The 115,343-nt window shown below is 45.7% G+C and carries 90 protein-coding genes (2 of these 90 only partly in view); 34 read left to right on the forward strand and 56 right to left on the reverse strand.

Annotated elements, in window-relative coordinates; all coding sequences use genetic code 11:
- From guaB to ACFBZI_RS05710, 3 genes are all read left to right on the forward strand, one after another.
- A protein-coding gene (gene guaB / locus ACFBZI_RS05700; protein ID WP_375715433.1) for an IMP dehydrogenase crosses the window boundary here: on the forward strand, nucleotides 1-1,412 show its 3' portion. The gene continues 61 nt to the left of window position 1, outside the view; only the last 1,412 of its 1,473 coding nucleotides appear in the window; its start codon lies beyond the left edge, outside the window; its stop codon occupies nucleotides 1,410-1,412.
- 392 nt (nucleotides 1,413-1,804) lie between these two features.
- Complete coding sequence (locus ACFBZI_RS05705; protein ID WP_375715434.1) at nucleotides 1,805-3,943, forward strand: TonB-dependent receptor domain-containing protein; 2,139 nt, start codon at nucleotides 1,805-1,807, stop codon at nucleotides 3,941-3,943.
- A gap of 525 nt (nucleotides 3,944-4,468) precedes the next feature.
- Entirely contained in the window at nucleotides 4,469-6,577 is a 2,109-nt protein-coding gene (locus tag ACFBZI_RS05710; RefSeq protein ID WP_375715435.1) for a TonB-dependent receptor plug domain-containing protein, read from the forward strand.
- A gap of 156 nt (nucleotides 6,578-6,733) precedes the next feature.
- Here ACFBZI_RS05710 and ACFBZI_RS05715 read toward each other — a convergent pair whose 3' ends face one another.
- From ACFBZI_RS05715 to ACFBZI_RS05750, 8 genes are all read right to left on the reverse strand, one after another.
- Entirely contained in the window at nucleotides 6,734-7,303 is a 570-nt protein-coding gene (locus tag ACFBZI_RS05715; RefSeq protein ID WP_375715436.1) for a tetratricopeptide repeat protein, read from the reverse strand.
- 341 nt (nucleotides 7,304-7,644) lie between these two features.
- Nucleotides 7,645-8,262, reverse strand: coding sequence for a methionine biosynthesis protein MetW (metW, locus tag ACFBZI_RS05720; protein WP_375715437.1), 618 nt, complete (start codon nucleotides 8,260-8,262; stop codon nucleotides 7,645-7,647).
- Complete coding sequence (metX, locus tag ACFBZI_RS05725) at nucleotides 8,259-9,467, reverse strand: homoserine O-succinyltransferase MetX (protein ID WP_375715438.1); 1,209 nt, start codon at nucleotides 9,465-9,467, stop codon at nucleotides 8,259-8,261. Before metX ends, metW begins: the two co-directional genes overlap by 4 nt.
- A gap of 99 nt (nucleotides 9,468-9,566) precedes the next feature.
- The gene (locus ACFBZI_RS05730; RefSeq protein WP_375715439.1) at nucleotides 9,567-10,058 is read right to left on the reverse strand and encodes an FKBP-type peptidyl-prolyl cis-trans isomerase; all 492 of its coding nucleotides are present in this window, start codon (nucleotides 10,056-10,058) and stop codon (nucleotides 9,567-9,569) included.
- Nucleotides 10,059-10,409: 351 nt separating this feature from the next.
- Nucleotides 10,410-10,931: a signal peptidase II gene (gene lspA, locus ACFBZI_RS05735; protein WP_375715440.1), complete on the reverse strand. Its 522-nt coding sequence runs from the start codon at nucleotides 10,929-10,931 to the stop codon at nucleotides 10,410-10,412.
- Nucleotides 10,924-13,707: an isoleucine--tRNA ligase gene (gene ileS, locus ACFBZI_RS05740; RefSeq protein ID WP_375715441.1), complete on the reverse strand. Its 2,784-nt coding sequence runs from the start codon at nucleotides 13,705-13,707 to the stop codon at nucleotides 10,924-10,926. The genes lspA and ileS overlap by 8 nt, the downstream gene beginning before the upstream one ends.
- Nucleotides 13,708-13,876: 169 nt before the next feature.
- Nucleotides 13,877-14,062, reverse strand: coding sequence for a hypothetical protein (locus ACFBZI_RS05745; RefSeq protein WP_375715442.1), 186 nt, complete (start codon nucleotides 14,060-14,062; stop codon nucleotides 13,877-13,879).
- 513 nt (nucleotides 14,063-14,575) lie between these two features.
- Nucleotides 14,576-14,884, reverse strand: coding sequence for a type II toxin-antitoxin system HicB family antitoxin (locus tag ACFBZI_RS05750; protein ID WP_375715443.1), 309 nt, complete (start codon nucleotides 14,882-14,884; stop codon nucleotides 14,576-14,578).
- A 323-nt stretch (nucleotides 14,885-15,207) separates the two neighbouring features.
- On the opposite strand from ACFBZI_RS05750, the gene ACFBZI_RS05755 reads away from it, so the two are divergent.
- The 4 genes from ACFBZI_RS05755 (at nucleotide 15,208) to ACFBZI_RS05770 (ending at nucleotide 19,568) form a co-directional block, all read left to right on the forward strand.
- Nucleotides 15,208-16,518 carry a solute carrier family 23 protein gene (locus tag ACFBZI_RS05755; RefSeq protein WP_375715444.1) on the forward strand — a complete coding sequence of 437 codons (1,311 nt, stop codon included), beginning with the start codon at nucleotides 15,208-15,210 and terminating at the stop codon, nucleotides 16,516-16,518.
- A gap of 779 nt (nucleotides 16,519-17,297) precedes the next feature.
- Nucleotides 17,298-18,800 carry an alanine/glycine:cation symporter family protein gene (locus ACFBZI_RS05760; RefSeq protein ID WP_375716322.1) on the forward strand — a complete coding sequence of 501 codons (1,503 nt, stop codon included), beginning with the start codon at nucleotides 17,298-17,300 and terminating at the stop codon, nucleotides 18,798-18,800.
- A gap of 242 nt (nucleotides 18,801-19,042) precedes the next feature.
- Nucleotides 19,043-19,327, forward strand: a complete 285-nt coding sequence (locus ACFBZI_RS05765) for a type II toxin-antitoxin system RelB/DinJ family antitoxin (RefSeq protein ID WP_375715445.1) — start codon at nucleotides 19,043-19,045, stop codon at nucleotides 19,325-19,327.
- The gene (locus ACFBZI_RS05770; RefSeq protein ID WP_375715446.1) at nucleotides 19,281-19,568 is read left to right on the forward strand and encodes a type II toxin-antitoxin system YafQ family toxin; all 288 of its coding nucleotides are present in this window, start codon (nucleotides 19,281-19,283) and stop codon (nucleotides 19,566-19,568) included. Before ACFBZI_RS05765 ends, ACFBZI_RS05770 begins: the two co-directional genes overlap by 47 nt.
- A 101-nt stretch (nucleotides 19,569-19,669) precedes the next feature.
- Here ACFBZI_RS05770 and fdxA read toward each other — a convergent pair whose 3' ends face one another.
- The 4 genes from fdxA to ampD all read right to left on the reverse strand — a co-directional run bounded on the left by fdxA (nucleotide 19,670) and on the right by ampD (nucleotide 23,673).
- Nucleotides 19,670-19,993, reverse strand: a complete 324-nt coding sequence (gene fdxA / locus ACFBZI_RS05775; RefSeq protein ID WP_375715447.1) for a ferredoxin FdxA — start codon at nucleotides 19,991-19,993, stop codon at nucleotides 19,670-19,672.
- Nucleotides 19,994-20,239: 246 nt separating this feature from the next.
- A complete protein-coding gene (locus tag ACFBZI_RS05780) occupies nucleotides 20,240-20,743 on the reverse strand; it encodes a hypothetical protein (protein WP_375715448.1) in 504 nt (167 codons plus the stop codon).
- A 455-nt stretch (nucleotides 20,744-21,198) separates the two neighbouring features.
- Nucleotides 21,199-22,749, reverse strand: a complete 1,551-nt coding sequence (gene murJ / locus ACFBZI_RS05785; protein WP_375715449.1) for a murein biosynthesis integral membrane protein MurJ — start codon at nucleotides 22,747-22,749, stop codon at nucleotides 21,199-21,201.
- A gap of 336 nt (nucleotides 22,750-23,085) precedes the next feature.
- Nucleotides 23,086-23,673, reverse strand: a complete 588-nt coding sequence (gene ampD, locus ACFBZI_RS05790) for a 1,6-anhydro-N-acetylmuramyl-L-alanine amidase AmpD (RefSeq protein WP_375715450.1) — start codon at nucleotides 23,671-23,673, stop codon at nucleotides 23,086-23,088.
- A 262-nt stretch (nucleotides 23,674-23,935) separates the two neighbouring features.
- Here ampD and ACFBZI_RS05795 point away from each other — a divergent pair, with 262 nt between their 5' ends.
- On the forward strand, nucleotides 23,936-25,936 hold the full coding sequence (locus tag ACFBZI_RS05795; protein WP_375715451.1) for an Lnb N-terminal periplasmic domain-containing protein: 2,001 nt from the start codon (nucleotides 23,936-23,938) through the stop codon (nucleotides 25,934-25,936).
- A 27-nt stretch (nucleotides 25,937-25,963) separates the two neighbouring features.
- The gene (locus ACFBZI_RS05800; RefSeq protein ID WP_375715452.1) at nucleotides 25,964-26,833 is read left to right on the forward strand and encodes an NAD-dependent epimerase/dehydratase family protein; all 870 of its coding nucleotides are present in this window, start codon (nucleotides 25,964-25,966) and stop codon (nucleotides 26,831-26,833) included.
- Here ACFBZI_RS05800 and ACFBZI_RS05805 read toward each other — a convergent pair.
- A complete protein-coding gene (locus tag ACFBZI_RS05805) occupies nucleotides 26,816-27,439 on the reverse strand; it encodes an Abi family protein (RefSeq protein WP_375715453.1) in 624 nt (207 codons plus the stop codon). The two genes, ACFBZI_RS05800 and ACFBZI_RS05805, sit on opposite strands and share 18 nt — an antisense overlap.
- 330 nt (nucleotides 27,440-27,769) lie before the next feature.
- Here ACFBZI_RS05805 and ACFBZI_RS05810 point away from each other — a divergent pair, with 330 nt between their 5' ends.
- Nucleotides 27,770-28,666 (forward strand): DMT family transporter, encoded by an 897-nt coding sequence (locus ACFBZI_RS05810; RefSeq protein WP_375715454.1) that lies wholly within the window; start codon nucleotides 27,770-27,772, stop codon nucleotides 28,664-28,666.
- Between the two features lie 36 nt (nucleotides 28,667-28,702).
- Entirely contained in the window at nucleotides 28,703-31,546 is a 2,844-nt protein-coding gene (locus ACFBZI_RS05815; RefSeq protein ID WP_375715455.1) for a valine--tRNA ligase, read from the forward strand.
- A 163-nt stretch (nucleotides 31,547-31,709) separates the two neighbouring features.
- Here the strand turns inward: ACFBZI_RS05815 and ACFBZI_RS05820 are convergent, their stop codons facing one another.
- The 6 genes from ACFBZI_RS05820 to ACFBZI_RS05845 form a co-directional block, all read right to left on the reverse strand.
- Nucleotides 31,710-31,898: a zf-HC2 domain-containing protein gene (locus ACFBZI_RS05820; protein ID WP_375715456.1), complete on the reverse strand. Its 189-nt coding sequence runs from the start codon at nucleotides 31,896-31,898 to the stop codon at nucleotides 31,710-31,712.
- Between the two features lie 115 nt (nucleotides 31,899-32,013).
- On the reverse strand, nucleotides 32,014-32,601 hold the full coding sequence (locus tag ACFBZI_RS05825) for a sigma-70 family RNA polymerase sigma factor (protein ID WP_375715457.1): 588 nt from the start codon (nucleotides 32,599-32,601) through the stop codon (nucleotides 32,014-32,016).
- An 8-nt stretch (nucleotides 32,602-32,609) separates the two neighbouring features.
- Complete coding sequence (locus tag ACFBZI_RS05830) at nucleotides 32,610-33,251, reverse strand: HvfX family Cu-binding RiPP maturation protein (RefSeq protein WP_375715458.1); 642 nt, start codon at nucleotides 33,249-33,251, stop codon at nucleotides 32,610-32,612.
- An 80-nt stretch (nucleotides 33,252-33,331) separates the two neighbouring features.
- Nucleotides 33,332-34,138 carry an HvfC family RiPP maturation protein gene (locus ACFBZI_RS05835; protein ID WP_375715459.1) on the reverse strand — a complete coding sequence of 269 codons (807 nt, stop codon included), beginning with the start codon at nucleotides 34,136-34,138 and terminating at the stop codon, nucleotides 33,332-33,334.
- Nucleotides 34,139-34,155: 17 nt separating this feature from the next.
- Nucleotides 34,156-35,064, reverse strand: a complete 909-nt coding sequence (locus tag ACFBZI_RS05840; RefSeq protein WP_375715460.1) for an HvfB family MNIO-type RiPP peptide maturase — start codon at nucleotides 35,062-35,064, stop codon at nucleotides 34,156-34,158.
- A 205-nt stretch (nucleotides 35,065-35,269) separates the two neighbouring features.
- Nucleotides 35,270-35,662, reverse strand: coding sequence for an HvfA family oxazolone/thioamide-modified RiPP metallophore (locus ACFBZI_RS05845; RefSeq protein WP_375715461.1), 393 nt, complete (start codon nucleotides 35,660-35,662; stop codon nucleotides 35,270-35,272).
- A gap of 311 nt (nucleotides 35,663-35,973) precedes the next feature.
- Between ACFBZI_RS05845 and ACFBZI_RS05850 the strand changes: the two genes are divergently transcribed.
- Nucleotides 35,974-36,882 carry a hypothetical protein gene (locus tag ACFBZI_RS05850; RefSeq protein WP_375715462.1) on the forward strand — a complete coding sequence of 303 codons (909 nt, stop codon included), beginning with the start codon at nucleotides 35,974-35,976 and terminating at the stop codon, nucleotides 36,880-36,882.
- A 104-nt stretch (nucleotides 36,883-36,986) separates the two neighbouring features.
- Here the strand turns inward: ACFBZI_RS05850 and ACFBZI_RS05855 are convergent, their stop codons facing one another.
- Both ACFBZI_RS05855 and ACFBZI_RS05860 read right to left on the reverse strand, forming a co-directional pair.
- The gene (locus ACFBZI_RS05855; protein WP_375715463.1) at nucleotides 36,987-37,895 is read right to left on the reverse strand and encodes a histone deacetylase family protein; all 909 of its coding nucleotides are present in this window, start codon (nucleotides 37,893-37,895) and stop codon (nucleotides 36,987-36,989) included.
- Between the two features lie 160 nt (nucleotides 37,896-38,055).
- Complete coding sequence (locus ACFBZI_RS05860) at nucleotides 38,056-38,868, reverse strand: hypothetical protein (RefSeq protein WP_375715464.1); 813 nt, start codon at nucleotides 38,866-38,868, stop codon at nucleotides 38,056-38,058.
- Nucleotides 38,869-39,049: 181 nt separating this feature from the next.
- On the opposite strand from ACFBZI_RS05860, the gene ACFBZI_RS05865 reads away from it, so the two are divergent.
- The 3 genes from ACFBZI_RS05865 (at nucleotide 39,050) to ACFBZI_RS05875 (ending at nucleotide 40,990) form a co-directional block, all read left to right on the forward strand.
- Nucleotides 39,050-39,352, forward strand: coding sequence for a hypothetical protein (locus ACFBZI_RS05865; RefSeq protein ID WP_375715465.1), 303 nt, complete (start codon nucleotides 39,050-39,052; stop codon nucleotides 39,350-39,352).
- A gap of 274 nt (nucleotides 39,353-39,626) precedes the next feature.
- Nucleotides 39,627-40,319, forward strand: coding sequence for a heme ABC exporter ATP-binding protein CcmA (gene ccmA, locus ACFBZI_RS05870; RefSeq protein WP_375715466.1), 693 nt, complete (start codon nucleotides 39,627-39,629; stop codon nucleotides 40,317-40,319).
- Complete coding sequence (locus tag ACFBZI_RS05875; protein ID WP_375715467.1) at nucleotides 40,316-40,990, forward strand: heme exporter protein CcmB; 675 nt, start codon at nucleotides 40,316-40,318, stop codon at nucleotides 40,988-40,990. Before ccmA ends, ACFBZI_RS05875 begins: the two co-directional genes overlap by 4 nt.
- Here the strand turns inward: ACFBZI_RS05875 and ACFBZI_RS05880 are convergent.
- The 9 genes from ACFBZI_RS05880 to pal form a co-directional block, all read right to left on the reverse strand.
- On the reverse strand, nucleotides 40,987-41,358 hold the full coding sequence (locus ACFBZI_RS05880) for an SEL1-like repeat protein (protein WP_375715468.1): 372 nt from the start codon (nucleotides 41,356-41,358) through the stop codon (nucleotides 40,987-40,989). The genes ACFBZI_RS05875 and ACFBZI_RS05880 overlap by 4 nt on opposite strands.
- A gap of 47 nt (nucleotides 41,359-41,405) precedes the next feature.
- Nucleotides 41,406-42,749 carry a tetratricopeptide repeat protein gene (locus ACFBZI_RS05885; protein ID WP_375715469.1) on the reverse strand — a complete coding sequence of 448 codons (1,344 nt, stop codon included), beginning with the start codon at nucleotides 42,747-42,749 and terminating at the stop codon, nucleotides 41,406-41,408.
- 78 nt (nucleotides 42,750-42,827) lie between these two features.
- Nucleotides 42,828-43,679, reverse strand: coding sequence for a nitrilase-related carbon-nitrogen hydrolase (locus ACFBZI_RS05890; RefSeq protein WP_375715470.1), 852 nt, complete (start codon nucleotides 43,677-43,679; stop codon nucleotides 42,828-42,830).
- Between the two features lie 537 nt (nucleotides 43,680-44,216).
- The gene (thiS, locus tag ACFBZI_RS05895) at nucleotides 44,217-44,417 is read right to left on the reverse strand and encodes a sulfur carrier protein ThiS (RefSeq protein WP_375715471.1); all 201 of its coding nucleotides are present in this window, start codon (nucleotides 44,415-44,417) and stop codon (nucleotides 44,217-44,219) included.
- Between the two features lie 44 nt (nucleotides 44,418-44,461).
- The gene (locus ACFBZI_RS05900) at nucleotides 44,462-44,836 is read right to left on the reverse strand and encodes a DUF423 domain-containing protein (protein ID WP_375715472.1); all 375 of its coding nucleotides are present in this window, start codon (nucleotides 44,834-44,836) and stop codon (nucleotides 44,462-44,464) included.
- A 175-nt stretch (nucleotides 44,837-45,011) separates the two neighbouring features.
- The gene (gene rpoH / locus ACFBZI_RS05905) at nucleotides 45,012-45,866 is read right to left on the reverse strand and encodes an RNA polymerase sigma factor RpoH (protein WP_375716323.1); all 855 of its coding nucleotides are present in this window, start codon (nucleotides 45,864-45,866) and stop codon (nucleotides 45,012-45,014) included.
- A gap of 487 nt (nucleotides 45,867-46,353) precedes the next feature.
- The gene (locus tag ACFBZI_RS05910) at nucleotides 46,354-46,680 is read right to left on the reverse strand and encodes a sulfurtransferase TusA family protein (RefSeq protein ID WP_375715473.1); all 327 of its coding nucleotides are present in this window, start codon (nucleotides 46,678-46,680) and stop codon (nucleotides 46,354-46,356) included.
- Between the two features lie 469 nt (nucleotides 46,681-47,149).
- Nucleotides 47,150-47,776, reverse strand: a complete 627-nt coding sequence (locus ACFBZI_RS05915; protein ID WP_375715474.1) for a 4'-phosphopantetheinyl transferase family protein — start codon at nucleotides 47,774-47,776, stop codon at nucleotides 47,150-47,152.
- Nucleotides 47,777-47,947: 171 nt separating this feature from the next.
- On the reverse strand, nucleotides 47,948-48,472 hold the full coding sequence (gene pal / locus ACFBZI_RS05920) for a peptidoglycan-associated lipoprotein Pal (RefSeq protein WP_375715475.1): 525 nt from the start codon (nucleotides 48,470-48,472) through the stop codon (nucleotides 47,948-47,950).
- A 287-nt stretch (nucleotides 48,473-48,759) separates the two neighbouring features.
- On the opposite strand from pal, the gene pepN reads away from it, so the two are divergent.
- From pepN to ACFBZI_RS05935, 3 genes are all read left to right on the forward strand, one after another.
- Nucleotides 48,760-51,339: an aminopeptidase N gene (pepN, locus tag ACFBZI_RS05925; protein ID WP_375715476.1), complete on the forward strand. Its 2,580-nt coding sequence runs from the start codon at nucleotides 48,760-48,762 to the stop codon at nucleotides 51,337-51,339.
- A 370-nt stretch (nucleotides 51,340-51,709) separates the two neighbouring features.
- Nucleotides 51,710-53,086: a 3-deoxy-D-manno-octulosonic acid transferase gene (locus tag ACFBZI_RS05930; protein ID WP_375715477.1), complete on the forward strand. Its 1,377-nt coding sequence runs from the start codon at nucleotides 51,710-51,712 to the stop codon at nucleotides 53,084-53,086.
- A 156-nt stretch (nucleotides 53,087-53,242) separates the two neighbouring features.
- Nucleotides 53,243-54,055: a lysophospholipid acyltransferase family protein gene (locus ACFBZI_RS05935; RefSeq protein WP_375715478.1), complete on the forward strand. Its 813-nt coding sequence runs from the start codon at nucleotides 53,243-53,245 to the stop codon at nucleotides 54,053-54,055.
- 225 nt (nucleotides 54,056-54,280) lie between these two features.
- Here ACFBZI_RS05935 and ACFBZI_RS05940 read toward each other — a convergent pair whose 3' ends face one another.
- Nucleotides 54,281-56,644: a penicillin-binding protein 1A gene (locus ACFBZI_RS05940; protein ID WP_375715479.1), complete on the reverse strand. Its 2,364-nt coding sequence runs from the start codon at nucleotides 56,642-56,644 to the stop codon at nucleotides 54,281-54,283.
- Between the two features lie 295 nt (nucleotides 56,645-56,939).
- Here ACFBZI_RS05940 and ACFBZI_RS05945 point away from each other — a divergent pair, with 295 nt between their 5' ends.
- The 4 genes from ACFBZI_RS05945 to gdhA all read left to right on the forward strand — a co-directional run bounded on the left by ACFBZI_RS05945 (nucleotide 56,940) and on the right by gdhA (nucleotide 63,058).
- The gene (locus ACFBZI_RS05945) at nucleotides 56,940-57,401 is read left to right on the forward strand and encodes a pyrimidine dimer DNA glycosylase/endonuclease V (RefSeq protein ID WP_375715480.1); all 462 of its coding nucleotides are present in this window, start codon (nucleotides 56,940-56,942) and stop codon (nucleotides 57,399-57,401) included.
- A 211-nt stretch (nucleotides 57,402-57,612) separates the two neighbouring features.
- Nucleotides 57,613-59,556, forward strand: a complete 1,944-nt coding sequence (gene htpG / locus ACFBZI_RS05950; RefSeq protein WP_375715481.1) for a molecular chaperone HtpG — start codon at nucleotides 57,613-57,615, stop codon at nucleotides 59,554-59,556.
- A gap of 288 nt (nucleotides 59,557-59,844) precedes the next feature.
- Nucleotides 59,845-61,230, forward strand: a complete 1,386-nt coding sequence (locus ACFBZI_RS05955) for a C13 family peptidase (protein WP_375715482.1) — start codon at nucleotides 59,845-59,847, stop codon at nucleotides 61,228-61,230.
- Between the two features lie 487 nt (nucleotides 61,231-61,717).
- Nucleotides 61,718-63,058, forward strand: a complete 1,341-nt coding sequence (gdhA, locus tag ACFBZI_RS05960) for an NADP-specific glutamate dehydrogenase (RefSeq protein WP_375715483.1) — start codon at nucleotides 61,718-61,720, stop codon at nucleotides 63,056-63,058.
- A 432-nt stretch (nucleotides 63,059-63,490) separates the two neighbouring features.
- Here gdhA and ACFBZI_RS05965 read toward each other — a convergent pair whose 3' ends face one another.
- The 4 genes from ACFBZI_RS05965 to ACFBZI_RS05980 all read right to left on the reverse strand — a co-directional run bounded on the left by ACFBZI_RS05965 (nucleotide 63,491) and on the right by ACFBZI_RS05980 (nucleotide 67,565).
- Nucleotides 63,491-64,321 carry a sulfite exporter TauE/SafE family protein gene (locus ACFBZI_RS05965; RefSeq protein ID WP_375715484.1) on the reverse strand — a complete coding sequence of 277 codons (831 nt, stop codon included), beginning with the start codon at nucleotides 64,319-64,321 and terminating at the stop codon, nucleotides 63,491-63,493.
- Nucleotides 64,318-64,503: a cbb3-type cytochrome oxidase assembly protein CcoS gene (gene ccoS / locus ACFBZI_RS05970; RefSeq protein ID WP_375715485.1), complete on the reverse strand. Its 186-nt coding sequence runs from the start codon at nucleotides 64,501-64,503 to the stop codon at nucleotides 64,318-64,320. Before ccoS ends, ACFBZI_RS05965 begins: the two co-directional genes overlap by 4 nt.
- Before the next feature lie 168 nt (nucleotides 64,504-64,671).
- Complete coding sequence (locus ACFBZI_RS05975) at nucleotides 64,672-66,261, reverse strand: protein adenylyltransferase SelO family protein (protein ID WP_375715486.1); 1,590 nt, start codon at nucleotides 66,259-66,261, stop codon at nucleotides 64,672-64,674.
- Nucleotides 66,262-66,380: 119 nt separating this feature from the next.
- Nucleotides 66,381-67,565: an acyl-CoA desaturase gene (locus ACFBZI_RS05980; protein ID WP_375715487.1), complete on the reverse strand. Its 1,185-nt coding sequence runs from the start codon at nucleotides 67,563-67,565 to the stop codon at nucleotides 66,381-66,383.
- Nucleotides 67,566-68,070: 505 nt separating this feature from the next.
- On the opposite strand from ACFBZI_RS05980, the gene ACFBZI_RS05985 reads away from it, so the two are divergent.
- Nucleotides 68,071-68,781 carry a TetR/AcrR family transcriptional regulator gene (locus ACFBZI_RS05985; RefSeq protein ID WP_375715488.1) on the forward strand — a complete coding sequence of 237 codons (711 nt, stop codon included), beginning with the start codon at nucleotides 68,071-68,073 and terminating at the stop codon, nucleotides 68,779-68,781.
- 215 nt (nucleotides 68,782-68,996) lie between these two features.
- On the opposite strand, the gene ACFBZI_RS05990 is transcribed toward ACFBZI_RS05985, so the two are convergent.
- From ACFBZI_RS05990 to ACFBZI_RS06015, 6 genes are all read right to left on the reverse strand, one after another.
- Nucleotides 68,997-70,391, reverse strand: coding sequence for an APC family permease (locus tag ACFBZI_RS05990; RefSeq protein WP_375715489.1), 1,395 nt, complete (start codon nucleotides 70,389-70,391; stop codon nucleotides 68,997-68,999).
- Between the two features lie 337 nt (nucleotides 70,392-70,728).
- A complete protein-coding gene (locus ACFBZI_RS05995; RefSeq protein WP_375716324.1) occupies nucleotides 70,729-71,499 on the reverse strand; it encodes a pteridine reductase in 771 nt (256 codons plus the stop codon).
- 216 nt (nucleotides 71,500-71,715) lie between these two features.
- Nucleotides 71,716-72,888 (reverse strand): tRNA nucleotidyltransferase/poly(A) polymerase-related protein, encoded by a 1,173-nt coding sequence (locus tag ACFBZI_RS06000; RefSeq protein ID WP_375715490.1) that lies wholly within the window; start codon nucleotides 72,886-72,888, stop codon nucleotides 71,716-71,718.
- A gap of 289 nt (nucleotides 72,889-73,177) precedes the next feature.
- Nucleotides 73,178-75,511, reverse strand: a complete 2,334-nt coding sequence (locus tag ACFBZI_RS06005; protein ID WP_375715491.1) for an NADP-dependent malic enzyme — start codon at nucleotides 75,509-75,511, stop codon at nucleotides 73,178-73,180.
- Nucleotides 75,512-75,826: 315 nt separating this feature from the next.
- Nucleotides 75,827-76,828 (reverse strand): porphobilinogen synthase, encoded by a 1,002-nt coding sequence (gene hemB / locus ACFBZI_RS06010; protein ID WP_375715492.1) that lies wholly within the window; start codon nucleotides 76,826-76,828, stop codon nucleotides 75,827-75,829.
- A gap of 381 nt (nucleotides 76,829-77,209) precedes the next feature.
- Nucleotides 77,210-77,785, reverse strand: coding sequence for an MCR_0457 family protein (locus ACFBZI_RS06015; protein WP_375715493.1), 576 nt, complete (start codon nucleotides 77,783-77,785; stop codon nucleotides 77,210-77,212).
- 375 nt (nucleotides 77,786-78,160) lie between these two features.
- On the opposite strand from ACFBZI_RS06015, the gene ruvB reads away from it, so the two are divergent.
- Nucleotides 78,161-79,150, forward strand: coding sequence for a Holliday junction branch migration DNA helicase RuvB (ruvB, locus tag ACFBZI_RS06020; RefSeq protein WP_375715494.1), 990 nt, complete (start codon nucleotides 78,161-78,163; stop codon nucleotides 79,148-79,150).
- A gap of 56 nt (nucleotides 79,151-79,206) precedes the next feature.
- Nucleotides 79,207-79,815: a hypothetical protein gene (locus tag ACFBZI_RS06025; protein ID WP_375715495.1), complete on the forward strand. Its 609-nt coding sequence runs from the start codon at nucleotides 79,207-79,209 to the stop codon at nucleotides 79,813-79,815.
- A gap of 219 nt (nucleotides 79,816-80,034) precedes the next feature.
- Here ACFBZI_RS06025 and ubiM read toward each other — a convergent pair whose 3' ends face one another.
- The 6 genes from ubiM to lgt form a co-directional block, all read right to left on the reverse strand.
- Nucleotides 80,035-81,231, reverse strand: coding sequence for a 5-demethoxyubiquinol-8 5-hydroxylase UbiM (gene ubiM, locus ACFBZI_RS06030; protein WP_375715496.1), 1,197 nt, complete (start codon nucleotides 81,229-81,231; stop codon nucleotides 80,035-80,037).
- Nucleotides 81,232-81,266: 35 nt separating this feature from the next.
- Nucleotides 81,267-81,719 (reverse strand): hypothetical protein, encoded by a 453-nt coding sequence (locus ACFBZI_RS06035; RefSeq protein ID WP_375715497.1) that lies wholly within the window; start codon nucleotides 81,717-81,719, stop codon nucleotides 81,267-81,269.
- A 68-nt stretch (nucleotides 81,720-81,787) separates the two neighbouring features.
- Nucleotides 81,788-82,849, reverse strand: a complete 1,062-nt coding sequence (locus ACFBZI_RS06040) for an FAD:protein FMN transferase (protein WP_375715498.1) — start codon at nucleotides 82,847-82,849, stop codon at nucleotides 81,788-81,790.
- Nucleotides 82,850-82,899: 50 nt separating this feature from the next.
- On the reverse strand, nucleotides 82,900-83,433 hold the full coding sequence (locus ACFBZI_RS06045; protein WP_375715499.1) for a dihydrofolate reductase: 534 nt from the start codon (nucleotides 83,431-83,433) through the stop codon (nucleotides 82,900-82,902).
- Complete coding sequence (locus tag ACFBZI_RS06050) at nucleotides 83,430-84,272, reverse strand: thymidylate synthase (RefSeq protein WP_375715500.1); 843 nt, start codon at nucleotides 84,270-84,272, stop codon at nucleotides 83,430-83,432. Before ACFBZI_RS06050 ends, ACFBZI_RS06045 begins: the two co-directional genes overlap by 4 nt.
- Nucleotides 84,272-85,147, reverse strand: coding sequence for a prolipoprotein diacylglyceryl transferase (lgt, locus tag ACFBZI_RS06055; RefSeq protein ID WP_375715501.1), 876 nt, complete (start codon nucleotides 85,145-85,147; stop codon nucleotides 84,272-84,274). The genes ACFBZI_RS06050 and lgt overlap by 1 nt, the downstream gene beginning before the upstream one ends.
- 456 nt (nucleotides 85,148-85,603) lie before the next feature.
- Between lgt and mqo the strand changes: the two genes are divergently transcribed.
- Entirely contained in the window at nucleotides 85,604-87,283 is a 1,680-nt protein-coding gene (gene mqo / locus ACFBZI_RS06060) for a malate dehydrogenase (quinone) (protein WP_375715502.1), read from the forward strand.
- Nucleotides 87,284-87,440: 157 nt separating this feature from the next.
- Here the strand turns inward: mqo and ACFBZI_RS06065 are convergent, their stop codons facing one another.
- Nucleotides 87,441-87,902: a hypothetical protein gene (locus ACFBZI_RS06065; protein WP_375715503.1), complete on the reverse strand. Its 462-nt coding sequence runs from the start codon at nucleotides 87,900-87,902 to the stop codon at nucleotides 87,441-87,443.
- 739 nt (nucleotides 87,903-88,641) lie between these two features.
- Here ACFBZI_RS06065 and ACFBZI_RS06070 point away from each other — a divergent pair.
- Complete coding sequence (locus ACFBZI_RS06070) at nucleotides 88,642-89,595, forward strand: OmpA family protein (RefSeq protein ID WP_375714632.1); 954 nt, start codon at nucleotides 88,642-88,644, stop codon at nucleotides 89,593-89,595.
- Between the two features lie 74 nt (nucleotides 89,596-89,669).
- A complete protein-coding gene (locus ACFBZI_RS06075) occupies nucleotides 89,670-100,013 on the forward strand; it encodes an autotransporter outer membrane beta-barrel domain-containing protein (protein WP_375715504.1) in 10,344 nt (3,447 codons plus the stop codon).
- A gap of 667 nt (nucleotides 100,014-100,680) precedes the next feature.
- Here ACFBZI_RS06075 and xerA read toward each other — a convergent pair.
- Together xerA and dapF are read right to left on the reverse strand one after the other, a co-directional pair.
- Entirely contained in the window at nucleotides 100,681-101,694 is a 1,014-nt protein-coding gene (gene xerA / locus ACFBZI_RS06080) for a site-specific tyrosine recombinase/integron integrase (protein WP_375715505.1), read from the reverse strand.
- Entirely contained in the window at nucleotides 101,694-102,593 is a 900-nt protein-coding gene (gene dapF, locus ACFBZI_RS06085; RefSeq protein WP_375715506.1) for a diaminopimelate epimerase, read from the reverse strand. Before dapF ends, xerA begins: the two co-directional genes overlap by 1 nt.
- An 84-nt stretch (nucleotides 102,594-102,677) precedes the next feature.
- Between dapF and ACFBZI_RS06090 the strand changes: the two genes are divergently transcribed.
- Nucleotides 102,678-102,845: a hypothetical protein gene (locus tag ACFBZI_RS06090; protein WP_375715507.1), complete on the forward strand. Its 168-nt coding sequence runs from the start codon at nucleotides 102,678-102,680 to the stop codon at nucleotides 102,843-102,845.
- Between the two features lie 202 nt (nucleotides 102,846-103,047).
- Here the strand turns inward: ACFBZI_RS06090 and lysA are convergent, their stop codons facing one another.
- Together lysA and lptM are read right to left on the reverse strand one after the other, a co-directional pair.
- A complete protein-coding gene (gene lysA / locus ACFBZI_RS06095; protein WP_375715508.1) occupies nucleotides 103,048-104,358 on the reverse strand; it encodes a diaminopimelate decarboxylase in 1,311 nt (436 codons plus the stop codon).
- Nucleotides 104,359-104,478: 120 nt separating this feature from the next.
- On the reverse strand, nucleotides 104,479-104,625 hold the full coding sequence (gene lptM, locus ACFBZI_RS06100) for an LPS translocon maturation chaperone LptM (RefSeq protein ID WP_375715509.1): 147 nt from the start codon (nucleotides 104,623-104,625) through the stop codon (nucleotides 104,479-104,481).
- Nucleotides 104,626-105,324: 699 nt separating this feature from the next.
- Here lptM and ACFBZI_RS06105 point away from each other — a divergent pair.
- Nucleotides 105,325-106,506 carry an acetate/propionate family kinase gene (locus ACFBZI_RS06105; protein WP_375715510.1) on the forward strand — a complete coding sequence of 394 codons (1,182 nt, stop codon included), beginning with the start codon at nucleotides 105,325-105,327 and terminating at the stop codon, nucleotides 106,504-106,506.
- Nucleotides 106,507-106,658: 152 nt separating this feature from the next.
- Nucleotides 106,659-108,131, forward strand: a complete 1,473-nt coding sequence (pta, locus tag ACFBZI_RS06110; RefSeq protein ID WP_375715511.1) for a phosphate acetyltransferase — start codon at nucleotides 106,659-106,661, stop codon at nucleotides 108,129-108,131.
- Nucleotides 108,132-108,311: 180 nt separating this feature from the next.
- Here the strand turns inward: pta and ACFBZI_RS06115 are convergent, their stop codons facing one another.
- Nucleotides 108,312-109,193 carry a pirin family protein gene (locus tag ACFBZI_RS06115; RefSeq protein WP_375715512.1) on the reverse strand — a complete coding sequence of 294 codons (882 nt, stop codon included), beginning with the start codon at nucleotides 109,191-109,193 and terminating at the stop codon, nucleotides 108,312-108,314.
- 298 nt (nucleotides 109,194-109,491) lie between these two features.
- Nucleotides 109,492-110,265, reverse strand: a complete 774-nt coding sequence (gene yaaA / locus ACFBZI_RS06120; protein ID WP_375715513.1) for a peroxide stress protein YaaA — start codon at nucleotides 110,263-110,265, stop codon at nucleotides 109,492-109,494.
- A gap of 392 nt (nucleotides 110,266-110,657) precedes the next feature.
- On the opposite strand from yaaA, the gene ACFBZI_RS06125 reads away from it, so the two are divergent.
- Entirely contained in the window at nucleotides 110,658-111,725 is a 1,068-nt protein-coding gene (locus tag ACFBZI_RS06125) for an enoyl-CoA hydratase/isomerase family protein (protein ID WP_375715514.1), read from the forward strand.
- A 199-nt stretch (nucleotides 111,726-111,924) separates the two neighbouring features.
- Here the strand turns inward: ACFBZI_RS06125 and ACFBZI_RS06130 are convergent, their stop codons facing one another.
- Nucleotides 111,925-112,530, reverse strand: coding sequence for a rhomboid family intramembrane serine protease (locus ACFBZI_RS06130; protein ID WP_375715515.1), 606 nt, complete (start codon nucleotides 112,528-112,530; stop codon nucleotides 111,925-111,927).
- 129 nt (nucleotides 112,531-112,659) lie between these two features.
- Nucleotides 112,660-112,788 carry a hypothetical protein gene (locus ACFBZI_RS06135; RefSeq protein ID WP_375715516.1) on the reverse strand — a complete coding sequence of 43 codons (129 nt, stop codon included), beginning with the start codon at nucleotides 112,786-112,788 and terminating at the stop codon, nucleotides 112,660-112,662.
- Between the two features lie 459 nt (nucleotides 112,789-113,247).
- Between ACFBZI_RS06135 and ACFBZI_RS06140 the strand changes: the two genes are divergently transcribed.
- Both ACFBZI_RS06140 and ACFBZI_RS06145 read left to right on the forward strand, forming a co-directional pair.
- Nucleotides 113,248-114,825 carry an OmpA family protein gene (locus ACFBZI_RS06140; protein ID WP_375715517.1) on the forward strand — a complete coding sequence of 526 codons (1,578 nt, stop codon included), beginning with the start codon at nucleotides 113,248-113,250 and terminating at the stop codon, nucleotides 114,823-114,825.
- 159 nt (nucleotides 114,826-114,984) lie between these two features.
- Nucleotides 114,985-115,343 carry the start of a pseudouridine synthase gene (locus ACFBZI_RS06145; RefSeq protein ID WP_375715518.1) on the forward strand. The gene runs 391 nt beyond the window's last position, so only the first 359 of its 750 coding nucleotides appear in the window; the start codon lies at nucleotides 114,985-114,987; its stop codon lies off the right edge, out of view.

Here is a 115,343-nt window from a genome sequence, read left to right on the forward strand (position 1 = left end):
CTGAAGTCCTACCCAAAGAAACCAACCTAAGCACTCGCCTGACCACCGACATTCAGCTAAATCTGCCCATCATCTCAGCGGCGATGGATACGGTTACTGAGTCAAAAATGGCAATCACCATGGCACAGCTTGGTGGCATGGGTATTATCCACAAAAACATGGACATCACCCATCAAGCACGCCGTGTCCGCCATGTTAAGAAATTTGAAGCAGGCACAGTGGCAGATCCGATTACAGTTACCCCAGAAGTTACCGTAGGTGAGCTGTTGGCACTGACTCGTGAGCATAAAATCAGCGGCGTTCCTGTCATTGAAGCTGGCAGTAATAAAGTGGTCGGCATTGTAACGCACCGTGATTTACGCTTTGAAACCAATCTAAATCAGCCTGTCGCCAATGTCATGACACCAAAAGAAAAATTGGTTACGGTCAAAGAAGGCGAAACCCAAGAGCGTATCAAGGCACTGCTACACCAGCACCGCATCGAAAAAGTGGTGGTCATCGATGACGATTACCGTCTAAAAGGCTTGATTACGGTCAATGACTTTACCAAAGCCGAAAATAACCCAAATGCTGCTAAAGACAGCAAAGGTCGCTTGCGTGTGGGTGCAGCTGTGGGTACAGGTGCTGATACCGAAGCCCGTGTCGAAGCACTGATTGATGCTCAAGTTGATGTGATCATTGTGGATACCGCTCATGGCCACTCAAAAGGCGTAATTGACCGTGTGGCATGGATTAAGAAAAATTATCCAAATGTCCAAGTCATCGGCGGCAATATCGCCACTGGTGATGCGGCGTTGGCATTGATGGACGCTGGGGCAAATGCGGTCAAAGTCGGCATCGGCCCGGGTTCAATTTGCACCACTCGCATCATCGCAGGTATCGGCGTGCCGCAGATCAGTGCCATTGACAATGTCGCCACCGCACTCAAAGATCGCATTCCGCTGATTGCCGATGGCGGTATCCGTTTTTCGGGCGATATGGCAAAAGCCATCGCAGCAGGGGCGTCGTGCATCATGGTCGGCAGTCTGCTGGCAGGTACCGAAGAAGCACCGGGTGAAGTTGAGCTGTTCCAAGGTCGCTACTACAAGGCATACCGTGGCATGGGCAGCCTAGGAGCGATGAGTGGTCAAAATGGCTCATCAGATCGCTATTTCCAAGATGCCAAAGACGGTGTCGAAAAACTGGTTCCAGAAGGCATCGAAGGTCGTGTACCATACAAAGGCCCAGTCTCTGGAATCATCGGTCAGTTGGCAGGCGGCCTAAAATCAAGCATGGGTTACACAGGTTGCCGCACCATCGAAGAGATGCGTAAAAATACCGCCTTTGTTAAAGTAACTTCCGCTGGTATGAAAGAATCTCATGTTCACGATGTGCAAATCACCAAAGAAGCACCAAACTATCGCCAAAACTGATCAGATTTGACAAAATGGGCTGATTAAAATTAAATTAAGCCAATTTGTCGATTTATTAAAATCAAACCCCAAAGCCAAACGGTTTTGGGGTGTTTTTTTTGGTTTTTGCTGTCTTTATTTAAGTTTTTTATAACTATTATGCGTATTTTATATTTAATATGATTATACAAATAATTAATATAAAATAAATGTAAATAATTTACATTTATTTTGACAATTGCTATCAATTATCATTTACAAGACAAAAATAGTTTGGTAAAATTCTCACAATTCTTAAGCATACCTTGCCAAATTTTCTGAAATATTGCAATTTTAGTTAGTTTTAATTAAAAATGTATAGAGCTTTGGTCAGGGTAAATTTGGTTTGTTAAAAAATCATAATCGGAGATGTTATGAATAAATTCCAACTATTGCCATTGACTTTGGCGGTGAGTGCGGCATTTGTCAGCACTGCATACGCTGCCGACAGTGCCACCCCAAGCGTTGTGTTGCCGACCGAATATGTGGTCAGCGACCGCCAAGGTACTAAGGTTAAGACCAATGTCGTAACCACCGCCATCAAGGACGAAAGTACAGCAACCGATCTGCGTGGGCTGCTCAAAGAAGAGCCAGCCATTGAGTTTGGCGGCGGTAACGGCACTTCGCAATTTATCGCTATCCGTGGCATGGGTCAAAACTCCATCGATGTCAAAGTGGATAACGCCCACAGCGATGGTCAGATGCTATATCACCAAGGCCGCCATCAGTTAGATCCTGCTTTGGTCAAAATCGTCTCGGTACAAAAAGGGGCAGGTTCGGCATCGGCAGGTATAGGTGCAACCAATGGTGCGATCATCGCCAAGACCGTTGATGCTAAAGATTTATTAAAAAATAGTGATAAAGACTGGGGCGTAAAAGTAAACGCAGGTTATAGCGAAAATTCAGATTCGTTTAACTATGGCGTGGCGGCATTTGGTAAGACGGATCAGTTTGATTTGTTGCTTTCTGCCAACCAAGCGGACGAAAAAGATTATAAAGCGGGCAAAGATTATCAAAATCCGCTTAACAAAACCAACACCATTCCATTCAGTGCCTTGGACAAGCATAGCTATCTTGCCAAAGCAGGCGTGAATTTGGGCAACCATCGCTTTGTGCTTAGCCACACGCACCAACAAAACAAAGGCGTGCGTACCGTGCGTGAAGAATTTACCGCATTTGGTGGCGAAAATGATGTGCAAGCCCCTGTTTATCGTGAAATGACGGTAGAAAATACCAACTTAGAATGGACAACCAAAAATTTGGGTATTGGCGACATCACTGCCAACGCTTATCTGCTAAAAAATGAGCGTTATTCAGCGGACGATTCAAAATGTGGCTACTGCGGCAATATCGCTGGCCCAACCACCACGACCATTGAAACTCAAGGGGCAAACTTTAATCTAGATACCAAAGTGGGTGAGTCCACTACGGTCAAATATGGCCTTAACTATCGCCATCAAGAAGTTGAGCCAAGCACACACCTAAAAGCAACCGATATAATTAAGACTAAAAAGCATGGACCAATCCCATTGGGCGTTGATGTGCAAAATCCTGAAAAAACCGACACAGGTGCTTATGTGGAAGTCATCAGCGATGTCGGTCCTGTAACGCTAACGGGTGGTTTACGCTATGATCATTTTAATTTTAAGGCGATGGACGGTAAAGAAGTTTCTGATGGCGAATTAAATCCAAGCCTTGGTATCATTTGGCAAGCCACACCATCGCTAAGCCTACACGCCAACCACAACTATGCCACTCGCAGCCCACGCCTGTATGATGCACTAAAAAGCCACGGTGCAGGCGGCATTATCAGCATTGCTGACAACACCAAAGCTGAGCGTGCTCGCAATACCGAAGTTGGCTTTAACTTCGATCATCAATTTGCCAATGCTGGTAAGCTGAGCGTTGATGGTGGTTATTTCTGGCAACGCATCGATGATGCGGTGGTCAATCCACAAGATCGCCATGAGACCAAGACAATCCAACAAATTGAAAATATTGGTCATATCACCAACGAAGGCTATGAGTTGGGCATTGGCTATCAGTTGGGCGGCTTTACCGCACGAATTGGCGTTGCTGAAAGCGATCCAAAAGTCCATGGCTTAGTCACACGAAAAGCTGATGGCACGACCACTCCATATACCGATGATTTGAAGCCTGAATTTGGCTTTGTGGTCGGTCGCACTTTGACCAGTTCGCTGTCTTATCGCTTTAATAATCCAAACCTAGAGATTGGCGTGCGTAATCGTGATGTGACTAGAACTGAAGGCTCGCTCAACCAAAACTTCGTGTTCACACCGAGCGGAAAAGCCCCAAATCCGCCAGTGCGTCCAAGCTATAATGTGACTGACATTTACGCCAACTGGAAACCGTTGAATAACAACAAAGTGAATGTGAATTTTGCGGTAAATAACATCACCGACAGAACTTACACCGCTCACGCTCAGCGTCCGGGCAGGGGTATCACCGCCCAAGGTCGTGATTACCGTGTGGGCATTAACTTCACTTTCTAATCTCGACCCAAAAGCAAATTTTAGCCAATTTGTTACCGAACACTCAAGATTGTCTTGGGTGTTCTTTTTTTTGGTGGTGTGTGTTTTTTTTGATAAATTTTTGACAAATTTTGGGCAAAAAGCGGTTTTGGTGGACTTTGGCTGGATTTTGACCAAACTTTGATTAAGTTTTGATAAAGCTTGGTTCAGTTTTGATGAAATTTTGATGGTTTTTGGCAATTTTATATGGATTTTGTCGTAATTTGCATGATTTGGTAGCATTTTGGGCAATTGGCAGAGTGAGTGATAACAAATTGATTTTTATATAACTTTATCAACAAAAGATTTTTTTTAGTGAAAATAATTACTATTTGATATGCGAAATATGATTAATTATTATTTACATAATTAAAATCTTTTGATACAATTTGCTTGACTTTTACGATTGACATAGCAATTATACTTATTATGCATTGTTTAGCTGGTCATCGGCATGGGGTCAAATTGAACAAAATCTGTTTTATTGAGCTTATAATCGGAGAGATGATGAACAAGTTCCAACTACTGCCGCTGACTTTGGCGGTGAGTGCCGCATTCGCCAGTACTGCATATGCTGCCGACAGTGCCAATCCAAGCGTTACCCTGCCAACAGAATATGTCAAAGGCGACCGCCAAGGCACAAAAATCAAAACCAATGTCGTAACCACTACCACCAAAGACGAAAGCACGGCAACGGATTTGCGTGGTTTGTTTAAGGCAGAGCCTGCCATTGATTTTTCGGGCGGTAACGGCACTTCGCAATACATCACCATTCGTGGTATGGGTCAAAACTCCATTGATGTTAAAGTAGATAATGCGTATAGCGACAGCCAAATCCTATACCATCAAGGCAGACACATGCTAGATCCTAGCCTTGTCAAAATCGTTTCGGTACAAAAAGGCGCAGGCTCGGCATCGGCAGGTATCGGTGCGACCAACGGTGCGATCATCGCTAAGACCGTTGATGCTCACGATTTGCTAAAAAACACCGATAAAGACTGGGGTGTCAAAGTAAACGCAGGTTATAGTAGTAATGATGAGCATAGCTATGGCGTGACTGGCTTTGGTAAAGCAGGTGATTTTGATTTCTTGGTAAGTTATAACAAAGTCGATCAAGAAAACTATAAACCAGGTGATAAAGCCACTCGCCATCACAGCAAGCAAGCAGAACCGAGTAAATATGTCAGCCCTTATAGTGGCGATAGCTCGGATAAAGTGGCATTCCAAGCTTTGGACAAAGAAAGCTATTTGGTAAAAGCTGGTTATAACTTGGGCGACCATCGTTTTGTGCTGAGTCACTTTAACACCACCAACAAAGGTGTGCGTAATGTTCGTGAAGAGTTTAATTGGTTTGGTGGCAACGATGCTCGCTATCGCAAACTGTCTATGGAAAACACCAACCTTGAATATCAAGGCAATGCAGGTGTATTGGGCAAAGCGGAAGCCAATGTTTACTTTATGAAAAACAAGCGTGATTCGGCTGCTGATGATAATAATGGTTATGCAGGTCTTGTTGCTGGTGCCAACCAGACATCTGTCAAAACCACAGGGGCAAACCTTGGTTTTGACAAATATATCAATGATGAGACCCTATTTAAATATGGTGTAAACTATCGCCATCAAGAGATTGACCCTAACCGCGCACAAGCGGCTGATAAGGTGAAAACCGAAAAAGACGATGTCGGTGTTTATGGTGAAGTGATTGCTGATATCGGTCAATTTACACTAACTGGTGGTATGCGTTATGATCATTTTGACTATACTTCGGTTACTGGCAAAAAAATCTCTGATGGTGCATTTAACCCAAGCGTGGGCTTGATTTTTAATGCCACACCAAACCTAAGCTTTAGTGCGGTGCATAACCACGCCACTCGTAGCCCACGCTTGGTAGATGCCCTATTGGCAGGTGGTAGCTCAACCACTATCGCTGATGGCACCAAAGCAGAACAGGCAAAAAATACTGAAGTTGGCTTTAACTATAATAATGGCAACTTCTCATTAGATGCAGGATATTTCTGGCAAGAGATCGATAACTTGTTGGCAAGTGGTCAGCTTGGTCGTCACGCCACAACCAATGCTGTCATCACAGGGATTGCCAATGTTGGCTATGCCAAAAATAAAGGCTTTGAAGTCAGCACTCGTTATAATTGGAAAGGCTTTACTGCTCGCTTGGGCGTAGCAGAAAGCAAGCCTGAATATCACAGTTATGCCATCATTGCAAATGGTAGAACCCCATCATTTAGCAACCGTGAGTATGGTAGTACAATTGGTCGTACTTGGACAGCGGGGCTTTCTTACCGCTTTAACAATCCAAATTTAGAGATTGGTGTGAATCATCGTAGAACTGACGATGTGACTGGTCAAAGTGCTTCTGTGAACACTAACAGTCCATTGGGCAACGCAGGATTGGCACGAGCCAATGATTTGGATTTGGTGAAGTATGGCTATAATGTAACTGACATCTATGCCAACTGGAAACCATTGAATAACGACAGAGTAAATGTAAACTTTGCGGTAAATAATGTGACTAATGAGTTTTATTATCCGCACACTGCCATCACTGGTCTGCCAGGCGTTGGTCGTGAGTACCGTGTGGGTGTGAATTTCACTTACTAATCTTATCCCAAACTTGCTTTCTCCACCGAACACCCAAGTTTATCTTGGGTGTTCACTTTTTGGGATTGTGGTCGGTTTTTAAGCCATTATCAAAACCAAAAAAAAGCCAATCAATCACGATTGGCTTTTATTTTTAACTGTTTGATAATGGGCAGATTATTGATTTTGGAACCAAGCATTGGCACTGCGTTTGGCAGATTCGATTTCACTGGACGATAGGTTTAACGCCAGTTGGCTAACCTTGGCTTTGGCACGATTACGCACATTGTCGTCCAGCATGCCATCACGAGTGGACAGATCATACCATTTATAAGCATCAACCAAACGCTGCTGCTGCTCATCGATCATCGCCAAAGCGTAGCTGGCACGGTTATCGCCAAGGTTTGCCGCACGCTCAAGCCATGCACGACCAGTTGCGATGTCCGCTCTGACGCCTTCACCACGCAGATACATGATGCCTAGGTTTAGCTGGGCAGGGGCGATGTTTTTCTCGGCGGCACGAGTGTACCAATACACTGCCTTGGCAGGGTCTTTGGCGACGCCTTCGCCTTTTTGTAGGCGTTTGGCTAGGAAAAACTGTGCATGATAATCACCGCTGGCGGCTTGACTGGTCAGATGTGCGATGTCCATCGTCTCAAAGCGTGTACCGCTGCTTGCAGATTGGGCATGAGCCACGGTTGCACTGGTTAGCACGCCAGTCAGCAGGGCGATTTTTAGCAATTTCATGGTAATTTCCTATGGCAAACAAAATCAAAACGAAATCAAGCAAATGGCAAAGTGGCAATACGCACCATGCCAAGTGTGGTCAGTGGGCGGCGTGGCAGATTTTTATCGATGACTGCATCACTGCATCAAGTATGGCAAATCAACCCAATGAATTGAATCAATCAAATCAATCACGCCAAATTGATGATAAATCTGGCGGTAATGGGTAAATTTACCTGCAATATCACTTCAAAAAATATCACCATTCACAACTGTTAAGTATAGTACTTTTTGCCCATAATCTCAAGCAACAAACGGTAACGGTAGGTTACAACGGTAAATCATAACTAATCATGACCAATTTAGCCTTTGGCGATGCGATAAATGGCGACATCTGCCAGTAAGTTCGGCACGCTTTTGACAAGGCGATTCATCAGCTTTGGCGGCAGCTTAGAATTTGGTTTATCGCTGATGGCGACGGCGTCCAAAATGCGGATATGATTGTCATCGCACAGGCGTTCAAAGTCCTTAAAGGTGCAAAGATGAATGTTTGGGGTGTTGTACCATTCGTGTGGCAGCGTTTCGCTCATTGGCATGATGCCCTTGATGCCCAGATAGATGCGGTTTTGCCAATAGGCGAAATTGGGAAAGGTAACGATGCCTTCTTTGGCGACTCTAAGCATATCAACCAGCAGCTTGTCAGGCGATTTGACCGCCTGCAACGCTCGAGCCATCACCACCGTATCAAAGCTGTTATCAGCAAAGCGCGCCAAGCCGTCATTGAGATCTTGCTCGATGATATTTAGCCCCTTGCTCACCGCTTCGTTGATTTTATGCTTGTCAATCTCCAGCCCATAGCCAGTAACGCCCAGCGATTTTTGTAGATGTGCCAACAAAGTCCCATCGCCGCAGCCAAGGTCTAGCACTCGTGAATGGGGTTTGATCCATTTTTCTGCCAATTGGTGATCGATGTTATTCATACCTTGTCCTTTGTTGGCTGAGTGGTTTGATGAATTATCGGTGCGGATAAAAAGCCCTTGACGGCATTGACATATCTTGGAATGTCAAACAAAAACGAGTCATGCCCATGTGGTGCATCGACATTGACAAAGCTCACTGGCTTTTGATTGGCAATCAAGGCATCGACCAGCTCCACCGACCGCTCAGGGCTAAACCGCCAATCGGTGGTAAATGACACCACCAAAAATTGGCATTGGGTGCGTGCCAAAGTCTGCTTGAGTGCGTCTTCGTCCGATAAGCCGTCATCGGCATAGCCACGAGTGGGATCAAAATAATCCAACGCCTTGGTCATGAGTAGGTAAGTGTTGGCATCAAAATTTTTGCTAAAGCGTTCGCCTTGGTAGCGTAGATAGCTTTCCACCTGAAATTCCACATCGTAGCCGTACATAAATTTGCCAGATTTCAAATCACGGCCGAATTTGGCTTTCATGGCGTCTTCGGTAATGTAGGTAATATGCCCAACCATGCGCGCCAAAATCAATCCACGGCGTGGATAAGTGCCATGCTCCAGATACCAGCCATCATGAAAATCAGGATCGGATAGGATCGATTGGCGTGCCACTTCGTTAAAGGCGATGTTTTGGGCGGACAGCTTGGGCGTGCTGGCGATGATGACCGCACGAGCCAAGCGATCAGGGTAATCCACCGACCACTGCAAGGCTTGCATGCCGCCCATTGAGCCGCCGACGATGGCGTACCATTTTTGGATACCTAGGCGGTCTGATAGCATCACTTGGGTTTTTACCCAGTCTTTGATGGTGATGAGCGGAAAGTCAGCACCATAGATTTTGCCAGTTTTTGGGTTGATGGTGGCAGGGCCAGTTGAGCCGTGGCATGAGCCGATGTTATTTAGACAAACCACAAAAAACTGACTGGTATCAATCGCTTTGCCATTGCCAATCAGATTGTCCCACCAGCCGGGTTTGCTGTCGTCAGGTGAGTGATAGCCTGCCGCATGGTGGCTGCCAGATAGGGCATGGCAGACCAAGATGGCATTGGATTTGTCGGCGTTTAGTGTGCCGTAAGTTTCGATGACCAATTCAAACGATGGCAAAACTCGCTCACATTCTAAGGTCAAAGGCTCATTAAATTGCAAAACTTGCGGCGTTACAATCCCAACCGAGCTGGGGTCGAGATGGGGTGCATGTTGTTCGTTTATTTGCACGATATTTCCCAAAATTGATGATAACACAACTTCAAAAGTTAGGCGAAAATCTTCACAATCCCAAAACTTGGCAGCCAAGCGGATTGTTCGGCGGCTGGCTTATTTTAGCTTAATGCCGACTTGACCTTTTGGGGTAACTTTAAAAACTTGCACCTTAAACAGCACTTCTTGGCCTGCCAAAGGGTGATTAAAATCCACCTTAACTTCATCGTCCGTCACTTCGCTGATGACACCAACGAGCGAGTTTTTGCCCTTGTCGGCAAATTCCATCATCATGCCGACGGTGGGGTTGGGTTCGGATAGGGCGAACTGGCTGCGAGTGAAACTTTGGACATTTTCAGGATTCCATTGCCCAAAGGCATCATCGGCCGCCAGATGGGCGGTGCGAGTGTCGCCTGCTTTTAGATTGATAAGTACTTTTTCAAAGCCAGCCAGCAGACTTTCATCGCCAATCACCAGACTAACAGGCTCATCACGTCCAAAGGTAGAGTCGATGACAGTTCCATTGGTTAGGCAAACTTCAAAATGTAGCGAAACTGTGCTGCCGTGAGCGATGCGGACTTCTTCGTTGGGTAAAATGGGTGTATTCATGATGGTTTTTTGGTCTTTTAATCGTTTGTAATGATGATAAATAAAAACCCCATTAGTTTAGCATAATATCGCTTGACAATCACGAGCAAAAACCATCAAAATTGCCAAAAAATCCAGCCGCTTTTAATCCGATAAAAACTCTTGTTAAGCTGCCTAAGTATTTTTGCTTGATGGTGGATTATTGGGCAATTTTTATCAATGATTTATCAATATTTTATTAATGTTTTGCCAATTTTTACCAAATTTGATAAATAGTTAAAACAATCCCATTTGATAAGTATTTGATAAAAATTAAAAAAAAGGGCGTGATGCCCCTTTTTAAACCGAATTGGTTTTGGTATTTTGATAAATTTAGGATTTGGCTTGGCGTTTTTTTTCCAAAAACAACATGTCATAAACCACCAACGCCATGCCCACACAAATGCCAATATCGGCGATATTAAAAATCGGATAATGCCAAACATCGGCATAATGCACATGGATAAAGTCAATCACATGGCCGTGCAAAATGCGATCCAGCACATTGCCAATCGCTCCGCCCAGCACCAACGCCAGCCCAAAAGCCAGTAATTTGGCGGTGTGGGCGATTTTTCTTAGGTGGCTGATGATGTAGCCTGCGACCACCAGACCCAAAATCACAAAAAACCATTTTTGCCAGCCGCCTTGATCCGCCATAAAGCTAAACGCCGCACCGTGATTGTACGCCAAAGTCCAGTTCAGCACAGGATTGATGACATCGATGCTTTCGTCTAGGTTTAGGATAGATTCAAAATAATATTTACTGATTTGGTCAAAAATCAGCACGGCAAGGGCAATCAGATAATAACCGATTGCCTTGTTTTGGTGGGTGGTGCTGGTATTAGTATTAGGCATAATGACGGCTCTCCCCATCGCCTAGGTTTTCAACGCAGCGACCGCACAGCTCTGGGTGTGCGGCATCACTGCCGACATCGGTGCAGATGTGCCAGCAACGCACGCATTTATCGCCATCGGCAGGCGTGATGGTGGTTGTCAGTGTTTCGCCGACTTGGACGGTGGCGTCCGATGTGATGAACACAAAGCGAAGTTCATCGCCCAGTTTGCGTAAAATCTCAGCAATTTCGGCAGGTGCTGTGATGGCGACTTTGGCAGTTAGGTTGCTGCTGATGGTTTTTTCGCTGCGAGCGTCTTCGATGGCTTTATTGATGGTGTCTTTGATTTGTAGAATCTGATCCCAATCATCAGTGCTAATTTCACCCATGCTTGGCGTCGGCACAGCGTACCATTCGGCGGTGAAGATATAGCCGTCCGTGCCTTTTAGCACTTGCCATGCTTCTTGGGCGGTGAATGATAAAATCGGTGCAATCCAACGCAGCAAGGCATGAGCGATGTGATACAAAGCGGTCTGTGCCGAGCGGCGTGGCAAGCCGTCCGCCTTGGTGGTGTAGGTGCGATCTTTGATGATATCCAAATAAAAACCGCCCAAATCCTGCGAACAAAAGCCCATCACGGCTTGGCAGACTTGATGGAAGTCCATGCTGGTGTATGAGCGGATAATCTCATCTTGGACAGCTTTGGTGCGGTGCAAGATGTATTTATCTAGGCTAATCAAATCGTCATCGGCGACCAAATCTTTGGCTGGATCAAAGTCGTTGGTATTGGCAAGCAAGAAACGAATGGTGTTACGGATACGGCGGTACATATCCGTGGTGCGATCAAAGCCTTCTTTAGATACCGCCATCTCGTAGCGATAGTCTGACGAGCCGACCCACAGACGCAAAATATCCACGCCCATTTTGTTGGCGATGTCTGACGGCTCAAAGCCTTTGGTGTTGCCTTTGGATTTGGACAATTTATGACCTTTGGCATCAACGGTGAAACCGTGCGTCAAAACTTGCTTATACGGCGGCCGTCCGTAGATGGATTCGCTGACCAATAGCGATGACTGGAACCAGCCACGATGCTGATCGGAGCCTTCTAGGTACAAATCGGCAGGGTTTGATAGCTCGCCACGGCTTGCTAGGACGGCAAAGTTGGTCGCCCCAGAGTCAAACCACACATCGAGCGTGTCGCTGCATTTTTGGTAAGTGTCGGCATCATCACCGATAAAACTTCTGGCATCGGCTTCAAACCACGCTTCCACGCCGCCTTTTTCAATAAGTTTGGCAGCTTGCTCCATCAGCTCGCTGGTGCGTGGGTGCAGCTCGCCTGTGTCTTTGTGGATAAAAAATGCAATCGGCACGCCCCAAGTCCGCTGACGACTGATGCACCAATCAGGGCGACCATTCATCATCGATTCGATGCGGTTTTGACCCCATGCTGGCGTCCAGATGACATTTGGAATGTCTTTTAGGGCTTGCTCACGCAAACCACGAGCCTGCATGCTGATAAACCACTGCGGTGTGGCACGGAAAATAATCGGTGTCTTGTGTCGCCAGCAGTGCGGATAGCTGTGGCGGATTTTATTATGAGCCAACAGATGACCGCTGTTTTGTAGGGTTTCGATGATTTTTGGTTGGGCTTTATAGATATGCTCGCCGACAAATACTTGAGCTTCTGGCAGATACACACCGTTGCCAGCGACTGGATTTTCAACGCTAAGCTGATATTTTAGGCCGACATTATAGTCATCAACACCGTGAGCAGGGGCGGTATGCACCAGACCAGTACCGCTATCGGCGGTAACATGCTCGCCTAGGATAATCGGCACTTGGCGATGGTCAATCAGTGGGTGCTGTGCATTTAAGGCAGCAAGCTCATCACCCTTGACGGTGGCGACAATCTCAAACGCTTCTAGGGCAATGGCTTTGGCGAAATCTTCAACCAAATCTTTAGCAACGATAAAGTGGCGAGCGTCCGCTGAAACAATGGCGTACTCTAGCTCAGGGTGGGCGCTGATGGCTTGGTTGGCAGGCAGTGTCCATGGCGTCGTCGTCCAGATGACGGCTTGTAGCGTGCCTGTGATGCCAGCGGTGGTAGCCAGTGCATCACGATTGACAATATCAAAGCCGACATAGATGGCATCGGAAGTTTTGTCTTCGTATTCAACTTCCGCTTCTGCCAATGCCGAACCGCAATCCAAGCACCAATTCACAGGCTTCATGCCACGCACGATATGCCCATTGTCATAGATCTTGGCAAGGGCTCGCACCGTATCGGCTTCTTGTTGAAAATTCATGGTCAGATACGGATTTTGCCAGTCGCCCAGCACGCCCAAACGCTTAAAATCTGCCATTTGTAGCTCAATTTGGCTTTTGGCGTATTCTCGGCACGCCCCACGAAACTCGGTGGCAGTGATGGTGCGTCCATCTTTTTGCTGTCCAACTTTACCCAAGATGCCTTCGACTTTTTGCTCAATCGGCAAGCCGTGACAGTCCCAGCCGGGGACATAAGGGGCATCATAACCGTCCAAAGTTTTGTATTTGACGATGATGTCTTTTAGGACTTTGTTCACCACATGACCCAAGTGAATCTGTCCGTTGGCATAAGGGGGGCCATCGTGCAAGGTATAGGTTTTGCGACCCTGGCGTGCTTTGCGGATTTGCCCATAAACATCATCTTTTTCCCATTGCTCTAGCCAAATCGGCTCTCGTTTGGCAAGGTCGCCACGCATCGCAAAGGCGGTATCGGCAAGATTTAGGGTGTTTTTGTAGTCGATGGACTCGGTCATGGTGTATCTCGCTTTGGATAATTTTTCTAAACTGCCTATTATAAAATAAAATGGCAAAACTTACAAAGACTTTGGCATCACTTGCTCGGCTTTGCGTGTCTTTGAATGTGTTTTTTGCGTGGCTTGGTGGATTGTGAGTGTAAGTTTGTTGGCAATGGCGGACGGTGAATTATTCGCCATGGTGAGCTTGCCAAAGGCTGATGGCTTCAGCAACCAACTGATTTTGGGGAATATTGTGCGTTTTTGCCAATCGCTCAAGCAGGGCAATGGTGTCAATGTGCATCTTAATGCCTTTGGTTTTCATACCACGCTTTTTGTCGCTATCAGCTTGGATTTGGGTGATTGTCTTTGCCATATTTTATCCTTTTTATCCTTAAAAAGCCTAGTATGACTGCCACCGATACCACTGGCGACAGCCATTGTACAAATTATTCTTGACTTAGCTCGATGAGCGTAGTAAGATAATCAGTACAAGGATAATTGCGATTCTGATGAAAACTTTCATCGCTTTACTCCTGACTAGGTGGTTGCTGCTGCTTGTTAGGTGAGCAGCTGTAACCTACAAGACAGGGTGTGCTACCACCTTGTCTTGATTAGCCTATTATAGGCTAACTTATAAAAAAGTCAAGTATTCCTATGCTTTTTATAAAAAAGTTATGAATTGCTTGGCTTTTTTGTTGTCTAAATTTCACCGCTTTTGCATCGTGCAAAGGCGGTTTTTTATTGGGTTAAACAGCTTTATGGTGGATTTTAGCCAAAGTTTAGGTATGGATAAATTGACAAGGAATGATATGTTCTAAGCCATCGCCAAGCTCAGTCTTAGCAAGGCGCAATTCATAAAGTGCTTTGCAAATTTAGCCGTTTTTGGTTAAAAATGCGGTAAGGCGATGTTGATTTTGTGTGCTTTGGTGTCATATTTGCTCAAATCAACATCAATCCAAGCCCAAATAAAACCGTCATATTTGGGGTTTTGTTGATGAACGCTGAATTTGCTCGGCATGGGAATTGGCTCGCCATCTTCTGCCAAGCCGCTAAAATGCAAATCAATGCATTCAGTAGCACAACTTAACACATCATCAAGCTCATCACAAGCAGAAACCAAATGCGGTACATCTGGAAAAAAGATACTGTGTGCAACCTTATCATTGCCAAGTTTGATTGCGATTGAATATAACATGGGTTCTCTGGGCTGATGATATGATATTAATGTTGATTATATCCTACTTTTGACATGATAAAAAATCAAGCCATAATCATCAAGCACTGGGCAAAGATTGATAAAAACAGCCCAACCCCACGGCAGTTTTAACCAAATTTAATTGGCTTTGACCGATTGAATGTTATTAAGCGGTGATAATTTTTGGCAATTTTATCATACAAATGTAGTACAATAATCGCCAAAATACACAACACCATGCCCAGCATGGGTACAAAACCAAAACAACAAAAGCAGCAAATGCTTGGGCGATGACGGCATTTGTACAAATATTTGGAGTGAATATGAGCTGGTTTCCAAAATGGCAACCTTATACAGGTGACATCAACACACAGCCTGTGGCAACAAACGAATATCTGCCAGCATCTCAAAGCATCATGCTGGGCTTACAGCATGTGCTGGCGATGTTTGGGGCGACAGTACTTGCACCTTTGCTGATGGGCTTTGATGCCAATCTGGCGATTATGATGAGTGGTTTTTGTACCATTTTATTTTTTGTGATGACTGGTGGGCGAGTACCCAGTTATTTGGGTTCAAGTTTTGCATTCATTGGCGTGGTGGCAGCGGCAACCGCTCATGCCACAGGCTCAGGGGCGAACCCAAACTTATCGGTGGCATTGGGCGGTATCATCGCTTGTGGTGTCTTGTATGCCATCATTGGCGTAATCGTGATGGCAACTGGCACACGCTGGATTGAGCGGCTGATGCCACCTGTGGTAACTGGGGCGGTGGTAATGATTATCGGTCTAAACCTAGCACCTGTAACCGTCAGCGGCGTACAAGGCAAACCGTTCGATCTGTGGATGGCATTGATGACGGTGCTGTGCATGGGCATGATTGCGGTTTTTGCCAAAGGCTTTATGCAGCGTCTGCTGCTGCTTTTGGGCTTGGTGTTGGCGTATGCGATTTATGCGGTGATTACCAATGGTTTAGGATTGGGGACACCGATTAATTTTCAGCTGATTGCTGATGCGGCATGGTTTGGTATGCCAAGTTTTACCCAGCCAACCTTTGATGGCAATGCCATGCTGATTATCGCACCTGTGGCGTTTATTTTGGTGGCAGAAAACCTTGGACATATCAAGGCGGTCGGTGCGATGACTGGCGAAAATCTCACGCCACAGCTTGGCAAGGCATTTGTCGCTGACGGCGTCGCCACGGCACTGTCGGCAAGTGTGGGCGGCACGGGCATGACCACTTATGGCGAAAATATCGGCGTGATGGCGGTAACTCGTGTTTATTCAACCATTATTTTTGTGATTGCAGGCGTGTTTGCGGTGATTTTGGGCTTTTCGCCAAAGTTTGGTGCAGTGATTCAGACCATTCCAAGCCCTGTACTGACAGGGGCGTCCATTGTGGTCTTTGGCTTGATTGCCATCGCTGGGGCTCGCATTTGGATTGACAACCAAGTCAATTTCGCCAACAACAAAAACCTGATGGTCGCTGCCATCACCATCATTTTAGGCACAGGTGATTTTGGCTTGATGATTGGCAGTTTTAATTTGGGTGGTATCGGCACGGCAACTTTTGCAGCGATTATTTTGCATTGGTTTTTGAGCCTAAAAGAGACCGCATCGCTTGATAAATCTGCCTAAGCCATCAACCATTGACTTATCTTTTGGCGGTTTAAAAGGTGAAAACTGATTTTCATTTGACCGCCATTTGCAGATTGGTGAATAGAGCCATAAAATAATGAGCATTTCTATTTTTAGTGTATTTTTGCTATTGCTTTTAGGATTAGTCGGTGCGGCTATTTATTTTTTAAACTTAAAAAATCAGAGCAACATCTATCAATGCATTTATTTTACTTTTTATCTTACAATTTACCAAGTATTGACATCGAGATTTTCTCAAGAAAAAATCACTTTCTTTGAATTGATTTTATACCTTTTGATTTTTCTGCTCCCCATCTGGGCGGTTGCTTTTTATAGGAAATATTTCCAAAAAGATACTTAGGTTTAACTTAATCAGCCATTTGACTGTGTTGGCACTGCCAAATCAATAGATAAAATATTAAACAAAATAAGCACTATCATTAGCAGTGCTTATTTTTTTGGCAAATGTTTGCTGTGATTTTGTCAAGTGGTGTTTGCTTTGGCAGCCTGTCGTACAATGAATTATAAAATTAAAAAATACCATCATTAATTTAAAAATTATAAATTTTCGTGATTGTTTAATCATTTTATCTTATAATGTCGCTATTTGCCAAAGACGGCAATTTAAAACGGTTGTTTGCCATCAAAGCTGCACCAATTGACCATTATACAAGGGTTGTCGATGGCGTTGGTGCTTTTTTGATGTCGGCATTCATAAGATGAATATGGATAAGCACAAAACGACAACGCTTGGTTTTGTGTTTGAGTGTGAGAAATTTATGTACGATAATCCGTTATCTTGTCTGGCAAAGCCAGATTTTGTTGAAAAGCTGCATTGTACAGTAACGACAATCAGCACGCCATTGTGGGACATACTGATTTGGCTATTAATCGGCATTGGCTTGTTTTTTACCATTTTTTCGGGTCTGGCACAGTTTCGCCTGTTTGGTCGCAGTGTCAAATCGATGCTTGGCAGCCGCAGTAATCACAATGACGATGCAGGCATTTCAAGTTTTCAGGCATTTGTAACAGGGCTTGCCAGTCGTGTCGGCGTGGGTAATGTCGCAGGCGTGGCGATTGCCATCGGTATCGGCGGTGCTGGTGCGGTGTTTTGGATGTGGCTGATTGCCTTGATTGGTATGTGTTCGGCTCTGGCAGAGTCCAGTCTGGCACAGCTGTTTAAGGTGCGTGATGCAGCAACAGGGCAATTTCGTGGCGGCCCTGCTTATTATATCGAGCAAGGTTTGGGTCAAAAATGGCTGGGTTTGGTATTTGCCGTGGCGTTGATTGTCTGCTTTGGCTTTGTGTATCAATCGATTCAGTCAAATACGATCACGCTTGCCATCGAATCTGCTAGCGGCTGCATGGCTCAAACGCCAGAATGCCAAAGCGATTGGCAGATTTATAAGCATGTGGTTGGTGTGATTTTGGTTGCTTTGACCGCACCGATTATTTTTGGTGGTATCCGCCGTGTGGCAAAATTTGCCGAGCTTATCGTGCCAGTGATGGCATTGGTGTATTTGGCGGTGGCGTTGTTTGTCATTGTGGCAAATATCACATCTGTGCCGTCGGTGATTGCACTGATTTTTGAAAAGGCGTTTGCCTTTGAAGCTGCTGGCGGTGGTTTGTTTGGCTCGATGGTGTCTGTGGCGATGATGCAGGGCATCAAGCGTGGTCTGTATTCTAACGAAGCAGGTCAAGGCTCTGCACCGAACGCTGCCGCTGCCGCCAGTGTCAAGCACCCTGTTGAGCAGGGTATGGTGCAGATGCTGGGCGTGTTTGTGGATACATTGATTGTGTGTTCTTGTACGGCATTTATTATCTTGTTGGCACAAATGCCAGAAAATGCCGCCAATTTGTCAGGCATTCAGCTCACCCAAGCAGCCCTAGAAAGCCATGTCGGCGGCTGGGGTCAATACTTCTTGGCGGCGATTTTGTTTGTATTTGCCTTTTCGACCATCATCGGTAACTATGCTTATGCCGAATCCAATATGCAATTTTTGAAAAACAACCCATTGGTTTTGTTGGTATTTCGCATTTTGGTGCTGGGCTTTGTATATTTTGGTGCGGTGGTCAAAGTCGATGTCGTCTGGGATATGGGCGATTTGACGATGGGTACGATGGCGTTTATTAACCTAATTGCCATTGTGCTGCTGTCTCGCTATGTGTTTATGATGGTCAAAGATTATCAATCGCAACTAAATTCAGGCATTAGCCAGCCTGTCTTTAAGCTAGATAATCACCCTGAGCTAAAAGCCAAAATCAAATCCGATATTTGGTAAATGATTGGTTAATTAACCAACCAAACCCAGTTTGATAAGTCAAGCTGGGTTTTTTATTAATGGGGTTATTTTTTTTACAACCTTTCATATTTTGAAAATTTACCAAAAATAATAAAATTTATAGGGCATTGAGTTGTGATAAATGCTTGTTTTTGTCAGGCGTTATGTTTACAATATATGGGCAAATCATGGCAAAATTATCACAAAACTTGGGTAAATTAATGGCAAATTAAGGATAAAATATGGCAAGTAGCAATTTAAATATACGAATTGATGACAATTTGCGAATCGAAGCCACGCAAGTTTTGGCGGATTATGGGCTATCACCAACACAAGCCATTAAGCTGTTTTTTAATCAAGTGGTTGCCACTCGCAAAGTGCCACTGTCTTTTGATTATCAGGCTTATCAGCCCAACGCCAAGACCATTGCGGCGATGCGTGAGCTGGATAATGGCGGTGGCACGGTCTATGATAACCTTGATGAGTTTTTGGCAGAATATCGTGATGCTAAAAATCAAGACCAGTAAAGACTTTGACCGTGATATTCGCAAAGTCAAATTGACAACCAATTTGGTGGAAGTGTTGGCTTGCCTAAGTCGCCATGAGATTTTGCCCGAAAAATACAAAGATCATGCATTAACTGGCAATTGGAGTGGCTGGCGTGATTGCCATGTAGCAAATGATTTGGTGCTGATTTATCGCATTGATGCTGATGAGCAAACCTTATATTTGGCTCGCCTAAACTCACATTCACAAGTTTTTGGCTGATTGTTTTTTCAGCCATATTTGCTACATTTAAAAACCGCACCCAAAAAATCAGCACAAGCCAAAACGGTTTGTGCTGATTTATCGTTAAGTCAAAAGGTATTTTAGCGTTCCAAATATTGGATTTTGCCTTCGACACCGTCCCATTTTTCATAATCAGGTAGGGCGTCTTTTTTCTCGGTGATGTTCGGCCAGACCGCAGACAGCTCTTCGTTGATTTGGATAAATTCTTCTTGACCTGCTGGGATTTCATCTTCGGAGAAAATCGCATTGGCTGGGCATTCAGGCTCGCACAATGCACAGTCGATACATTCATCAGGGTTGATGACCAAGAAGTTTGGACCTTCATAGAAGCAATCAACAGGGCAAACTTCTACGCAGTCGGTGTATTTGCAGCGGATACAGTTATCAGTTACAACAAAAGTCATATTCTTACCTTAGCGAGTGGCTGGGGCGAATTTGCCCAAAAAATAAAAAACAAAACGGGCAATTGCCCAAAAATACAAAATCAGATGATGCACCCAATATTTTAGCGTGTTTGCCAAATTTTCTCAAACAAAACCGCACCTTTTATTATGCCAAAAGTGAAAAAAGATGCCAATAAATGGCAAAAGCCCCAAGCAGTTGAAAATGAGAATTGCTTAGGGCAAATTTGCTACAACGATTGGCAAATTTTATGCTTTGGCAAGGCCATCACGCTGGGCTTGTTTGGCGATTTTGTAGCATTCTTCGATGTGATCAAAGCCGATTTTTTTAAAAATCATATAGCCCAATGTCGCCGCCACGATAGAGCCGCCCATCGGAATGTATTTGCTGACTTGCTTGCCAATAAAGCGGCCGCCAAAACCTTGCACCGTCTTATTGACGACACTGCGTGTGGCAACCAAGCCGCCAACCGCCACGATGCGATCTTTGATTTGTTGCTTGCGTTGCTGTTCATTATCATGATTTGGCTCGGCATCGTCTTTTAGCCCAAAGCGAGCGGTAATCTCAGGCAACAGGCTAGTCAGCATCGCCACATCAATCGCCACATCTAAAAACGGCAGCGGAATGACGGCAACGCCTGCTGAGATTTTGGCACGAGATTTGACCAGCTCTTGGCATTGGAGACGCACTTGCTCAAGGTTTAGTGTGGGGTCAATGTGCGTGGCGACAGGCTGGCTGACTGGTGGTAACATGATGATTTCCTTATAAATTTATCAATTAAAATTAAAAAACAGTGCTTAACATTTGATGTCAAAATGCAATACAAAACCAAATGGTGGTATTACCAGTTTTGTCATTTTTGCCATTTATGGCTTGATTTGTAAATTTAGAAACTGGCAAATCGCAACTATATCTGTAAAGATTTGTGCATCAGATGCATAAATTCGTATGAATTAAATGCGTATGAATCATTGTACAATGCTGTCGCCAAGTTACAAGCGGTTTTTGTGGGTGCTTTGTATGGCTTGTGTCAAAACTGTAAACTTGGGCTAAAGCAATGTGTATTTTTGCACGGATTTGGGTGGCTTTTAATGATTGTTAGTGGTTTTGGCTAAGTTGGTGGCTTTGGTCAAAATTTCACCAAAGCCACTTGTATCAAAGCCATTACGCCAAAGTCTAAGTACGCCAAAGCCAGTTTTGCCAGCCATTAATCGTGGCGTAACTGGCGTGGGTGAAACCCTGTGGCAAGCAGCACAATGCCATAAACCGCCGCCCCAGCAGCACAGATGGCAAGCAAGATACCCAGTTTTAGCCATTGCGATTGACCAAATGGATAAAACGACAAAATGGCATACAAAGCGGCGACCATGGCGGCACTGGCGATGGCAAATTGGGCAAACAATTTTCGCCAGTGGCTACCAAAGCGGTAAATATTGCGGCGGTGTAAGATGGTGTACAAAAGCCCAGCATTGACAAAACTTGCGGCAGTTGTCGCCAATGCCAGTCCGCCATGCAGCGGCAAGGTCAATAAATAAAAAACACCAATAAAAATCACGCTAAACAGCATATTGGCAAATACCGAAACGATGCCGACTTTGACTGGTGTTTTGGTGTCTTGGGCGGCAAAAAACGCTGGGGCAAAAATCTTAATCAGCATAAATCCTAAGATGCCACCTGATAGGGATTTTAGGGCGATGCCGCTCATCAGTGCATCGTCATGGGTGAATTGACCACGCACAAACAAAGCGTCCATCAAGACATCAGACAGCACAAACATCGCAAGACTGGCAGGCAAACCCACCAAAATAATCAGCCGAGCCGCCCAATCCAGCGTTTTTTTGAAAGTTTGGTCATCAGACTTGGCACGGCTTGATGACAAACTTGGCAAAATCACCGTACCGATGGCAACGCCAATCAAGCCCAAAGGTAGCTCACTTAGGCGTTCGGCGGCATACATCCACGACACCGAGCCTGCCACCATCAAAGACGCAAACACCGTACTAAGCAGTAAGTTGATTTGTGTAACCGACACGCCAAAAATCGCAGGCAGCATCAGCTTTAGGATACGCTTGACGCCTTCATCACCAAAACCAAAGCTGGGTGCGACCAGAAGTTTTTGTTGCCACAGCTGCGGCAGCTGAATGGCAAGCTGTAAAATGCCTGATAAGGCGACGGCATAGCCTAATGCCATGATTGGCTTATCCATCATCGGAGCAATCAGTAACGCACCGACAATCATGCACAGATTGAGCAGCACAGGGGCAAAGGCAGGGGCAGCAAAGCGTCCATAACTTTGTAAAATACTGCCAAAAAACGCCGTCATCGAGATAAACAGCAGATATGGAAAGGTCAAGCGAAGTAGCTCAGTGGCGGCGGTGAATTTTGCGGTATCGTCAGCAAACCCTGGTGCAAACAGATATATCACTTGCGGTGCCAATACAATCACCACCACCGTCAAAACAAGTAGCACCAAAGACAGCACGCCTGAGACACGACTGATGAGCAGCTGCACTTCATCAAAAGTGCGTTTTTCTTTATATTCGGTCAAAATTGGCACAAAGGCTTGGCTAAACGCCCCTTCGGCAAACAGTCGGCGTAAAAAATTGGGGATTTTGAACGCCACCAAAAAAGCGTCCATCAAACCGCCAGCACCAAAAACATTCATCAAAACCATATCACGCACCAAGCCCAAAATGCGAGACAGCATGGTCATGGCACTGACGATTAAAGTAGAGCGAAAAAGCCGAGATTTTGCCATAAGAATACAAATTTGCCAAAAATGCCATATTTTACTTGGTTTTTGTGCAATTTGCTTGGGTTTATGCGGTGTTTGTCGCCAAATTGTGTGAGATTTTGTAAAAAATCACTTGATACATCGCCAAGCCAATTTTATCAATCAACTTTGCCAGTCATTTTATTAACCATTTTATCACCCCTTGCACCAATCATTTTGACAGCCGATTGTACCGATATTACCAGCATTGCCGTTGGTTGATTTTTTATAAATTTATTGTTTAATATCTTAAAATATATTAACCAATGGTTCATAGCTCACTTAACAAACGGCTTAACAAACAGCCAAATCCATGGGCGATTAATGGCTTAATTGTGCCACCAAAGTCCGCAATTTTTGCCAATCAAAACAAGCACCGGGGTCGGTTTTGCGATTTGGGGCGATGTCGCTGTGTCCCATCAGATGGCGGCGAGTAGCAGGATAGGCTTGATAAATGGCGGCGATAATTTGGCTAAGTACTTGATATTGCACGGTTTGATAGTCTTGATTGTCCGTGCCTTCTAGCTCAATACCGATGGTAAAATCATTGCAATTACTTCGCCCCAGATAAGACGATGCCCCAGCATGCCAAGCACGATCGTTAAAATTGACAAATTGCGTCACTGCACCATTTCGCTCAATGAACAGATGGGCGGAGACTTGCAGGGTGTGAATGCTCTGAAAATAAGGGTGATCGTCGGCGTTGAGCTGATTTTGAAAAAACGCTTTGACATAATGCACGCCGTCTTGATTGACTTGCCCAAAATTGGCAGGTGGCAGGCTGATATTATGAATGACAATGCCGCTGACAACGCCTGATGCCCCTGCTGGGCGTGCGTTAAAATTGGGCGATGCGATAAATTCGCTGCCGTGCAAAATGCCGTCTTTGATAAAAAATTTTGAAGTCATGACAAATCCAAATTGGGCGTGATGGGCTATTTTAGCACAATTTTGGTGCAATTTTTGCCACAGTTTGCCCAAAAAGCAGGGCAATCACAGCAGTGCAGTCGCCTTTGTGATGTGCTACAATGGACTTGGTCGATGATGGGGTTTGGGCGGTTTGTAAAAGGCAGTTTTAAAAAAATTGTGAAAACATTGTAAAAATTGTGAAAGTTGCGAAATTGTAGAAGTTATGAAGGTTGCAAAATTGGGAAAATTGCAGGAGAATCAGATGAGCGGCAATCAAATGGGCAAATTTGGCGGATTTGGTCAAGTAACTGGGGTAAAAAAACTGCTGGCGTGCTTGATGTTGCCAGCCATTGCCACGCCTGCCTTTGCTGCCAATGGCATCACCGATGGCACGCAGTTATCTGGCAGTGTCCGCCAGTTGTCGATGCTGGCGACTTTGGATAATGGCACTTTTGGCAATATTGACACCGATACCAATGCCAGTACCAATGCCGATACTGACGATTCTGCTGATTTTGTTCAGTTTGAAAAAGCCAATCAAATCAGTCAAGTTAATCAAGCCAGCCAAGTGAATCAAACCAATCAAACCGCCAATCCGTTTGGTTTGACTGATCAAACTTTGCAACAAATCAGTAGCTCGGTGGGCTGGCGGCGGCTGTTGTTATTTGGCGATAAGCCCAAATCCAACGACAAAAGCAGCCTGAATAATCCCAAATTTTTCTTATCAAAACAAGGGCAGCATGACGCCCATGCCGAGCTTGTGGCGATGCTGACAGCGATGCAAAATCACGACACAGATGCGGTATGTCGCTTTGTGGCACGCACGCATTTTCTTAATCAGATTTTGGCAGATTATGGCATTGACAGCGGTACAAGCGATTTTTTGTGCGGTGAGTTTGAGCAATTTGCCAAACGCCTAAACGCCAAACGCTTATCGCTGATTTTTGCCGAAGAAAATCCCAATCACATCGCTTCTGCCTTTGCCCATACGCTGCTGCGTGCCGATGATGGCAAAGACGACACGCAGGCGATTGCCATTAATTACACCATTTCGTCAAATCCAGCGGACAACGCTGCCGCCGCTGCCATCAAATCACTGTCTGGCGGTTATTTTGGGGTGATGGAAATTTTACCTTATCAACAAAAAGCCGATGATTATCTGATAAAAAATGAGCGAGATTTGTGGCAATTTTCGCTCAATCTCACCGCCGATGAAGTGGCACAGATTGTCCGCCACATTTGGGAAGTCAAAGACATGGCACGGCCGTATTTTTTTACCCATGATAATTGTGCCACTGAGATTGTGCGGCTGATTGATGTCGTGCGTCCGCAAGGCTCAATGCGTGCCAAAGTCGGCAAAATCGTGATTCCGTCACGAATTGCTTCGATATTGAGCGAGCAAGGTGTTATCAGTCGGCAGCAATATTTGCCATCAGCGTCGAGCATTCGCCAAGCCAAGCTAAATAACGGCAATGACTTTGATATGCTCAACCTTATCCCAAGCCATAACAACCCTATCGACGCCACGCCTGTGCATCGCATCGGTGTCGGCATCGGCATGGACAATCGCTACCAAAACCGCACCGTCTATGGCGTGCAGCTAAACGCCGCTTATCAAGATTTGCTGGACAATCCCAATGGCGTGCGGCCACTGCTGGATTTGCAGTTGCTATCCTTGGACGCCATTTATGACGATGAAAAGGAAAAAATCAAGGATTTGACCATCTTTGCCACTCGTAGCCTAAATCCAAGCAACACCGCCAAAAATAACGCCACGGCGGACAAAAAAGGGCGAGCCAGTGGCATGCGGCTAAAATTCACCCAAGTGACAGATGCGTCTGATACGGCAAATGATGACCATCTGGTGCTGCATGTCGGCATGCAAAAAGGCAAAGCGTGGACACTGGGGCAGGCCGCCAAAAACAGCGGTGAGATTGCTGATACCACTTGCTATGCACTGGCAAATGGTGGCGTGCAGCTGGGGCGTATCAACCAAGGCTATCGCATCGGTGTGGGGGCGGACTTAGGCTGCGTGCATTATGCAACCCATCGTCTGCGTGGTGTGCTTGAGCTGTCTGTGCCGTATTATTATCACCCTGATAATCAGACAGGCGTGCGTTCAGGCTATTGGCAGCCTGCCGTGAGCGTGGGCGTGCAGGCGGACATCAGCCGTGATTATGCCATTCGTGCCACCGCCAAGCGTGAATGGGCAAACGCCCAAAACAGCACACAGGCGATGATTGCTTTGCAGCGGTATTTTTAGGTGATTTTGGCAAATGGTGGCATGATTATGGCAAAATTTCTCATCATCGGACAGGGGCGAATTGGCAAACCCTTGGCACAAAAAATCAGCCAATACGGCAAAGTGGTGGCGGTGGCTCGCCGTTTTCGGCAGTATCCTGCTCACTTGCCCATTGATTTTTTGCAAAAAGATGCTGCAAATCTGACGCTGGACGATGTCGCTGGCAGTACGCACATTGCCGTGATTATCACACCCACTTATCAGGCGTATGCAGATAAGGTGGCGGCTTATCAAGCCAGTTATTTGGCGGTGTGTCAGCAGCTGGCAAATCTGGCAGCACTTGCCAAAACCACGCCTGATGGCAGGGCGTGGCTGGCAGGGCTAAGTCGCATTGTTTTTGTGTCATCGACGGCAGTCTATGGCGAAAATGGCGGTGAAATCATCACCGAAAGCACACCAGCAGTACCGACCGCCGCCACCGCTCAAGTGCTGCTTGCTGCCGAGCGTGCATTGCAGGCAGGTTTTGGTGATAAAGCCATCATCGTGCGAGCAGGCGGCATTTATCATCTGGGCAGTACTCGCTTGATTGAGCAGGCAAAGGCAGCTCACCATGCAGGCGTGCCGCTGCATCATTTTACCAATCGTATTATGGACAGTGATTTGGTCAATGTACTGCTTAATATCTTGATACTGCCCACACCCAAGCCGATGTATCTGGCGACCGATGGTGTGCCAGTGAGCAGTTTTTTGGTGCTTAGTTTTATCGCCAAAACCATGCACTATCTGCCGCCCAAGGTGTTGGACTTGCCTGCCACAGGTAAGCAGATCTGTGCCAATATCGATGGCAGCTGGCTGCAATTTGCCGATTATCAAGCAGGCTATAAGGCGGTGATGGCACGGTTATTGTCGGCATCTTAATGTTTTATCGACATTTTGCCAAGTCAACACCCATGCTTTGGTATCTTGACAGCAATAGCCAATAATTTTGATGATTCGCCGATAATCCGCTGACAGATTTCGCCCAAAAATCGGCTCGTAGTGTGCGATACGGTTGCGAAGTTTGCGAATTTTTTCCAAATCATCAAAAACTTTTGCTCTTAATTTTGCCAAATCGTCATGATTGGCATTGGGCAAAGCCGTTACCAAATGCTGTTGCCAAATTTTATGATCAAAGCGAGCGGTAAACATACTTTGCCAAAAGAAAAATGGCAATTCAGGGACAATCTTATCAATCGTGGCGTATTTTTCGTTGATTTGCCTTAGGGTAGTGCGGGCATTGTTGGGTAGGCTTGCCAAAAAAGTCGAATTCCACGCCCAGCCATCGCCATAAACTACTACCAAAGCATTTGCCACACGATTTCTGATCGCCACTTCACAGACAGCCAAGCACTCAAGCAAAGACGATGAGATTTGCAAATTGTAATGGTATAGATCCAATGCCTGCTCAAGGTTTTGGGCGTGATTTTCGTAAGTGGCAAGTCGTGCTGGCGACAAGGTATTTTTGATATTATTATTTGATGTCATTGGATAATCCTGTGTAGCTTGCTTTTATTAACCTAAAGTATTATAATAAAAAAGTTCGCTGAGAAGAACGTGGCAATGCCTACAACTCAGTATTAAGCGAAAAGCCCACCTTTTGGTGGGTTTTTCTTTTTTTTGCCATATTTTATACGATAGCCGCCAGAGATTCAAAAACCAAACCACTCAACACCCAACGCTTATTTTGACAATTTTTCAATCACAAAAGTATTTTTGGGCAAATATCCAACACCAAAACAAAAAATCCCCACAAAACCCCAATTTTACGGTAAAATTAGGCATGCAAGTTACAAAAAAGAAAGAGGACAATAACCAATGAATAAGAGTATTTTTATATTGTTGTTGTGCGTATCTTTTTTGGCATTGGGTGGGATATTTGTAAAACTAAGTCCGCTAGACCCAATAAATACTGCATTTTATCGTGTTTTATTTGCCTTACCGATATTTTATTTTTTGTGTATTTTTAAAGAGAATAAATTTAAAAAATATAAAAATAAGCTAAGTAGTAAGAAAAAATTACTATGCTTGCTATCAGGTGTTTTTTTATCACTGGATTTGGTTCTATGGAATATTTCTTTTTCTTATACAACCGTTGTTAATGCCAATTTATTGTCCAATTTGGTTGCTTTGACGGTGGTGCCATTTTCATATTTTCTTTTCAAAGAAAAACCGATGAACTCTTTTTATTTATCGGCTCCAATTATGATTATTGGCGTTTTTATGCTGTTTTCAGAAAAGAATCAATTGGGATCCAATCATTTTTTTGGAAACTTTTTAGCGTTTGCAACTTCCTTTTTTTATGGTCTTTTTTTATTGACGATATACAAGCTACGCAGTGATATTGATTTTATGATGATTATGTATTATTCCTGTATTGGCTCTATATTGGCATTGATACCATTTGTTTTTTATGAGGGTTGGCAATTCCCAACAGATTTGCAATCTCTTTACCCCCTGATTGGATTGGCAATTTTATCTCAAGTATTGGGTCAAGGTGGAATGAGTTATATTTTGGGTCATGTGAATGCCATTTTGGCATCATTAGTAATCTTGAGCCAACCTGTAATATCAGCTACTTATGCTTTTTTATTGTTTAATGAGAGATTGACCCCATTTCAGATGGTTGCCATTTGTATTATTTTGGTGGGTTTATTTTTGGGCAAACTGGATAATTCTGGTTTAAAATTATTTCTCAAAAAATTGGTAAGATAATTTATTATTTATTTTTTTTAATTAAGGTTCAGACTTATGCTAAATCACATATCTGCTGTTTACAATCCGTCCAGTATTGAAAGAAGGCTTTATCAATATTGGGAAAATAACGGCTATTTTCGCCCAACCCTTGACAAGCCGCAGTCGTTTTCTATTGCTCTGCCGCCGCCGAATGTTACTGGCTCACTGCACATGGGGCATGGCTTTAATAACGCCATCATGGACGCACTGACTCGCTATCACCGCATGAAAGGCTACAACACGCTATGGCAGCCGGGCACTGACCACGCTGGTATCGCCACGCAGATGGTGGTGGAGCGTCAGCTGGGTTTGCAGGGCGTGAGTCGCCATGATTTGGGGCGTGAAAAATTTCTTGAAAAAGTTTGGCAATGGAAAGCAGAGTCAGGCGGTAACATCACTCGCCAAATTCGCCGACTTGGCTCATCGGTGGACTGGAGCCGTGAACGCTTTACCATGGACGAAAATTTATCCAAAGTGGTCAAAGAAGTGTTTGTGCGTCTGCACGAAGAAGGCTTGATTTATCGTGGTAAACGCCTTGTCAATTGGGATCCAAAGCTACAAACTGCCTTATCCGACCTAGAAGTCGAAAACCGAGATGAAAAAGGCTTTATGTATCATGTGCGTTATCCTTTTGTCGCAGGGCAAACCGATAGCCACGGCAACAGCCTAGATGGGCAGTTTATGCACATTGCCACGACACGCCCAGAGACGATTTTGGCAGATGGCTGCTTGGCGGTGCATACCGATGATGAGCGTTACACCGCCGTGATCGGCAAAATGGTTCATGTACCGATGACCGACCGTGTGATTCCAGTGGTTACTGACCCTTATCCTGACCCTGAATTTGGTACAGGCTGCGTCAAAATCACCCCAGCACACGACTTTAACGACTATGAAGTCGGCAAACGCCACGATATCGAAATCATCAATCTGATGAATCTGGACGCCACCTTAAACGACAATGCCCCAGAGCGTTATCGTGGACTGGATCGCTTTGATGCTCGCAAAAAAATCATCGAAGATTTGGACGAGCATGGCTTTTTGGAAAAAATCGAACCGCACGAACTAAAACGCCCTTATGGCGATCGTTCTGGCGTGGTCGTTGAGCCGCTTTTGACCGATCAATGGTACATCAAAATCGCACCGCTTGCCGAGCCTGCCATCGCCGCCGTCCAAAATGGCGACATCAAATTCGTCCCAGAGCAGTACACCAATATGTACATGGCGTGGATGCGTGATATCCAAGACTGGTGTATCTCTCGCCAACTGTGGTGGGGGCATCGTATCCCTGCATGGTATGATGAAGCAGGCAATATCTATGTGGCTCGTGATGAAGATGAAGTCCGCCAAAAATACAATCTGCCTGCCGATATGGCATTACGCCAAGACGAAGATGTGCTAGACACTTGGTTTAGCTCGGCGTTGTGGACATTTAGCACGCTGGACTGGACTGGCACGCCTGCCGATTTTGACAATGAAATTTTACAAAAATTCCACCCAACCAGTGTGCTTGTTACTGGCTTTGACATCATTTTCTTTTGGGTGGCTCGCATGATTATGATGACCTTGCATTTTGTCAAGGACAAAGACGGCAAGCCACAAGTGCCATTCCACACTGTGTATGTACATGGATTGGTGCGAGATGGCGAAGGTCAAAAAATGAGCAAATCTAAGGGTAACGTGCTTGATCCGCTGGATTTGATTGACAGCATTGATTTAGAAAGTCTGGTCGCCAAGCGTACCACAGGGCTTATGAATCCCAAAGATGCCGCCAAAATCGAAAAAGCCACTCGCAAAGAGTTCCCAGACGGTATCGCCGCTTATGGCACAGATGCGGTGCGTTTTACTTTTTGTGCTTTGGCGAACACAGGGCGTGATATTAAGTTTGACCTAAAGCGTGTCGAAGGCTATCGCAACTTTTGTAATAAAATCTGGAATGCCACACGCTTTGTGCTGATGAATTGTGAAAATCAACCCATCGGCAGTCAGGTTCGCCAAGATTTGTGGGGCTTACCTGAGCAGTGGATTGTCAGCCGCCTACAAAAATGCGAGCAAGCGGTCGCTACCGCCTTTGAAACTTACCGCTTGGATTTGGCAGCACAGGCGATTTATGATTTTATTTGGAATGAATATTGCGACTGGTATGTTGAGCTGGTTAAGCCTGTCTTAAATGACAAAAACGCCGCCGATGAGCATAAAGCGGAGATTCGCCGTGTTCTGCTGGCAACTTTAGAAACAGCGTTGAGATTGGCACACCCATTGATGCCGTTTATCACCGAAGAGATTTGGCAGACCATCGCACCGATGTTGGGCATCAAGGGCGAGACGATCATGCTGGCGGAGTATCCTGTGGTCAATGCCGAGCGTATCAACGAACAAGCCGAGCAAGACATGGCATGGCTTCAAAGCCTAATTGGTGCGGTGCGTAATATCCGTGGCGAGATGGGACTGGGCAACGCACGCCTGTTGCCTGTGCTGCTACAAGGCATCAGCGATGAGCAGCGAGCCAGCCTTGAGCGTATTGCCGAGCAGCTTAAGACACTTGCCAAGGTCGAGAGCCTAACCATCGTGGGTGATGGTGATGAAGTGCCATTATCATCGCAGTCGATGATTGGCTCATTAAAGGTGCTGGTGCCGATGAAAGGCTTGATTGACCCAACTGCCGAGCTTGGTCGCCTGCAAAAAGTGCGTGATAAATTACAAACCCAAGCCGACAGCATCGCCAAAAAACTTGCCAATGAAGGCTTTGTTGCCAAAGCACCAGCGGCAGTGGTCGAAGGCGAAAAAGCCAAACTTGCCGAGCTGACTGAGCAAATCGCCCAAACAGACAAACAGATGGGTGAGTTAAGCTCGCTTTAAAACTCAACCACGATTGTCATTGAAAGCCAAACAGTCCTTGAGTATCATTACTCAAGGACTGTTTTTTTTAAGGTTTAAAGGTGATTGTGTTGGTTGTTGATAATCGGAAGGCTGCTGCTAATGCCAAATGCTCTTACCAAGCACCGTATGCCGACAAAAAGCCTTATTCTCCCATCTTATGCTGACGCACCATTTGTTTTAGAATTTGGTTGTTTTTGTCAAAATTTCGGCATTTTGGGCAGATCATCAGATGCAGCCTGACCATCGCCGCTTGCGACAGTCGCAATGGCCTATCATAAGAAATGGTTAATAGCTCGGTAACTTTTTGGCATTTTTTCACAGGTTTTGGCATAGTTTTGTAGGCTTTGTGTCAATCTGTCAAGGTTTGGGTGGGTAAAGTGGTTAATTGCTCAGTGGTTAATTTTTAAATTGTCAAACGGATAAATGGGCAAATGGCTAAGGTGGTTTTAGGCATTGAGCCATTTGATGGATAGGCAAGTTTGTAGGCGTAATCTGGCTCGGTGCATCAGTACATAAAAATTCTGCGAGCTGATGCCGAGTTCTTGGCAGATTTCGCCAGTGTCAAGCTCGATGTATTCTTTCATCAAAAACGCACGAGCTTGCTCTTTGGGCAAATTATCCAAGCACAAGCTGAGTATCTGCCAAAAATCGTCCTGCTCTGCTGAGCAAGTGGGATCGCCCCATTTGTCATCAAAAGCACCGATAACGCCGTCTTGCTGCCAATGACCCGATTCGTCAAACAATTTGTCCAAAAAATCATCGTCATCGCCATCATCGCCGCCCAAGTCGCTGAGTGCCACATATTTTTGGTTTTGGCGGATAAAATCGCTGATTTTGTTTTTTAAAATGGCAAAAACCCAACTTTTTAACGCCGATTTACCTTGAAAACTGTCCGCATATTTTAGTGCGTTAATCATCGTATCTTGCACCACATCGCAGGCGTATTGCTCATCGCCCAGCTGATTGGTGGCAAAGCGTAGCATTGGCGTGTACAGCTCGTTGATGACAGTTTCGGTAAACGGCGTTTTGCTCATAAATGGGGTTATTTGTGTTTATTTGCCGTATATTGTAGCAAATAATCCACGCTCATAAAACGCCCAGCTCCAAAAAAAATCAACACCAAAAGCATAATCAGATAAGTTGTGCCAAATTCGATGCCGTTATTTAAGATGGTAAAGTTGCCAGTTTCGGTCAGCCAATCGTAGTTGCCATAGGTTTGTAGGATTTCTTTGGCTTTCATCAACCGCTCACCAGCCGCCAGCGAGTTATCAAGGCTGGCTTGACCGCTTGGCAAAAAGCTAAACAAGGCAGCGATGCTGGTATCAGGATTGGTCGGCGTGATGGCGTGCCAGCCATTTTTTAGATGAACTTTAAAAATTGCTACCAGCATCGTGATGGACAGCATGAACGAAAAACTGCGAGTAAATGCCCCCAAAAGCAGGGCAACACCACCGATAAGCTCGGCGATAATCACCAAACTGACCATCAAAGACGGCATCGGCAAGCCCAAGCCCCATTCGCTATTACCAAACCACGCCACCATGTCGTCAAAATTGACATATTTATTCCAGCCAGCGATAATAAAAATCGGTGCTAGATATAGCCGTACCGATAAGAGCGGAATAAAGTCCAATTTGGATAATTGGCGGTGGAATTGTTGCCAAAAAGCACAAAATTTATTCATAAGTTCACCATTATTTTATTAATTATTAATAAAATTTATTCAAATAAAAGATTAAAAATTGGTTCAGATTTTTTTTGGTATTAAGCCGTGTGTAGCAGGACTTGATTGTCTATCAAAGTGGCAAATAATGACGCCGTATCAGACAGATATTCATCAGGTAAATTAAAATAATCGGCAATGTCTGATAGCAGACTGTCCAGATTTGGATAGACTTTATCGCACTCTTTGATAAAGGTGAGAATAATAAAACCAAGCAGATTGATGCTCATAAAGGCAGTTTCAAAACTCACACTATCATCGCCATTGTCAGCATTGGCATCAGCGGCAATGGCTTTACGATAGACAGCGACAAAAGTCTCTTGGGGTTCATCAGGCAGATAATCTGGGCCGATTTTATCCACCGCCCATTGATAATGCACGACTTGCACACTGGGATTTAGCCCAAATGACTTGCCATGATGATGCAAAAATGCGGTCGGCGGCGTGTTCGGCTGATTGTCCACATGCAGCTCTAGCCACTCATAATGTGCCAATTCGGCAAAAAACGGCGGCAAATTCAGCTGTGAGATAATTTCACCATCTTGCAAATAATCCACAAACTGTTGATTAATTTCGCTAAAATATGGGCTGTGCATTTGTCCATACTTGATAAACTCAAGCAGCAGACGATGCCAAGCATCATCATCGGTAATTTGTCGGCAGATAGGAAAGCACTGATTAATAAACCCTGAAATATTATTAAAAATCAAACGCTGATACAACTGCCCAACTCGGCTGGGCGGCGTGTCGTCATCGCTGTGGGCTTGACGGCGAATGTAGTCGCCAAATTCCCCTTGAAAACGCTGTAAATTGCTGGCATTGATGGCAGTGTTCATGACAGTGTCCATGATAATCCCCCTTAAGATTAGGCGGTTTTGTTGCTTGAGATTTTTTGGGCGTGTGCGGTTTGTAGCTCACGGATAAAGTTCACTTCATCAATCAGCTCGCCAAGCTCCGGGAAATTAAAATCACGCTCTAGACAAGTGGGGATTTTGTCGGCAGTTTTTTGGGTGCGTTTATAAATCTCATCATAAGCATCGCTTAACAATGCCCAAACTTTTTCGATAACGCTGTCGCCGTGCGTGTCAATGATTAGGCCGTCGGTATCGACATAATGGCCGGCGATGTGCAGGTAGCAAGTCCGCTCAATCGGTAGCTCACGCAGATACTGATGCGGATCAAAGCCAAAATTTTGGCTATTGACGAACACATTATTGACATCTAAATGCAGCAGGCAGTCGGCTTCGGTAACGACCGCACGGATAAATTCGCTGTCCGACATTTCGCTATTTGGCGGATTGTAATAATAAGATGCGTTTTCCAGTCCGATGCGTTGCCCCATGATGTCTTGCACTTGCTTGATGCGATCCGCCACCCAAAATACCGCTTCTTCGGTGCAAGGAATTGGCAGCAAGTCATACAAATGCCCTTTTTGGTCGCTACACCATGACAAATGCTCGGTAAATAGTGAAATGTCATGCGATTTCATGAATTTTTGGATATTTTTGACATGTGCAACATCTAGCTCTTTGGTGCTGCCGATGGACAAAGACAAGCCATGACAGATAAAATCAAATCGCTCAGTATAAGCACGCAAAATTTTATCAAAATGGCCGCCGATAACACCTTGGGAGTTGATCCAGTTTTCTGGCGACACTTCAAAAAAATCAATCGCAGACAGATTGTCAATGTGCATTTGTGGCAATAACTCACGGCGAAAGCCAAGACCTGCACCAGTGGGGTGTTTGATGGGGTGATTTCGTGTATGACTCATGGCGTTTTCCATTATTTAACAAATACTGTTTACAAATGCTGTTTATAAATACATCTTACAAACATTGTCTGCAAATATTTTTGCAAATATTGTTTATAAACTTAACATTGACCAATCAAAAATTTGACAAACCATCGCTAAAGAGTCGGTGATGGCAAACCATGCATCTTGCCATCACGCTCTTTGGCTAAATATGGCTCAATGATTATTTTTTGCCGCCGCAGCTGGCAGTAGCATTTTTGCCATTAGCACCGCATTTGGCAGTGGCGTTTTTGGTGTTTGCACCGCAAGCAGCAGCGGCATTTTTACCACCGCAGGCAGCGTTTGCAGTTTTTTTGGCATTAGCACCGCAAGCAGCCGCAGCGGTTTTTTTCGTTGTGGCTGCACCACATTTGGCTTCACCGCATTTTGCTTCGCCACATTTGGCTTCGCCAGCTTTGGTAGTGTTGGTGGTGGCAGCTTTTGGTGCTTGGGTATTTTGGTAGCCTTGCTTCATTGGTTTGGCTTGGGCGGCAGCCGCTTCACCTTTGCAGGCGATTAGACCAGTTGCTAGAACAGTTGCCATGGCTAGACCAGTTAATTTTTTAGTGCTTGACATAAAATACTCCTTAAAGTTAGGTTTGGAAAATACCACAAAGTGCTTGTGATACTTATTAGACGCAGCTTGGGTGGTTTTTCTTACAAATCTTTGGCAAAAAAAGTGAAATTTTTAAATTATTTTTATAACTGATTGATTTTATTTGTATTTTTATGGCGTTTTTTTGTCATTTTTATGAATTATTTTGGCGATATAAATTTTTTGGCAACTGGTGGCAATTTTATTAAAAAATGCTATGATAATTGCATTAACAAATTATAAACACGCCATCAAATTAACCACAAAACCAACCATCAAAAAAAGAAACCATCATGAAAATTCCACAAAAATCATTACTATCCAAATTGCTACTGGCATCAGCATTGGCGGTGGCAAGTGTCAGCACGGCAATGCCAGCACTTGCCAGTACCTTTTCTGCTGCCAAGATGTCGCAGACGGTGGTTAATAGCCTAAGTTTTAAAGATGTGATGCGAGCTTTGTACGCAGGGCGAATGGTGCAAACTTATATCAATGATGAAGAGCTAGAAAAATATCCGTACATTGGCTTGAGCGACAGACCGCTGTACTACTGGGAAGATGACACGACCGAAGATGATGACGAAGAATATCGCTTGCTGGCACTGATGCACCCTGTGGCAACTTACCAAAATCATCAGGGCAAAACCCGTCATTTGGTGATGATTGAAAAAGTAATGATTAATGATGAAGGCAATTTGCTAATTAGCCATGGTTTGGGGGCGGAAGTGGATTTGTACATTTTTGAGCGGCTGCCCAGTGGTAAATATCAGCTGATTAGCCGTACCGACCCCAAGCATGGCATTGAGATTGGTGCTTGGGGTCGCAGTGGCTTACAGATGGACGAGATGGCACCGACAATTCAACCAATGGGCAAATCGCTAACTGGTGGTATCTTTGAGTTCGGTTATTGTGGTGGGGGTTCGTGCGACTTAGGTTGGTGGGCGTTACATTTAAATGAAGACCGATTTATTGATAGATATTATGTTGGTGATTCTGGTGGTAATAATTCTGGCTTGGTTGAAGAATATAGCCCTTTGGCTTATGATTATAAAAGCACTTGGCGAGTGATTGACAATGGGGCGACACATTTTCCAATTGAGCTGCATTTTACAGGTGAGATGCCGATGGACGATGGTGCAATCCAAGAAGTGGATTTTCGGCAAAATATGTTTTTTAACCCTGCCAAGCGAGAATATCAATAAACAGACTTGGGCTGATTTATCAAAGCCGATTAAAACCAGTCCAAATTGATAAAACTGCCCATTTATCGCCTTTATCGCCATTTGCCAAGTGGTTTGGAAGTGGTTTAGGACAGTCCCCAAATCCGCTTGGCGAGGACAAAGGTCTGGCAATGGGCAGCGACAATCTCATCAATATCAGGGCTATAACCGCCGCCCATCACCGCAACCAAAGGGATACCGTGGCGGTGGGCGGTCGCCAGCACGAACTCATCTCTGGCATGACAGCCTGCCATTGATAGCGACAATTTGCCCAAGGCGTCATTGGCAAGCACATCGACCGCCGATTGATAAAAGATAAAATCAGGACAAAACCGCTCAATAATCTGCGGTAGGGCGGTGGTTAATTTGTCCAAATACTCATCATCGCCAGTGCTATCGTCCAGCTCAATATCTAGGTCCGATGGCGGCTTGATAAACGGATAATTCTTTTTGCCGTGCATACTAAATACAAAGACATCAGGATTATCCGCCATGATGGACGCATTGCCATTGCCTTGGTGTACATCAAGATCGACAATCAAAATCCGCCGTGCCTGCCCCTGTGCCAGCAGCAGATGGCTTGCCATGCACACATCATTAAACAGGCAAAACCCTTCGCCATGATCAGCAAACGCATGATGCGTACCGCCTGAAGTGGACAGCGACACGCCGAACTGCTTGGCGTATAAGGCACATTCATAAGTGGCACGAGCGACATAGCGTTCACGCTTGATAAGCTCGGCAGACATCGGCAGACCGATTTTGCGAGCATCACGAGCAGGCAAGGTCAGTGTTTTGAGTGCGTGCCAGTAGGCAGGCGTGTGCGTGCTTAAGATTTCAGATTCGCTTGCCATCTGTGGGTGAAACAGATTATCGGCACTGATGACGCCATCGGTGATGAGCCGCTCAGGGATTAGGCGATATTTTGCCATCGGAAAGCGGTGATTGTGCGGTACAGGGTGGCAAAACAGCGGCGAATGGGCGATTTTTAGCATAATCATCTAAAAAAAAGAAATTTTAAAAAAACAAAAAAATTGATTAAAATTCAGATAAAATTTGGTAAAAAATTTCAAATAAATCTTAAATCATCATTAAAAAATATCAAAAAGTTTGCCAAAATTATTTAATAATTTATCAAAAACAATCAAATAAAACTTATTGATATTGTTCGGTTGGCTCAAAATAACTGGCATCATTTGGGTTGTCTTTTGGCTCGCCATAATGCAAATAATCTAGGGCAACCAGACTGGGTTTGTTTTCGCTGATGATGTCATCAAAGATTTTTTGGGCGATTTCGGTCAGGCTGATGACTGCTTGCAGATAGCAGGTGATGGCACGGTCGTCTAGGTGCGAAAACTCAACATCTAGTCCAACCTTGGCACGCATCTCGCCATCGGTGGGGTCAAGCTCGATACTGCCAAAGATGATGTTAAGATTGGCGGCGGCAATCGCCATCAATGCCATCGCAAAATGACTGTGCGGCACGGTCTGCGGCAAAACACCAAAAATAGACAGCAGCTGATAATGCTCATTGATGCGAAAAACGCAAGTCCATTCATGAACTTCATCGGTAAATGGCACAATCAAATGCTGAATCTGTGACTCGCTCGGATCGTCGCTCGTGCGGTGTTCGTAGAGAAACTGCTCGGCCGTTAAAAACGCCATCAACCGCTCGGTAATCGGCAACTTGCCCGCCAAGTGATTGCGTGGCGTGGCGGTCGGCACGGTGGGCGGCTGAGTCTGTGTCGCTTGTGGCGTTTGTGGGGTAGGTGGCGTTTGCGGTGCTTTGCTCGTCCGTGCTGTCTGTGCTGTCCGTGTCGGCTCGCCAAACAATAGGGATTTTAGTTTTTTGAATAATTTCATCATCGGCAGGCTTGGGTAATTTGACGGCAGGGTCTGGGGTTTGGGTGTTTGGGTATTTGGAGTGGTCTTTGCGTGGGTGTTTGATGAGTTTATATCAGCACCCACAGCAATCGCCATCAATCAAAGTGCCACATAGCATAACAAATTTTTGGGTTTTGTGATAGTGGTAATTGATGGCGGTGGTATGGTGGCAATCTTGGCATCTGCGGCATCAGTAGCAATTATGGCAAATGAATTAAAACCACATCAAAGCCCAAATTAAAGCCAAATCAAAGCTGTATCAAAATTGCAAAAACATATTACCACGCCCAAAACACCGCACTACTGGCAAGTTTTAAAAATTAGAAAAATTAGAAAAATTAGAAAAATTAGAAAAATTAGAAAAATTAGAAAAATTAGAAAAATTAGAAAAATTAGAAAAATTAGAAAAATTAGAAAAATTAGAAAAATTAGAAAAATTAGAAAAATTAGAAAAATTAGAGAAATTAGAGAAATTAGAGAAATTAGAGAAATTAGAGAAATTAGAGAAATTAGAGAAATTAGAGAAATTTTAGCGACAAACTCAATGATTAAAAAAACTGAATTTTAAACCCATCGCCAAATCCACTACCAAACCCACCAAAACCGCCAGTAATCCAACCAAATCCAACCAAATTCCGCCAATCATTAAGCATGATTTGACACAACTTGACACAATTTGGCATCATCAAACACCGTATCACACACCGCCAAGCACAATCAAGCACCAGCACCAGCACCATCAAACATAAAATCAAACGCAAAATTCAGCATCTGATGGCAATTTGTCCGAGCCAAAAGCCCAAAATTTTGGTATGATAGCCATTATTTTGGTTATGCACATTATGAACTCACTTGCCCACGCCGACCATCGCAGCGACCGCCACGATTGCACTGCAGCCACCACGACCACCGCAGCCGACACGACCGCTACTACTTACCGTCCAATATTGACCATCGATGGCGTCGATGTGCAGCGTGGGGAGTTTTTGCTGTGCCAAGGGGTGAATTTGACGCTGTCATCTGGCGATGTCTGCCATCTGATTGGCGAAAACGGCTTGGGCAAAACCACGCTGATGTCGCAAATCGCAGGGCTGCTGCCGATCAGCACAGGGCAGGTGCGATGTGTGGGCGGTATGGGCTATGTGTCGCATCAGTTGGGGATTAGTACGGCGTTGAGCGTTGAGCAGAATTTACGCTTTTTGTTGTCCTTATATGGCGTGCGTGCTGATGGCGATGTCATCGATGATGCACTCACGCAGGTGGGACTGCAGGGGCTGGGCGGTGTGTCCAGTGTGCAGCTGTCGGCAGGGCAGATGCGGCGTGTGGGACTGGCTCGGCTGTTTGTCCTGACACCAGCACAGACACCGCTTTGGCTGCTCGATGAGCCACTGACGGCACTGGATACGGCGATGGTGGCGACACTGGAGCGGCGGATTAGCGACTTTGCGGCGGCAGGTGGGGCGGTGCTGATGACCAGCCACCAAAACACTCGTGTGGCAAATATGACCCTAGATTTGGCGGAATATGCACTATGATGAATCAAGCTTTTATCACCATGCTGGCACGAGAGTGGCAAATCAAGCGACAAGGTGCGGTACAGTGGCTGTTTCCTTTGGTGCTGTTTTTGCTGATTATTACGCTGTTTCCGCTCGCCATCGGCAGTGAGCCGCAGCTGCTACTTCGCCTAGCACCATCGGCGGTGTGGATCGCTGCACTGCTTGCCTTGGTGATTGGGGTGGACGATCTGTTCCGTGCTGAGTTTGATAACGGCACACTGGCACAGATGGTGGTGGCACAGGCACCGCTGCCTGTGTGGGTACTGGCTCGGCTGATGGTGCATTGGCTGTTTAGTGCTGGGGTGGTGTCGCTGCTATCGCTGCTGGTGATTGTGCTGTTTGAGATGCCAAGCACGGACGCTCTGATGCTGATGCTGTCGATCATCGCAGGCTCGCCGATGCTGCTGGCACTGTCTGCCATCGCCAGTAGCCTGACCTTGACCCTAAAAAACGGTGCGGTACTGGTGCCGCTGATTGCCCTGCCCATGCAGCTGCCTGTGCTGATATTTGCCACAGGTGCGGTGGATCTGTACGCCACAGGGCTGGACGGCACGCCGACACTGGCACTGCTGATGGCAGGCAGTATCATCGCCATGCTGCTGACGCCATGGGTGGTGGCGTCAGTGCTAAAGATGGCATGGTCGGATTAGTGGTTCTGTTGCTCGAGCCGTTTGAGTTTTTGATAAGAATGACAACTGGCTTGATTGCCGTTATCGCAGGTTGTGCGATGCCATAATTTATCGTTGGTGGCGTTTGGGCGGATATTTTCGCCATCATCAATGGCACTTAGCATCGCTTGGGCTTTGACATTGCCTTGACTGGCAGATTTTTCCCACCACTGGCGAGCCACAGCATAGTCTTGCTTAACGCCATTTTTGCCAAAATAATAATCCACACCACGCTGATAATTAGTTTTTGCACTACCTACCGACCAGATAGCTGTGCTAACGGTAGCATCATCTGCCCACGCACTGCCTGCCAGCACCGACAGAGCGATGGTGGATAATATCTTTTTCATCGTAATTCCCATGATAAACAATCACCGCCCACAGACGGCATGCTTGGCTAGTAGCCCATCTGCTTGAGTCGCTTATAGGCATCGCAGCCATCTTGATCGCCATTATCGCAGGCTTTGCCATACCATGATTTGGCGATGGTGTAGCTTTGACGCACGCCTTGACCATTTTCATACATCACACCCAAATTGGATTGAGCTTTTGCATCACCTTGAGCTGCTGCCTTTTCATACCATTGCTTTGCGGTAGCATAATCCTGCCGAACACCATATCCATTGTAATATAAATAACCCAAATTTAATTGAGCATCCGCAAATCCTTGAACTGCTGCTTTTTCATACCACTGTTTTGCTGTATGATAATTTTTCTGTACGCCCCTGCCATTGTGATATAGGCTACCTAGATTATATTGAGCTTTTGCATTACCTTGAGCCGCTGCCTTTTCATACCACTGTTTTGCCGTGTGATAATTTTGCTGTACGCCATAGCCATTGTAATATAGACCGCCCAAATTATATTGAGCGATTGCATTACCTTGAGCCGCCGATTTTTCATACCACTGTTTTGCTGCATAATAATCTTGACGCACGCCTTGACCATTGGTATACATCACACCCAAATTATATTGGGCGTTTGCATTGCCTTGAGCTGCTGCTTTTTCATACCACTGTTTTGCTGCATAATAATCTTGACGCACGCCTTGACCATTGGTATACATCACACCCAAATTATATTGGGCGTTTGCATTGCCTTGAGCTGCTGCTTTTTCATACCACTGTTTTGCTGTATGATAATCTTGTCGTACGCCATAGCCATCGTAATATAAACCACCCAAATTTGATTGAGCAGATGCATTGCCTTGAGCTGCTGCTTTTTCATACCACTGTTTTGCCGTGTGATAATTTTGCTGTACACCTTCGCCATTTTCATACATCACACCCAAATTATATTGGGCGTTTGCATTGCCTTGAGCTGCTGCTTTTTCATACCACTGTTTTGCTGTATGATAATCTTGTCGTACGCCACGACCATTATCATACATCACACCCAAATTAGATTGAGCGTTTGCATCACCTTGAGCCGCTGCTTTTTCGTACCACTGTTTTGCCGTGTGATAATTTTGCTGTACACCATTGCCTTTGTCATACATCAAACCCAAACCAAATTGGGCTTTTGCATGACCTTGATTGGCGGCTTTTTCAAACCAATATTTGGCTTGGGTATAGTCTTGCTTAACGCCATTTTGCCCAAAATAATAATCTTCGCCACGCTGATAGTTGGCTTCGGCATCGCTCACTGACTGAATCGTCGTGCTAACGGTGGCATCATCTGCCCATACGCCGCCCGCCAGTAGTGATAGGGCGATGGCGGTGGGAAATATCAATTTTTTCATAGTCAATCTTCCGTCTAGTAATTAGCTAAAGTTATCAAAATCGTAAAAAATTATAACCAACCAATCTTTAAAAATCAATCATGCCAAGCGATGACAATCAAAAATTGGCATCGCCTTGCGGATAGCGGCTTGGTGTCTGGCATCGTAGTCGGCATAGACGATGTGATAACGCTCGGTATCCGTCTGTCCACTGTCCGCTAGGATCTGCCCATGGGCATCGATCATCAGCGAATGCCCCCAAGTCTGACGCACGCCATCACCGATGCGGTGCGTGCCGCCCTGTGCCGAGCCGACCAGTAGGCACTGGCTGTCTATCGCTCGAGCCTGCAGCAGCAGCTGCCAATGTGCCTGCCCTGTGCGATGGGTAAATGCTGCTGGCACGGTGATGATGTCCGCCCCCATCTGTCTGAGCCTTTGGGCAAGTGTCGGAAAACGCACATCAAAACAAATCATCATACCCACACCGACCGACACGCCATCAATCACACAGTCAGCGACCACCAGCCGCTCGCCTGCTTCAAACACTCGCCCTTCGTCATAGCTGCCGACAGTGTCATTGACCGTGGCACGAAACAGATGAATCTTATCATAGCGAGCCAGTACACGCCCAGTATTATCAAACAATAAGCTGACTTGGCGTAGTTTATCTTGGGCGACTGGCTGACCATCAGGGCGAGTCTGGCAGGGCAGCGTACCCGCCAGCAGATGCACGCCGTGCTGTCGTGCCAGCTGTGCGTATCGCTCACAAATCTCATCAAAGCGAGTGGCGAGCAGCTGCTGACGACCCATCACGCAGGCATTCTCTGGCAGCACGACGAGCTTTGCCCCATGATGGGCGGCATCGGCGATGGCGTCGGTGATGATGGCGAGATTTTGGTCAATGTCGGTCTGACTGCACAGCTGAACACTGGCGATGCAGATAGGGTTCATTGGTTTTCCTACAATTTGTTTTAAATGAATTTTAAGGATAATAAAGATAATTAAAAATAAATTAGCGACAATCGCCCATCTTGTCAAGCGGATAAATGACAAATCGCCAAATTCAGCAAATAAAAACAGGGTGATTTTATCAATTTAATTTAAAAAGTTTAAAAATTAGAAATTTAAAAATTTGGTATTTGAAATGTTATAAATTTAGAAATTTGGGGAGTTTGATTTTAAAAATTGGAAAAATTGAATTTTGAAAAATTGGGAAAATATAAAAATAAAAATTTGGCAAAAATGAATTTGATAAAATAAAAAACCACTTGGGCGGATAATTTGGATCAAAATCCACAAAACACTTGCAAAAATCGCTCGGCTGTGCGATAGTAAAACCATACCCAATGATAATCACTAACAGGCATTTTGGTTGTCATTGGGTATTTTTGTTTGTGCTGATTTTGGTTAAAATAATTTTAATATTTGGTTAAATTTTATTGATAAATAAAACCAGCAAACCGCCAAATCAGTAAATCAGCAAAAACATCAGCCGCCGCCGACCGCTTGCACCACTTCGATGCTCATGCCGTCTGTCAGTGGCGTGGTATTTAGGCGAGATTTGGGCAGCAGTTGCCCATCGATTTCCACCGCAAAGCGTCCTTGGTTTAGGGCGTGTTTATCGAGCAGCTGACCGATGGTGTCGCTGTCGTCTTGGAGCGTTTGTCCGTTTAGGGTGATTTGTTTCATGGCAGTCCTTGGGTGATTGGGTGGTTGGGTGATTTGTGGGCGGATTAGTGGGGCGAGTGGGTGAGTTTTGGGCTTTTGATGGCGAGCGTCAGCCACGCTAGGATAAACAGCGTGCCACCGATTGGCGTAATCGCTCCGAGCCACTTGGGGGCTCCCAGTGCGATGGCGTACAGACTGCCACCAAAGATGACGATACCAGCTTGCATGAGTGCAGCACACAGATGCAGACGGTGGCGACTCACGGCGTGCAGCACACCGATGGCAAGCAGTCCTAAGGCGTGGACGAACAGGTATAAGGTCGCTTTTTGCCAGATGTCAATGGCATAAGGGTCGGCAAAGTGCTTTAGCCCATGAGCGCCAAACGCCCCCAATGCCACACCGATGGCAAGATTGACGGCGGCAATTTTTAGCCAGTTCATAAATCACCTTTAGCATTTGATTTGATAAATTTACAAATTATTTGACGCTCTCACATTCAGCACGGGCGTTTTTGGTCAATCGTCGCCAGTGGTTGAGTGATTACGCAGTCTATTTATACCATATTTAGCAAAAATACACCAATTTTTGGCGTAGGTTTGGTTTTTAATAACTTGCTCAATCTTCCAAAATCATGCGGTCAAGGGTGATGGCTTCTTTGATTTTGTCCATGGCGTTTTTTTCGATTTGGCGGACTCGCTCGGCGGAGATATTGTACACCGCCGCCAGCTCGTGCAGGGTGGATTTTTGGTCAGCCAGCCAGCGTTGGGTGATGATATCACGAGAGCGGTCGTCTAGGCTGTCCATGGCGTCTTTGAGTGCGGTGGTGGTGTTTTCTTCCCAGTCGGCTTCTTCGATGACATCGGCAGGATTGACCGCATCTTCTAAGAACAGCTGCGGTGCATAGCGACCTTCGTCATCGTCCGAGCTTTGGGCTTCAAAAGACGCATCATAGCTGGTCAGCCGTGATTCCATTTCTAGCACTTGGGCGACTGTAACATTCAGATCATTAGCGATGGCGGTGGCTTCGTCCAGTGTCAGCTGATTGTTGGATTTTTTGAGACTGCGCAAATTAAAAAACAGCTTGCGGTGTGCCTTGGTGGTGGCGACCTTGACGATACGCCAGTTTTTGATGACAAATTCGTGAATCTCTGCCTTAATCCAATGTACCGCAAAACTCACCAAACGCACGCCCTTATTGGGGTCAAATCGCTTAACCGCCTTCATCAAGCCCAGATTGCCTTCTTGGATCAGATCGGCTTGGGATAGGCCATAGCCTGAGTAGCTGCGTGCAATATGAATCACAAACCGCAGATGGCTCATGACCAGCAGGCGAGCGGCTTCAACATCGCCATCGTGATAATAACGCTCGGCTAGGGCTTTTTCTTCGTCTGGCGTGAGAATCGGAATCTGATGCACGGTGTTGATATACGCACCCAGATTGACCCCGGGGGCTGCCAGATGGGTGGGCATGGCAGGCACAAGATCACGAGTGGCGATGGTGTGCGGATTGATTGCAGGCGTGGCTTTGGCAACTGGAGTAATCGCCGTGCTGACGGCTGGGGCGGCGGCATAGTCGTCCAAATCGTCCAAATCATCATCGATAATTTGGGCGTATTCGTCATCAAGCTCACCAAAGCCGTCCAGCTCATCAATCAGCGTCTCATCAAGATCAGCGTCATAGTCATAACTGTCATAACCGTCATGATTATCATAGCCATCATAGTCGTGATAATCATCGTGGGTGCGTTTAGATGCCATTGTTTTATTTTCACTTATTATAATAAAAAATACTTGAGTGCTATTGTAGGTAATTTTTGGGCAATTCGCCAGTGTTTGCCGCACAAATCACATAACTTTTACAATCTGTAAAACTTGCCTAACCTTGGGCGTGTTGGTGTGAGCTTGGCATAAGTTTGGCATAAGGCGGCATGGTTTTGGTGCGTCTGCATCACACAGCTTACAGCGGCTTTATGATGATAAAATGATAAATCGCACCGCCATCGCCATCGGTTCGCCAAGTGTGTGCCGTCAGAGCGTTTTTTTGGCAATATGCCATCAGATCGGTTTGTGAATTTTTGTCGGTGGCGACAAGGTACAGAGCTTGACCACCAGCGACGCCACGCAGGGTGATTTTGGCTTTGAGCAGTGGCATGGGGCAGGGCAATTGCCGAGCATCAAAAAAACTTGCCACGGTTTGACTATCCAAACCAAGCTGTGCCAACTGAGCTGATAAACTTTGGGCAAAAAATGCCTGTTCGCTGCTATCTAAAGTGTCAAAAATCATAACCTTGTCGCTCGTCAATTTGCCCCAACCAAAATGTTAAATGCCAAATGTTAAATATCAAAATTGTTAATACCAAACTATTAATACCAAAATCGCCAATATGATAGCGATTCATCTTAGCAATATAAAAAAAGTTTAAAAATTTGTGATTATCCGTCTGGCTTAGATGGGGCTGATTGTCCATTTTACAAGAGCGGTGGGTGATTTTGCTTTTTGGTAAATCAAGCAAATGTTGGCAGGTTTGCATTTGCCAATTTTAGCAATTTTATTAACTTTAACAATTCTGCCAACTTTATCCACTGTACCAATTTTTATCAATGTTAAAATTTGCCAAATTTGAACAATCTGATACCGCCCATTTTATCAATAATTCTGCCGACAATTTTACTAACCGCTTTATTTACCAATCCGTTTGCCAAGTTGATCGCAGTGATTTTTAAATATGTTTTGGGTAATATTTAAAAACCGCTCAAATGTTGCATTCAAAAACTGCCGTCAGCCTGTCGGTTGGCTCATTATAAATACGCCACTGCTGATGGTCAATCAGAACAGGCTGGGTGCGGTGAATGCCTGCCAAGCATGCCGAAAAATCCGCCTGCATACCAGCGTGCAGTTTGCCAACAGACAGCTTGATGGCGCATTCTTTGAGCCGCCACAGCGTGTCAATATCATGCTGGGCATGGCTGGGATTGGCTTTGATGATGTCCAGCTCATTGGCGTGATAATACCGCTCGGCGATGGCAGGATTGACGGTGTTTTGTTCGATGTCGATGGCACAGGGCGTGGCGGCGACAATCAAGGCGATGGCGTGTCCAGAGTGGCTAAAGCTGACAAAATGCCGTGCGTTATCGCTGATGATTTGATAGGGAAATTGCCCATCAATAAAATTACCCACAATGCCGCAATCTGTCATTACTTGGGCAAGTAAAGCACGCACACTGGCGGATTGTCGCTGGCGGTGGGTGGTTTTTTGGGTGAGATTTTTTGAATTGACATCATCAGCACGCACCTTGGCACGCATCATGGCATGAGCGATAATCACGCCATCAGTAGGGCGGATTAGGCAGGGTGAATGATACAAATCGGTGGCTGTCATGGGCGTTTGGCGTGTATTTTTTTTTGCGTGCGATTTGGGCTAAAAATCACAAAAAGCCCAAAATCGCTTTGAGCTTTTTTGATGATTGGCTCGGCTTGGTTGAGCTTCGTGCCGATTTGCCAAATTTTTATCAAGTCTTGTTAAATTTTATCAAATTTTATTAAATCTGAATCAATAAGACAGCTCGGCACGGCGATTTTGTAGCCACGCTTCTTCGGTTGAGCCTGCTGCCAATGGGCGTTCTTCGCCAAAGCTGACAATTTCTACATTGGCTTGATTGACACCTTTACCCAAAAGATAGCTACGCACGGCAGCGGCACGACGCTCGCCCAGCGACATGTTGTATTCACGGCTGCCACGCTCATCGGTATGACCTGCGACCAGCACTCGAGCGGTTTGGTTTTCGCTTAAGAATTTGACTTGCTGATCAAGCACCGCCGCCGCTTGTGGCTTGATGACATCAGAATCAAAATCAAAATGCACCAAACTTGGCAAACTTGCCGCCGCTGACTTGATGGCATCAGAATTCTGCACCAGTGGCGTGCCAGTATAGACCGCGCCTGTGTAGCCTGTCGGCACAGCGACATTGGGAGCGACCACGACATTGCCAGTGGGCTTATGAGCACAGCCTGTCATGGCGACAGCCGCCAAGATACCAGCAATGGCGGTCAGTTTTAGATGAAGTTGATATGGCATAAAGCACCTTTTATTATTTTTTACAATCAGTTTATGGTAAGTGAAGTAAAAGCAGGCGATGATTGCAAATCTTTCACAACTGCAAACAGATGTAAATATAATGACAAATTTACCAACATTTTACAAGAATTTTTTGACAAATTTACTCAATTGGTCTAATCAAGTTATCCAATCGATAAAATCTACCCAAAAGATGGCAAAAGTGGTGGGGTAAAATTGCTTAATGCTGGAAATTTTGGTACTATTTAGCCATTTTTGACAACTTTTCTCAATTAAGGATAAATCTGATGAGTACACCGACCAACACTCCCCAAAAAATCTACCTAAAGGACTACACGCCGCCAGCGTATCAAGTGGACAAGGTGGATTTGGATATCAAACTGTACCAAGAGCATGCCACGGTTGATGCACGCTTGGCGATGGTGCGAGCGGACAAGGGCGATTTGGTGCTGCTGGGGCGTGGGCTGTCGCTTGATGAAATTCGCCTAAATGGTGAAGTTTTGGACGCTGCGGCTTATCGCTTGGACGATGAGAGCCTAACCATCATCGATGCCCCTGATGTGGCGGTGGTTGAGACCAAAGTTACCATCAAACCGCAGACTAACACCACGCTTGAAGGCTTATACCAATCAGGGCAAGGCGATGAGATGATGTTTGTGACGCAGTGTGAGCCTGAAGGATTTCGCAAGATTACCTTTTTTCCTGACCGCCCAGATGTGCTGGCAGAATACACCACTCGCCTAGAAGCCCCCAAGAGCTTTGGTACTTTGCTTGCCAATGGCAACCTTGTCGAATCAGGCGATGTTGATGACGCACGCCATTATACCATTTGGCATGACCCCACCAAAAAACCCAGCTATCTGTTCGCTGCGGTGATTGCCAATTTATCTGTGCTACAAGACAGCTACACCACGATGGAAGGCAGACAAGTGCTGCTTGAGCTGTACGCTGTGGCACACGATATCGACAAATGCCATGTCGCCATGCAAGCACTCAAAGACGCCATGAAATGGGACGAAGTGAACTATGGGCGAGCTTATGATCTTGATCGCTATATGATCGTGGCAACCAGTCAATTTAACATGGGTGCGATGGAAAATAAGGGTCTAAATATCTTTAACACCAGCTGCGTGTTATCCAGCCCAGAGACCGCCACGGACGAACGCAGTTTTCGAGTCAAATCGGTGATTGCTCACGAGTATTTTCATAACTGGACAGGCAACCGCATCACTTGCCGTGATTGGTTCCAGCTGTGCCTAAAAGAAGGCTTTACGGTATTTCGTGACCAAAGTTTTTCAGGCGATTTTCGCTCCAAAGCGGTGCAACGAATCGAAGATGTGGCATTGCTGCGTTCGGCACAGTTTGCCGAAGATGCAGGCAGCTTGGCACACCCTGTACGCCCAGAGAGTTTTGTAGAAATTAACAACTTTTACACCATGACCGTCTATGAAAAAGGGGCGGAAATCGTGCGAATGATTGCCAATTTTTTAGGCGAAGATAAGTTCCGTCAAGGCACAGATGAATATTTTGCTCGCTATGATGGGCAGGCGGTAACGGTTGAAGATTTCTTGTCCGCTTTGTCGGTGGCAGATGTCAAAGTGATGGACTTTTTGCCGTGGTATCGTCAGCCGGGTACGCCAGTGTTGTCAGGCAGTGCGTGCGTCAAGGGTGGTTCGGTGGTGGTCAGCCTGTCCCAAAAAACTCGCCATGTTCCCAATTATGATGCACCGATTGCCTTGCCAATTCCTGTGGATACGGCGATTTTTGACAGTCAAACAGGGCAAATTTTGGCATCAAAAATGCTGCTTTTGACCACAGACAGTGCTGATTTTGTGTTTGATGACATCAAGCTGTCGGCAAATGCTCGCCCTGTGGTGTCGGTATTACGCAATTTTTCTGCACCTGTCAAGCTGGATTTTGAGTACACCGATGAAGATTTGATGGCATTGGTGGCGTTTGAAAATCAAGGATTTAACCGTTGGCAAGCGGTGCAAACTTTGGTCAATCGCTGGCTGTTTGGCAGCTTGGATCGTGCCGATAATATCGTTTCGGTGCTAAAAGCGGCGACCGAATCACTGCTAACGACCGATCCGATGCTGGCAGCTCGCTTGTTTGACATACCTAGCCAAAAAGAGCTGGCGATGGCGTATGACAGCGATTATGACCCAGTCAAAGTCAAGGCTCGCCGTGATCAATTGCTCAAGCTCATCGCCGATGGCTTGGCGGACAAGCTGGGTCAGTGGTACCAAGCCTTGCCGATTGTTCCTTATGAAGATACGCCAGACGCTCGTGGCCGCCGCTTGCTACGCAATGTGTTGCTGGATTTGCGTTTGACGGCAGGCGATACGTCGGCGTGTGCAGATGCGTATCATCAGTACAACCACGCCAGCTGTATGAGCGAGCGTTTGGGGGCATTGTCGGCGATTGTGGATCACAATCTGGACGAAAAAGCAGCGTATTTGGCGGACTTTTATGAGCGATTTGCCGCCGAAGAGCTGGTGATTGATTCATGGTTTAGCGTACAGGCGTTGTCTGCTCAGACAAGTGTGGCGGACATCGCCAAGCTGATGGCACGAGACGATTATGACTATAACACGCCAAACCGTGTCCGTACGACTTTGGGGGCGTTGGCAGCCAAGCCTGTGCAGCTGTGGACGGCAGAAGGCATGGACTTGTATTTGTCATCGGTGCTGCGTTTAGATGCGACCAATCCGCTGTTAGCGGCACGCTTGCTGTCGGCATTGGCACGCTGGAACACTTTGCACGACCAAGCCAAAACGATGGTCAAAGACAAGCTAACCCAGCTACAACAACAAGCTGGCTCAAAAAATGTTTTGGAGTTTTTGGGCAATATGTTAAGCGAATAAGCCTAATTGGGCATGATAAACGGATAAGCTGCTAAACTGTTGGGGCGATTTTATCATTGCTTTGATGGTTTGGTATGCTGATGAAAATATGGCAAATTGCCCAAAAAAAAGCGAAAATTTTTGCTAATCTTGGGTAATTTGCCAATTTATTCATGTGCATTTTGCTAAACTATTTATTGCTAAATTGCTAAATTGCTAAATTGCTAAATTGCTAAATTGCTAAATTGCTAAATTGCTAAATTGCTAAATTGCTAAATTGCTAAATTGCTAAATTGCCAAGCTTATTTTAATCACGATTTTGACCATTTGTGTTTTATTTGATGAGATTGGCTTTATCAAATAATCCAATTTTTATAAAAATTAAATCACCATGACCACAACTGCCATCAAGCCGCCATTGTATTACCGTGTTGCCATCAATTTGCTAGCACCGTTTTATCGGCAAAAAGTCATCAAAAAATCCAAAACTCGAGCAACGCTCAAGCGAGAGCTTGCCGAGCGATTTGGTGAGCAGTATTTGCCAACGCCAAAGGGCGTGCGTGGCGTGATTTGGTGTCATGCGGTGTCGCTGGGCGAGCTGAACACCGCTTATCCGCTGCTTGTGCGTTTGCTGGGCTTAGGCTATGGGTTGTGGGTCAGCAGTACTACGCAGACAGGTTTTGAGCGTGCTGCCAAACTGTTTGCCAAGCAGATAGAGTTTGGGCGGGCGATGCACAGCTTTGTGCCTGTGGATAAGCCTACGGTGCTTGAGCGGTTTTTGGATCATGTGCAGCCACTGGCGGTGATGTTTATTGAGACTGAACTTTGGGCAAATACGCTGTATGCTTGCCGCCGCCGTGGGATTAAGACGATGATGGTTAATGCTCGTTTGACTGAAAAATCCTACCAAGGCTATGCCAAATTTGCCAAAGTCAGCCAAACGATGATGGCAAATCTTGATGGCGTCATCGCCCAAGATGCGGCATCGGTACAGCGATTCACCGACTTGGGGGCGGCTCATGTGGCACTGGCGGATTCGTTAAAATGGGTCAGTGTCAGCACCATCAGCGATGAGCAGGCAAGCCTTGCCAAGCAGGCCACGCAGCAAATCGCCCAAGCTGGCAAAACGCACCTTTGGGTGATGGCAAGCACACACGATGGCGAAGAGCTGTTGGCACTGCAGGCACATCGGCGGTTTTTGGATAAATTTGCCGATGCTTTACTGATTTTGGTACCACGCCACCCAGAGCGATTTGATAGCGTGTATCAGCTGTGCCTTGATAACCATCTGACCGTGGCACGCCGTTCATTGGGCGAGCCAATCACCAAGGATACCCAAGTGTATTTGGCAGACAGCATGGGTGAGCTGATGGCGTGGTATCAAGTAGCAGATATTGCGGTGGTGGGCGGATCGTTCGTGCCTGTCGGTGGGCATAATCCCATCGAGCCTGCCAGCTTGGGCAAGCCGATTATCATGGGCAGCTATGACACCAATTGCCATGAGCTTGTGGCAGCCCTAAAGCGTGCTGGTGCGTTGGCTCAACTGGAAACTGATGATGGCAATCCTACCAATGAAAACAATTCCACCAATGACAGCAGTCTTGCCAAGCGGTTGTCCGACGCGTTGATGCAGGCGTATCTGTACCAATGGCGTGGCGATGGCGGTGCGGCTTTGGTTGCCCAAAAACAGCGTGCCTTGGACGATCAGCTAGGCTTTGTGCTGGCATTGATTGGGGCGGATTTTGATAAAAAAGCGATTGCTGATTGAAACCACCACCGATAAAATAATTTGGCATTTTGCCCAACTTTGATAAATAAGACAAACAGATTTACAAATCAACTTACAAATGTAAACTAAAATACTTGATTTTTTTTGAGTTTGGGTTTAGTCTGTATCGTCAAAATAGACAGCTAGGCAAACACTATGAATTTTATCAGCAATCAATATCGGCGAACTCGAGCAGCGGTCGGCTTGACCAGTACTTTGCTGGGCGGCTTTGGCATGGCGTATCGGGCAGGGGCGTTTGGCGATGAAGTGCCACGCAAGAAACTGACACCTTATATCCAAAAATTTTGCCAAAAAATGGCAAATTCATTCGGCGTTACGGTCGTGCAAGTCGAGCCAGTGCCGCAGGTACACGGCTTGTGGGCGAGTAACCATGTATCGTGGCTGGACATTCCAGTGGTTGGCAGTGTCGCTCCGGCGTTTTTTTTATCAAAAGCAGAAATCGCACAGTGGCCGATTTTTGGGCGATTGGCGAGAGCGGCAGGCACGCTATTTATCCAGCGTGGCTCAGGTGATGCTGGCGATGTCAGCCGACAAATTGCCGATTTTTTACAAAATGGCTCATCGGTGGTATTTTTCCCCGAAGCGACCACCACAGACGGCAAGCAAATCAAAAAAATCTATGGCAAATTGCTCAAGGCGGCGATAGATACCGATTTGCCGATTTGTCCGATGGTTATCGCCTATGTCAATCAAGATGGCAAGCTGTCCGATGAAGCGGCGTACTATGGCGAGCGTACGATGGTGCAGAGTCTAAAAGCGGTTGCCGACACCAAAGGCATCACCGCCTATGTGCTGCCTTTGGTACCGATTTATCCTGATGGGCGAGATCAGCGTGAGCTGACGGAGATTTTGCAGCAGGCGATGCAGGACGGTTTGGCACGCCTACACAGCCGTGTGCTAAGCACACCCCAAATCGCCCAAACTGCCCAAAACACTCAGATGGCTTGATTTTTATTTGGCTTTTACTTAATTATAACTTGATGAATTATTCATGTAAATTTAAATAAAAGCCAAACAGTGTGGGCAAATTGCCATGATGTTATCAATTTAATTCATGGCATTTCATCAAATCATCTCATCAACGCCACCAAATTTAAGCCCAAACCCAAGAAAATATTTGGGTTTGGGCTTAAGTTTGGATTGGTGCAAAAGATAAGCTGGCTGTCAAGCGGTTTAATCTTTTAAATCAATCACTTTTTGGGTGGATTTGACCGCTTTTGAGCGATCTTCTTTGCTGACCCATTGGTTCGGTCTGCCACGCAATTCATGACGCATAAAGTCCACCCAAATCGGCAAGGCTGCCACGCCGCCAAATTCGTGAGCCCCTAGCGGTGATGGTGTATCAAAGCCAACCCAGACGACCGCCACTTGGGTTGGGTGAAAGCCTGCAAACCAAGCGTCTTTGGCAAGGTTGGTCGTACCTGTCTTACCACCGACATCGCCACGACCTAAGGCGCGGGCACGGCGAGCCGTACCACTGGTGATGACTTCACGCATCATGTTAGAGATGTTGTAAGAAGTCTCTTGCGACAGCACACGGGGTGCTTGTGTGGCGGCGATATACTGCGGTGCAGCTTTTGGATTGAGTCGGTCGCCTGCTGGTGTGCCAGCGGCTGGCTGTTCTGTGGCTTGGGCTTTTTGGGCTTCAAACTCTTCTGCCAGCTTGGCGTTTTTGGCTTGCAGATGTTCGTTAAAGCACAAGGCACACGCCTGCAATGGATTGGCTTGATAAATCACATCGTTGTGGAAATTATAAATTCGCTCCACAAAATACGGCTGAATGCGATGGCCGCCATTGGCAATGGTCGAAAACCCTGTTGCCATTTGTAGTGGCGTTACTTCGGCAGCACCCAATGCCAGTGCCAGCGTCGATGGCATACGCTCCATTTCCAGACCGCCCATGGCATTCATCAAGTGGCGTGTCTCGTCAATGCCTGCCGAACGCAGCAAACGAATAGCTGGGGTGTTGCGTGATAATGCCAACGCACGGCGTAGCGTCATATTGCCTGTGTAGCGACCATCAGCATTTTTTGGTCGCCAGCTGCCGACACGAATGGCAGCGTCCGAGACCATGCTGTCTGGCGTGTGCTTGCCTGATTCTAGGGCAGACGAGTAAACAAACGGCTTGATGATAGAGCCGGGCTGACGATAGCCTTGGGTAGCACGGTTAAATTTGCTGTGATTAAAGTGAAAACCACCGACCACCGCACGCAACGCCCCATTTTCTGGATCTAGCGAAATCAACGCCCCTTGTACTTTGGGGATAGATTCCATTTTCCATGCGGTTTTGGCTTCGTTAAGCGGTGAGATGCGGACGATGTTGCCGACTTTGACCATCTGATGGGCGTTACTATAACCGCCGCCCACATGGTTGGCACTGTAATAGCGGCGCGCCCAGCTCATGCCAGACCAGCCGATATTGACTTTTTCGCCAGATTGTAGCTCGGCTTCAAAGCCATTGTTAGATACTTTGGTCACTTTGGCAGGGTAAATGTTGTCAAAGTTTTTGCGACCAGCAAGCTCGCCTTCTTCGGCTTCGACACCACGCCAACCATGGCGACGGTCATAGCTACGCAGACCGCTGACCAATGCTTTGTCGGCAGCCAGCTGTGATTGGCTATCAACCGTGGTCTGGACACGCCAGCCAGAATCCATCACCGCTTCGCCATAACGCTCAACCAGCGATGAGCGAGCCATCTCTGCCAGATATGGCATATTCATATCCAGCTTTTCTCGGTATAGATTTAGGTTAATCGGCTCGGCGATGGCGGCATCACGCTCGGCAGCACTGATAAAGCCTTCTTCAAACATACGCCCCAAAATCCAGTTGCGGCGTTCCATGGCACGCTCAGGATTGACCACGGGGTTATAGGCAGATGGGGCTTTTGGCAAGCCAGCAATCATCGCCATCTGAGCAATACTCAGCTCTTGCAATGGCTTGCTATAATAACGGCGTGCTGCCGCCTGAATGCCATAAGCGTTCTCGCCAAGGTAGATTTTATTGACATACAGGGTCAAAATTTGGTTCTTGGTGAGTTCGTTTTCGATTTTACGAGCAATGAACAATTCGGTCAATTTGCGATCGATGGTGCGTTCAGGGCTTAAAAAGTAGTTTTTTGCCACCTGCATGGTGATGGTTGAGCCACCAGTTTGTGATTCGTTATCAGTAACCACTTCGGTCAATGCACGCCCCATACCCTTGACACTGATACCGCTGTGCTGAAAAAAGGTATCGTCTTCTGCTGCCAAAAACGCATGAATCATATGCGGCGGAATTTCTTCAAAAGTTACCGGCAAAGAGTAACGGCTGCCGTATTGACCGATGAGTTTATTATCGGCAGTATAAATCTGTAACGGCATTTCAAACTTGACATTGTCAATATTTTTGATATTGGGCAAAGTCGGCTCAAGGTACATCGCCATACCATAAAAGCCAATCGGAAAAGCCAAAATCAAAATTGCCAATAATGCCAAAATCGCCAACAAAATCTTGACAATGATGGCAATCAGCGACGCAGAAAAAGAATTGTTCGACATAAGAATGCTTGCTTGCTATAAATCTGGTGGTTATTTTACTAGGTTGTGGGTAGAATAGCTAGTTTTTATTGGTAATTAAGTGCCGCCTACCCACGAAATTTTTGTAAGTTTTGTGTTATGCCAATTGGTTTGGGCAGCACTGCCTTGGTTGTCTTTTGATTATCTTGTGGATAAGTGCTTTATTTTACTTAAATTCACCTGAATCAATCTTAACAAATTTTAATCAACCAAGCAATTTTAATTTAATTTGAATTTATTTGAATTTTAAATTTGCTATTTAATAATGGTGCAAACCGTGACTCGTGTAAATTTGATTGACCCTGATTTATTAACCGATCAGCATTTATTTGCTGAATATCGTGAAATTACTCGCATTTTTGTTTTGGTGCAGCGTGCTTGCCAAAAGCATCGCTTGGCAGATATTCTTAAAAAAGTCCCCGACAGCTATCGGCTGGGTACGGGGCATGTGTGCTTTTTTTATGACAAATTGGCTTTTGTTGAGCGGCGTTATTTTTTGTTAAAGGCAGAGCTGCAGCGGCGACAATATCAATTTACGCCAAAAGACGACATCGTCAATTTTCGTCAGCAGATTGATGGGCGGTTGTATCAAGATTTTCAGCCGCAAGCGGCAGATGTGGCGTTGTCGGTGTCTCGCTTGCTTGACAAAATCGCTGCCAAGCCAAATTGGTATCGCTGGCATGGTGATGTGATTGATGATGAGCAATATTGCCAGCAGTTACGCCGTTTGATGGGCTAAATTTTATTGATAAATTTTAAAATCTGACAACTCTTACAAATCTGGCAAATTGTGCAAATTGTGCAAATTGACAAATTTTGATTGAAGATTTTTTTTCTGATGGCATTTTTGATGTGAGAATTTGACTTGAAAAATTGGCAATTATCCTTATTTTTATCATCATCAAATTTTTATCCATCAAATTAACAAAATAGAAAACGGAGCAATCATCATGAGTGATGTCAATCAACAAACCGCCCATCATTTTGAAGCTGAAGTGGCACAGCTGTTGCATTTGGTAACGCATTCTTTGTATTCAAATGCCGATATTTTTGTGCGTGAATTGGTGTCTAACGCATCGGACGCTTGCGACAAATTACGCTTTTTGGCGACAAGCGATGACAGCCTGTACGAAAACGATGGCGAGCTTGCCATTCGCATTGATATTGATCAAGCCGCCAACACCATCAGCATCAGCGACAACGGCATCGGCATGAACCAAGTGGACGCCATCGAGCACTTGGGGACGATTGCCAAATCAGGCACTAAGGCGTTTTTGGACAAATTGTCCGAAAGCGACAAAAAAGACGGCAATCTGATTGGTCAATTTGGCGTGGGCTTTTATTCAGGATTTATCGTTGCCGACACCATCACCGTGGATAGCCGTAAAGCTGGCGAGCCATCAAGCAGTGGCGTGCGTTGGGTGTCTGATGGTACAGGGCAATTTACCACCCAAGCCATTGATAAGCCAAGCCGTGGCACGACCATCACGCTACACCTAAAAGACGAGTACGCAGGCGAAGGCGAAGATGCGACCAATTATTTAAACCGCCACACCATCAAAGCGTTGGTTAATAAATATTCAGATCATATCAGCTTGCCGATTTTGATGCGTAAAGAAGTTTGGCAAGATGAGCTGGACGATGATGGACAAGCGACGGGCAAGGGCGAATATATCCTAACGGACGAATACGAAACCATCAACCAAGCCAATGCACTATGGACTCGCAGCCCAAGCGACATCACAGACGAAGAATATCACGAGTTTTACAAAAACCTAAGCTATGACTACGCCGATCCGCTGGCTCATACGCACAACCGTGTCGAAGGCCGTGTGCAGTACACGCAGCTTTTGTATATCCCAAGCAAAGCCCCAATGGATCTGTACGCACGAGAGCAGCAGCGTGGGCTAAAACTGTATGTCAAGCGTGTCTTTATTATGGAGGATGCCGAGCAGCTGCTACCGATGTATTTACGCTTTGTCAAAGGGGTGATTGACACTGCCGATTTGCCGCTGAATGTCAGCCGTGAAATCCTGCAAGAATCTCGTGATGTCAAGGCAATCCGTGACGGCAATGCTCGCCGTGTTTTGACTTTGCTTGCCAGCCTTGCCAACTCTGAAGATGCCGACAAGCAAGCCAAATTTGCCGATTTTTATCGTGAATTTGGCGATGTGCTAAAAGAAGGCTTGGGCGAAGATCAGAGCAATCAAGATCGCATCGCCAAGCTGCTACGCTATGCCACCAGCAGCGATGACACGCTATCAACAGGCTTTGGCGATTATAAGGCTCGCATGAAAGATGGACAAAAGGCGATTTATTATCTGACTGCCGACAGCCTAACCGCCGCCAAAAACAGTCCGCAGCTGGAGCTATTTAACAAAAAAGGCATCGAAGTCATTCTGATGACATCTCGTGTGGACGAGTGGGCGATGAACTTTATGCACGAGTTTGACGGCACGCCATTACAAAACATCGCCAAGGGTGCGGTGGATTTGGGCGATTTGACGGACGAAGCCGAAAAACAAGAAGCCAAACAAGCCGAAGAAAACCTAAAACCTGTGGTTGATAAGCTAAAAACCACCTTGGGTGAGCGTGCCAAAGATGTGCGTGTTTCAAGCCGTTTGGTGGACAGCCCTGCTTGCTTAGTGGTGGGCGATGGTGAGCTGACACCGCAGATGGTACAAATGCTCAAAGCCATGGGACAGCCTGTGCCTGATGTCAAGCCAACCCTTGAGATTAACCCAAATCACCCATTGATTGGCAAGTTAGAAAACAGCCAAGATTTTGATGATTTGGCTCAGGTGATTTTTGACCAAGCACTGCTTGCCGATGGCGGACAGCTTGACGATCCTGCAGGCTACCTTAAGCGAGTCAATAAGCTGTTGATGGGCTAATTATCAACCACTAACTATTATTAACTATCAATCAGCAATCGCCAATTTTCATTGTTGATTGGTAATTATCAATGAAGCCATCGTTAAGGTGGCTTTGTTGATGGTAAATGATGGCTGATGATGGTTGGTGCTGACAAATCGGCTTTGCCAGTTTATCAGACTGGCAAGTTTGCGGTTTTAGATGGCAAATGTCGATGTTATGCTATAAAATTTTTATTGATATGGTCATTGATACGGCGTGATGTGCTACAATAGCTTAACTTTTTGACACTGATTTTCGGAAGTTCAATGGGTTTTTTCTCAAATTTTTTCTCAAATCTGGGTGCGTCCTTGTGGATGTTGGCAGGTAGCACACGAGCATTTGGCATGGCAAAGCCGACCTTTGCCCAGTTTGTGTTTTTTATGCTGGTGGCGTTGTCGGTCAATATTTTGTTTGCTTGGCTGGTGGCATCGCCTGACAGCTATTTTAACGAACAAGGACTCATCAGCTATCTGGTTTGGCCGACCATCATTGTCGCCGCTGGGATTATTGTTGCCCAGCGTTCGCTGAATTATTCGCTCTTGTTTGTGCCAGCGATTTTGTGGCTGGCGGCAGATACCTTGTTGGTATTGTTTCAAAGTAGCATTCAGTTTTTGGAAAATGAAGCTTGGCTACCGTATTGGTTGCACAGCATTTTGCCTACGGTGTTTTTGCTGCTGTTTGTTTGGCAGACGACAGCATTGCTGCTGATTTTTGCCAAACGCTTTGGCTGGCCTTGGTGGGAGCGGCTTTTAATGCTGATTGCTACCATTGCCCTATTGGTAGTTTGGCAAAAAAACACCATCAATCAGCCAATTTTTAAGACCGATGAAGTGGTGATTGAGCTTGACGAAGAAGCGTTTTATCGCCAGTCGCAAGTGTTTGAGCAGGCACTGAACAATTTGGCAGTCCAACAAAAAGGCCGGCACGATTGGTATTTTTTGGGCGTGGCGGCCTATGCTGATCAAGATGTGTTCGCCAGTGAAATTACCCAAATTCGCCAGCTGTTCGATGTTCGCTTTGGCACCAATACACGCTCTTTGACACTGATTAATAATCCCAAAACTTGGGGCGATTATCCGATTGCCACACGCACAGGCATCGAGCAGAGCCTAAACCGCATCGCCGAGCGTATGGACACGGACGAAGATGTTTTGTTCATGGTGTTAAGCTCACATGGCACGGTCAATGAGTCCAACGAGCCAACAGGCGAGATTGCCGTCAATAATCCGCCGCTGAGCTTACGCCAAATTGACCCGTTTTGGCTAAAAAATGCCCTAGATCAATCTGGTATCCGCTGGCGAGTGATTGTCGTTTCTGCTTGCTATTCTGGCAGTTTTATTGATGTGCTAAAAGACCCTTATACTTTGATTATCACCGCTTCTAAGGCGAACAAAGCATCGTTTGGCTGTACTGATGATGCACAGATGACTTATTTTGGGCGGGCGTTTTTTGCCGAGAGTATGCGACAAAACAGCGACATCATGCAGGCGTTTTATGCCGCTGTCCCAAAAATCAAAGAGCGTGAGATTTTGATGGGCTTTGAGCCGTCCGAGCCGCAGATGGCAGTCGGTGAGATGATGCAGCTGGCATTGCCTGAACTCCAAAAAACTTTATTTAACCATCATAAAGATACGGCATTGGCCAATGATTAAGACAATGATCGAGCTGATAAAATCAATCTAACTACAATCAAGAACAACAAAACCTAAACCCCAACCGCCATAAATGCCTGCAAATGCGTTTTATGGCGGTTTTTGTTTTTGCTGGGATTTTTTGCAAAAGAAAAAAAAAGGTTATTTTTGGTAAAAATTGGCAAAACTTGATGAATATGATGAGAATTGATAAAAACTTAATGAGATTTGGATAAAAATTTGTCATCATGCCAAAATCGTATCAAAAATTTGTACATTATTTTATAAAAAAATACCCAACATAACGCCCAAAAAACTGCTTGTAATTTATGCAAAATCTAGGTATATTATATTTGCTTATGATATTACAAGTTTTTATTATGTATCCATGATGAATAAGCAACCATTCATCATAAAAAGCTGAAAACTGCCATTCATAAAAAACTGTAATATTGGGGTCAAACTTGGGTATGTTACCCTTTTTCTCTAACCTTGAGGGCTTTTGCAAATGAGTATTCAATCTGCCGTTGAACATGTTCAAAAAAACTACGCACACCAACCTGAATTTATCCAAGCGGTTCAAGAAGTCGCCATGACCATTGAGCAAGTCTATGCCGACAATCCCAAGTTTGCCGAGCTAAAAGTATTTGAGCGTCTGTGCGAGCCTGACCGTATCATCAGCTTCCGTGTGAACTGGGAAAATGACAAGGGCGAAGTGCAAGTAAACCGTGGCTGGCGTGTCCAATTCAGCAATGCCATCGGCCCTTATAAAGGCGGTTTGCGTTTTCACCCAACAGTTAATGAAGGCGTGCTAAAATTCTTGGGCTTTGAGCAGATTTTCAAAAATGCCCTAACTGGCTTGCCAATGGGTGGCGGTAAAGGCGGCTCTGACTTTGACCCTAAAGGCAAATCAGATGCAGAAATCCGTCGTTTCTGCTACGCATTCATGCGTGAGTTGCATAAAAATATCGGCAAAGACATGGACGTGCCAGCAGGCGACATCGGTGTTGGCGGTCGTGAAGTGAACTATATGTTCGCTATGTACAAAAACTTAACTCGTGAATACGAAGGTGTTTTGACTGGTAAGGGCGTGGGCTTTGGTGGCAGCTTGATTCGCACCGAAGCGACAGGTTATGGTTTGGTGTATTTCTTGGATTATATGCTAAAAGCCAACAACGACAGCCTAGATGGTAAAACTGTCCTAGTTTCAGGTGCAGGCAATGTGGCACAATACGCTGCCGAAAAAGCCTTGCAGTTGGGCGGTAAAGTCATCACTTTCTCAGACTCTCAAGGCACTTTGTACGATGCCGATGGTTTTACCCAAGAAAAAATCGACTGGGTAAAAGCCCAAAAAGACGCACGCAAGCCACTGTCTGAGTATGTGGCGAAGTTTGGCGGCGAATGGCTGGCTGGCGAAAAACCTTGGAAATTTGCTGCTGATGTTGCCTTGCCATGTGCCACCCAAAATGAAGTCAATGCCGAAGAAGCCAAGCAATTGGTCGCTGGCGGTGTCAAATATGTCGCTGAAGGGGCGAATATGCCACTGACTGCCGAAGCCATTGATGTGGTGCGTGAAAACGGCGTTACCTATGCACCGGGCAAAGCAGCAAACGCTGGCGGTGTGGCGGTTTCTGGTCTAGAAATGAGCCAAAACTCAGTGCGTCAGTACAAGAGCTTTGCTGAGCTTGACGAGAAGCTAAAAAATATCATGAAAAATATCCATGACAACTCTCGTGCCGCTGCCGAAAAATACGGCACAACCAAAGGTGCGATTGACTACATGACAGGTGCGAATGTCGCAGGCTTTACCCAAGTTGCCAACGCCTTGGTTGCCTACGGTATCCTGTAATTGCCAGCGTAACTACTAGTGTAATCACCAGAGATAATTACTGGTGATACCATCAAGCCAAGCCAATTTGGCAATGATAAAAAGCAGTCCGATTTGGGCTGCTTTTTTTTGGGCTATCTTTTGGGTGGTGGTTTGATCTGATGATACATACTGCGGTAGTGATTAAAAAAATAGCAAATCAATCAAAAATTTTGCTAAAACTGTTTGGCATTGCCAATGTTAATATCAATTTTAGTTTAAAAATTTTAAAAGATTTGGCAAATTGACTGCCTATTTACCAATGATTTATTGGTTAAAAAGTTATTAAAAAACTGCCATAAAACGCACCACTTAGGGCTTATGAATGACAATGAATAAAATCCCAAAAGTGGTGCTAAGTTTAATGATTGGCGATTTGCTTACCTGTTATTTTGTCATATCAATGATTTTGTATTAATGATCATGGTGATGATGCTCATGATGTGCGTGTGATTCGCCATGCATGTGATGATGGCTGTCGTGTCCATGTTGGCTATGGTCATGTTCGCCATGGTCGTGCATCATGTGTGAGCCATGCATATGGGCGTGGTCGTGGCCGCCGTGCATCATTTGCATAATCGGCATGCTAAAAGCAATGGCAAGCCCTGAGATGAGCATCACCACGCCGCTGAATTTACGCAAGTTGAAAGTGTGGATTTTGGATTTTAGCCATGTGACAACCGTGCCTGTGGCAAGCAGCATCGGCAAAGTCCCCAACCAAAAAAACAGCATAAAGGCGGTGGCGGTCAATCCTGCTTGTCCACCAGCTGCCAGCCCCAATGCCACACCCAACGCCCCATAAACCAAACCGCAGGGCAAAAATCCCCACAGCAGTCCTGCTGCCAGTGCTTTGGGTAGGTTATTGATGGGCAGCACTTTACTGCGTATCGGCGATAGAGCATTCCAAAGTCCCAAGCCTGCTTTTTCAAGGCGGCTAAGGGTGGGCACGCCAAGCATTAATAAAGCAGCGAGCACCAACGCACCGCCAAGCAGGTATTTTGGCATGACACTGTTTGCCAATAAAGGAGCAAGCACATGCTCACCAAAAGTCGCCACCACCCAGCCCAAGGCCACATAACTGCCCAAGCGTCCGATGTGATAGCTGAGTATTAATAAGGTTTTTTTGGCAGGTGAGCCTTGCATCGAGATGCCAAAAGCCGCCACAATACCGCCACACATACCCAGACAATGCGGCGAACCGAGTAGCCCCATGCTTAAGGCGGCAAAAATCAGTGCAGTGGTCATGGTTTGTCCTTGTTGGTTGTTGGGAGATTTTTGCGGCGTGCTTGACGGTCGTCCAGGATAATTTGCTCAGGGGCATTGTCCAAATCTTCGAATTGATTGGACTTGACGGCGTAATAAATCGCCCAAATCGCCACCACAAACAACATCAGGCTTAAAGGAATTAATAAATAAATACTTAACATGGTTAAACCCACACAGCCAAATTATGGGCTATTTTAACAAAAATATGCACAAAAATGTGAAAGTGTTGCAAATTTGCACAATTATTCATGCTTTATCGCTGATGGATAATGATTTGATTGCCATTTGCCGCCAGTATGCCAACAGTGTCCAATGTCTTATCCAGTGCCTTAGGATAAGCAGCTGACTGGATCGGCTTCATCAGGCAGTGCCATGCGTGTGTCGTTGGCAGTGGCACAGCTTTGGGTCTGATATGGCTGTTCTAGTAGGGCAAATAACCGTGCCACTTCGCCAAAATCGCCAGCGTCAGCGTGTTCGATGGCTTTTTGAGCCATGTGATTTCGTAGGATATAGACAGGATTGATGCGACTGATGATGGCGATGGCGTTATCTTTGTTGCTGATTTGCCCAATCAATGTACGATAATCAGCCGCCCAAGCGTGCCAATGTTCGTGAGCATCATGTGGCAGAGCGTGCATCAGTGTCTGCAGTAGGCGGTATTCGTGAGCATAACACAAAGGGTTGTCGCCATCATCAAGCACGGCAATCAGTGAGCGAAAGGTATTGGTGTAGTCTAGACGGTGCGTCTGCATTAATGCCAGTAACCGATAGCCCAAATCAAGGATTGTCGCTTGAGCTTGGGCATCGGCTGTGTGGTTATTGTCTAAGTTATCTAAACAACCCAAATTATCCAAATGATTAAAATCTGCCAATTGATCAAATTTGCCAAATCCATCAAAGCCAAGTTTGTGACACAGCCCATTTTGATAAGTGTCGGTTAGGACTTGCTCATAATCAGCCAAGGCGTGATCGATGTCATCTTGGGTGGTCAAATGCTTTAGGCTTTTAAAGGCAGTTGCCAAATTCCAATGGCCAATCATCGGCTGATTTTGGTAGCAGTAGCGTCCGTGGTGGTCGGAGTGGTTATTGATCCAAGTGGGGTTAAAGCCTTCCATAAAACCATATGGCCCAAAGTCCAAAGTCGTGCCAGTGATGTTTAAATTATCAGTATTCATCACGCCATGACTAAAGCCAATCAGCTGCCACTGGGCAATCATCTTGGCAGTGCGTTTGGCGATGTGTGCCATCAAGCCAGCCAAATCCACCGTCTGCGTGGCGGCGTCGTACAGCTCGGGGTAGTAGCTTTGGGCGATGAGATTGATAAATTTTATTAAACAATCTGGGGCGTACATTGCCACCCATTGCAAATGCCCCAAACGCACATGGCAATCACTCACACGCAATAACGCCGCCGCCTGCTCAACGGACTGGCGGTAGATTGGTGTATCAGAGACGACAAGCCCAATGGCATCTGATGAGCCAATACCAAGATGAGTCAGGGCATGGCCGCCCAGATATTCACGGATACTGCTTGCCAGCATCGCTCGCCCATCGCCGTGGCGTGAGTAGGGCGTGCGTCCAGCACCTTTTAGGTGCAAATCAATCAAGCGGCCATCAGCATCGGTAAGTTGGGCAATCAGTAGTCCCCGCCCATCGCCAAGCTGACCTGCCCACTGCCCAAACTGATGCCCTGCATACGCCATGGCAATCGGCTGCAGCCCATGCTCACTCAATGCCGCAAGTGCTGACAGACGCCCACTGATGACATCGCACCAGTGATGATTATCCAGTGTCGCTAAGCCCAATTTGTTAATCAATCGCTGGTTGATTGCCACCAATTTGGGATTGTCAAGCGGTGTTGGTGCGATATGCCGATACAGACGGTCATCGTGTTTTAGATAATCATGCACAAATTTCATCACGCCATGCCCAGTTGTTATTACTGATAAAAAACCCTTTGCCCATCATAAAGGCAAAGGGTCGCTAAAGCAAGTTGTCTTGCAGGCTATCTGACAAATTTACCTAAAATCAGCCGCCGTTAGACTTTGGCAGTTTTACCTTTTAATTGTAAAAATGCCTGCTCAATGTGCTTGCTGTGTGCCAAGATTTTTTGTTCAACTTGGACATATTGGGCTTTGAGCTTGTCGTCCGCTTCTTGTAGGCGATCAGCGATGGCGGCACGCTTAAGCTCGATGGCTTGGGCTTTTAGGGCGTGCCATTCTTCGACAGTTTTGGTAAATTCGTCATATTCGGCACTGATGCGTTCTTTAAATGCCGCCAAACGCTCGTCCAAACTTGGTTCAGCACCTTTGGCGATGCGAGCTTGGGCACGCTTAAACTGCATGGTAACTTCGGCGTGCTTGATGGTCAAGTCGTCCACTCGTTTTAGATTATCCGCCAAGCCAATCTTAGACAGCAGACCGATGAACCACTTGGTTGGGTCGTATTGCCACCATTTGACGCCATTGCGATAGTCGTATTGGAAATAATGATGGTAATTGTGATAACCTTCGCCCCAAGTTACGATGGCCAGCAGCGGATTATCTCGTGCGGTGTTTTCATCGGTATAAGGGCGTGTACCGAACATATGGCACAGCGAGTTGATAAAGAAAGTGAAATGATGCGTCAATACCAAGCGTAACAGCCCAGCAATCAAAAAAGTCCCCAGCATATCGCCAGTGATTAGGCCGGCAGCACCGACGACGATGACATTGGTGATAATCACCCAAAAGCCATAATAGCGATGTTGTAAGCTCAGCAGTTTGTCTTTTTTAAGATCAGGGATATTTTTGTAGTCGTATTGACCGCTTGGATATTTGTGCAGCATCCAATCCATATGGCTAAACCAAAAACCACGGCGTGCCGAGTATGGATCATCATATTCATCATCGACATGGCGGTGATGCGTGCGATGCCCAGAACACCAGTCAAAGGCAGAACTTTGCACCGCCAAAGTCGCCCCCAAAAGCAAGAAATATTTGACAATTGGGTGTGCTTCGTAGGATTTGTGGGCCCACAGGCGGTGATAACCTGCGGTGATGGATAAGCCCGTCCATGCCATAAATACCGCAAAAGCAGTCCAAACGGCAGGATTGACCCCATGATGCCACAGATACCAAGGCACCAAAATGATGGCAAGCAGCGGCGTTGATAATAGCACAATGGCAGGCACCCAGTTGATGGGGGCGTTTTTAAAGGCTTCAGGATTGCGTTCGATACTCATAAACGATAATATCCTATAAAAGGTGGCAAACCAAAAAAGAACGAACAAAGTTTAGATAAACATAAAGTTTTTAAAAACTGGATAATCATTCCAAAAATTCATACAAGCTTGGTCAATGTGATAAAAATAAAACCTAAAAACAAAGCAAGCGATAACAAAGCTTTTGGGCGATTAACCACATCAATCATGCTATCATAAATCACTATAAAAGTGAACAATTATTCACATAAATTTGGCACTAAATTGTAACAACCTTGATAAATTTATCATCGCCACCATCAAAAGCGAATATTGGCAAGATTTTGCTAAGTATTTATTCACAATTTGCCAAAAATGTGTTAAAAATTTGCCAAGCATTTACCGAAAGTTTGCCAAAAATATACCAAAAATACGCCAAGATTTTAGTAAAAATCGCTAAACATACCGATTGCAACTTGCAAAAAATAAGCAATTTTGATATGTTTTGTCATGGTTTAAAATTGACTAGATAACAAAAGGGCAACTGATGACAAGTCGTAAACAGCAGTTTGAACTGCGAGAAAAAAACATTTTGCAGACCGCAGAGCAACTGCTTTTGGAGTCTGGCGAAGGGGATTTGACCTTAGACAGTTTGGCGTTGCAGCTGGATTTGGCAAAAGGCACTTTGTACAAGCATTTTGCCAGTAAAGATGAGCTTTTGTTGCGTGTGCTGATTGATTATGAAAAACGCAAATTGGGCATGATTACTGTCGAAGATGGGGCTGGGGCAGGCGTGGCGCGCTTGGTGTTGCAGCTGCTGAATTTGCCACATCGGGCGATTTTATTTAATCACATCGAAGAGCGGCTGTCGTCCACAACATCAGGGCTAAATAAACTGTTTGCCGAGCTGTACCGTGTCCGCCGTGAGCGTATGGCGTATATGCTAAAAATCGTGCAAGCGTATATCGTTGAGCAAAATAGCATGATTAATATCCGTGATTATATGGCGACTTTGTACGCTGTGGGGCAAGGTGGTGCTAGCCTGCTCAATTCCAGTTTTTATCAGCGGTATCTGGGCAGGCGTGATACGCTAAAATCTGCTTTGGTGCGACAAATGCTTGATTTGCCACGCCTATACCCAAGAGATGATGATGCGTTGGGCGATGACGATTTGCAGCAACGCCTGCTCAACGCCAACAAAGACATGAGCGAAGAAGAAATCCGCCAAATCGCCGATGCCATCGGTCGCACGCTGTGAGTTGGCTTTTGGGCTGATTTTGAAATTTTCATTGCTAAATTTTTCAAGTATTGCAAAAATTTTGTTAAAATTTTCAATCTATCAATTTTAAAAAAAACCTTTAAAAACCACTGCAAATCATCATGTTGCCATAAAAGAAAATGCCCTAAATTTTAAACTTAGGGCATTTTTTAATCAATATTAAATCAACATAGAATTAAGATTTATTGGAATCATTAGACATCTTCTTTGTATTGTGGGACAGGCTGCTTAAAGCCACGGGTTTTGATACCCAGCCAAATAAAGCCAATCGCCGCCCAGAACAGACCAACTTTCAACGAAGTTTCATCAACTTCCAGCCACATCAAGAACACGCTGATAAAGCCCAAAATCGGAACGATGATGTAGTTAAAGACATCGCCGCCAGACTTAACAAGGCGATTACGCAAGGCATAATGGAAAATCACCGAGATATTGACAAAACTAAAGGCAGTCAACGCACCAAAGCTGATCAAATCAACAACCGTATCCAGATTGATAAAACCTGCCGTCAAGGCGATAGCACCAGCGATCAGAATGTTATTGACAGGCGTGCGTAGTTTTGGGTGAATCTGACCAAAAATACGCTTACTAATCACGCCATCACGACCCATGACATACATCAAGCGAGAGACACCAGCGTGTGCTGAGATGCCTGATGCCATGACCGTAACGATGGCAAAGCCTAGTACCCAGCCTTGGAATACCGCACCGCCGACAATTTTTAGAATGTCAGGCTGCGTCCCTTCGGCGACAGCATCGCCAAAGTAACCCAGAGCATCGCCCGGGAAATACAGCTGCATAAAGTAAGTGCTGATAATAAAGATAATCCCTGCAAATAGCGAAGTTAGGAACATGGCTCTTGGCAAGGTTTTCTTGACATCTTTGGTTTCTTCGGCAAGGCTGGAGAGTGCATCAAACCCTGTAAAAGAAAAACACAAAATGGTTGCACCGCCGATAACTTTACCGATATCGGTCATCTCACTCCAAAATGGCGTCAAGCTCCACAGCTGATAGGCGTTGGTAGCATCAATCATGCCATCGGCATTACGACCAGCTTCTAGCTGCTGGAAGGTCATAAAGGTGAACAAAATGATAATCGCCAACTGCACAAAGACAATCCAGCTGTTAAAATAGGCAACGATTTTTGAGCCAAACAGATTGACAATCGTCATCAAAGCGGTCAAGCTAATGACCCAAACCCAGTGATTGACCGATGGGAAAAGGGCTTCTAAATACAATACCGCAAGGATAATATTCACCAATGGCGACAGTAGATAATCCAGCCAACTTGACCAGCCAACCATAAAGCCCATCGATGGGTTGATGGCTTTTTGGGTATAAGTATAAGCCGAGCCAGATGACGGATAAGCACGAATCATGTGTCCGTAGCTGACCGAAGTCAAAAGCACCGCAAGCAAGGCAAAAACATAAGAAAGGGGAACATGGCCAATACTGGCATCAGACACTTGGCCAAAAGTATCAAGCAAGGTCATGGGCTGAATATAAGCCAAGCCGATGATGATGATGTGCCAAAGGCTCAGATTTCGCTGCAAGCGAGCGACATTTGAAGTGGGTAGAGTATTATTCAACGATGGTATTCCTTTTAAGTGTGCAAAAATGCAGCCAACACAAAAAGAGAACTAAAGCTTCATCGTACCAAACGCAAGGTTTGATGGTGATTCGATTAGGCTATCTGCTCCAATTTTAGAAAAAAAACACAAAAGAAAGTGGCTACCAATCTTGCCATACTGTAACAGCAAATTGATAACCATGTAAAGTTGGCAAATTTTAGCCGAAAAATTCGCTTTTGTCAGCAATTTTTTGAAAAATTTGCCAAAATATCTGTAAAAAAATTTATTAATAAAAAATCTGCAAGTCGCCAAAAACGCTTCTATGCCAAAACCTGCGATCATTTGGCATCACTGATTAGCCGCCCTTAATGGTCAGGCTGCGACCGCCATCAACGGCGATGATTTGCCCTGTGATGTAGGGACTGCCAGCCAAAAACAGCACCGTCTGAGCGATGTCATCAGGCGTGCCGATACCAGCCAAAGGCACTGATGCGGTGAGAGCGGCTTGGGTTTGGCTGTTTAGCTCGGGGTTTTGGTCGTCATCGGGGAAAATATTGACACCGGGGGCGACGCCGTTAATGCGGATTTTGGGTGATAGCTCTAATGCCAGACTCTGCACCATCATGCGATGAGCGGCCTTTGCCATATTATAGATGGGATAGCCAACAAAGGGCTGGCGGTCGGCATGAATGTCTAGCAGGCTGATGATGTTGCCTTGAGTGTCCTGCAAGGCGGACAAAAACGCCTGCGTAAGCAGCAAAGGGGCTTTGGCATTGGTCAGCATCAAATCCTGCCAGTGTGATAGTAAAATCTCATGCGTGGCTTGTAAATCGGTCGCATAAAAACTGGACGCATTATGCACCAACACATCTAGCCTGCCAAACATCGCCAAGCAGTCAGTGGCAAACTGTGCCAAAGCCTGTTTGTCATTGACAATTTGTAAGTCTGCCTGAATAATCTTAGCACTGCCAGCTCGCTTGGCATTGAGCATATCGGCCAAATCTTGTGCTTGCTGATGGCTGTGGTGATAATGAATAATCACCTGATAGCCAGCTTGGTGCAGCACTTGGGCGATGGCAGCACCGATACGCCGAGCACCCCCTGTGATGAGTGCGGTTTTTGTCATCTCTTGCATAATATTCATATCATCTTAAAATTTAATTTTAAATTTGTGGATAAATTGTTTAAAAATCTGCCCAATTAAAGCCATCAAAATCAAAGTTATCAAATCAAAATTGCCAAAATCTAAGCCATTAAAACCACACGCCAAGCAAATCTGGGCAAATTTGGACAATTTTAGGCAAATTTAAGCAAACCCAAAATCCAAATCAACGAACGCTAGCTAAAATATCGTCAAAGCCGTCGCCATCTGAAAATTGCCCAAAAGTCCATGCAGGGCAATGCGGCGTTGGCGTGTCAGCTCATCGCCGATGGCTTTGCCAGTGAGCGTGCGATCAATATTTGCCATGCTGACGCTTTGATGGCGATGAATGGCATCATCAAGCCACGATGCAGGATAGGGCATGGGGGCGTTTTGGTAAAGTTGGCAAGCGTCATACAGCTGCGTCAGTAGCGTGCTGTCCTTGTGTGCTTTGGTGTGTTCAATCAGTGTCAATAGCTCATCACTGCTGATGGCAGGCAGCTTAAGCAGCGTTTGATGATGATTGGCAAAGGCATGGATAAACTGGGCGATGGCTTTGGGGGCGTTGAGCCGTTTTAGGCAGTCGCTGATGGCATCACTTGACAAATCAACAAACAGCATCGCCAGCCGTGTGGCAAGCGGTGCATTATTTTGGCAGGCGGTTTGTAAGCGGCTAATGGCAGCTTGGTAAATGCTTGGTTTGGCTAAAGCATCATCAAGCATCGGCAAAATATGACCCAAAATCTGCAACTGATGCAAACAAGTAATAAAGCAATGCCCTGCTGGGTACATCAAGGCACGAGCAAACTCCGCCCAAATGCGTTCACGGCTTAGGGTGCTAAGTTCGCCATCTTTGGCAATCTGCGTCATCAAGGCGGCAGTGCTGTCATGGATAACAAAACCAAGCGGTGATAAGCGTGCAAAAAACCGTGCCACTCGCAGCACTCGCAAGGGATCTTCGCTAAAAGCTGGGCTGACATGGCGTAAAATGCGATGCTTTAGATCGTCCAAACCGCCATAAAAATCCATCACCGTATCACCCATAGGTGTATCATCAAACAAGCCATGCACTGGCATCGCCAAGGCGTTGATGGTCAAATCTCGGCGTAATAAGTCATCTTCTAGCCGCACATCGGCAGATGCCTGTACGGTAAATGCCGTATGGCCTGTGCCAGTTTTTCGCTCAAGGCGTGCCAAGGCGTATTCGGCGTGCGTGTCAGGGTGTAAAAACACAGGAAAATCAGCACCGACTTGGCAAAAACCTTGTGCCAACAGCTCATCGGCGGTCGCTCCCACCACCATAAAATCCTTATCCGCCACAGGCAACCCAAGCAATGCATCACGCACCGCACCGCCAACCAAATATACTTGCATGATTTTTCCCAGTTAATTTTAACCGCTATTTCGCTGTTTTGATGATTTAATATAGCAATTTTTTGAGCATTTGCCAAACCATTTCATGCAAGCAATTTGCCCATGATGGTCTTTTAAGTAATTTTTATGAAATTTTAATCAATTTATAAAATTTATCTAAATAAAATTTATAAAAAAATATTGATGAAATAGCAATAAAAAACGCCAGCAACTCTGGCTGGCATTTTATATTTTTACATCAAAGCATCAAATCGCACACGAAATGGAGCGAATTTTTGGCAATTAGCGTTTATTCGGCGTCCATTTTTTGGGCGTCGGTAACGACCACGGCGGTCATATTGACGATACGGCGAGCAGTCGATGCTGGTACTAGGATATGCACTGGCTTATCCGCACCCAATAAAATCGGACCGATGGCAGAGCCGCCGCTGGTTGCTTTTAGCAAATTAAAGGTGATATGAGCGGCGTCCAAAGTCGGCATAATCAGCAAGTTTGCCGAGCCGTGCAGTGTGCTAAATGGGTGATTTTGTTCACGCACACGCAAATCCAGTGCAGTGTCGCCATGCATTTCACCATCAAATTCAAAGTCCACATTCATATCACGCAAAATGTGGTAGGCTTCACGCATTTTGACGGCAGATTCACGCTGTGATGTACCAAAGTCAGAATGCGACAGCAGGGCAACACGGGGTTCAACGCCAAAACGACGCACGCTTTGGGCAGCCAAAATGGTCATCTCGGCAATCTGCTCGGCGGTTGGGTTTTCGTGAATGTATGGATCGGCGATAAACAAGGTGCGATCTTGTAAGATAACACCGCTCATGGCATAAAAATCGCTCACATCATCACGCTTGCCAATCACACGGCGGATATAATCCAAGTGCAAATCATAATAACCAAAAGTACCACACAGCAAGCCATTGGCATCGCCTTGCTCAACCATCATCGCACCCAGCAGTGAGCTTTTGCGACGCATATCACGGCGAGCCAGCTCGGCAGACACACCAAGGCGGTGGTTGGTTTGGTGATAATGTTGCCAGTATTGCTCGTGTTTTGGATTGTTGTTAATATCCACTACTTCCACATTTTGACCCAAATGCAGACGCAAGCCCAGCTCTTTGATTTGTGCTTCGATGACATCAGGGCGACCGATGACGATTGGCGTTGCCATGTTTTCATCAACCACCACCTGAACGGCACGCAAGACATTGGGATCTTCACCTTCGGCATAGACGATGCGTTTTGGTGCTTGCTTGGCTTGGGTAAAGACCGGCTTCATTGCCAAAGCAGTGTTATAGACAAATTCTGATAAAGTTTGACGATAAGCATCAAAATCTTCGATTGGCAAAGTCGCCACGCCAGTATCCATCGCTGCTTTGGCGACCGCTGGGGCGATATTTAGGATAAGATTTGGCTCAAGTGGGCCGGGGATCAGGTATTCACGACCAAATTGCTTGTTTTCAGTAACTTTGTCCGTTTCAGATAGAGAAACTTCGGTATGTGCCATGGCAGCGATGGCGTGAACACAGGCAATTTTCATCTCTTCATTGACGATTGTTGCCCCAACATCTAACGCACCACGGAAAATGTATGGGAAACACAGGGCGTTATTGACTTGGTTTGGATAGTCAGAGCGGCCAGTTGCCATGATGACATCTGAGCGAGCAGCGTGTGCCAGCTCTGGCATAATCTCAGGCGTTGGGTTGGCAAGGGCAAAGATAATCGGATCTTTTGCCATGCGTTTGACCATTTCAGGGGTCAAAATCCCTGGGCCTGACAGACCTAAGAAAAAGTCAGCATCGCCAATCACTTCGTCCAAAGTGGTGGCATCGGTATCTTGGGCAAAGCGTTGCTTAGATTCGTCCAAGTTTTCACGGCGAGTGGTAATCACACCACGAGAATCCAGCACAAAGATATTTGAGCGAGTTACGCCCAAAGCGATAATCAGCTCAAGGCAGCTGATGGCAGCGGCCCCTGCACCAGAGCAGACCACTTTGATGTTGGCGATGTCTTTTTTGACCAATTTTAGAGCGTTTAATAAGGCGGCGGCTGCGATAATCGCCGTGCCGTGCTGATCGTCGTGGAACACAGGAATATTCATGCGTTCACGCAATTCACGCTCAATCTTAAAGCATTCTGGTGCTTTGATGTCTTCTAGGTTGATACCGCCAAAAGTCGGCTCAAGGCTTGCGACCGCTTCGATGAACTTATCAGGATCGTTTTGGTTGATTTCGATATCAAAAACATCAATGCCGGCAAATTTTTTGAACAAAACGCCTTTACCTTCCATCACAGGCTTAGATGCCAACGCACCGATATTGCCCAAGCCCAGAACCGCTGTACCGTTGGTGATTACGCCAACCAAGTTATTGCGTGCGGTGTATTTGGCAGCCAATTTTGGGTCTTTTTCGATTTCAAGACATGGCACGGCAACACCGGGTGAATACGCCAAGGCAAGGTCACGCTGGTTGGCAATTTTTTTGGTGGGTGTTACAGAGATTTTGCCGGGGCGTGGGTGTTCGTGATAGTGTAGGGCAGCTTGCTCAAATTGCTGTTTTTGCAAATCGGCGTCAGAGCTTAAGGTAGCATCGACACTTTGAGTGTTAGGAACTGAAGTGCTCATAATATATCCATTGTGTAGCTAAATTGCCAAAATTGCCAAGCTGATGCTTGATGGCGTTAAAAAGTTTGGTTATTCTAGCATGATTTTTTGTTAAGCGGTAGGCAATCAGCAGCCGATTGTATGAAATTTTTTGGGGATATAATTAACCAAAAGATGGGTAGGGCAAACTGTGCCAAAATTGCATAACAAATTTGGCAGGTTGCATGAATTGATTGGGCGATTTGACAATTTGGGCAATAATAAATAAAAACACCAACGACACGCCACATCAGGCTGCCGCTGGTGCGATGACGGATAATTGCTTAATTTTGTAATTTAGCAATCATTAAGCAGGCGTGCGGCATCTAGAGCAAAATAAGTCAAAATGCCATCGCAGCCAGCACGACGAAAACCGATCAAACTTTCCAAAATTACCGCTTCGCTAAGCCAGCCGTTTTGGATAGCTGCCATGTGCATGGCATATTCGCCAGAGACTTGATAGGCATAAGTCGGCACGCCAAAGGTGCTTTTGACTTCACGCACGATGTCCAAATACGGCTGGCCGGGCTTGACCATCACCATATCAGCACCTTCTTTGATGTCCAATGCCACTTCGTGCAGGGCTTCGGCACGGTTGGCAGGGTCCATTTGGTATTGCTTTTTGTGGCCTTTTAGGTTGCCTGATGAGCCGACCGCATCACGAAATGGCCCATAGTAGGCAGATGCATATTTGGCAGAATACGCCATGATGGCGGTATTGACATAACCATGTGATTCTAGGGCATCACGCATCGCCTGAATGCGTCCGTCCATCATATCACTGGGTGAGATGACATCGGCACCAGCGGCGGCGTGGGCTAGGGTTTGCTTGACCAGAGCTTCGGTGGTGATGTCATTGATCACATAGCCAGTCTCATCGATGATGCCGTCTTGACCGTGCGTGGTATAAGGGTCTAGTGCCACATCGGTCATCACTATCATCTGTGGCACAGCGTCCTTGATGGCACGCACCGCACGCACCGCCAGCGTGTCGGCATGGTAGGCATTTTGCCCGTCGGCGGTTTTTAGGGCAGGGTCAATCACAGGAAAAATATCAATCATACGCACGCCAGCGGCATACAGCTCACGCACATATGCCACCAATAAATCGATGGAATAGCGATAGACATTGGGCATGCTGGCGATGCTTTGTTTTTGGTTTACCCCTTCGATGACGAACACAGGAGCAATCAGGTGGCACGCCGCCAAATGCGTCTCTTGCACCATCTCACGCAGTCCATCAGATGCACGCAAGCGGCGTAGGCGAGTGTTGGGAAATTGACGATTAAACTGATACATAAGCACCCCCATTGAATAATGATGATTATAAAATATCATTATAACAAATCATCTGCCAAAAGTGGGCGTTATCTGCTGATTCTTGGTTATTCTGGTAATTTTGATAATTTAACTTGGCAACTGAACTTTTGGCAATATGGCAAAACGATAAAATGGCAATATGACAAATGACAATATAGCAAAATGGGTAAAGTGGCAAAACGGCAAAGCCATTTAAAGCAAACAAATTTTGAAACCAAGCCGATTTATTCACCCCAAGCAATTTGATAAATCAATGAATTAACCAAATTGTCAATTTTTCAATAATTCCTTCAAATAACTGATTTAAAGATTGATTCAAATAATCAATTCAAATAATGGGCTGATAAAATTGTCAAAGCATCAAACCGAACTGGCAAATTCATAACACAAAGCACGGTTTTCGGATGCGGGGAAACTGGCCGTCCAAGCACGGACATTGTGCAGGATAATGCGATAATCACGCTGGTTGTTCAGCTGTTGCAGGCTTTGGTGCGGATTGGCGGATCTGGGCATAAACAAATGCAGCTGGCGGTTATAAGCACGGCCAAAATTTGCTTTTTGGGCGGTGTTTAGAATCGGTGGGCAAATCTCGGACAGCACTTGAATCAATGCCAATTCGTACTGACTGACGGTTAGGTAGATTTCTTGGGTGTTGATGGTCTGTGGAGCTGATACTCGCTGATAGCGGGCTGGGTTGGTAGCACAGGCGGCAGTGGGCAATCCCAAAGCGATGATTAGCAGCACAGTAACCAGCTGCTTTAGCGTGCTTGACAGCGTACTTGTCGGTCTGTTTGACGGTGTGCCTGACGGATTGGATCGATTGATCAATCTCAATAAAGCACAAGCATGGTCATCATGGCTGATGCCGTCGATGCTAGAATCTTTATCATAAACGGTGGCAGCTGTGCGGCGTGCCTGATAAGTCATTTTTATCATTTGTGCAAAATTCTGATTATCGCTCTTGTGATTATGATACTGGTTTTTGCCAAAAAAATCCCTTAATAAATGTATGCGTATTGTAGTGTAATCTTTTTTTCGGTAACACATCGGCAAAATTTGCCAAAAATCGCCAAAATTTGCCAAAAAATTGCGGCGATTGTTGCAGGTTTTTGAGCGATGAGCAATTTGTGGGGGCGGTTTTGTGATAAAATGGCAGGTATTTTGCGGCGATAACATGGCTGATTGCTTAATGCTAGTTTATGCAGTGAGTGAATACTTGCTCATGCCAGTACTTGCTCATGCTAGCCATTGTCAGTCGTTACTGTTGCTTATTTTGCTACTTATTGTTGGTTTGGATTTTTGGTAACTGCTATGTCAGACACTCGCTTAATTGACCCCAATCTTAAAAAAGACGATACCACCGACCGTGCCATTCGCCCAGTCAGTCTGTCAGAGTATATCGGACAGCCAAAGGTGCGTGAGCAGATGCAGGTATTTATCCCTGCGGCACGAGCTAGGGGCGAAGCGTTGGATCATACGCTGATTTTTGGGCCACCGGGGCTTGGCAAGACAACGCTTGCCAATATCATCGCTCGTGAGATGGGCGGCAATCTACGTAGCACTTCAGGGCCAGTGCTGGAGCGAGCGGGTGATTTGGCGGCGATATTGACCAATCTGGAAGCTGGCGATGTGCTGTTTATTGATGAAATTCACCGACTTAGCCCTGTGATTGAAGAAATTTTATACCCTGCGATGGAAGATTATCAGCTGGATATTATGATTGGCGAAGGGCCGGCAGCACGCTCAATCAAGCTGGATTTGCCGCCGTTTACACTGGTGGCGGCAACCACTCGAGCAGGGCTGTTGTCAGCACCGTTGTTTGATCGCTTTGGTATCGTGCAGCGGCTGGAGTTTTATAATGTGGCGGATTTGACGACCATCGTCAAGCGTTCGGCACGGCTACTTGGCGTAGCGATGGACGATGGTGGGGCGGCAGAAGTGGCACACCGTAGCCGTGGTACGCCACGCATCGCCAACCGCCTGCTCAGACGAGTGCGAGATTATGCCGAAATCAAGGGCGACGGCGTGGTAACGGCACAGATGGCAGCGGCGGCACTGGATATGCTGGCGGTGGATAAAAGGGGGCTGGATCAGCTGGATCGCCGATATTTGTCGGTGCTGGCGGACAGATTTCACGGTGGGCCAGCTGGCGTGGAAGCACTGGCAGCGGCAATGGCAGAAGACAGGGGGACGCTTGAAGATGTCATTGAGCCGTATTTATTACAACAAGGCTATATCCAACGCACCACCAAAGGGCGTATCATCTCGGACAAGGTCGATCGTGAAGGGGTGTTGGGTTGATGATTGGTGTTAAAATTGCTAATTTTATGGTTTAATTATTTTAATAAAGGCAAAAAATGAACCAAAAATCGCACAAAATAGAACAAGCATTGAATGATTTCTTTGATTGCTACTTGAAGAAAAATCAAGAAATTGAAATTTATAATGAATCTAGTTTTCAGCATGAATTGGGGATTTTTTTAAGAAGTGAGTTAGCAGATTATAAAATTCAATTTGAAAGAAATATTAAATATTTTGAATATGATTCAAAGGATAAAAACGAAAAGAAAGAAATTGACATTGTGATTTGCAATAAACTTGATGATAGCGAAAAATACGCCATAGAATTAAAATTTGCAAACAAGACCAATGGGCAGCACCCTGAAAAAATGTTTAGCTTTATTAAAGATATTTGGTTTATGGAAACGGTAAAAGTTCGGTGCAAAGGATTTGTCCAAAATTATTGTGTGACTTTGGTTGAAGATGAGCTATTTTATCAAAAAACTCTAAGAAATAAGCATGATGGCATTTATCAATATTTTCGTGGCGGTCAAAAAATTTCAGGACAAATTGAGAAACCGACAGGCAAAGATGAAGCTAAATTTATAATAAATTTACAAAATTCTTATCAAATAGAATGGAGAGATCTTTATGATGAGAAGAAATTTTATATCGTGAAAGTTTGAGCCTGATGGGTGATTTTTGGATATTTTGCAATGAGCATTTGAACATCAAAGAGCGGTTTTTATTTTTATAAAAACTCACTTAAACCACCATTTAAGGCTTGAGCATAATTTTATCCATTAGAGAAATTTTGACTTAATATACAAGCCACAAACCCAATTTACCAAAAAATATGGTCAAAAAAAATTGACCATATTGATTAACAAATAAAAACTTTAAATTTATCCAACCAGCTGTTTGGCAATCCAATGCTTGACTGGTGGCAGATGGTTGCTCACTCGCAGCACCGCATCTCGCACCGCCTTGACTGGTCGTGTGTCGGTGGTGAACAGCTTGACCATGGCATTAGTGCCGTGATATAAGGGGCGTGTCTGTGCTTGATGGCGGCGATCATAGCTTGCCAGCAGACGAGCATCACCGATGTCGCTTTGATTGCGATGTGCTGCCAAAATCAGGGAAGCTAATGTGTTGGCACTTAATAACCCCAAATTATAGCCATGTGCTGTAACAGGGTGCATGCCCACCGCCGCATCACCAACCAACGCCGCTCGGCGAGCGACAAAATGTCGTGCATGCACACCCATCAGCGGATAATGATGCACCGTACCAGCGATGGTAAATTCGCCAAATTTATCACCAAACATTCGCTGAGCTTCGTGTGCCAAGTCCTGCGGCGACAGGCTCAAAAGCTCGCCCGCTTGGGTGTTATCCAGGGTGATGACGCAGTTGGTCATGGTATCATTAAGTGGCAACAGCGCCAGCGTCCGCCCATATAAAAAGCACTCTTGGGCGGTTGCACCGTTTGACAGTGGGTGTGTCACTCGAAAGACAATCACCGTACGCCCAAAGTCGTGCATATCAGCAGCAATGCCAAGCATACGACGAACGCCAGATAGGCGACTGTCCGCTGCCACCAACAGGTCAGCCGTCAGCACACGACCATCTGCCAGCGTAACCGTCGCCTGCTTATCGTCAGTCTGCACATCGCTAACGCCAACCCCAGTAATGAGCGTAACATTATCCATCGTGGCGACTTCGTCATAGACCGCCTTTTTGATGTTGTGATTGGATACCAAATTGCCCAAGCGATCCAAAGAACGCATGGCACGCATCAGTTTTGGCACTTGAAAATGCAAGGCATAATCAAAATTACCGCTGTACACTTTGGCTTGTTTTAGCGGATAAATCTCATCAGGACAAAAGCGTTGCCACACGCCCAGATTTTGTAGGATTTCTTTGGAAGTGTTGGTCAGGGCAATTTCACGCCCATCATAGGCAGGGTTTTCGATGGCGGACAGTGGTGCTTTTTCGACAATGCTCAAGCGTAAATCACTGCCCTTAAAAAATCGAGCAAACGCCAAACCTGCCGGCCCTGCACCCACGATGACGATGTCGCTATGATTGGCAATATTGCTCATAATTCACCCCTTTTAATACGCTGTTAAGCTATTGATTAATCAGATATTTTTGGTTTTTTGGTTGATACTAAGTGCTGATAATTTGCCAATTCATGCCGCACCGCCATCTGCACCCAGGCACGCAAATCTTCGGACAGCTGGCTCATATGCTCACCCAAAAATTCATCAACCTGCGTGGCAAGTGCTTTATTTAGGCGTGATTCGATGTCTTGCATATCAGGCGTCAGTGTCAAATCGTCATCATCGTTCAAAGCAATGCTTGGGGCAGCATGCACCAGTTGCACAGGTCGAACCTTGTTTTTATGCTGCTCGGTGGCATCTGTCACCGCTTGATTAAAATCGGCATGCCGAAAAGCAAATTGCTCCGCTGGCTCTTGGCTTTCTAGCAAATCGATGATGTCATCAAATTCATCATAAAAAATTTGACGAGTGGCGGCAGGCGTCGCCAACCAACGCTTGGCAAAATGAATGCTATAAAAACTGGACATAATCGGCCTTTTTTGTAATTTTGAAAAATCGTTAAGCTATTGTAAAGCAAAAAATCCAAGCGTGCAAATTATGGCGAAGTTTTGGCAAATTTTTGTTGCATGGCGTGGGTTTTGACAATCTCAAAGCCTGTTTTGCTGGCATTTTCCACCACAAATAACGCCATCACACCTTGATTGTTGGCAAGTGTCAGTGCGTCTGGATAAGGCACGGCGGTCAAAGCGGTTGCCCACGCATCTGCCAACGCCACCGAATCGTGCAGCACGGTAACGCTTGGGGCGTTATTTGCCACTGGCTGCCCTGTGGTTGGGTTGATGGTGTGGCTATAACGCACGCCGTTATATTCCAAAGAGTTGCGATAACCGCCAGAAGTGGCAATGTGTAACGCTTCTCCCGCTGGCTGTGTCAGCGTGGTCAAAGTGCTGCGATTTTCAACCGAGCTGTCAATCACGGGTTTATCAATGCCTAATGTCCAAGGCCTGCCATTGCTATTGACGCCCAAAGTCGCCACTTCGCCACCGATTTCCACCATATAATTGACCACGCCATACTCTTGCTTTAGCGTCTGGGCGATGACATCGACGGCATAACCTTTGGCGATGGCAGAAAAATCCAAGCCCACGCCATCGGTGCTTTTGCTCAATTTATCGCCATCTAGCAGTACTTTATCCAGTCCCACTAGGCTGTCGGCAGCGGCAATCTCGGCGGTGCTTGGCGGTGATTGTAGCCGCTCAACATTCATACGACTGCCAAACCCCCACAGCTCCACCAGCGGATACACAGTCGGATCAAAGGCGTGATTAGATGCCTGATACACCGTCCGACTGTCGGTCAAAACCTGCACAAAATCAGCATCAACCACGATGGGCGTGTGCGATGATAAGCGGTTAAATCGGCTGATGGTGCTGTTTTCTCGATAAGTGGACATGCTGTCGTTGATGCTCTCAAGCCGCTGATCGATACTGGCTTGAATGGCGGCAGTGTCTGCTTGGTTGTCGCCGTTTTTGAAGGTGATGTGGTAGCTTGTCCCCATCGTCTCGCCGCTGATGCTTTGGTAAGATGGCTTATCTGAGCAAGCGGTCAATGCCAAGCCACAAACCACCAAACCGCCAATCACTGGAGCATAACGCATAAATATTCTCTTTATCTGTTAAGTTTTATCACAATGGTTTTTATTTAGTTTTATTTATCTGTTCGCTGCCAAGTGCTAAAGCGATAACTGATGCCGCTTTTATCGTCAATCTGCGTTGTGCTTTGATAAGTTTTGGTAAATTGATTATCAATATCTGGATAAAAAGCGTCACCATCGATGATAATATCCACTTCGGTGATTTCTAGCCTGTCCGCCTGTGATAGGCTTTGGGCATAAATCTCACCACCACCGATGATAAAAATCTGCGATTGGTTTTGGCTGATGGCATCGGCTTTGGCTCGTTCAATCGCTTGGTCAAGAGAGTGCGACACCACCACGCCATCATGACCAAAGTCCGCTTGGCGAGTGATGATGTGGTGCGTGCGATTTGGCAGCAGTCGCCCCAGTGATTCAAAGGTCTTTCGCCCCATGACAATCACGCCGCCATCGGTAATACGCTTAAAATGCTGCAAATCGGCAGGAATATGCCAAAGTAGCTGATTGTCCTTGCCAATGGCACGGTTACGGCTGATGGCGACCACCTGCACGATATCAATGGCAGTAGTGTTTGGTGCTGTATTCATACCGCCACCTCAGCTTTAATTGCTGGGTGCGATTGGTAATTGATGATTTGAATGTCGTCAAAAGTGAACTCAAAAATGTCCTTTACTGCTGGATTTAGCTGCAGTTGGCAAAGTGCCATCGGCTCACGAGTCAGTTGTAGCTTGGCTTGCTCAAAGTGGTTATTATAAAGGTGCGTGTCGCCACCTGTCCAAATAAACTCACCCACGCCCAAGCCACACACTTGAGCAACCATGTGCGTCAATAGAGCATAGCTGGCGATATTAAACGGCACGCCCAAAAACACATCGGCACTACGCTGGTACAGCTGGCAGGACAATTTGCCATCTTGGACAAAAAACTGAAACAGCGTATGGCATGGTGGCAGTGCCACTTGTCCAGCTTCGCTAGGATTCCAGCCAGAGACGATCAGACGGCGTGAATTGGGATTGGTTTTGATTTCATGAATCAGCCAAGCAATTTGATCAAAACCATCGGCTTGATACTTGCCATCGGCGTCTTTGGTTGCCCCAAAATTACGCCATTGATGACCATAAATTGGGCCCAAATCGCCCGCTTGTCTGCCAAAGCGTGCCGTCTGCTCGGCGGTTGCCCATTCGTCCCAGATACTCACTTGATTGGCGGTCAGATAATCAATGTGCGTCTCACCCTTTAAAAACCAAAGCAGCTCATGAATGATGGATTTGACATGCACTTTTTTGGTGGTGAGTAGCGGAAAGCCTGCCGACAAGTCAAAACGCATCTGATAGCCAAACACTGAGCGTGTGCCTGTGCCTGTGCGATCGCCTTTATCGCCACCAGTGTCCAAAATGTGCTGGAGCAATGCCAGATATTGTTTCATTAAGATTTTTTCCAGTCATAAATTTGTTTTTGGTAAGCCATGATGAATAAAATCACCCCTGCCACGATCATCGGCAAGCTGTACAATTGCCCCTTGCTCATCCAACCAAAAATCAGCTCGTAGCCAACATCTGGCTGGCGGAAAAACTCGGTAATAAACCGACTGATGCCATAACCAAGCAAAAATAACGCCGAAACAGCATAGCGTGGGCGTGGCTTGGCACTAAACCACCAAAGCAGCACAAACAGCAGCACCCCTTCGCTAATAGCTTGATAAATCTGCGATGGGTGGCGTGGCAAAAGCAGATAGCCGTTAATGTTTGTGGCAATGTTTTGCAGGGTGGGATTTTCGCCAATTAGGGCAAAATCGGCATTGGCAGCCTGCGGAAAATACATCAAATGCGACAAATTGGACTCAGACACTCGTCCCCAAAGCTCGCCATTGATAAAATTACCAATCCGCCCAAACAGCAAGCCTGTCGGCACGCACGGTGCGATAAAATCCAGCACGCTAAACGCCGCTTTTTTATATTTATAAGCAAAATACCACATCGCAAATAGCACACCGACAAAGCCGCCATGAAAACTCATGCCGCCTTCCCAGACACGGAACAGATACAGCGGATTGGCGAGAAATTCACCAAAATTGTACAAAACCACATAGCCGATGCGACCACCCAAAATCACGCCCACCGAGCCAAAAAACACCAAATCCGACACCATTTCACTGCTAAAATCGGCACGAGATTTGGCACGAGAGTACGCCAAAAAATACGCCACGGCAAAAGCAAGCAAATACATCAAGCCATACCAATGTAGCTGAACGACGCCCAAATCTAGGGCGACAGGGTTAAACTGTGGGTGAACGACTGCCATAACTTATCCATAATGGTCATGATAAATTGCTCTATTATAGCCGATTATGGGTAATTATGGGTAATTTTGTTATGGGCAATTTTGCAGATTTTGCCTGTTTTTACAAAAACTATCCAGCTGATAAGTTTTGGGAGAAAATTGGGTAATTTTTGAGTAATTTTTGGCGGTTTTGGAGAGATTTTGGACAGTTGTGATTTTGTGATAAAGATATAAAGATGAAAAAGAAAAGATAAAAAGGTGGACAAGTGAAAAGGTAAAAAAGCGAAATATTGCCAAAGTTTTTGGCTGCATTAAAACTAAGTATCAAAACTAAATTGTATCAAAAAATAATAACTTAATGACTTTTGCTGTGGTCTTGGTTATAATAGGTTGCTTTTTGTATGCTGTCTAGACAATAGGGGTTTGACAAGACTTCAAGGTGTCTGGCAGCATTTTTTATTGATTTAAGTTGTTATTATGAAAAAATTTTTACGATATTTATTAATCATTCTGCTGCTGATTTTGGTGGCGGTACTGATTTTCTTATTCCGTCCTGTGGCGACCAAGCCAGTAAAAACCGCCGATGATGAGCCTGTGGTTGATGCGGTGCTGATCGGCGGCGGCATCATGAGTGCCACGCTGGGTACTTATCTGAACGAGCTTGAACCAGACTGGCAAATCACCATGTTCGAACGCCTAGACAAGGTCGGTCAAGAAAGCTCTTATGGTCTGCACAATGCTGGCACAGGGCATTCAGGCTTTATGGAGATGAACTACACCGCCCAAGCCGACGATGGCAGTATTGACATTAAGCGTGCCGAAAACATCGCCAGTCAGTTTGAAGTTGCCAAGCAATTTTGGGCATATCAAGTTGAGCATGGCCGTCTGGGTACGCCGTCCAGCTTTATTAACCCAGTGCCGCACATTGCCTTTGTTTGGGGTGATGAAGTGGACTTTTTGCAGCGTCGTTATCAAGCGATGATCCAGTCGCCGCTGTTTGCTGACATGGTTTATACCGAAGATAAAGCACAAATCGAAAACTGGGCACCATTGGTGATGCAAGGCCGTGATGCCGCCCAAAAAGTCGCCGCCACACGCATGGACATTGGTTCAGATGTCAATTATGGGGCGATTACCACGCAGCTGATTGATGGCTTGAGTAAAAGCCCAAATTTCACATTGGCGACCAACTCTGAAGTTACTGGCATCAGTGCCAATGCCGATAAAACTTGGACAATCACCGTCAAAAACCTAAAAACTGGCGAAATCAGCCACACCAAAACCCGCTTTGTGTTTGTCGGTGCTGGCGGTGCTGCCATCAAGCTACTGCAGTACACTGACCTACCTGAAAGCAAGTACTACGCTGGCTTCCCTGTCGGCGGTCTGTTCTTGATGACTGACAATCCTGCCATCACCCAAGCTCACACTGCCAAAGTCTATGGCAAAGCCGAATTGGGCGCACCGCCAATGTCAGTGCCACACATCGACACTCGCTACATTGATGGCAAAAAATATGTGCTGTTTGGGCCATTTGCCACTTATTCGAATAAATTTTTGAAAAATGGCTCACAGTTAGACTTGCTTGGTTCAGCGACCAAAGACAATGCTTTGCCAATGCTTGCCACAGGGCTTGAAAATACCGATTTGGTTAAATATCTGATTAGCCAAGTGATGCTAAGCGACAGCGAACGCCTAAAAGAGCTGCAAAAATACTACCCAAATGCCAAGCTAGAAGACTGGCAAGCTGTCCAAGGCGGCCAGCGTGTGCAAATCATCAAAAAGCTGCCAAACGAGCCAGCCAAGCTGCAATTTGGTACAGAGATTTTTGCTTCCCAAGATGGCACAGTAACTGCTTTATTGGGGGCATCGCCCGGTGCATCAACTTCACCGCACATTTTGCTAAACTTGCTTGAAAAAGCCTTCCCAGAGCAAGTCGCTGGCAAGTGGCAACCCAAGCTGCAGCAAATCATTCCATCGTATGGCAAAGATTTGTCCCAAGATGCTGCCTTACTTGACCAAGTGCGTCGTGATACCAGCCGTGTGTTGGGCTTGGTTTATACCCCAAAAAACACGCCACAAGCAGGTCTGGGCACCGACCGCCAAAACATTGAGCGATTGAACGAAACTTCCCAAGAAGTCGCCATCGCAGCACAATAATTAGCCAAATTAACTTGGTGTTTGCCGTCAAAACAGACGAAAAAGACACCAAGTTAAAATCAAAAGTCAAAGCCAAAAAATAAACAGGGTAAATGCTGCCCTGTTTATTTTTTTTGCCAAAATTAAATTAAATATTAGCAGTTATTATAAGTAATCATTATAAGCGATCGCAGCGTGTCCAAAATTCACCGCTGCCATGCTGTGAATAAATGAAGTTCTTATCGTCCAAATGGACAATGTCAGCACGGCCATTGACTGGAGATGACAAGTCTTCGACAGTATTTAGCGGTGTGCCCAGTTTTTGGTTATCGCCAAAGCGTCTGACCTTTTGGTGCTGCCATTGATAATCTGTGCCATTGACCGCCCAAATGCCTTCGTAACCAACACGGCTGACCATATTTTGACCATCTTGGACATACCAAGCTTCTTGCTGATGGCTGTATGTATAATCAGGGCGGTATTCGGTGATTGATGACACCTTAAAGGCGTCTTCGTTGCCTTGATAGCCTGATGTACAGTACCATTTACCGACGATCAATGTTTCATTATTGGCATTGGCAAAACTGCCAGACGCACATAGCATACCAGCGAGCAACACCGTCATTGCAGCAATTTTCATATTCTCTCCCAAGTTAAATCAAAAACACTGAGATATTATCAATTTTTTCTAATAAATCAAAATCAAAATTGATAATACCAAACACACAAACTTATTAGCATTGTACTAGATTTTGGGACGGGTAACAATAGCTACATTGCCCAGTTTGCGTGGTTAATTTGTAATCAGAGCGAATGAAAATTGAGTATTTTATCTTAAAATTGAATGATTTTTATGCAAATTGTTGATTTTTTAAAAATTAATATTAAGGTAATTATCAATATAATGAATTGTTTTTATTTTGTAAAGAAATATAAATATTTGTTGATTCTAAAATGAATTTTATGAAAAAATATAGAAAATTTATTTTAAAATCATATAGTTACAAAAAATATTAGTATATATCTTTTTTGTTCTCAAGGGCTTTTATATTTCCCATAAAATTGTATAATAGACACTAAGTAAGCATTTGGTCGGATTTATAGACATCTTATGGATAGGTTTTGAGAAAAATAATATTTTTATTATAAAAATCAAGTACTTACCATGATTATTTATGTCAATATGTAGATTGTGCAGCAGCCAGCTTACAAAGTTTGTGCTTTGTGAGCTTTGAGTGATTGCAAAACTATAAACCGTACTGCAGCTTCATACTTGGTAAATGTCGGCTTTAATGGCTTAAATACTAAAAGTCGATATTCTTTTGTTTAGCTCGGGTTAAAACTGGTTATCAGAAACCCATTCCTTACTAAGGTAAACTATGCTATCTATCAAACAACTTTCACTGGCAGGAGCGATTGCCGTTTCAGCTTTGGCGGTATCCGCTCAAGCCAACACTGTCGTTGTTCCAGGCAGTCATGTGGCTTGGAACAAATCAGCCTCTGGCAATTTGAGCAATTTGGCATTGACTGACCGCACCGCTGCTGTTGTCTTTATCCGCCCATCAAGCAACGATGTGCCAACATCAGACTCCAGCACCAACATTGGCTTAGACGGTCGCTTTTTGACCAGCTTGCAAGACGGTCACTACTCAGCAGGTATCGTGTGTGCTGGTGATGTCAAACTAAGTGCTGTACCAACCGCCCAAAAAATTAACGATTTGGCTGCAGGTGCTGCCACCATCAACCTAAAAGCTGGTGAAACACAGTACTTCTTGGTGAACACAGCACAAAACTACCTACCAGTGCTACAACAAATCACCCCAGAACAAGCTGCTCAAACGCTACAAGCCAACAGCACTTACAAACAAAACCATCAAATCAGCCGTGTCAATCCTGAAAACTGCCCAGCACCAAAGCCTGCACCGATGCCAGCACCACAACCAGTGGCTGTCGCTGCCGCACCAGCGACTGAGTACTATGTTGAGACACGCCCAAATGTCCGCCTAAATATCCTATTTGACTTTGACAAATCAAACATCAAAGCCCAATACAAAGGCGAAGTCCAAAAAGCCGCTGATTTCTTGGCTCAATACCCAGATGCTGTTGCCATCATCGAAGGTCATACCGACTCAAAAGGCAGCGATGCTTATAACCAAAAACTGTCTGAGCGTCGTGCCAACGAAGTACGCAATGCCCTAATCAAAAACCACGGCATCAACCCCGCACGCCTAACTGCTCAAGGTTTTGGCGAATCACGCCCAGTGGCAACTAATGACACCGATGCAGGTCGTCAAGAAAACCGCCGTGTGATGGTTGTGATTCCTAACCAATAATCCCCAAGCGATTATTGTTTTATGTATTATTTTATATTTTAAACATATTAAAATAGATTTTATTTAGAGTATTTATGAAAAATATTATTGTAAAAATCAATGACGCTGTACAAACTGTACAACAAGTCAATTTGGTCACTAATGATGGTCAAGCCACCGTCATCAAAGCTGCCAAAAATGTCAATTATCAATTCATCGACCAAGCCACTGGCCGTGGTCCTGACCACATCATCACCAAGCGTGTGGGCAAAGACCTACATGTCTCACTAGAAGATGAAGGTCAAGAAACCGATCTGATTATCGAAGACTTTTATGACAACGACGCTGCCACTCTAATCGGTGAAGCAGAAAACGGTCAATTCTACTACTACCTACCAGATACTGGTGAAGTCGCTGACTATGTCACCCAACTGGCAATCGGTGATGTCGAAGGTCAAGCCCTAGGTGGTAACCCAGTCGCCGCTCCATGGTGGCTAGGTGCAACAGAAGCCAAAGCAGCCATCTGGCCATGGCTAATCGGTGGTCTATTGGGTGCAGGTGGTATTGCAGCATTGGCGAGTGATGATGACGATGCACCAGCAGCGTCAAATAATAACAACACTCCGAATCAAGCAGGTGGCGAAACCACACCAGCCCAGCCAAATCAACCAAACAATGGTGGTGAAACTACGCCATCTAACCCAGCACAGCCTGGCAATAACGGTGAAGCCACACCAACCCAGCCAAATAATAATGGTGAAACCACACCGAACAATCCAGAGCAAAATGGCAATACTGGCAATGGTGATAATGCACCAAATCAACCAAGCAATGGTGGTGAAACTACGCCATCTAACCCAGCACAGCCTGGCAATGGCGGTGAAGCCACAAAGCCACAAGCACCAACAGCAACTCCGAATGCAAACGGCTCTGTTGATGTTGGCTTACCAGAGCAAACAAATCCAGGCGATGTCGTAGAAGTTACCTTTACTCCAAAAGGTGCAAATGAGCCGGTGACAGTTGTTCTAACCAAGCAACCAGATGGCTCTTGGAAGTCAGAAAATCCAGCTGTATTGCCAAGCCCAGCGGCGGACAAGCCAAATACCATCACAATCCCTGCTGATCAAATCGGTGGTGACCACACTGTCAGCGTGGTTGCAAAAGATCCAGCTGGCAATTTCAGTGAAACCATCACTACTGAGCCAGTGGACGCACCAGACACTACCGCACCGTCAGCACCAGTATTGACCGCCAATAAAGACGGCTCAGTTGGCGTAGAGTTGCCAAAAGATGCTGAAGCTGGTGATGTGGTTATTATCAATGTTGTCCCTGAAGGTCAAACAGATTCTGTACCAGTTACCTTGACCAAAAACGAAGATGGTACTTGGATTTCTAATTCGTCTGCAATCATTCCAAATACTACAGCAGCCAACCCAAATGGCACGACCATTCCGGCTAACAAAGTAAATGATGGTTCAGAAATCACCGCAGTAGCACAAGATACAGCAGGCAACAAAACTCCAGCAAAACCTGCCACAGCTCTACCAGCTCCAAAAGCTGACAAGCCAACGGTCACTGCCGAAGATGATGGCTCTGTTAGCGTCAAACCAGGTCCAGACAACACAGAAGTTGTGGTGAAATTCACCGATGAAAATGGTAAACCGCAAGAAATCACAGTGAAATATGATTCACAGCGTGATCAATGGGCAACAGATCCTGAAGACGATGAAAGAGTAACAATCAGCGGTCCAGGCAAAGATGCAACCTTTACCATCCCGGCTGGTTTGATTGAAGATGGTTCTAAGGTTGGAGCGACTGGCGTCAATGAAAATGAGGTAGCATCTGATCTGGGTGAAGATACAGCGAAAACAGATACGCCAATCGTTACTGCCAAAGAAGACGGCACTGTCGATGTTAAAGTACCTGAAAACACCAAACCAGGCGACAAAGTGACTGTTAAAGTAACTGACCCAGCTACAGGTGAAGAAAAACCAGTAGAGTTGGTGAAAAACGAAGACGGTTCTTGGACTTCAAACAACCCTGACGTTGTGCCAAGCATTCCAAAAGATGAAACCACTGCAACTATCCCAGCGGATAAAGTCAAAGATGGTTCACCAGTGACTGCAATCACTACACCAAAAGATGGCAAACCTTCAGAACCAGCTCAAGACGAAGCCAAACCAGGCACACCAGCACCAAAAGTGACCGCCAACGATGACGGCTCTGTGGGTGTTGAAGTTCCTGAAAACGCTAAACCAGGCGATAAAGTAACTGTAACTGTTACTGATCCAGCTACAGGTGAAGAAAAACCAGTAGAGTTGGTGAAAAACGAAGACGGTTCTTGGACTTCAAACAACCCTGACGTTGTGCCAAGCATTCCAAAAGATGAAACCACTGCAACTATCCCAGCGGATAAAGTCAAAGATGGTTCACCAGTGACTGCAATCACTACACCAAAAGATGGCAAACCTTCAGAACCAGCTCAAGACGAAGCCAAACCAGGCACACCAGCACCAAAAGTGACCGCCAACGATGACGGCTCTGTGGGTGTTGAAGTTCCTGAAAACGCTAAACCAGGCGATAAAGTAACTGTAACTGTTACTGATCCAGCTACAGGTGAAGAAAAACCAGTAGAGTTGGTGAAAAACGAAGACGGTTCTTGGACTTCAAACAACCCTGACGTTGTGCCAAGCATTCCAAAAGATGAAACCACTGCAACTATCCCAGCGGATAAAGTCAAAGATGGTTCACCAGTGACTGCAATCACTACACCAAAAGATGGCAAACCTTCAGATCCAGCTCAAGACGAAGCCAAACCAGGCACACCAGCACCAAAAGTGACCGCCAACGATGACGGCTCTGTGGGTGTTGAAGTTCCTGAAAACGCTAAACCAGGCGATAAAGTAACTGTAACTGTTACTGATCCAGCTACAGGTGAAGAAAAACCAGTAGAGTTGGTGAAAAACGAAGACGGTTCTTGGACTTCAAACAACCCTGACGTTGTGCCAAGCATTCCAAAAGATGAAACCACTGCAACTATCCCAGCGGATAAAGTCAAAGATGGTTCACCAGTGACTGCAATCACTACACCAAAAGATGGCAAACCTTCAGAACCAGCTCAAGACGAAGCCAAACCAGGCACACCAGCACCAAAAGTGACCGCCAACGATGACGGCTCTGTGGGTGTTGAAGTTCCTGAAAACGCTAAACCAGGCGATAAAGTAACTGTAACTGTTACTGATCCAGCTACAGGTGAAGAAAAACCAGTAGAGTTGGTGAAAAACGAAGACGGTTCTTGGACTTCAAACAACCCTGACGTTGTGCCAAGCATTCCAAAAGATGAAACCACTGCAACTATCCCAGCGGATAAAGTCAAAGATGGTTCACCAGTGACTGCAATCACTACACCAAAAGATGGCAAACCTTCAGATCCAGCTCAAGACGAAGCCAAACCAGGCACACCAGCACCAAAAGTGACCGCCAACGATGACGGCTCTGTGGGTGTTGAAGTTCCTGAAAACGCTAAACCAGGCGATAAAGTAACTGTAACTGTTACTGATCCAGCTACAGGTGAAGAAAAACCAGTAGAGTTGGTGAAAAACGAAGACGGTTCTTGGACTTCAAACAACCCTGACGTTGTGCCAAGCATTCCAAAAGATGAAACCACTGCAACTATCCCAGCGGATAAAGTCAAAGATGGTTCACCAGTGACTGCAATCACTACACCAAAAGATGGCAAACCTTCAGAACCAGCTCAAGACGAAGCCAAACCAGGCACACCAGCACCAAAAGTGACCGCCAACGATGACGGCTCTGTGGGTGTTGAAGTTCCTGAAAACGCTAAACCAGGCGATAAAGTAACTGTAACTGTTACTGATCCAGCTACAGGTGAAGAAAAACCAGTAGAGTTGGTGAAAAACGAAGACGGTTCTTGGACTTCAAACAACCCTGACGTTGTGCCAAGCATTCCAAAAGATGAAACCACTGCAACTATCCCAGCGGATAAAGTCAAAGATGGTTCACCAGTGACTGCAATCACTACACCAAAAGATGGCAAACCTTCAGATCCAGCTCAAGACGAAGCCAAACCAGGCACACCAGCACCAAAAGTGACCGCCAACGATGACGGCTCTGTGGGTGTTGAAGTTCCTGAAAACGCTAAACCAGGCGATAAAGTAACTGTAACTGTTACTGATCCAGCTACAGGTGAAGAAAAACCAGTAGAGTTGGTGAAAAACGAAGACGGTTCTTGGACTTCAAACAACCCTGACGTTGTGCCAAGCATTCCAAAAGATGAAACCACTGCAACTATCCCAGCGGATAAAGTCAAAGACGGTTCACCAGTAACTGCAATCACTACACCAAAAGATGGCAAACCTTCAGAACCAGCTCAAGATGAAGCCAAACCAGGCACACCAGCACCAAAAGTGACCGCCAACGATGACGGTTCTGTGGGTGTTGAAGTTCCTGAAAACGCTAAACCGGGCGATAAAGTAACTGTAACTGTTACTGATCCAGCTACAGGTGAAGAAAAACCAGTTGAGTTAGTGAAAAACGAAGACGGTTCTTGGACTTCAAACAACCCTGAAGTTGTGCCAAACATTCCAAAAGATGAAACCACTGCAACTATCCCAGCGGACAAAGTGAAAGATGGTTCACCAGTGACTGCAATCACTACACCAAAAGATGGCAAACCTTCAGAACCAGCTCAAGATGAAGCCAAACCAGGCACACCAGCACCAAAAGTGACCGCCAACGATGACGGCTCTGTGGGTGTTGAAGTTCCTGAAAACGCTAAACCGGGCGATAAAGTAACTGTAACTGTTACTGATCCAGCTACAGGTGAAGAAAAACCGGTTGAGTTAGTGAAAAACGAAGACGGTTCTTGGACTTCAAACAACCCTGAAGTTGTGCCAAACATTCCAAAAGATGAAACCACTGCAACTATCCCAGCGGACAAAGTGAAAGATGGTTCACCAGTGACTGCAATCACTACACCAAAAGATGGCAAACCTTCAGAACCAGCTCAAGACGAAGCCAAACCAGGCACACCAGCACCAAAAGTGACCGCCAACGATGACGGCTCTGTGGGTGTTGAAGTTCCTGAAAACGCTAAACCGGGCGATAAAGTAACTGTAACTGTTACTGATCCAGCTACAGGTGAAGAAAAACCGGTTGAGTTAGTGAAAAACGAAGACGGTTCTTGGACTTCAAACAACCCTGACGTTGTGCCAAACATTCCAAAAGGTGAAACCACTGCAACTATCCCAGCAGACAAAGTCAAAGATGGTTCACCAGTGACTGCAATCACTGCACCAAAAGATGGCAAACCTTCAGAACCAGCTCAAGACGAAGCCAAACCAGGCACACCAGCACCAAAAGTGACCGCCAACGATGACGGCTCTGTGGGTGTTGAAGTTCCTGAAAACGCTAAACCAGGCGATAAAGTAACTGTAACTGTTACTGATCCAGCTACAGGTGAAGAAAAACCAGTAGAGTTGGTGAAAAACGAAGACGGTTCTTGGACTTCAAACAACCCTGACGTTGTGCCAAGCATTCCAAAAGATGAAACCACTGCAACTATCCCAGCGGATAAAGTCAAAGATGGTTCACCAGTGACTGCAATCACTACACCAAAAGATGGCAAACCTTCAGATCCAGCTCAAGACGAAGCCAAACCAGGCACACCAGCACCAAAAGTGACCGCCAACGATGACGGCTCTGTGGGTGTTGAAGTTCCTGAAAACGCTAAACCAGGCGATAAAGTAACTGTAACTGTTACTGATCCAGCTACAGGTGAAGAAAAACCAGTAGAGTTGGTGAAAAACGAAGACGGTTCTTGGACTTCAAACAACCCTGACGTTGTGCCAAGCATTCCAAAAGATGAAACCACTGCAACTATCCCAGCGGATAAAGTCAAAGATGGTTCACCAGTGACTGCAATCACTACACCAAAAGATGGCAAACCTTCAGATCCAGCTCAAGACGAAGCCAAACCAGGCACACCAGCACCAAAAGTGACCGCCAACGATGACGGCTCTGTGGGTGTTGAAGTTCCTGAAAACGCTAAACCAGGCGATAAAGTAACTGTAACTGTTACTGATCCAGCTACAGGTGAAGAAAAACCAGTAGAGTTGGTGAAAAACGAAGACGGTTCTTGGACTTCAAACAACCCTGACGTTGTGCCAAGCATTCCAAAAGATGAAACCACTGCAACTATCCCAGCGGATAAAGTCAAAGATGGTTCACCAGTGACTGCAATCACTACACCAAAAGATGGCAAACCTTCAGATCCAGCTCAAGACGAAGCCAAACCAGGCACACCAGCACCAAAAGTGACCGCCAACGATGACGGCTCTGTGGGTGTTGAAGTTCCTGAAAACGCTAAACCAGGCGATAAAGTAACTGTAACTGTTACTGATCCAGCTACAGGTGAAGAAAAACCAGTAGAGTTGGTGAAAAACGAAGACGGTTCTTGGACTTCAAACAACCCTGACGTTGTGCCAAGCATTCCAAAAGATGAAACCACTGCAACTATCCCAGCGGATAAAGTCAAAGATGGTTCACCAGTGACTGCAATCACTACACCAAAAGATGGCAAACCTTCAGATCCAGCGAAAGACACAACCAAAGAAGGTGGTGATAAACCTGGCGACAACGGTGAAACTACACCAACCGACCCAGCACAACCTGGCGACAACGGTGAAACTACACCAACCGACCCAGCACAACCTGGTGACAACGGTGAAACTACACCAACAGACCCAGCACAACCTGGCGACAACGGTGAAACCACACCAACAGACCCAGCACAACCTGGCGACAACGGTGAAACTACACCAACAGACCCAGCACAACCTGGCGACAACGGTGAAACCACACCAACAGACCCAGCACAACCTGGCGACAACGGTGAAACCACACCAACAGACCCAGCACAACCTGGCGACAACGGTGAAACTACACCAACCGACCCAGCACAACCTGGTGACAACGGTGAAACTACACCAACCGACCCAGCACAACCTGGTGACAACGGTGAAACTACACCAACCGACCCAGCACAACCTGGTGACAACGGTGAAACTACACCAACCGACCCAGCACAACCTGGTGACAACGGTGAAACTACACCAACAGACCCAGCACAACCTGGCGACAACGGTGAAACCACACCAACAGACCCAGCACAACCTGGCGACAACGGTGAAACTACACCAACAGATCCAGCACAACCTGGCGACAACGGTGAAACTACACCAACAGATGAGAAACCAGCAGAACCATCTCGTACTGCACCAAGTGCACCAACAGTGACTTTTGATAAAGATCAAAACGCTGACGGTATCTTAAGCGGCAAAGAGAAAGCGGGTGCGAATACAACCACTGCTAAGGTAACTATCCCAGAAGATGCCAAACCAGGTGATACCTTGAAAGTGACTGTAGGTGGCGAAGAGAAATCTATCTCACTTACTCCAGAGATGATCGCTCAAGGCAGCCATACCGTAGACGTTCCTGTGACTAAAGACGGTCCAGTGACTGTAACGGCTAAAGTTTCTACGCCTGAAGGTCTTGAATCTGCTGAAGGTAGCAAATCTATCACCGTGGATACTACAGCTCCATCAATGCCTGTATTGACGCCAAATTCAAATGGCTCAGTAGGCGTAGGATTGCCGAAAGATGCTAATGTGGGTGATACCGTTGAGGTTAGACTTATTCCAGAAAATGGCGAGAAACTGGTTACTGTTACCTTAACCAAAGGTGCAAATGGCTGGACTTCAGACGATCCAAACCTTGTGCCGAATACCAGCACAGATAGTACGACGATCCCTGAAGGTGCCGTGAAAGATAGAACAACTGTATACGCAGTCGCCAAAGATCCTGTGGACAATGTAAGTGATAGAGATTCAAAATTATCACTCGCACCAGCACCAAGCAAGGTTAAGACGGTTGATGTCATTGCACCACTTACTTTCCCAGGTGCAGAGGGTTCTAAGGGTATCCAAGAAGGTAACAACCTTATCCTTCGTGTGACAATGGATAACAATACCGGTAATTCAAAAGTTCCAGTAAATATTGGAAGAGAGACTGCAACTCAACAAGATTATGCACTAAATACCGAATGGAAAGCGACCAATGGTGTAACATTTGATCCATCAACAGGTAACCTAAATGTGCCTAAAGGTGTTACTACCTTTGATCTTTATATTCCTGTGGTAAGAGATGGTATCCGTGAGCCTAATGAAACAGGACGATTTGGTGTGGGTGGTGTAGCTAGCCCTCGCTTTACAATTATGGATAACTTACCTCAAGGGGTGAATATCCCGCTACAACAGCCGCCTAAACCAGCGGATAAACCAACGGTAACACCAAGCACAACCGATGGTTCTGTAAGCGTGCAACCAGGTCCGAACAACACCAAGTTAACCGTGACTTACACTGATGAAAAAGGTCAAAAACAGACCGTTGAGTTAGAAAAAACAGGTAACACTTGGGCACCGAAAGCGGGCACAACAGTTCCAGCGGGCGTTGAAGTGCAACCGAACGGCACAGTCAACCTTCCACAAGACAATGTGGGTGATGGCAAAGTAGTAACTGCAATTGGTGAAAATGCAGATAAACAAACTGCACAAGACGCTAAACAAGCACCAGCGGATAGCGTTGAACAACCAGCAGAGCAGCCAGCGGAAAAACCAGCAGAGCAGCCGTCTGAAAAACCGGCTGAGCAACCAGCAACACCGCCAGCTGAAGAGAAGCCGCCAGTTGAAGAGCAGCCAGCTGAAGAGCCAGCTACACCTCCGGCTGAAGAACCTGCTAAACCAGCGGAAGAGCCAGCTACGCCGCCAGCTGAAGAACCTGCTAAACCAGCGGAAGAGCCAGCAACACCGCCAGCTGAAGAGAAACCGCCAGTTGAAGAGCAGCCAGCGGAAGAACCAGCTACACCGCCAGCTGATGAGAAACCGCCAGTTGAAGAGCCAGAAGATCCAATACCGCCGGTGATGAGCATTAAGGTTGAGGGTGATATTTCTAGTGAGATTTATCCAGCGACAAGTGAAGATAACAATCCAAATACTGGATTGACTTATACCGTATCGCTTGATAAAGCGGCAAAACAGGATATTACGGTAAGCGTACAACTATCAGGTCGTGCAACCACTGATGATTACACGATGAATGGTAGCCCAGTAAGCAATCCAATTACTGTTAGAATTCCTGCAGGTCAAACTTCAGCGAGCTTTAAGTTAGATCCGGTAATTGAAGCATCAGAAGCTAAATTCAACTATGAAGGCCCTGAAACAGTGATTGCTACGCTAAGTGAGTCAGCAGATGGTTCTTATACCCTTGCTAATAAAGAAGCAACAGGTATTATCCTTGATGCTAACCCAATCTCATTGAAACATCTTGATGGTGATTTGAGCTTGGCATACGGCGTGGGTGCGAATAATGCTGACACCGACCAAGGTGAAACAGTAAGTACTGTTAAAGGCAAATTTGGCTCGAAAGATGCAGGTGATGCGATTGTAGCCACCAACTTGAGTGACAAAATTTATATTGGCTATTACTCAGATGGCAGCCCATCAAGTTCAGCCGGTAACTTGTCTAACTCTCAAGACGATGGTCCAGCTAACAAGCAAACCGATAATGCAGCAAGTACCACAACCGTTGACTTAGGTATGGGTGATGACTTTATCCGTATCCGTGGTGACCAGCGTGGCCCGGGTGTTGCCCCAACTAAAGTCTATATGGGTGAAGGTAACGACACCTACGAATTAGGCGGTGATTTGGGCGGTACAGCGACAGCGAAAAGCGGCTATGTATTCGGTGAAGCGGGTAACGACACCTTCACTATCGGCGGACACTTGAACGGTCAAGTTTATGGTGGTAGCGGTTCTGATACGATTACCGTTGGTAAAGACTTCAATGGTATCGTGGACTTCGGTAGCGGCCGTAACTTAACAGCCATTACTGAAAACGGCTCACCGGTTTACTTGACTGAATACGCTGATGGCTCTGGTCGCAGCTTAGGTAACGATAACAATACCGATACAGCTCAAGACACCAATACTCTGACCGTTGGCGGTGCTTTCCGTGGTCAAGTTTACGGTGGTGAGGGTAAAGATATCGTTCGCTTAACCACTTCAGGAACTGTTGATATCGATAAAGACTCATTGCACAATGTTGAAGTCTTAGATCTTGCTGGTAAGATTACCCTAAAAGATCTAACAAGCAACAACGCTGTGAATCTAAATGGTCTTCATATCAACGGTGATGCATCTGATAAGATTGACCTTGGTACACAAACTGTAATCGACAGACAAAGTTTGGGAACTTGGAAGAAAACTGGCACATCACAATATGATGGTCACTCATACGATGTTTGGACAGACAGCTCAACAGGCGTCGTCTTGAATATCGAACAAGGTATCCATGTTTACTAATTTAACTGATTAGTAAACCGACCGAAGCAAATCCCCCAGTCGTATGGCTGGGGGATTTGTCTATTTTAGAGTTTTAAAATCTTAACAATGCTAAAACTTAGAATACGGCATAATGCCCAAAAGTAAAAATTTAAAACCAACCAGCCAATTTGTGGAACATCCGCCAAAAATACTGATAAATAATCAGTTTATTTTATCAAAATATTTATTATTATTTTATAATTAAGTTATCCAAAATCCGCAACACTTGATGGCATAAGGCTTACCAAAGTTTTCCCCATAAGCTGTGGATAACTTGGCGGATTTTATCAGCTGATACACACCAAAGCCAGATAAGCCAATGCCTGAAGCGAAATTGTACAAAAATTAACCAATTTTATCCCAATAAAATAAACCATTATAAATCAATAAGTTATAAAAATATTGCTGCAGTTTTTATGCCAAATATCCACATATTGCAGGGTATTTTATCTGCATGACTGTGGTTTTGAGTTTCACAGCTTATCCACAAAATATGTGGAAAAAATTGTGGATAACTTTATTTTTTGTAAAATTTTAAGCCAGAATCTGATAGAAGTGCAATCTAAAATTTATTTGATAAACATGGCAGTTTGACAGTAGATTTTTAAAAACCAAAAAAAACCAAAAAACCAATCAGCCGTGCGGCTCAATCATTTTTGGGTAGGCGTGGGGTGGTTTGGTTGTGACGGCTGGCACGGGGGTGGGCTTGGTCATAGACACGAGTGAGCGCACCAAAATCCACATGGGTATAAATCTGGGTGGTGCTGATATTTTGGTGGCCGAGCATTTCTTGTACGGCACGCAAGTCGCCACTGGCGGATAGCAAATGCGATGCAAAACAATGCCGCAACAGGTGCGGATATAGGTTCAGATCAATGCCAGCGGTGGCAGCACAGACTTTTAGGCGTAGCTGTATCGCTCGTGTGCTAAGCCTTGTGCCGTGTCGTTCGCTGATGAATAAGGCTGGTGAATTTTGCTCTTGCCACAGTGTACGGTGCGGCAGATAGTTGATGATGGCAGCGATGGCCTTTGAGCCGACAGGGGTTTGCCGAGTTTTGTTGCCCTTACCCAGTACACGCACGATGCCAGTTTCTAGATTGATATCGCCAATATCCAGCGATGCCAATTCTGACACTCGCAAGCCGCTACTGTACATCAGCTCAAACATTGCCTTATCTCGCACCCACAGCCGAGCTTTGGCGGCGTCTGTCGGCATGGGCTGGTCTAGTAGCCTAGCGATGAGTGATTCGTCAGCGACGGTGGGCAGCTTTCGGGGGGCGGATTTTAGGCGATAGCCGACAGTGGGGTTGTGCGTGATTAAGTTTTTATTGATTAAAAATTGATAAAAACTTTTGATGGCGGATAATGCCAGCTTGGCACTGATGGGCTTGATGCCGTCTTCTTCAAGGCGAGTGCCAAAAAACCGCACCAAATCCTGCCGTGTGCAGGCGGCGACATCACCGCCTAACTGTCGGTCAGCGTCCACGAAGTTTAAAAAGCGTATCAATGCCGTCTGATAGGTGCTGATGGTGCGTTTGGAATAGTTTTGTAGTTGTAAGGACTCGAGCCAAGCCTGCACATACGCCCAAGCAGTTGAGTTGGGCGGTGTCGGCTTGGCAGATGGGTCAAGGTGGGCTAATAATGCAGACAATCTGCTCATCAATAGACATCGTCAGCGTTTGGGTTGAGCTTGATGCCAGCAGATGCCGCCAGACCGTCTGGGCTGAACACGCCTTCATAAACAAAGGCAGTCGGCCCAGTCATCATCAGTGAGTAGCCGTCTTGCCAGCGAATCGCCAGACTGCCGCCATACAGCTGGGCACGAATGTCCACACCTTCGTCCAGCCAGCCTTCACGGATACCTGTCGCCACTGACGCACATGCCCCTGTGCCACAGGCTTGGGTTTCGCCCACGCCCCTTTCAAAGACACGAATGCGAATATGGCGTTGATTGATGACTTGCACAAAATTGACATTCACACGCTCAGGGAAAGCTTCGTGCGATTCGATGAGCCTGCCCAGACGCTCAACATCGGCAGTCAGCACATCGTCCACTTTGATGATGGCGTGTGGATTGCCCATATTTGCCACATACAGCTGCACAGGCGTACCATCGACATCTAGGCGATAGGCATTGCCGATTTTGGTGATGGCTTTTGGGGCAAAAGGAATCTCATCAGGCTCAAACTTAGGCTTGCCCATATCAACCTGCACCCAGCCGTAGCGATCGGTGGATAAAATGATAATACCGCTGGCAGTCTCGACACGCAGCCGCTGCTTAAATGACAATTTGCGTGCCTGCACAAAGGACGCAAAACAGCGTGCGCCGTTGCCGCATTGTGAGACTTCCGAGCCGTCAGCGTTAAAGATGCGATATTTAAAATCAACATCAGGACGACTTGGCGGCTCAACCACGAGCAGCTGGTCAAAGCCAACACCGATGCGGCGATCGGCAAGCAGACGCACCAATTCAGGCGTGAGTGTCATGCGTTGGGTGACTAGGTCAATGACCATAAAATCATTGCCCAATCCGTGCATTTTGGTAAATTCGATGAGCATTGTTTGTCCTTATTTTTAATTATCAGGTAATTGCTAAGCGTTGAATCATGCGTTTGGTAGATATCGTTTTGCAGATATTGCAATGTGCCAAATCAGCGTGCCGCCGATGGCTCAATTATCCAATCCAATCTAAGCATTTTGGTCAATCTTGGTTGGTATCTTAACATGAAAACGGTAAACTTGGCTAATGCTTTTGTGCAATATTGCCGAAAAATTCACCATCAGCGGTGCTTTGTCGGCGTTTATCCATAAAATACTGGGCAAGCAGATTTTATGGCAATTAACCATAAATTGATAATTTAATAATTTTATGAAATGTGCCAAAAATTATTCCAAAAAATGCCCCAAAAAATGATTTTGGGGCATTGGTATTACTCAAAAAAGATTATTCGGAGAATTGATAAATTTAGGTAATCAATTTAATTAATAAATAAATCATCAAATCGTCTGATGGTTAAGCGATTTCACCACGCCACAAATCGTCCAACACTTCACGCTGGCGGATAAGGCGATGCTCGCCATCATCAACCATCACTTCGCAAGGGCGGGGGCGGCTGTTATAATTGCATGCCATGCTAAAGCCATACGCCCCAGCACCAGTAACAGCAAGCGTATCACCGACCGCAAGCGACAAGGCACGATTTTTGCCCAAAAAGTCGCTGGACTCGCAGACCGTGCCGACTATGTCCCAAGTTTGTACATCGCCTGTGGTGTCTAGCTTGGTTGGGATAATCGCCATGACCGATTGATACAGAGCAGGGCGAATCAGCTCGCTCATTGATGCATCAACGATGGCGAAGTTTTTAAACTCGGTGGGTTTTAGCACATCGACACTGGTCAAAAGCACGCCAGCATTGGCAAGCAGGCTACGCCCTGGCTCAAGGTAGAGTTTTAGCCCCAGTTTTTGTAGGCGTGGCAGCAGCAAATTGGCAAAATCATTAACGCTAACAGGATTTTCGTCGATATAACGCACGCCCAAGCCACCGCCAAGGTCAATGTGTTGTAGCGTGATGCCGTGGGTTTTTAGCTCATCAATCAGCTCAATCAGCTTATCTAAAGCGTCAGAAAATCCTTGAGCATCGAGCAGTTGTGAGCCGATATGGCAGTCAATCCCTGTAATTTGCAAATGCGGCAATTGTTTGGCGTGCAAATAGGTGGCGATGGCTTGCTCGTGGCTGATGCCAAATTTGTTATCCTTCATGCCAGTTGAGATATAAGGGTGCGTTTTGGCATCGACATCAGGATTGATACGCAGCGAAATGCGAGCGGTCTTATTTAGGCGAGCCGCCACCGCTTCGATGGTGTCCAGCTCACTGACGGCTTCGACATTAAAGCAGTGAATATCAGCAGACAGTGCGTATTCGATATCATCAGGTGTTTTGCCCACGCCAGAATACACGACTTTTGAGCCATCGGTTACTTGTAGCACACGAGCCAGCTCACCTTTTGAGACGATATCAAAACCAGCACCTGCTTGGGCAAGCGTCTTAATCACAGCAAGGTTTGAGTTGGTTTTGACGGCATAGCAAATCTGGCTATCAATACTGGCAAAAGCCTGTGTATAAGCCGCAAAATTGTCCAAAATCGCACGGCGAGCATAGACATACAAAGGCGTGCCGTACTGCTGCTTTAGGGTGTGGCTGTCCACGCCGTCAATGTGCAGCGTGTCATTGACATAGTCAAAATAGGGCAAATTGGCGGCCAGTTTTTTGGCGTCGATATGCAGTGCGTCATCTTGGGTGTGGCTGACAGGGCTAAAGCTCATGAATATTCCTTTTGTAGAGATTGATAAATGTAGTATAAGTAAATACAGTATTTTATAAAATTAAAAATAAATGCCAATTAAATGCAAATTAAAAAACCTGTAAACGGCTTGGCAAATGGCTCAATAATCGTTTGGGTCATCGCTGGCGGGTGCGGTATCAACCATCGGCGTGCCGTCTGTGGGCAGATACAAAGGGCCTTTTTGACCGCAGCCAGTCAGCACAGCACCCACGACAACCAAGCCAAAGCATAAAAATAGCGTTTTCATCTGTTATCCAACCATTCAAAGTTATCTAAAAAGTTATTCAAGTTATCTAAAATTATTCAAAGTTATTGAACATTACCCAAAGCCATCTAAAGTTAGCCAAAACCACCCAAATGGGCAAAATTATCCAAAATTTTCTGATAAAAATTCATGACATTTGCCGTTTTGGATTGTCGTTTAAAAGGCTTGGCAATTGACATATAATCTTAGCATCGGCAGACAATCGCCAATCGCATTAAACCTAAGATTGTAGCACATCTTTGGCACAAGATAACCGTGCTTGACATGAATTTATCAAAATTTATCTTAAAATCCACATCAAAATTTGCCAAACGCATCAAAACTGCCAAAATCAACCAAATTTGACGGCAAATCACGCAAGTTTGGCGTTTTGTATGGCTGCTTTGGTGTGGTTTTTTAAGCTGTTTTTAAGTGGTATTTGGACAATTTTGGTATTTTTTATAAAAATTTAATCAATTTTATATAAACTGTCGGTCAATTTTAGGCAAAATGGTGCAAAATTTGAGTAAATTTTATGCAGCTTTTGACTGATGAAATTTTTATTACCAAAAATTGTATTTATCACTTGACAATGGCAGCAATCACGGTTAATTTATCATCTATTTTGGGAGCAAAAGTCAGCTAAAGTGGTATGGCTTTAATGTCAAGGCAAGACTTTCATTTTTGAATTAAGGAGCAATTATGGATTTAGTGAATCCAACACTGGTTTTGAACTGTGGTTCATCGTCAATCAAATACGCACTCATCAGCGAAGATGGCGAAAGCCGCATTGAAGGTCTTGCTGAAGCATTGGGCAATAACGATGCACGCATCAAGCACACGCATCTTGACGGCACCAAAGAAGAAATCAGCCTACCGGGTGCAACGCATCAACTGGCACTCAAAAAAATCTTAAATTTAATTGAACAATATCACCCAGTGGCGGTTGGCCATCGTGTGGTACATGGCGGCCGTGAATTCTCATCGGCGGTGCGAGTGGACGATCATGTCTTGAGCGAAATCAAGCGTCTGTCTATCCTTGCACCATTGCACAATCCAGCCAACGCTGCTGGTATCGAAGCGGTGCAGGCGATTTATCCAGATTTGCCACAGGTGGCGGTATTTGACACCGCATTTCACCAAACCATGCCAGAAGTGGCATTCCGCTATGCTATCCCAAAAGAGCTGTACGAAAAAGACCGCATTCGCCGCTATGGTTTCCATGGCTCATCACACGCCTATGTGTCCAATCGTGCCAGCGAATTGAGCAGCAAAAACGGCAAGCATGGCTGGCTGGTGGCTCACTTGGGTAATGGCTGCTCGGCGACGGCTGTCTATGACGGTCAAAGTCTAGACACCAGCATGGGCTTGACACCGCTTGAAGGCTTGATGATGGGTACTCGCAGCGGCGATGTCGATCCAAGTTTGCACATTCACCTGCATCGTACGCTGGATTTGTCCATCGAAGAAATTGACACGCTACTGAACAAAAAGAGCGGTCTGCTTGGCGTATCAGGCTTATCAAACGATATGCGAACCGTTGAGCAAGCTGCCAAAGATGGTGACAAAAACGCTCAGCTGGCACTGAATATGTTTGCTTATCGTGTCGGTAAATATCTGGCAAGCCTAAGCTGTGCCTTGCCAGAGCTGACTGGTATCGCCTTCACTGGTGGTGTGGGCGAAAATGCCGCACAAATGCGAGCGGACATTTTGTCGGTGATGCGTCATTTTGGCATCAAAATTGACGAAAGCAAAAATGCCGAGACAATCCGTGGGGCAGAAGGCAGCTTCCATGCCGAAGATTCAGCCCTTGAGCTGTGGGTTATCCCAACGGACGAAGAGTTCCAAATCGCTCACGAAAGTCGCATGGTATTGGGTCTATAATGGATAAACCAACCACAAAAACCGTTCATTTTGAGCGGTTTTTGTGCGGATATTGGCATAAAATTTTGTCAAGTTGTTAAGATTTGCCAAATTTTTACCAACCATTGATGAAATGATGAAATTTTGAACATTTGTAAATTAGAAGAACCGTTATGAAAGCATTATTACTGATTCCAACTTTTCAATCTGACAATTTTTCAACCATCGCCAAAAATTTCGCCAAAGCCATCGGTGCATCATTTTTGTCGCCATTCACCGCCCAAGGTGAGCAGCAGCTGCGTCAAGCGGTCAGTGCTGCCAAGCTTGATGAGCTTTTGGAGACAATCGTAGCGACACAGACCGAAGCCTTGAGCGTGGTACAAGGCGTGCCAGCGTCTGCTGCTGCACCGTATGCCAGCCGTGTTAATGGCGATTTGGCAAATGGCTTGGACGCTGATGTGCTGTTTGTCAGCCAAAATGCCGATGAATTGGCGGTATTTGCCGCAGCCTTTGGTGGTACTGGCTCATCTCGTGTGCTGGGCGTGATTGCCGCTGATGCTGGTGATTTTGGCGATGTGGCGGTGTGGGCAACGGTCAATGGCGATGCACTGCAGCTCAATGATGAAGTGATTGATGGCTATAAAGCCGCCAAGCGTGAGAAAAAACTGTCGCCTTATGCGTTTCGCAATCAAGTGGTCAAAAAAGCCCAATCCGCCAAAAAGCGTATCGTCCTACCTGAAGGCGATGAGCCACGCACCATCGAAGCGGCGGCGATTTGCCAAAGCCGTGGCATCGCCCAGTGCGTGCTTTTGGGTGAGCGTGCTACCATCGAAGCGGTTGCCGCTGCTCGTGGCGTTAGCTTGCCAGCGGATATTGAAATTATCGAGCCTGCCAGCATTGCCGACAAATATGTCGCTCCAATGGTTGAGCGTCGCAAAGGCAAGGTGGACGAAGCAGGGGCAAAACAAGCTCTAACCGACACAGTGGTGCTTGGCACGATGATGCTACATATGGGCGATGTCGATGGCTTGGTGTCAGGTGCGGTACACACCACAGCCGATACCATTCGCCCTGCATTTCAGTTGATCAAGACCGCACCGCAGTATTCGCTGGTGTCTAGCGTGTTTTTTATGCTGTTGCCTGAGCAAGTGGTGGTCTATGGCGACTGTGCGGTCAATCCAAACCCAACCGCCGAGCAGCTTGCCGAAATCGCCATTCAGTCGGCAGAATCTGCCAAGGCGTTTGGCATCGATCCTAAAGTGGCGATGATCAGCTACTCAACCATGAATTCTGGTGCTGGCGAAGATGTCGAAACGGTCAAGGCAGCGGTGCAAATTATCCGTGAAAAAGCCCCAGAGCTAAAAGTCGATGGTCCACTACAATTTGACGCAGCGACTGTGGCAAATGTCGGCAAACAAAAAGCCCCAAATTCTGCGGTTGCCGGTGAAGCCAATGTGCTGATTTTTCCAGATTTGAATACAGGTAACACTACCTATAAAGCAGTACAGCGTACTGCTGATGTGGTCAGTGTCGGTCCGATGCTACAAGGTCTAAATAAGCCTGTCAATGACTTATCTCGTGGTGCTTTGGTGGACGACATCGTTTATACGATTGCTTTGACGGCGATCCAAGCCATCGGCGAATAAGCATGATAAATGGATTTTAATTGCTGGTTTAATTAAAACTGTAATCAAATTTATTCATTAAAACTGCCGATTAAGTTTAATAAAAAAACAGACTTTTGTGATAAAAGTCTGTTTTTTTGTCAATTGAATTGATTTATCATAATAAAACCAATCAATCAAATCCATAAATCAAGCTGTAAATCAAACTTTGGCGTGTTGGACGATTTGCCCAAATTTGCCCATTTTGAGATCATCAAAGGCTTGGACAATCTGTGCCTTGTCATTCATCACAAAAGGGCCGTAGCCTGCGATGGGTTCGTTGAGCGGCTCACCTGTCAAAATCAGCAATTGGGCATCGTCATCGGCTTGTAGTGTCAGCTGACTGCCGCCACGATGAAAGCTGACCAGCTGGCAGGTGTTTGCAATTTGCTCATCGTTAATTTGGACGCTGCCACTTCGCACCAAAATCAGCAAATTATGGCTTGATGGCAAGGTAAAAGTATGGCGGCCGCCTGATTTGATTGCCAAATCCCAAAGGTTAATAGGACTAAAAGTATCCGCCGCACCTGTGATGCCATCAAGTGTGCCAGCGATAATTCGTGCGGTGATGCCATCTTTTAGGCTGACTGTGGCAATCTCATCACGGCCAATGGCTTGGTATTTTGGCGTGGTCATCTTGTCTTTGGCGGGCAAATTGACCCACAGCTGCACCATCTCAAACATACCGCCAGTGGCCGAAAACGCCTTAGAGTGAAATTCTTGGTGCATCACGCCAGAGCCTGCGGTCATCCATTGCACATCGCCAGTGCCGATAGTACCGCCGCCACCTGCCGAGTCTTGATGGCTGACTTCCCCTTGATAAGCAATGGTTACGGTCTCAAAGCCACGATGTGGGTGTTCGCCCACGCCACGATGGGCATCGCTGGCATTGGCAGCAAAAAATTCAGGCGACGCATAATCCATCAATAAAAACGGATCGAGATTTTTGTCGGTTTGTTGATAATGGAACATATTGTGGACAAAAAAGCCATCGCCGACCCAGTGTTTTGCTGGTGCTGGATAAATTTGGGATACTTGTTTCATAGCTTGTTTCATAATAACACTCTCTAAATTGATAATTTATAACTGATAGTTATCATTAAGATGCTGTTATTATAAAGATTTGCTAAGCAGAGTAAATGGCTAAGGTTGCAATTTAAACTTGCAAAATTGCAAAGCCACAATGCTAACAATCACAAAATAACAAGCCGTAAAATTGCAAAAAAAAATTAGCCAAAGAAATGATTTTGGCTAATTTGATTTGATAAAGTTTAAAACCAGTTTTGGCAATTTGCTGGCTGGACTGGCTTATTTGAGCAAATTACCCTTTGGCTCTGTGGCATCATTCATCACGGCGAAACAGCCAATTGTCCGCATCGCTCAACCCTGGAACAAAATAATAGCCATCGCTATCAAAGCCTTTTAGAGCTTCGACATCGCTGATGCGGTGTTTGGTGGCATAATTGACCATCATGCCACGGGCTTTTTTGGCATAAAAGCTGATGACTTTATATTTGCCATTTTTGGCGTCTTCAAAGCGTGGCGTGATGATGCGGCCGTTGATTTTGGCAGGATTGACCGCTCCAAAATACTCATTGGACGCCAAATTTATCAGTGTATCGCCTGTCTGTGCCAGATGCTTGTTAATTTGAGCTGTGATTAAATCGCCCCAAAATTGATACAGATTGTCCGCCTGTGCGGTTTTGAATTTTGTACCCATTTCCAAGCGATAAGGCAAAATTTTATCCAGAGGTTTTAGTAAACCGTACAGACCTGACAAAATACCCAAATGTTGGTTCAGATAACCAATCTCATCGGCGGTTAGGGCATAGGCATCAAGCCCTGTATAGACATCGCCGTCAAACAGATAAACCGCTGGCTTGGCGGTATCATCAAAAGGATATGCCCAACGCTGATTGCGTGCGACATTCAGCTCGGCGATTTTGGCGGACACGCCCATCAGCTCTTGGATATCCACGACATCGCAATTTTTGAGCGTGTGCATGAGCGTAATCGCCTGCTCGATAAGTGCAGGGCTGCTATAATGCTCGCTAAGATTGAGCGGCACAGGGGTTTTTTCGTCCAAATTTTTGGCAGGGGATAATAAAAAATACATACAATCTCGCTTTGGTCGCTGGCGGTTGCATTTGCCGCCAAAACTGTCAAACAACAATTATCAAACAATCAAAATTATCAAATTAACCAATTATCACACTAACAAAGCTAATGGTCAATGGCAAATTTAAAAAACTGATGGCTGGGTTTGGCGGATTTGTTTTTTGGGTGGATTTGATAAATTTGTTGAATTTGGCAGTCAATGTTTTATCAAAAATCTGTTTGGGGAATTGTCAAAATTTTAGTATAATAAATTTTAGCATAACCAAAGCCATGGCGAAATTTTGGGCAAGTTGCGATTGATATTGCCAAATTTTATTAATAATGAATAAATTGTAAAATTAGCCATTCATGAACATCAAAAATCAATAAAATCAGCAAAAAGGACGAGCAATGAGCATTATCACGGATTTTTTACCCATCAACGAACACCAACGCATCGGCACAATCACCCTAAATAAACCCGAAGCACTCAACGCCCAAAACCTTGAGATGGTGCGTACCACCAAGGCGACACTTCAGGCGTGGGCAGATGATGACAGCGTGGTGGCGGTGCTGCTGCGTGGAGCAGGCGAGCGGGCATTTTGTGCTGGTGGTGATATTCGCAATCTGTACCACAGCTACGATCCGAGTGTTTTCCCCAATCCGATGTCAGAAGCATTTTTTGGCACGGAGTATGATTTGTGCAAGCAAATCAACAGCTACGCCAAGCCGATTATCGTCTGGGCAAGTGGTATCGTAATGGGTGGCGGCATGGGTTTGGCGATGCCGTCCAGTCATGTCATCGTTACCGATACCACGATGATGGCGATGCCAGAAGTGAGCATTGGACTATTTCCTGATGCGGGCGGTTCTTATTTTTTGACGCACATTCCTGATAAAATCGGTCTGTTTTTGGGCTTGACAGGTGCAAGATTTAACGGCATAGACGCACTGGCTTTGGGTTTGGCGGATTTTGGTATGCCAAGCGATGCCTATGATAAGCTGCTTTTGGCACTGACGACGGCAGATTGGCAGGCTGATTCTGCGTCAAATCATCAAATGCTTAACACACTTTTAAATAATATCCAAAATACCGAAACTTTGGGCGATGGCTGGCTGCTGCCACATCGTGATACGATTGCCAAAATCGCTCAGGCGGAGAGTTTGGCGGCGTTTGACAGACTTGCCAAATCAGCCGATAATCAGCCAGAATATCTCAAAAAAGCCTTTGACAGCTATAATCAAGGTTCACCGACATCAGCAAGTTTGGCTTGGCAGCTGCATCATTTGGTTGGTGGTTTGGATTTTGATGCGGTGATGGATATGGAGTACATTGTGGCGTTGCACTGCTCGCACAATGGCGAATTTTTTGAAGGTGTGCGTGCTTTACTCATCGATAAAGACAAAAATCCAGCATGGCGATACACGCTGGACACCATGCCAGACGGCTATATTGACAGCCATTTTCAGGCGTGGTGATTGCATTTGTCAGTCAATGTCAATCCATTGATGGGTTGGACTTGATAATCTGAATTGATAAACCTGCACAAACAAAAGTGACTTGGCTTTTGTTTGTGTTTTTTTATTGGCAAATTCTCAAGTCAAAAGAAAAGTTTTTAAGTGTTGATTTTTGCAACTCTAATCATCTGAGCTGTCCACTGGATTTAATTTACCAAGTCTAAAATGATGGATTTATCAAACGATGCAAAAAATGCAGCAAAACGGCAGGTTCGGCGGCAATCGTCGCCACCACGCCAAAGATGGCACCGAACAGATGGGCGGTGTGATTGCTACTACTACCGCCACGGCGATCCATATAGACGCTATAAGCCACATAAGCGACAGCAAAAACGATGGCAGGAATGGGCAAAACAGCAAATAAATACAGCGTATTCCATGGGGCAAACAGCACATAAGCAAACAGCACCGCCGACACTGCCCCTGATGCACCTAGGCTAAAATATCTGGCGTTGTGCTGATGACGCAGATAACTGGGCAAAATGGCAACGACAATCGCCAGCACATAGAACCCCACAAAGCCCAAATTGCCAAATTTATCGATATAAAACCGCTCAATCGCACGCCCAAAAAAGTACAGCGTAAACATATTAAACAGCAAATGCATGCCGTCAGCGTGGATAAATCCGTGCGTCAAAAGGCGGTCAAATTGTCCGTGCTTAACTGCCAGCGGATTAAAAATCAGACGAGCAAGCAGCGGCTGTGATTGCCATGCAGCAATGCTGATGATGACAGTGATGATGATAATGGCGGTGGTGTGGTTCATGCGATGATGGCTTGATAATGTGGATTGATAATCTTGGGATAATGATTGGGTGGATAACGCTGGCAACATTGCCAAAAAGCCGATATTGCCAAAAGGTCAGTTGATAGATTTTAGTCTAACAGATTATCGCTATTCGTGCAGTGGCTTGTTGGTGGTGATGACAAAAATAAACATTTGCGAAAAGATGCGTAAGAAATTTTGGTGTTTGGCGGTGATGATGGCGGCTTGGCGTGGCGGTTTTGTAGGTTTGGTGGTCATGGCTTGGGTAATTGTTGGTAAAATTGTTATAAGTTGTTATAAATTGTTGTCAGGGCTTTTTTTTGGGCTATCCGATGGGGCATAATCGTACATAACCATAATTGCACATAACGACGCAATCTTGTAAGCAGATGCCCTGCAATTTATCAAAAAATTGACAAAAACTGGTAAAAACTTGGCATAAGTTTGAGTAAATTTGACAAAACTTCGTCAAACTTAGCCGAAACCCAGCCAAAATTTCACCGAAATTTGCAAAAACTTAACAAAGTTTATCGCAATTGTTGACTATTTTTGCCAATTTTGCCTTTTTCATTGACCAATTGGGGCAAATGCTATACTATCCTAGCCACAGATGAATTTGTGAGATTTGACCAAGTTGCCATCGCAAGCCATGATAAATCTATGGCAAACCCATGGTAAATTAAGGGCAAATCAAGCAATGCACCAACGGAGCCAATGATGAATTTGATGAATAAACTACAAAACCTAACGCCGCATATTTTAGCAGTGCTAAAAAATCATGCAGGCGATAATGCTGGTAAAACCAATGTGCTAAATGCGTTTTATGCCATTTTTGCCGCTCGCTTGAGTGATGAAGCGGTGTATCAGCAGGCGGCAGCTTTGCCAAACAATGCCGAGTATGGCGAGCGTCTGCTAGATGTGGTACTGGGTGATGCCAAGACTGTCGGCGGTCAGTTGGCGGATCACTACCAAGTGGCGAGCGATACCGTCTGGCCTGCTTTGGCGACGGCTGCACCGCTGGCTTTTGATTGTATCAAGCAATTGGCAGGCGATGTCAGCGTGCCGGCATTTTTACGCAGTCAGTTGGCAGACGAGAGTCAGCATTTGCCAGCGTGGGCGTTGGCATTGTTGCCTGCAGGGTTGTTTGCAGGGACGGCGGCGGCAAGCACAGCAACTGCCACAAATACAGCAGGCGTGGCAAATGCGGTTAATGTAGCCGATACAGCCAATGCAGTTAATGCGACAAATACAGCCACACCGACAGCGACGCACATTGACACCAAAGCCGCCCAAGCAGTCAGCGATGAAACCAAAGGCGGATTTTTAAAGACGCTATTGCCAATTATCGGCTTGTTGATTTTTGGTGGCGTGGCGTGGCTGCTATTAAGAGCTTGCCAAGAAAACCCAACGCCAGTTGCTGCACCAGCACCGACAAGCCAAGCGGCCGATGCCAAATCGATGGATACAGCAAGCCAAGCACCTGCCACGCTAAGCTTGGCAGTTGATGAGACAGGGCAAGCGATTTATTCATGCCAAGCCAAAGCAGGTGATGAAGCCTTGGCGGGTACAATCCGTGCGGCAGTGGCACAGGTTTTTGGTACGGATAAATTGGGCGATAATGCCATTCAAGTTGCCACAAAATACGCCAATACCATGCCTGCTGCCGAACATTTGCCAGAGATTTTGGCATTGATGAAAGGCGTGCCAAGCTCAAGCATTCGCATTGATGGCGAGCATGTGTATTTTAATGCCGCCACGCCTGACCAAGCTGCCAAATTGGTCGAAGCTGCCAAGGGCATTTTGCCACAAGGCTTTAGTGTTGAAGTTGAGCCTGAATTGGACATCGCTGCTGCCGTAACCAGTAGCATCGAGTCTGCACAAGCGGCAATCAATGATTTGGGCGAGACGCTAGAAGCGGACGAAACCGAAGCGTTTATTCAGGCACTAAATTTGCAAATCATCAATTTTGCAACCGACTCTAGCGAGATTCCTGATGCCAATAAACAAATCCTAGATTTGACCGCTGCCAAAATCGCCAACGCTCCAGAAGTGGCGTTACGCATCATTGGCCACACCGACAATCAAGGTGCTTATGATTATAACCAAAAATTGTCCGAATCTCGTGCTTTGGCAGTGCGTGATTATCTGGTGTCAAAAGGTGTGTCTGCCGAGCGTTTGAGCATTCAAGGGGCAAGTTCGGATCAGCCAGTGGCGTCCAATGCCACCGAGCAAGGCCGCTTCCAAAACCGCCGCATTGAGTTTGCTTTGTGGCAAGCTGATGCACCAAGCAAATAAATCATCAATTCTAACAATTTGATTTATATCAAAAATCAAAAGATGAACCAATGATTTATCAATTCAAAACCAGTCAAGCCCAAGTCATCATTGGGGTTTGGCTGGTTTTGGCGATATTAAAATTGGTGATATTAAAAATAGCAATCATGAGAAATGGCGATGGCAAAAGTTGTGTTATTTAATAAACCTTATGGCGTGCATAGCCAATTTCGTAAAGAGCATGATGCGATGCCAACTTTGGCAGATTTTTTGGCGGATAAGTCGCTGCGTGTCGCAGGGCGGCTGGATAAGGATTCTGAAGGCTTGCTGGTGCTGACCGACCACGGCGGACTCAATCACGCCATCACCACGCCACCGACCGCCATCAATGCCAAATATGCCAACGCCAAGCACGCCAAGACCTATCTGGCACAGGTTGAGCATATCCCAAGCGATGAGCAAATCGCCATGCTGACAGCTGGCGTGATGTTAAAAGATGGGCAGACTTTGCCTGCCAAGGTGCGGCGTATCGATGAGCA

This window comes from Moraxella marmotae, from assembly GCF_042219885.1.
In the GTDB taxonomy this organism is placed as follows: domain Bacteria; phylum Pseudomonadota; class Gammaproteobacteria; order Pseudomonadales; family Moraxellaceae; genus Moraxella; species Moraxella marmotae.

Bases quoted from the DNA above. Each gene is read 5' to 3' on its own strand.
- ACFBZI_RS05705 (WP_375715434.1), top strand. From the start codon at position 1,805: ATGAATAAATTCCAACTATTGCCATTGACTTTGGCGGTGAGTGCGGCA.
- ACFBZI_RS05710 (WP_375715435.1), top strand. From the start codon at position 4,469: ATGAACAAGTTCCAACTACTGCCGCTGACTTTGGCGGTGAGTGCCGCA.
- ACFBZI_RS05715 (WP_375715436.1), bottom strand. From the start codon at position 7,303: ATGAAATTGCTAAAAATCGCCCTGCTGACTGGCGTGCTAACCAGTGCA.
- metW (WP_375715437.1), bottom strand. From the start codon at position 8,262: ATGAATAACATCGATCACCAATTGGCAGAAAAATGGATCAAACCCCAT.
- ACFBZI_RS05730 (WP_375715439.1), bottom strand. From the start codon at position 10,058: ATGAATACACCCATTTTACCCAACGAAGAAGTCCGCATCGCTCACGGC.
- lspA (WP_375715440.1), bottom strand. From the start codon at position 10,931: ATGCCTAATACTAATACCAGCACCACCCACCAAAACAAGGCAATCGGT.
- ileS (WP_375715441.1), bottom strand. From the start codon at position 13,707: ATGACCGAGTCCATCGACTACAAAAACACCCTAAATCTTGCCGATACC.
- ACFBZI_RS05745 (WP_375715442.1), bottom strand. From the start codon at position 14,062: ATGGCAAAGACAATCACCCAAATCCAAGCTGATAGCGACAAAAAGCGT.
- ACFBZI_RS05750 (WP_375715443.1), bottom strand. From the start codon at position 14,884: ATGTTATATTCAATCGCAATCAAACTTGGCAATGATAAGGTTGCACAC.
- ACFBZI_RS05755 (WP_375715444.1), top strand. From the start codon at position 15,208: ATGAGCTGGTTTCCAAAATGGCAACCTTATACAGGTGACATCAACACA.
- ACFBZI_RS05760 (WP_375716322.1), top strand. From the start codon at position 17,298: ATGTACGATAATCCGTTATCTTGTCTGGCAAAGCCAGATTTTGTTGAA.
- ACFBZI_RS05765 (WP_375715445.1), top strand. From the start codon at position 19,043: ATGGCAAGTAGCAATTTAAATATACGAATTGATGACAATTTGCGAATC.
- ACFBZI_RS05770 (WP_375715446.1), top strand. From the start codon at position 19,281: ATGAGTTTTTGGCAGAATATCGTGATGCTAAAAATCAAGACCAGTAAA.
- fdxA (WP_375715447.1), bottom strand. From the start codon at position 19,993: ATGACTTTTGTTGTAACTGATAACTGTATCCGCTGCAAATACACCGAC.
- ACFBZI_RS05780 (WP_375715448.1), bottom strand. From the start codon at position 20,743: ATGTTACCACCAGTCAGCCAGCCTGTCGCCACGCACATTGACCCCACA.
- murJ (WP_375715449.1), bottom strand. From the start codon at position 22,749: ATGGCAAAATCTCGGCTTTTTCGCTCTACTTTAATCGTCAGTGCCATG.
- ampD (WP_375715450.1), bottom strand. From the start codon at position 23,673: ATGACTTCAAAATTTTTTATCAAAGACGGCATTTTGCACGGCAGCGAA.
- ACFBZI_RS05795 (WP_375715451.1), top strand. From the start codon at position 23,936: ATGAGCGGCAATCAAATGGGCAAATTTGGCGGATTTGGTCAAGTAACT.
- ACFBZI_RS05800 (WP_375715452.1), top strand. From the start codon at position 25,964: ATGGCAAAATTTCTCATCATCGGACAGGGGCGAATTGGCAAACCCTTG.
- ACFBZI_RS05805 (WP_375715453.1), bottom strand. From the start codon at position 27,439: ATGACATCAAATAATAATATCAAAAATACCTTGTCGCCAGCACGACTT.
- ACFBZI_RS05810 (WP_375715454.1), top strand. From the start codon at position 27,770: ATGAATAAGAGTATTTTTATATTGTTGTTGTGCGTATCTTTTTTGGCA.
- ACFBZI_RS05815 (WP_375715455.1), top strand. From the start codon at position 28,703: ATGCTAAATCACATATCTGCTGTTTACAATCCGTCCAGTATTGAAAGA.
- ACFBZI_RS05820 (WP_375715456.1), bottom strand. From the start codon at position 31,898: ATGCCAAAACCTGTGAAAAAATGCCAAAAAGTTACCGAGCTATTAACC.
- ACFBZI_RS05825 (WP_375715457.1), bottom strand. From the start codon at position 32,601: ATGAGCAAAACGCCGTTTACCGAAACTGTCATCAACGAGCTGTACACG.
- ACFBZI_RS05830 (WP_375715458.1), bottom strand. From the start codon at position 33,251: ATGAATAAATTTTGTGCTTTTTGGCAACAATTCCACCGCCAATTATCC.
- ACFBZI_RS05835 (WP_375715459.1), bottom strand. From the start codon at position 34,138: ATGGACACTGTCATGAACACTGCCATCAATGCCAGCAATTTACAGCGT.
- ACFBZI_RS05840 (WP_375715460.1), bottom strand. From the start codon at position 35,064: ATGAGTCATACACGAAATCACCCCATCAAACACCCCACTGGTGCAGGT.
- ACFBZI_RS05845 (WP_375715461.1), bottom strand. From the start codon at position 35,662: ATGTCAAGCACTAAAAAATTAACTGGTCTAGCCATGGCAACTGTTCTA.
- ACFBZI_RS05850 (WP_375715462.1), top strand. From the start codon at position 35,974: ATGAAAATTCCACAAAAATCATTACTATCCAAATTGCTACTGGCATCA.
- ACFBZI_RS05855 (WP_375715463.1), bottom strand. From the start codon at position 37,895: ATGCTAAAAATCGCCCATTCGCCGCTGTTTTGCCACCCTGTACCGCAC.
- ccmA (WP_375715466.1), top strand. From the start codon at position 39,627: ATGAACTCACTTGCCCACGCCGACCATCGCAGCGACCGCCACGATTGC.
- ACFBZI_RS05875 (WP_375715467.1), top strand. From the start codon at position 40,316: ATGATGAATCAAGCTTTTATCACCATGCTGGCACGAGAGTGGCAAATC.
- ACFBZI_RS05880 (WP_375715468.1), bottom strand. From the start codon at position 41,358: ATGAAAAAGATATTATCCACCATCGCTCTGTCGGTGCTGGCAGGCAGT.
- ACFBZI_RS05885 (WP_375715469.1), bottom strand. From the start codon at position 42,749: ATGAAAAAATTGATATTTCCCACCGCCATCGCCCTATCACTACTGGCG.
- ACFBZI_RS05890 (WP_375715470.1), bottom strand. From the start codon at position 43,679: ATGAACCCTATCTGCATCGCCAGTGTTCAGCTGTGCAGTCAGACCGAC.
- thiS (WP_375715471.1), bottom strand. From the start codon at position 44,417: ATGAAACAAATCACCCTAAACGGACAAACGCTCCAAGACGACAGCGAC.
- ACFBZI_RS05900 (WP_375715472.1), bottom strand. From the start codon at position 44,836: ATGAACTGGCTAAAAATTGCCGCCGTCAATCTTGCCATCGGTGTGGCA.
- rpoH (WP_375716323.1), bottom strand. From the start codon at position 45,866: ATGCCCACCCATCTGGCAGCCCCCGGGGTCAATCTGGGTGCGTATATC.
- ACFBZI_RS05910 (WP_375715473.1), bottom strand. From the start codon at position 46,680: ATGATTTTTGACACTTTAGATAGCAGCGAACAGGCATTTTTTGCCCAA.
- ACFBZI_RS05915 (WP_375715474.1), bottom strand. From the start codon at position 47,776: ATGACAGCCACCGATTTGTATCATTCACCCTGCCTAATCCGCCCTACT.
- pal (WP_375715475.1), bottom strand. From the start codon at position 48,472: ATGCCATATCAACTTCATCTAAAACTGACCGCCATTGCTGGTATCTTG.
- pepN (WP_375715476.1), top strand. From the start codon at position 48,760: ATGAGTACACCGACCAACACTCCCCAAAAAATCTACCTAAAGGACTAC.
- ACFBZI_RS05930 (WP_375715477.1), top strand. From the start codon at position 51,710: ATGACCACAACTGCCATCAAGCCGCCATTGTATTACCGTGTTGCCATC.
- ACFBZI_RS05935 (WP_375715478.1), top strand. From the start codon at position 53,243: ATGAATTTTATCAGCAATCAATATCGGCGAACTCGAGCAGCGGTCGGC.
- ACFBZI_RS05940 (WP_375715479.1), bottom strand. From the start codon at position 56,644: ATGTCGAACAATTCTTTTTCTGCGTCGCTGATTGCCATCATTGTCAAG.
- htpG (WP_375715481.1), top strand. From the start codon at position 57,613: ATGAGTGATGTCAATCAACAAACCGCCCATCATTTTGAAGCTGAAGTG.
- ACFBZI_RS05955 (WP_375715482.1), top strand. From the start codon at position 59,845: ATGGGTTTTTTCTCAAATTTTTTCTCAAATCTGGGTGCGTCCTTGTGG.
- gdhA (WP_375715483.1), top strand. From the start codon at position 61,718: ATGAGTATTCAATCTGCCGTTGAACATGTTCAAAAAAACTACGCACAC.
- ACFBZI_RS05965 (WP_375715484.1), bottom strand. From the start codon at position 64,321: ATGACCACTGCACTGATTTTTGCCGCCTTAAGCATGGGGCTACTCGGT.
- ccoS (WP_375715485.1), bottom strand. From the start codon at position 64,503: ATGTTAAGTATTTATTTATTAATTCCTTTAAGCCTGATGTTGTTTGTG.
- ACFBZI_RS05975 (WP_375715486.1), bottom strand. From the start codon at position 66,261: ATGAAATTTGTGCATGATTATCTAAAACACGATGACCGTCTGTATCGG.
- ACFBZI_RS05980 (WP_375715487.1), bottom strand. From the start codon at position 67,565: ATGAGTATCGAACGCAATCCTGAAGCCTTTAAAAACGCCCCCATCAAC.
- ACFBZI_RS05985 (WP_375715488.1), top strand. From the start codon at position 68,071: ATGACAAGTCGTAAACAGCAGTTTGAACTGCGAGAAAAAAACATTTTG.
- ACFBZI_RS05995 (WP_375716324.1), bottom strand. From the start codon at position 71,499: ATGACAAAAACCGCACTCATCACAGGGGGTGCTCGGCGTATCGGTGCT.
- ACFBZI_RS06000 (WP_375715490.1), bottom strand. From the start codon at position 72,888: ATGCAAGTATATTTGGTTGGCGGTGCGGTGCGTGATGCATTGCTTGGG.
- ACFBZI_RS06005 (WP_375715491.1), bottom strand. From the start codon at position 75,511: ATGAGCACTTCAGTTCCTAACACTCAAAGTGTCGATGCTACCTTAAGC.
- hemB (WP_375715492.1), bottom strand. From the start codon at position 76,828: ATGTATCAGTTTAATCGTCAATTTCCCAACACTCGCCTACGCCGCTTG.
- ACFBZI_RS06015 (WP_375715493.1), bottom strand. From the start codon at position 77,785: ATGATAAAAATGACTTATCAGGCACGCCGCACAGCTGCCACCGTTTAT.
- ruvB (WP_375715494.1), top strand. From the start codon at position 78,161: ATGTCAGACACTCGCTTAATTGACCCCAATCTTAAAAAAGACGATACC.
- ACFBZI_RS06025 (WP_375715495.1), top strand. From the start codon at position 79,207: ATGAACCAAAAATCGCACAAAATAGAACAAGCATTGAATGATTTCTTT.
- ubiM (WP_375715496.1), bottom strand. From the start codon at position 81,231: ATGAGCAATATTGCCAATCATAGCGACATCGTCATCGTGGGTGCAGGG.
- ACFBZI_RS06035 (WP_375715497.1), bottom strand. From the start codon at position 81,719: ATGTCCAGTTTTTATAGCATTCATTTTGCCAAGCGTTGGTTGGCGACG.
- ACFBZI_RS06040 (WP_375715498.1), bottom strand. From the start codon at position 82,849: ATGCGTTATGCTCCAGTGATTGGCGGTTTGGTGGTTTGTGGCTTGGCA.
- ACFBZI_RS06045 (WP_375715499.1), bottom strand. From the start codon at position 83,433: ATGAATACAGCACCAAACACTACTGCCATTGATATCGTGCAGGTGGTC.
- ACFBZI_RS06050 (WP_375715500.1), bottom strand. From the start codon at position 84,272: ATGAAACAATATCTGGCATTGCTCCAGCACATTTTGGACACTGGTGGC.
- lgt (WP_375715501.1), bottom strand. From the start codon at position 85,147: ATGGCAGTCGTTCACCCACAGTTTAACCCTGTCGCCCTAGATTTGGGC.
- mqo (WP_375715502.1), top strand. From the start codon at position 85,604: ATGAAAAAATTTTTACGATATTTATTAATCATTCTGCTGCTGATTTTG.
- ACFBZI_RS06065 (WP_375715503.1), bottom strand. From the start codon at position 87,902: ATGAAAATTGCTGCAATGACGGTGTTGCTCGCTGGTATGCTATGTGCG.
- ACFBZI_RS06070 (WP_375714632.1), top strand. From the start codon at position 88,642: ATGCTATCTATCAAACAACTTTCACTGGCAGGAGCGATTGCCGTTTCA.
- ACFBZI_RS06075 (WP_375715504.1), top strand. From the start codon at position 89,670: ATGAAAAATATTATTGTAAAAATCAATGACGCTGTACAAACTGTACAA.
- xerA (WP_375715505.1), bottom strand. From the start codon at position 101,694: ATGAGCAGATTGTCTGCATTATTAGCCCACCTTGACCCATCTGCCAAG.
- dapF (WP_375715506.1), bottom strand. From the start codon at position 102,593: ATGCTCATCGAATTTACCAAAATGCACGGATTGGGCAATGATTTTATG.
- lysA (WP_375715508.1), bottom strand. From the start codon at position 104,358: ATGAGCTTTAGCCCTGTCAGCCACACCCAAGATGACGCACTGCATATC.
- lptM (WP_375715509.1), bottom strand. From the start codon at position 104,625: ATGAAAACGCTATTTTTATGCTTTGGCTTGGTTGTCGTGGGTGCTGTG.
- ACFBZI_RS06105 (WP_375715510.1), top strand. From the start codon at position 105,325: ATGGATTTAGTGAATCCAACACTGGTTTTGAACTGTGGTTCATCGTCA.
- pta (WP_375715511.1), top strand. From the start codon at position 106,659: ATGAAAGCATTATTACTGATTCCAACTTTTCAATCTGACAATTTTTCA.
- ACFBZI_RS06115 (WP_375715512.1), bottom strand. From the start codon at position 109,193: ATGAAACAAGTATCCCAAATTTATCCAGCACCAGCAAAACACTGGGTC.
- yaaA (WP_375715513.1), bottom strand. From the start codon at position 110,265: ATGTATTTTTTATTATCCCCTGCCAAAAATTTGGACGAAAAAACCCCT.
- ACFBZI_RS06125 (WP_375715514.1), top strand. From the start codon at position 110,658: ATGAGCATTATCACGGATTTTTTACCCATCAACGAACACCAACGCATC.
- ACFBZI_RS06130 (WP_375715515.1), bottom strand. From the start codon at position 112,530: ATGAACCACACCACCGCCATTATCATCATCACTGTCATCATCAGCATT.
- ACFBZI_RS06135 (WP_375715516.1), bottom strand. From the start codon at position 112,788: ATGACCACCAAACCTACAAAACCGCCACGCCAAGCCGCCATCATCACC.
- ACFBZI_RS06140 (WP_375715517.1), top strand. From the start codon at position 113,248: ATGAATTTGATGAATAAACTACAAAACCTAACGCCGCATATTTTAGCA.